Raw genomic sequence first — 115,343 nt, 5'->3', positions numbered from 1 at the left:
TTAAACCGTCTGGAAGGCGGAGCATTTGTGCTGGCCTACGCGGCCTATACGTACTGGCTTATCCAAGCTGCTTTTATTTAAGTTATTGCCGCAAGCCTTGTAAATAATAACGCTTATTATGCATCGCTCACTTGATGGGAAGCTCATAGCAAACCCGTCAAGTGACATAAACACCGCTTGTCGAAAGCGCTACTCACAAAGCTTTGTCATTTTGCCCTTGAGTTATGTTTTTGACGTGCACCGCAAGTAGAGCGCTTTCTCTATTTACAGGCCCAGTGTGGTAGCCAGTGTGATTAGGCTTATCGCCGCAATAGCAAATAGAATGAATAGGTTTATGCCAAAGCTATCGCTTTGACGACGATTTCTTCTGGCACGCATAATTATGCTAACCAAACTCACGATCAAACATACCTGCAGCATGATGGTCATGGCCGACAAATGACTTTCAGACCAACTTATATCGCCTTTTATTCCCCAGTACTGCTGCACGCCACTGATAAAGTCAGGGCGCGCATAGTGAAACAGTATGAGTACGACAACCATGCCAACCCAGCCAACGATGTTTAACCCAAGCATCACCTTATAAAAAGGCGTTTTAGAACGGGGCGTTGAACGTCGCTCTGCAAGTTGCTCGTAAGTCATAGAACTTCTCTCATTTTCGGCATCGCTAGAACGGTCAACGTCACTTTGCGTAGCACTCGGTTCTTGTGCTTGCTGAGACACTGGCGTGTTCGAATCATTTTTATTTCCCATTTGTCACTCTGTTCTCTGGCATCCCGCTTTATGTTGGGTATACTAGCGTGCTATTGGATTGTATTTCATTGGTTATTTTTACATCACCAAGTCATGTTTCGATCTGTATTTTGCTTATATTTGGCACCAAGCGAATTGCGAAATGCCTATTTGAAAAGCGAAAAGCTAATACAGATTCTAGTAAGTTATCGGCATGGCAATCCAAAAACATTGACTATAAAGCAAATTTTAGTGCATTTTTTCATCCACAGTTTAATGCACTGTGTTGTTGAAAATGACTCAATAGTAAGCAACAACATAAAATTAGTAAGACGGAGAAATTAACATGACGCATGCGCCCGTAGTTGACGTACTTAAAGGTAAGTACGCCGTTGGCGAATCGGTAACCGTAAAGGGTTGGGTAAGAACACGCCGCGACTCTAAAGCGGGGTTATCATTTATTGCACTACACGACGGTAGTTGCTTCGATCCTGTACAAGTTATTGCGCTAAATTCTCTGTCAAATTATGCCGATATCCAGCGCTTAACAGCAGGCTGCTCATTATCGGTTACCGGTACAGTGAAAGAATCTCAGGGCCAAGGCCAAGCCGTTGAAATTGACGCGACTGACGTTGATGTTTTGGGTTGGGTAGAAAACCCTGATACCTACCCAATGGCCGCTAAACGCCACAGCATTGAGTACCTTCGCGAATATGCTCACCTTCGCCCACGCACTAACGTTATCGGCGCGGTAACCCGCGTTCGCAACTGTTTGTCGCAGGCGATTCACCGCTTTTTCCATGAGAAAGGTTACTTCTGGATCTCTACGCCTATTCTAACGGCAAGCGATACAGAAGGTGCAGGTGAAATGTTCCGCGTATCAACCCTTGATATGATGAACCTTCCACGCGACGACAAAGGCAATGTTGACTATTCAGAAGATTTCTTCGGAAAAGAAACCTACCTTACGGTATCAGGTCAGCTTAACGTTGAAACTTACTGTACAGCTATGTCTAAGGTGTACACCTTCGGCCCTACGTTCCGCGCAGAGAACTCAAACACATCTCGCCACCTTGCCGAGTTTTGGATGATTGAGCCTGAAGTGGCGTTTGCTGAATTGAAAGATGTAGCACAGCTAGCTGAAGACATGCTGAAATATGTGTGTAAGGCTGTGCTTGAAGAACTGCCTGACGACATGGCGTTCTTTGCTCAGCGTATTAAGAAAGACGCCATTGAGCGTTTAGAAAAGTTAGTAAGCTCTGACTTTGTTCGCATGGACTACACTGACGCTATCGAAATACTGCAAAACTGCGGCAAAGAATTCGAATTCCCTGTTGAATGGGGTATCGATTTATCTTCTGAGCACGAACGCTATCTTGCAGAAGAGCACGTTGGTGCGCCAATTATCATGCAAAACTACCCGAAAGATATTAAAGCGTTCTACATGCGCATTAACGACGACGGTAAAACAGTTGCAGCAATGGATGTACTTGCGCCGGGTATCGGTGAAATCATCGGTGGTTCACAGCGTGAAGAACGCCTAGACGTTTTCGATGCACGCCTTGACGAAATGGGCCTATCGAAAGAAGACTACGCGTGGTACCGCGACCTTCGCCGCTACGGCACCGTACCTCACTCAGGTTTCGGTCTTGGTTTCGAGCGTCTTGTAGCATACGTAACTGGCATGCAAAACGTACGTGATGTGATCCCATTCCCACGTACACCGGGCAACGCTAGCTTTTAAGCAGTTGTTCGATAGATTTAAAAGCCCGCATGTAGATTGCTACATGCGGGCTTTTTTACTTCTTGAACCGTTATAGTCAGTAGCGTGGTTAAGTCCTTTTCTAACTCAGAAATATCTTCTGCTTGTTCCTTAGTAAGTTGCGCTTCACCATTTTCAAGCTCATTTTCCGTTACGTTTTCTATGCTTATTAAAGGGTTAGCACTTTCACTACTAAATTCAGAGAGTAGCCCAACTTGCCCAGCTAAAACTCCCAGCTGCAGCGCCACGCCCCGTGTCCATGCTAGCCTTACCAATGTGGTAGAGGTAGCGAACCGATAGTGTTTTGGATGCCAAAACCGCGCAACGCCAAACGGCTTCAATAGCAGTAAGAAAAACAGATAGAAAATAATAAGAAGCATACCACCCCAAAAGCATGCTGGTTGCTAAAAAATAACATCGCTGAGCAAAGGTAATACTCATCCAAAAACGCAAAAAAACAACACGCCTTTTCAGGAATAAACGACCTACCTGCTTCTTAGTTTATCCATATACACTACGAAGTTCGTTTGCTATTTCCATCACTTAATCGTCAATTATTTTTTTACTGTTAAATACGACTGGCTATACTTTCCGACATGCCCACAATAAGCTATGCTGTTGATTCTAAAAATCAACGGGTTATACCTCTAGGCTGCTATCTATCATACAACGAGCATACAAAAAGTGGCGTGCAAAAGCATATGGCTGAATCAAATACGTTATCTATAGTTTGTGAGCAGTGCCATACTCAGGTACACATTCCCGCCCTAGCACACAGGCAACGGGCCGTGTGCCCAGTATGTAACCACACACTAATATCTCATCGCGATGGCGCAAGCGAAAAGTTGCTCGCTTATACTTTCAGTGCCCTGATATTTTTATTACTTTCGTTACCTTTTAACTTTCTGACATTCAAAGCAAGCGGTCAAAAGCACAGTATTGACTTGCCCACCGGTATTACCGTACTCATCGAAAACGATTATTTATCACTAGCGATAATAACCAGCTTAGCGACATTACTGCTGCCCGGAATGGTACTAGGCGGCCTGCTAATATTATCTTTAGCTCAAATACAAAACCGACGCCCCTTTTACTTGCCGCGGCTTTACAAACTTGTGAAAGCCCTCTTACCGTGGAGCATGGCAGAAATTTTTCTGGTTGGTACCTTGGTTAGCCTTATCAAAATTACCGAGTTGGCCGACGTTTCCATAGGCCTGTCATTTTACGCATTCGTTGGCTTTTCAGCGTTCACGGCTCTTTGTATATCCCAATTTGATCCCACACGCTATGCCATGTGGATGTCTCAAGGACAACCACCACAACCTAAACCATTGTGTGAAGCGCAAGCGCGAGAGAGTATTCAGCGTACGTGGGCGTTGTTGATCACTGCTTGTATCTTATATATTCCTGCTAATGTATTGCCAATTATGTATACTGAATTTTTTGGCCAAGAGACGCCCAATACCATTATTGGTGGTGTCATATCGTTGTGGGAATCGGGCTCATACCCAGTGGCGATAATTATTTTAGTTGCCAGCGTGGTAGTGCCAGTGGCAAAAATTATCATTCTTGCTTGGCTCAATTTTTCCGTACAGCGAGAGAAAACCACTTCAAAACAATTACGTATACGTTACTACCGCATCACTGAGGCGATAGGCCGCTGGTCGATGATAGACGTTTTTGTTGTAGCAGTGCTGGTATCCCTTATTCAGATGGGGAACACCATGTCTATTTATCCGGGCCAAGCGGCACTCGCCTTTTGTGCCGTTGTATTTGTAACGATGATAGCCGCGATGACGTTTGATTCGAGGCTAATTTGGCAGCAGTGGAAGCAATTACCATGACCACAAACGATCCGAACATTAATGAAGCTAAGGTCAAACCGACCTCGTCCATTTCTCGCATTTGGATTATCCCAATTCTTGTTATCGTTATTGGTGGCTGGATGGTGTACTACCAATGGAAGAATCAGGGCCCTCTCATTACGATAGAGCTGCATTCGGCAACAGGTATTGAGGTAAACAAAACACCAATAAAAGTGCGGGACCTAGATATTGGACAGGTAAAAAAGATAACGCTAAAGCCTGACTTAAACGGCGTACTTGTCACGGCCAGAATTGATGCTAGCGCGGCCCATCTACTCAATGAAAATGCAAAGTTTTGGGTTGTCGCCCCCCGTATAAGTTTTTCAGAGGTTTCAGGGCTTAACACCCTCTTGTCTGGCAGCTATATTGCCATGTCAGCCCGTGATAAAGGCAAAGAGCAACTCCATTTTACGGCACTTGAGCGCCCACCGGTTACGCCTCCTGGCACTCCAGGGCTTCATGTTATGTTAAAAAGTGACGACGAATTTGCCTACAAACCTGGCGATCCCGTTATTTATAAAGGGTTTAAAGTTGGCGAGTTTGAAGACGCTACCTTTAATATTGAAGAACGTGTGGTGTATTACGACGCATTTATTGAAGCGCCTTACCATAAACTCATAACCAACACGACACGTTTCTGGGATGTCAGCGGTGTTAAATTGTTGCTTGAATCGAACGGTGTAAGCATTGAAACAGGCAGCTTGGAAACCTTATTAGCAAACGGTATTACCTTTGGGATCCCTGACGGCGTGCCAAAAGGTGAACAAGTGCTAGATAACGCCTTTTTCACAATTTATGGGGATAGCACATCCGCCTCAGATGCACGTTATAAAGTCGCCGCTGAATACTTGCTACTTATCGATGAAAGTGTGCGAGGTCTAACCGTTGGCGCACCGGTTGAATACCGTGGTATTGAAATTGGCAACGTAACTGCTATCAACTCCTTCCCTGCTTTAGATGGCAACATTTTGGAGCGAGATTATCCCATCCCCGTGCTTATTAATATTTACCCCGGTAAAGCAAGGCAGCCAGATACCAAAGAAGGCCTTAGTGCAATAAAGCAAACCATTCGAAACTGGCTAGAAAGAGATCTTCGCGCATCGCTACGCATGGGTAATGTATTAACAAGTGGTTTGTATGTAGATTTACAGCATGTACCTGATGCCGACAGTAACGGCGGCATTGAAGTGATTAACGGCTACGAAGTAATTCCTACTGTTAGTAACGAGTTCACGCAATTGACGCAAAAGGCCGACGCAATTTTAGACAAAATCAATCAGCTTCCGCTTAAGGAAATGGTGGAAAATGTGCAGTTAGCCGTTGAAGACATGCGTTTAGCTGCTGAGTCTGTGGAAACGGCGAGCAGCGACTTTGATGTACTTATCGCTGATATTGATGCGAAAGCATTAAATAGTAATCTTAATCAGGTTCTTGTTAGCCTTGATGGCCTGCTTAAAAATTACAGCGAGGGTGGTTTTAACCAGTCTGAAATAAAAGAGACCGTTGATGCGCTGCAAGAAACCATGCGCAACATTCAGCCTTTATTGTTAAAGCTAAACCAGTCTCCGAATAGTTTAATATTTTCAAAGGATGATGAAGCGGACATTCAACCTAAAGCGAAGAATTAGCGCAGTACAGCCAAACAAATACGCGGTTAATTTTCGAGCAACAATGGCGTAAAAAATGAATGCGCTTTATCCTTGATAATTAGCCGATATTAAGAAAGTAATACGCTACAGTGAATGTCAATTGACAGTATTGCCATAGCGAAACATTCAAAAACAAGGATGGAAGGAATAAATAGAATGATACAGCAGCTTAAGGTTTTCCCATCTCAACCCACAGGTAAAGCACTGTTTATCGGTGTATTTGCGCTTTTCACCTGCGTATTATCGGCGTGTAGTAGCGCGCCTCGTTCGTTGACATACTATTTGCTTCACACCACGGGTGACAGTGCATATACCGTAAACAAAGCATCAACAGCTGTTGTAATGGATAAGATAACCCTACCGGAATATCTCAAACACCGTGGGCTTGTGTACCAAACCAGTGACACCAACTTGCATATTTCAACCAGTCACTTGTGGGCCGAGCCTGTAGACGAAGGGCTTACTAAGGCGCTAACCAGCGCGTTAGCATCAAAGCAAGTGTCATTGCTTCGCCCCGATCACTACGCAAGTGAAGAAGCCATTCATATGGCGTTGCACCTCAATGATTTTGTCAGCACCTATGAAGGGGAAGTTATTCTATCTGGCCAATATGTGATTACTCACGTGGAAGACCAAACGCAAAGCTACCCATTTTTATTCAAAACGCCCCTTGAAGATGATGGATTTTCTCCAAGTATCAAAGCAATGAGAAATACTATCCAACAACTCGCGGAAGATATTAGAAAAGCTGTGACAAAATCTGCTTAATCATGTTCGGCTCTCTCAAGCAATACGTATTTAGTGGCGTAAGCCGTCACTACAAAGATGAAACCAACAGACGCATTATGGTGGTGAACCTTTTTGCGGCAGTGGGTATGTCTATCACGCTCTTGCTTGGCTCCAGGGCTTTTATTGACGGTGAATATTCCCTTTCCACTACCCTATTTACTGCCAGTGTAGTATTTGCTATTTCACAGCGGTTACAAGTTCGGTTTGCATCAGCTAAAGCTCGTACATGGTCTATAACACTTCTCATTATCTGTTTAATGGTACTGACTCTCCTACTGCTGATTACCGGTGGTAAAGACAATACCGGTCCCCTTTGGATTTACTTGGTGCCGCCAGTCACTATGTTTTTTGCAGGCTTTGTCAGAGGTCTCATCGCACTTATTGCCTTCACGCTAGTTAGCGCCATCGTACTTTTCGGCTTCAATGACGCTTCATTTGTAGCAAACTACACCTACGCGTTTAAAACTCGTTTACTGTATTCTTTTTTAACCGTTTCATTTCTGTCGGCGTTTTATGAGTACAGTAGACAAAAAAGTTACGACACCGCACTTTATTTAAGTGAGCAGTTTGAGCGCCAGGCCAAGCATGACCACTTAACTCAGTTATTAAACCGGCGAGGGGCGCAGCAGTGTCTAGAGCGCGAGTACGCAGGAATGCTGAGAAGCAAACGTAAATTTTCGGTCGCCCTTGCAGATATTGACCGCTTTAAAAGTATTAATGACACCTTAGGCCATGAACAAGGTGACGAGGTCCTTCGTCAGATTTCAAAAGTGTTTAGTTCTCGCCTGCGAGGACAAGATATTCTCGCACGGTGGGGTGGCGAAGAATTCATGTTCATCTTTACCGATACCGATGAAGCAGGTGCTGTAAATGCTTTGGAAAATATTCGAGATATTCTGAACAACGCACCGCTTAATATTAACGGTAGCGAGATCCATGTAACGAGTAGTTTCGGGGTGAGCGAAGTTAATCCCGATATAGATATTTCCTGCGCCGTTCGTCGAGCAGACCAAGCACTTTACTATGCCAAAGATAATGGTCGAGATTGCGTGTGTGAATTTTCGGCGCTGAGCTCCCCCTCTTTTTCAGAAAACTAAACCAATTTCCCTGTTTAAATTAGTAGGGATAACTGACTTTACACAAAATTGACTCATGTTTGGTTACATTTGCGCTGTATTCCTGAAACACTTTAGCGCTACACTATGTAAAGTATTCGCTATAAAAGTAGATTTAGCCATGAAATGGATGAAAGTTGCACTGCCTATTGGTGTTTTATTAGTAGGCTACTTAGGTATGAAAGGAATCGAAGCCTCTGCCTCTGATAATACTATTACAGAGGAAGTTGATACCCGTCCAACGGTGACTATTGAAGCCTTATCGCCAGAAGACGTGCGCGTTCAACTTACCTCGTATGGCGAAATAACGCCCCTTGAAACCACAAACCTTGCAGCTCAGGTATCGGGAGAAGTTGAGCGCTGGAACCCTAAGTTTGTGAGCGGCGGTCTGGTTCGACGTGGCGAAACCTTATTTGAAATAGAAGCTGACGCATATGAAGCGGCATTGTTGCTGGCTGAAGCTAACCTCGCTAGCGCGCAAGCACAGCTTATCCAAGAGCAAGCGCAAGCTGATGTTGCTGCCAAAGAAGCGAAAACGATGCCTAACGCAAGGGTAACTGACCTTTACCTTCGCAAACCTCAAGTGATGAGTGCGCAAGCTGGTGTAAAATCAGCAGAGGCGCAGCTTAAAATCGCCAAGCGTGATTTAGACAACTGTAAGGTAAAAGCACCATACAATGCACTTATAGTATCGAGAGATATCAGCACTGGTGACTATGTTACTCAAGGCACGCCAGTCGCTGTTATTAACAACATCGAATACGCTGAAGTAACCTTCCCTGTAGCAGGCTTTGACCGTGTTTTTCTAGCAGACAACACCATTGGTAGTGAAATCGCCATCGAAGTAGATGATGTACAGGGCACTACCGTAAAAGGTACCATTCACCGCGATTCGGGTGTGGTAGATAACACCACGCGTATGAGCTATTTCGTTGCCCGTATTGAAGATCCTTACGCCATCAATTCGTCGAAGCCTATCGTGAAGTTTGGTTCATATAGCACAATCGCATTTGAAGGAAAAACCCTTAGTGACGTATACCGCGTACCTCAAGAGTTGGTAACCAATCGATTGTTATGGACGTTAGATGACGAAGACAGGTTAAAATCGCAAAAGGTTAAAGTTGTTCGCGAGGAAAATGGCGACTTCCTTATTCAAGGCGATTTCAATGCCAAAAAAGTCGTGATGAGTTTGCCTGAATATCCTCAAAACGGTATGCCTGTTAAGGTCATTGAAACCACGACCGAAATTGTGACAGCAAAAGTGAACTAAGGAGCTGTCATGGAAAACCACAACGATACACAAACCGGCATTATTTCTTGGTTCGCCAGAAACTCCGTGGCCGCCAACCTACTGATGATTTTTATCATCATCATGGGTATAGCGAGCTATTTCACCATTCAGCGTCAGATGTTTCCAAACATTGAAATAAACTACATCACCGTTGAAGCCAACTACCCTGGCGCTTCACCTCAAGAGATTGAAGAGAGTATTTTCATTAAAGTTGAGGAAGCAGTAAAAGACATTACTGAGATTAAGCGTACGGTTTCACGTGCATTTCGCGGTGGCGGTGCAGTTACACTGGAAATTGACACCAAAGCTGAATTAACAGATGTACTTGATAAGGTGAAGCTTCGCGTTGACAGTATTGCCACCTTCCCTGCAGGTATGGAGCCGGTTAACGTTTCCCAAGTAGAGTTCCAGCAGCAGGTTATTGAAATGCCTCTTGTCGGTGACTTGCCTTTATCAGAACTCAAAGTGCTGGCAAAAGACGTGGAAGATGAGCTTCTACAACTTGGCTCTATCTCTTTGGTTGAAGCCAATACACCGGACGATGAAATTGCCATTGAAATTAAACCCGATACGCTTAGGAAGTACGGTTTAACTATTGCCGACGTTACACAGGCAATTAATAGTTACTCTGCCAACATTTCCGCAGGTCAGCTTAGAACTAACTCAGGTATCGTATCGGTACGTGTTGAGAATCAGTACTACAGCGGCGATGAGTTTAAGCAAATTCCCATTAAAATTGGTGCGGGCGGCGCTAAGGTAACCTTAGGCGATGTCGCTTATATCAACGATGGATTCGTTGAAGGTGAACGCTACTTTAAATACAACGGCATGAACGCTATCTACATTGCCGTTAAAGCCACTAAAACCCAAAACACCATTCCTGTAGCCGAAACCGTAAAAGCCTATATCGATCAGAAAAACGAAAGCCTTCCTCAAGGAGTAAGCCTAGAAATTCTGGTTGATATGACCTATTACCTTAACGCTCGTTTAGACATGATGTTGTCTAACCTGGTTCAAGGCTCAATTCTAGTGGCGCTAATGTTAACCCTGTTCTTGCGCTTTAGGCTTGCCGTGTGGGTAATGGTTGGTTTACCGGTATGTTTTCTTGGTGCCATGATGCTAATGCCTTTGTTTGGTGTAAGCATAAACATCCTTTCGCTGTTCGCATTTATAATGGTATTAGGTATTGTGGTTGATGATGCGATCGTTATTGGCGAGAGTGCTTACACCGAAATTGAAAGCAAAGGTGGCGGTGTTGACAATGTTATCCGCGGTGCCAAGCGCGTAGCCACACCCGCCACGTTCGGTGTATTAACCACTATCGCCGTGTTTGCGCCGTTTACGCTAAGCAGCGGACCGGAAGGCACGTTCTTCTACAATATCGCTGTTGTCGTAATCTTGTGTTTAGCATTCAGCTTAGTTGAATCAAAACTCATTCTGCCGGCACACTTAGCCCACACTAAATTTTCCCCAGTTAAACCTAACAGCTGGCGCGCGCGTTTTAATAAGCGCTTCTTTGCTTTCGTAAATGGGCCTTATAAGCGCACCGTTGAAAGAGCTATTGAGTGGCGCTGGGCAGTGCTGATGATGTTTGTCGCACTGTTAATGTTAAGCATGGGCCTAATTGGTGCTAACTACGTCCGAATGGTGCCAAATCCTAAAGTACCTCATGACTTTCCAAGCGTTAAAATAGAGATGAATGAAAACGTCTCAGACTTAGCAACCATTAACGCGTTGAAAATTGTTGAGCAAACAATTTTAGATGTTGAAGAACAAATCATCGATGAGTTTGGTCAAGGCATGATAAGAGATCGCCTTGCATTTAATGAAGACAGAACTGAAGGCCGTATTTTAGCGCCGTTAGTTAACGAAGAAGACCGCCCTATCGATACATTTGAGCTTGCTCGCCGCTGGCGCGAAGCCATTCCTGAGATTTCCGGCATGAAGTCATTTACTGTGGTTGATGATGTAAATGGCGAAGGTGATGACGGCGAATTTGGTTATTTACTCTTTGGCCCTGATATCGACACCCTAAACGCAGCAGGTCTTAAGTTTATTGAAATGCTGCAGCAGCAAGAGGGCTTGTTTGACGTTAGCTCAACCATCGACCCACCAAGCAAAGAAGTACAAATGACATTGCTTCCAGTTGCGTACGATTTGGGACTTACTCTGTCTAATATCGCTTCTCAAGTAGGTGCTGGCTTCTACGGCGGCGAGGCACAACGTGTTATTCGAAACGGTGAAGAAGTGAAAGTAATGGTGCGCTACCCAGAACTTACCCGCGAACGCTTCGCCGACTTAAAGTACTCGTTGATCACCACGCCAAATGGTCAGGAAGTTATGCTGGGTGACGTTGTGGCCTTAGAGGAGAAACCAGGTATAAGCTATATTCGCCGTGAAGGTGGATACCGTAGCGTTTATATTTGGGGCAATATCGATGAAGAAAAGATTGAGCCAAACGAAGTGGTCACTGAAATTAGAGAGAAGCTACTTCCTCAATTAAAAGAGTCGTTCCCGTCGGTTATGACTGAACTTGGTGGTGACATTGAGGAGCAGCAAGCGCAACAGAATGAGCAGATATTGTTTTTCTTAGCTGCCATGATCATGGTGTATATCCTTCTTGCTGTACCACTTAAAAGCTATGGGCAACCACTTATTATCATGTCGGTTATCCCATTTAGCTTTACAGGCGCAGTCTTCGGCCACTTTGTGCTGGGCTTAGACTTATCTATGATGTCTAACTTTGGCCTAATCGCTGCCGCAGGGGTTGTTATCAATGACTCACTAGTTATGACTGACTTTGTGAACCAGCGCCGTGCACAAGGCTACAGCATTAAAGAAGCAGTGACCGAAGCTGGTACTGCGCGCTTCCGAGCGATTACGTTAACCTCAATCACTACGTTTGTTGGCGTACTGCCCATTATGTTCGAAACAAGCCTACAGGCAGCGTTTGTTGTACCAATGGCTGCGGCACTCGGTTTTGCTGTACTTTACGCTACGCTTGTAACGCTTATATTGGTGCCGTGCTTGTACTTAATACTGCTTGATTTACGTGGTCCGTTTACGTTTATTAAGCGCAAGGTTGTACGCAAAAAGCCTACTAAGGGTGACGACGGCAATAGCACTTCTCATACACATGTACCTCAGCCAAGTGCATCGATGGACTAGCTTTTATCGCTGAGAAAAGCTACAAACACCTAACTGTTTTAAAATGAGCCTTTATTGGCTCATTTTTTTTGATTATTTATGATGGGAGTCACCATGAGCAACACCATTTCAATAAGACCAGCCACGCCTGAGGATATTTCACAAATTCGCCAGTTCATTCTGGAACTTGCTATTTATGAAAAAGCAGAGCATGAAGTAGAAGCAGATGAAGAAGCGCTTTTAAAAACATTATTCGGAGAAGGCGCAACCGCGCATTGTGTAATGTGTGAAAGCGATGACGCACCTATTGGTTTCGCTGTGTATTTCTTTAATTACTCAACGTGGCAAGGACGCAATGGACTCTACCTTGAAGATTTGTATGTTTCACCAAAATCACGTGGCCTGGGTGCAGGGAAAGCATTATTGCAACACTTAGCTAAAACAGCGGTAGAAAACGACTGCGGGCGTTTCGAATGGAGCGTTTTAGATTGGAACAAACCAGCTATCGATTTTTACGAGTCACTTGGCGCTAAACCAAAGAGTGAATGGTTAGGCTATCGTATGGATGGACAGACACTTATCGACTTTGCAAAGCAAGGCGAATAGAGCACAAAGCCTCTAAATACAAAGTGCAGAGATAAAAAAAGCCATTCGCTTTCGCGAATGGCTTTTAAACAATATTTTAAAACTGACGGTTAGTTTAGAAAGAACCAATCAGTGATAGACGCGCATTAATTGGCGCACCTACTGTTACCTGATGCGTAGAGTGCGCATTCGGGAAGTAAAGCGTATCAGTCAAGTTTTCAACGTTTAACTGAAGGCGCATTTTGTCGCTAAGCGTGTAGTAAGCAGACGCATCAACACGCGTATAGCTAGGTAGTACAGGCGATGAAGCACTTGTCGATACCTTACTTTCGTCCTGATATGTAGCACCAATGCCGAAGCCAAATACTTCATTCACTTCGTAGGTTGTCCACACAGACATCGTATTTTCAGGCAGCTCACGAAGCTCTACGCCACTTGCGTTTTCGCCATCAAGGTTGCTGTAGTTTGCAGTAATATACCACTTGTCTGTGATATAACCTTGCAGCTGAAGCTCAAAACCAGATACATCTGAATCAACTTCAACAAAGCTTTCAGGGTCATTCGGGTCGTTATCCAAAGACGTCTGCTCGTTCTCAAAGATAGCTGCTGTAAAGCTCATGCTGTCGTTGAAGTCCCACTTAATACCAATTTCTTGGTTAGTGAACGTGTCTGGATCTAGCGCGTTTGCGTCGCCATTAATATTCGCATATTGCTCGCCGCTGCGTGGCAAGAATGACTCACTGTAGCTAGCGTATATAGAGATATTTTTCTGTGGCTTATACACTAGGCCAGCACGCGGTGACACTTCTTCGTCTTTTCTGCTGCGTGTCTCTAAAACTTCAGGGTCCGCGTTGAATACTTCAATGTCGAAGCTGTCAAAACGTGCACCTAGTACAAGGTCGAAGTTGTCTGATAGTGCAATTTCATCTTGAACATAGAAAGAGTATACATCTAAGTCTACATGCGTATCGTCGTTCAAGTCAGAGAAGTCTGCTGTAACTGTTACGCCTTCAGCATTTGTACCAGTTAAACCACGGAAGCTTAACGGACGTGAAATATTAAACGTTTCTCTATCACCGTCAGTGGAATCAAACACAGGGTTGTAACGATCTTGGTTTGACTTGGTATTAATAACCTCACCACCGAAGATAACCGTGTGCCCAATGCTTCCCGTTTCAAATTCGCCAACTAGGTTAGAAGACAAGATCATGTTTTCACGCTGCGTAGTATCAACGTATCCGTCTAGCGTTACTTGCTCAGTCTCAGCGTTATAACCTGCCGCATAAAAGTTCGAGTAAACTTTGTCATAGTCACCGTAAAAAGCGTTGAAGTTACCTTTCAGGTTATCTGAGAAAGTGTGCTCAACGTTTGCACGGAACACGTCAGCGCCCAATGTTTGGTAGTTGTTATCTGGATCGCCAAACACGATTTCTTCAAACGCTTCTACTGGTTCACCGTTGGCAGTTGGCACACCGCGGTCAATAAAGCGCTCGTGGTCGATATATTCATATGACACATCAACAATTGTGTCATCGCTTAGCTCAAAGCGTGCCGTTGGGTTGAAGCCGTAACGGTCTCCGTAGAAGAAGTCGCGATGGTTGTCTAGGCTTTCGTACATGGCGTTAATGCGCAGGGCCGACTTATCGCCCGTGTCAACATTGGTGTCTAACTGTAAGTTATATGCACCAAACGTATTAGCAGATACGTTGTAGTTTACAAACTTATCGCTCGTTTTCGCTTTCTTAGATACACGATTTAAGATACCGCCCGTACCACCGCGACCGAATAGCAACGCATTTGGACCACGAAGAATCTCTACCTGCTCAACATTGTAAAGTGCACGGTAGTATTGAACGTCATCACGGTTACCATCTAAGTAGAAATCTGCAGTAGAGCGCACACCACGGAATACTACCGAGTCGCGGTGACCTTCACCTTGCGATGTATTAACACCTGGTGCGTAGTCAATAATTTGTCCAATGCTAGTAATACCGCGAGCCGTTATTTCTTCAGCCGTAATAATCGACAAGCTCTGTGGAACGTCGATAATTGGTGTAGGGCTTTTAATTGAGTTGGACTGGTTAACCGAAAGGTACTTCCCTTTCACCGTTAGTCTCTCAATATCTTCCATATCAGCAGCAAAAGTTGCTGGGCTTAGAATTATCGCAGCAGCAATACTCGTAAGTTTGAATTTCAAAATTGCTCTCCAAGTGTTCTGTAAGTGTTGTGTGTTTACTTTTAAAAATCTGTAAAACCCTATTATCACGACCCGGCTTTCTGCCGAATTTTGCAATTGCAAATAATAATAGTTGTTATTTTTGGTCGGGATATTATAAAAATTTAGAACAAATGACGAGAGCAAAAGCGACAAAATTTAAAAACTCTTTATAAATTTTCTTAATTTATTAGATGAATAAGACTCAAATCGCGCCAAAATAGACTAAAGAATAATCAGGTGAATATATTTCGTACGATTGTAGAAGCGCATATTGCAGGTGTCGGAGGACGAGCGACAGGGAGAACAAACAGCTAAGTGAAAAGGTATTTACTGGCTACATCATCTGAAGTGTAGTCCGTTTGAATCAAGAGGGATCTGTGAAGTTAGCGCGAAGACGGATAAGCGGAAAAAATGTTTGGGAAGTAAAAGTTCAATGGCCCTTCAATACTGAAAGAGCCTTGAACAAACTCATCGATATAGCCTGCCAACTACACAACAGCATAGCGGCTTAAAATCAAAGCCACTGTGTGTTTTGCTAAACTCTTCTTATCGTTATCGCTGAGGGAATCTTCAATTTTGAACAGCTGAGGCCAAAAGCACTGCCCTTTTACTAAGCTATCAATTTCATCGACAACCCGTTCCAAGTCGTCAAACGCGAGTTTATTGTCGGCTTTGGCATCCTTTAACCAGCGGTGCATAGCCGTCTCTTGGGCTTTTAATTGCGCAACTTCATCTTTTAGCTTTTCCGGCTCGTAGAAGAAGTGGCCAATCGCAACCCGAGCTAAATCGAGGTGTGATTCACTCACCATAAACTCAATGTCTTGCAAAATAAGGTCTTCTAGCTGCTCGTCTAGCGGAAGCGTAGCATCGTACTTTTTATTAATATTTAAAATAGCCGTTTGCCACTGCTGCGTAACCAAATGCATCACCAGCTCTTCTTTTGTAGAAAAGTGATTGTACACAGTGCGCTTTGACACATTTGCCAGTTCAGCCAGCTTATCCATGCTTGTGCCGTTAACGCCAAACTCTTGGAATGCCTGTGTTGCCGCCTGAATAATGGCTTCGCGTTTGATGTCGCTACGCGTACGTGTGTTGCCTACCATATGGAAATTCTCAAAATTAGTTATCCGCTACATTAACCCGATCATTTTACACCGAACAGTTTACTTTTCAATGTGACCGCACTAAAATGCACTCGCCAGTTTACTTTAGGTAATGGCTATCTTTGCTGCCGTTGTGCATAGCATCACTACCTGAGTTTACACATCTATACTTTAATTACCCTGACTATGGATTACATACACCTATGTCCATGATGCGATTCTCTCACATTTTATTTTTAAGCGTTTTATCGGTTTCCACTTTAAGTGCATGTTCTTCCGAAGAGCCTGCCGAGCAACAAGCAAACGTTGCACCTCGTTATGTCAAACTCGCTACGGTTAGCAACATTCCAGATTTTGACGAATTCACCTTCCCTGCCGTTGTATCGGCAGTGAAAACCGTCGATTTAAGCTTTGAAGTTTCAGGCCGCCTTATCCAGACCGACTTGGTGACAGGCAGTGACATCAATAAAGGCAAGTTACTGGCCACTATTGATCGTAAACCATTCGAAAGACGCGTGGACGAGTCTACGACACGACTTGATCAGGCCAAACGAGAGCTTGATAGAATTGAGAAAATGTTCGCTCAAAAGCTAGTTGCACAGAGCTCTCTAGATACTGCAAAAACATCTTACGAACTAGCGGTTATCGACTTAAAAAATGCAGAGCAAGATTTGAGCTACACACAGCTATACGCCCCTTTTGATGCAAAGGTATCTCAACGACTTGTTGAAAATAACAGTTTTGTTGCCGCAGGTACGCCGATTGCTCGCCTGCAAGATGTGTCTAAAATATACTTCAACATTAATGTTCCTGAGCGCTTACTTACTGCCAATATTGGCCGTGGGATAAAACAAGCCAGCGCCACATTAGCCACCAATCGCAGTCAGTGGTATCCGGTGAACTATGTAGAGCACTCTACTCAACCTGATCCTGTGTCCCAAACTTATGAAGTGGTGTTTGCCATGGAGCCTCGCGAAGAACTTCCCCTAACACCGGGCGCGCGCGCAGTGGTAAAAGTCAGCCTACAAGGTAGCCTTTATCCAGAAGGCTTTATTGTGCCTGTAAGAGCACTTGTAGGTGACAAGGACTCAGGCTTTGCAGTGTGGGTATATAACGATGAAACAAGTTCAGTGGCCAAGCAAGCCGTAAACGTTAAGCATATTGAAAATGAGCTAGCGATTATTGAGGGTAAGAGCCAAGGCGAAATCACCCTTGGCCAGCAAGTGGTTGCTGCTGGAGCAACACAAATGCGTGCAGACATGAAAGTGCTTCCTTACCAAGGAGAGAAGTAATTTATGGATATCGCACGCTATTCAATTGATAAGCCCGTCAACATTTGGCTAATGGTAGTCATCCTGCTTTTAGGCGGCGTTTTGGCTATGAGTAAAATTGGTCGCTTAGAAGATCCTGCGTTTACCATCAAACAGGTAAAGGTATACACCAACTATCCTGGAGCCAGTGCTGAAAAGGTAGAACGTGAAGTCACTGAACGCTTGGAAATTGCCATTCAGCAAATGCCGCAGTTAAAGGAAGTGACGTCAGTTTCATCGCCGGGCCTTTCAGAAATTACCGTTGAAGTTAAGAGTACTTACGACAGTAACCTCTTACCACAGATATGGGATGAGTTGAGAAAGCGACTTCGCGACACCGCAAGCTCGTTGCCAACGGGGGCACAAAACCCAGTGGTATTTGATGATTTCGGTGACGTTTACGGGCTTTATTACGCGTTAAGTGCACCTGATTTCGATACTCGGGAGCTTCGAGAATTCGCCCGAATTATTCGACGTGACCTGCTTACTACAGAAGGCGTTGCCAAGGTAAATGTCACTGGCGTTCAAAAAGAACAGATAGTGGCCTATATCAACCCTTATCAACTCGCTGGCTTAGGCATTTCATTTCCTGATCTCGCCTCTCTTTTTGAAGACAACCTGCGCCCGTTCAACGGCGGCCGTATTAAAGTTGACGAAAAAAATGTGCGCCTAATTGTAGAGCGCGCGCCAGACAGACTAGAAGAAATATCTAATCTGTCAGTGGTAGTGCCTGGCACAAACCGTTCCCTTCGGGTTGCTGATATTGCCACGCTAAAGTTAGAGCCTGCCGACATACAGCCCGTTCATGTACGCTACAACGGTGAAGAAGCACTTACGCTTTCAGTATCAGCGTTGACCGACGTTAACATTGTTGATGTGGGCGAGCGCGTTAACGCAAAAGTAGAAAAGCTGCTTCAAGAACTGCCTGTCGGTATTACGCTTACGCCTATTTACGATCAGGCCTCAGTCGTCGACGAATCGGTTACTGGCTTTATTAATAACCTCGTTATGTCGGTGGCGGTTGTTACCTTAACGCTATGTTTGTTCATGGGATGGCGCTCAGGCGTGGTAGTTGGCTCTGTGCTACTTGTCACCGTACTAGGTACTATTCTAATCATGTGGCTTATGGATATTCAGCTTCAAAGGATATCACTTGGTGCCATGGTTATCGCCATGGGTATGCTGGTAGATAACGCTATCGTAGTTGCTGAGGGGATGATGCTGCGCATGGCCACGGGCTCTACAGCCAAAGAATCAGCCAGCTTTATTGTTAAGCGAACGCAGTGGCCCTTACTTGGCGCAACCGTTATCGGTATTGCGGCTTTTTCAGGCATAGGTCTTTCAAACGATGCTACAGGCGAGTTTCTTTATTCATTGTTTGCCGTAGTGTTGGTTTCCCTCATGATAAGTTGGGTATTAGCGGTAACCTTGGTGCCCGTGCTTGGCGCATATTTTTACCGCAAAGGTATTGGGCAAACCACAGGTAACGAACTCTCTGCATCGCAACGCTGGTTTAAGCGTGCACTTTTAGGCGCACTTAAGCTTCGTTGGGTAACCATTGGTGCACTGTTTGTTATTACTATCGTGGCTTATGGAAGTTTTGGCATGGTAAAACAAGGCTTCTTCCCTCCGTCCAACGCGCCGCTGTTCTTTGTGCATTATTGGGGCCCGCAAGATAGAGATATACGTGCCACTGAAGTCATTGCAAAAGAAGCTGAAGCTCGTATTTTGGGAATGGAAAACGTCACGGCTGTAACCACCTTTATAGGGCAAGGCGCCGATCGTTTCACCCTCACTTATGCACCTAAAAGTGCTAACGAAAACTATGCCTTTTTCATGGTTCGTGCGAATGAACTTGATAATATTCCGGCTATTCAAAGCGCGCTTGCGAGTAAGCTTACCGACCTAGACTTCGACGCTAGCTTTTATATGGAGCGCATGCAGTTTGGCCCCGGCTCTGGTGCAAAACTTGAGGCCCGTTTTTCAGGCCCAGATACTGAAATACTTCGCGAACTGGCGGATGAAGCCAAAGCACTGCTTTTTGCTGACGGACAGGTGAAAGACGTTCGACATAACTGGCGTGAAAAAGGCTTTGCCATTAATACGCAGTTTGACAACTACAACGCAGGGATTGCTGGCGTTTCGCATAGTGACTTTAGCCAGACCATACAGTATGCAAGTAGCGGCGTTCAGCTAGGTACGGTGCAAGACGGTGATTATGCTTACAACATTATTGCAAAGATGGGTAAGGCTGAAGATACCGAGCTTCAATCAATACGTGAATCACAAGTATGGTCTACGCAACAGCGCCAATACGTGCCTTTCACACAGGTATCTCAGGGCTTGGAGTTAATGACCGAAGAAATGCGTATTCACCGTCGCGACCGCGTTCGCACCATTACGGTAGAAGCTGAGCCGGGTGACGATGAAACTGCAGCCAAAGCGTTAGCGAGAATCCGCCCACTTATTGAAGACATAGAACTTCCAGCTGGATATTCATTAGAATGGGGTGGCGAATTTGAAAGCTCTAGCGATGCACAAAAAGCGCTGGGCGCTGGCTTGCCTGCTGGCTTCCTAGTCATGTTTATTATCTCAGTGTTGCTATTCGGTCATGCTCGTCAGCCGCTGATTATCTGGCTTGTAGTACCTATGGCTATTGTTGGTGTAGTCTCTGGTCTATTAGGTACCGATATGCCGTTTGGCTTTATGTCGCTACTCGGCTTCTTAAGCTTGTTTGGCATGCTTATTAAGAACGCTATTGTACTTATTGAAGAAATTGACCTTCAGATAGAAGAAGGCTTAGCCATTCGCCAAGCGATTGTTGACGCTACTATCAGCCGTGTACGCCCTGTTTCACTGGCGGCGGTAACGACCATATTAGGGATGGCGCCGCTGCTGTTCGACGCCTTCTTTGCCGATATGGCAGTGACCATTATGGGTGGCCTGGCCTTTGCGACGGTACTTACACTTATCGCTGTGCCCGTACTCTACAGTTTGCTGTTTAAAGTCAGCTACCGCAAAAGCTAACGCTTTAAAACTAACGGTCTCTTCACCGCAATTTATAAACGCAGGTAGAGAGACCACTCCCCTTTCAAGCGGTGTTCACTATTAATAACATACGAGTACCGACCTAACGCTTTGCCTCTACCCTACTTTGCATAAACTTCATCACATCGCGCCACGACACCATTCCTACTGGATGCCTTTTCGTGTCGATAATAGGAATGCAGGAAATTTTGTGGGAATTAAAAAGCTCAATAGCCGAATAAACAGAGTCACTTGGGTTAAGTGTAATGACTTCACGAGTCATGATTTGGTGCGCTTTTTTATCCAATGTAGCGCGATCAAGCTTTCGTTCGCTTAGGGTATCTACAAAAGGACTAATCGATTTCATCAAGTCTCTGTCAGATATAATCCCCTGCAGCTTATTGTCATGCACCACGACCAAATGATGAAACTCCGCAGCAGCAAAGAGCTCGCGCAATGACTGTAAACTGTCATCCATGTGCACGCTAACCACCCGCGTAGACATAATTTTAGCAATGCTCATTAATACTCCTCATTAATTCCAGTGCTTCGGCTTTAATTTAGTTATAGCAAGCACATGACAATTGTACCTAACACGGGTTAAACATAGCGACACCTGATGAGGCGTTCACATGTTACGTATACGGGTTTTCTCCCATTGATAAGGCCACACAGAACAAGCGTAAATCCAGCTCTAGTTGATGATAATCTGGCTCCATATAGCAGCAAAGTTTATAGAAGGCTTTATTGTGGTCTTTTTCTTTAAAGTGCGCCAGTTCATGTACTACAAGGGCTTTTAACAAGGCCTCTGGGGCATAGAGTAAATCGTTATTAATGGCCAAGTCGTGTTTGCGCGTTTTACCCTGCATACGGTAAGTATGCGTACCTAGCGCGTTAGTTATCATATCACCTTGCTTTTTAAACGCGGCGCGCCCAAACGGTGGCGCATTTTTTAAGTATCGCTTTTTTAAATCCGTCGCGTACTGATACAGCAATTTGTCGGTGGTTATATCATGGGCCTCTGGGTATTTTTTTAGTAAATAACGCTGTAGCCGATTGCTGGAAATGAGCTGTAAGGCTTGCTCCACAATAGTTGAAGGGTAGCCGTTAAAATACCGAGCATATTCATTCACGTTTTTTCTCCTTTACGTCAGGAATTATAAAGCAAATTGGAGCCGTAGACAGTGAAAGTCCCCACCGAGGTTTACGGTATTGTTCCCGCAAGAAGCTTTGATGGAGGGGACATTAGCTACACTACGCCTTACAACAACTGTAATTTATTGATTAAAGGCTTTTGCTCGCAATGAGTTTGCTACGGGTGAATATAAACTAAAACCAGAGAAAACTGACGACGCCACATGAATTCAACTAATCGCCAGCCCTTTAGCCACTGAAGATGGCGAACGCTACTATCAGCTTACGCTGAATGATGCTTCTAGTCGAAAACACGAACTCCAGAAACTGGCCTTACAGACAGACTTTGGTGCACTCACAGGTATTTATAATCGCAATGGCGGTGAAAAACCGATTGCGAAGTTAATGAGAAAAAACCGCCACTTCGCTCTCGCGTTAATTGACCTGAACGGCTTCAAAGCGGTGAACGATATTTTCGGTCATGATACGGGCGACGAAGTACTACTCCCCAATGGTTTTGCCTAGCATGCGCTTCAATGTGCCATCTTTATCAACGAAATGATGCTTAAGAGCGCCAGCAATGTGTAGCAAGAGTGCGACAATAACGGTATAACCAAGATAGAAGTGTATAGCGCCACCTGCTTTGGAAAGCTCGTAATTTATCGGTAGCGTTTTCTCAGGATCTTCAACACTATAATTTGGCGCGAAGACCTCCAGGCCAAAAACTGACAGCCCGTGCCCACCCAATACCGACGCCATCAAGCCTGAAATTGGCATTAAGAGCGTGGCGATAATCAACACCCAGTGCACAACTGACGCTAATTTATGCTCTATTGGCTTATAGTTAGCAGCAGCGCTAGGCCAACCATTTTTCATGCGCCATACCACACGTGCTAGTGCGACAAAGAGTACAAGAAAACCAATCGCTTTGTGCAAGGGGTATAGTGCATACACACCGTTTTCCGACATGTAAATCCCAGTGGCAAGCAAGCCAATAATGGTTAATCCAACCAACCAATGCAAAAATACCGTAGTGGTAGCAAATTTGTTATGACTATCGTACTGCATGCTTTCCTCACTTTTATTTTCATATTAAGAACTACGTTTTCCTTAAAGCGTATCTCAATATTGTATATCTCCTCACACTTTGTGAGGGATTAATTCTATTTATAAAGCAATTTTTAGACCGTAAGCAGTGCATCGACACAATGAGGGGTTAATACAGGTTCACTCTCTACCCTGCGCTTTGATTGCTCCTTCAAGTGTTTTGTTTAAATTTTTTGCCATGAACTAGCCGTTTCCAAAATGCTTATATCAGCGATAGATTATTTATAAAAACCATCTAGCCAGCGGGATAAATAACACTTAGACTGCAAAGACAATAATAAAAACGACAGGTATTGCGCCAGTGCGCTAGGCACGCGGCGCTCGACATCACTTTTATGTTTTTCCAATACACGCCAATTAATTAAAAGGTCTGGGTATTGACCAATTTTTACAAACATAAGTGATGAAGTACTTTTCATTTTAGTAACAAGGGTTCTCAATTTAATGTCACAACAAAAAGTAGGTTTAGTGGGCTGGCGCGGTATGGTTGGCTCAGTATTAATGCAGCGCATGCAAGAAGAGCAAGATTTCGCGCACATTGAGCCCACCTTTTTCACTACCTCGCAAAAAGGTAGTGCAGCACCGGATTTTGCTGGAAAGGATGCTGGTGTTCTAGAAGATGCGCACGACATCGAAGCGCTATCTAAACAGGATATCATTATTACCTGTCAGGGCGGCGACTACACAAAAGCCGTGTACAACGATTTAAGAGCCACTGGCTGGAACGGTTATTGGATTGATGCTGCGTCAACGCTTCGTATGAAAGACGATGCCGTAATTATTCTAGATCCAGTAAACCGTAAAGAAATTGATAGTGGCATTGAAAAAGGCATTCGTACCTACGTAGGTGGAAACTGCACGGTTTCCCTTATGCTTCTGGCACTCGGTGGCCTGTTTGAGAAAGACTTGGTTGAATGGGCTTCGCCAATGACCTATCAAGCCGCTTCAGGTTCAGGTGCACAGCACATGCGTGAGCTAATTAATCAAATGGGTGCAATTCATAGTAATGTGAAAGCTAAAGTTGAAGATCCTGCTACCGCGATTTTAGAAATTGACCAGCAAGTGTCTGAGTTTATTCGAAGCGCAGACTACCCCAGTGAACAGTTCGGTGTTCCGCTTGCGGGTAGCTTAATTCCGTACATCGATTCGCAACTACCTTCAGGTCAAAGCCGCGAAGAATGGAAAGCCCAAGCGGAAGCCAACAAGATTTTAGGTATTAAAGGCAGTGAAGTACCGATTGACGGTATTTGTGTACGTGTTGGCGCCATGCGCTGTCATAGCCAGGCTATCACACTTAAGCTAAAGAAAGACTTGCCTCTAGCCGAAATTGAAACAATCTTGGCTAACCACAACGACTGGGTAAAAGTGATTCCTAACGAGCGCGACACTACGATGCAAGAACTTACGCCAGCGAAAGTGACCGGTACACTGTCTATTCCCGTAGGCCGTATTCGCAAGCTTAACATGGGTCCTGAATATATCTCGGCATTTACTGTCGGCGACCAGCTATTGTGGGGTGCCGCAGAGCCGCTTCGCAGAATGCTGCGCATTGTGCTTGAGCAAAAGTAACGAAAAGCTTTTAGCTAATAAATCTGAATTTAGAACGCCTTGCTGCGTCGTTACACGCAAGGCGTTTTTTATTAGACTATAAAAGCCAATAAAGGCACCCCACTTTTTGCCTTCATCACTGTTCCGCAGAAAAAATTCCCATCATTGCCCTGACGGCTAACGCCATGCAGCAAGATATCGACAGCTGTCACGCGGCAGGAATGGATGCCCATGTGGGCAAGCCCGTAGACAAGGCTCGCCTTGTTAACACACTAGGTGAGTTTCTTGCTCACTCGGCGTGAGTAGTTAAAAACTGACGTCCCACTGCAGAGAATAGATGGTCTCGTCCCCTACTTCAGTATCGAACTGATCCAGTGAAACCCTGCTTACCTCTGCGGTTAGTTTGTTTTTGTGGCCGTTAAAAAAATAGTTGAATGCTACTGTCTTTTCAAAAAAGCGTTCGTCTTGTTCACTGTCTCGGGGCGAATAGGTCCCGAAGCGTGCAGCCATTTCAAGGGGCTCTGGCCACCAGCTGATTGATTCACTCAAGAAATAACCCGCCTGCACATAATAGCCGCGCAGCGTAGTTTCTTTATTGTTATTCGCTAAATCTACAATATCTTTTTCATGATATTCCGCTTGAGCATTAAACCCTTTATAAAAATAGGCACCATCAATCACAAACTGCTTAATGTCGTACTGACCTTCGATTTCGCCCGCACTAAAGTTGGCTAAATTGCCAGCGCCAGACGATGAAAAACGTGTAAACTGGCTTTTGAACTTCGCCCCTGCTATTGCTAGCGCTGCTTTGGGGGTAGCTGTTCGTTTAATGTCACTGTTTTTAAACCCGACAGACTCACCTAAGAAATTCCACTGTAATCGCCCTGTATACATATTCTCGCCATCGTGATTGCTATAATCACCACGGCCTGAGCCATTGAATACTCCTACCCAGTAATTGAAATTGGCCGCGCCTGGGCCATCAAGATTTCCGTAAAGGGATGCCCCCATTTGCCTATCTAGCGTAAATATTCTGTTGATGATTGAACGATCCATCATTTGCTGGCCGCCACTGCTTACACTGCGCTCTCTGGAATACTCGACTTTCCACTGACCAACCTTAAACCGAAGCGCGTCATACTTTTCAAAGGATAGTGTAGCGGTGAGCGTGCGCTGATCGACAGCATCGTATTCCACACCATATTTAATCCAGGGCAAACCAATGTGACCGTCTAATTTAACCCGCGCCCTGTTAACGCCAAATTGATTACCGGCATTATGCTCAAAGTCAGCACGCTCGGTAGGCTGGCTTATACCGGGATTGGCATAGCGAAACTGAAGTCTACCGCGCACGCGTAGTGAGAAGGTATTGTTGTCGCTTTGAAATGAAAGGCCGTTGCCATTGTACTGAGAGAACGTTGCGCTAGATTCACGCTCGACATCAACCTCAGACGCTAAAACCGTCGTATGGAAAAGCGACGCACATAAAGTACTCAACAGAAGACAAGAAGAAAAACGATTTTGAAAAAGCAAAGCACACTAAATATAACGGAAGTTTGCGCGCAGGATATATACTTTATTATAAGAATCAAGTGTTCTGACATAAAAATGACACAAAACTGTAATATTTAACGTTAAAATACACCGTTAGATAGACGTTTCACTTAAGCAGTAAAGCATTTGCCGGTAAGTGAGGACTTCCTTTTTGAGCAACTTCGTGTTGTTTGATCAGGTTAACAATATGCTTATTCACTGGCGTAGCTATGTGATTTTTTTCACCGAGCCTGACTATCTCGCCGTTCAAATAATCAATTTCCGTTCGTCGCCCCAGCGCTAAATCTTCAAACATTGATGAACGTGCTTCCGGATCTATTTTAAGCGTAGATGAAGCCACCACATTGAATAAAAAATTAGGTAGCTTCATAATTTTTGGCATCAGTTTGGGAATGACCTTACCGGTTCTTGCTGGTGTAATTCCTTCCGCTTTTAATACTGCTAACGCCTCGGACAACACCTTTGCCATAACCAACCTGTATTGCCTATCCCCTAGCTGAGATTTTAGCGGTATACCCGACAGTGCATTGACCGCGTTATTCAAGTTCATAATGAGTTTGCCATACTGTACAGCTTCCATATCGTTATAGACCTTAACGGGCAACGACGCGTTGTTAAGCGCTTTTATGATGTCACTACATTGGTTATTGGGGTCTTCAAGGGCAATATTACCCTCAGTACCACAGTGAAAATGGCCGTTACCTTTATAAAAAACATTGAAAGGCACCATACCTGCAATTACGCATTGTTTTATGTGCTGGCGAAGCAGGTGTGCATTACCCACTCCGTTTTGAAGACTGACTACGACTGCTGATTGCTTTGCATGCTGATTGATTATCGCAGCAGCCTGCTCGGTATCTTGGCTTTTAACGCAAAGCAAAATGACGTCAGCATGACTTAAACTATCGTTCTCAATTGAAAAAGCGATATGCTCAGGCTTTGTTAGCTGCTCACGCCCTTGCCAATCCGTTATTTTAAGACCATTAGCAGTAATATCATCATATAAACGCTGACGGCCAATGAGCGTAAGCGCATTAGCGGCACTCAATGTGGGGTCAGAGGCTAACAGGCAGCCCGCTACATAACATCCAATACTTCCCGCACCTAACACGGCAATTTTCATTATTGACTCCCAATGAAAGTTTAGCTTTCAACACTTTGTTAGACTGCGATTAAACGATCAAAATGTAAACACAAAAATCACAATGAAATAACAAAAAATGTTTCAGTATCAGTTATTTCCTATCAGTCCGATTTATTCTTTCAATTTTCTCCGGCGTCGTGATCTCCCTACAATTAGACCAAGTAGTCAATTTATAGTCATGGTCAAATAGAGGGTTATCATGTCGGGTCAACAATCTGCTCCTTCTCTCGCTTATTCAAAAGCACGCAATGCTAAAATGTCGAACAATGACAAAGTTGCCTTGGTTGCGGAAGGTGGTGGACAGCGAGGAATTTTCACGGCAGGCGTACTCGATACATGGTTAGACGCCGGACACGACCCTTTCGATATTCTTATCGGCACATCAGCAGGCTCACAGAACTTAACGAGTTTTGTGGCGCGTCAAAAAGGCTATGCAAAGCGTCTTATTCGCGGCTTAACTCGACACAAACGCTTTTTCCAAATGGGAAGAGGTTTAATGGGCAAACATATTGTCGATTTAGACTGGTACTTTGACAAAACCCAAGAAGCGAACCGTTTACTTGATCTTGATACTGCGAAGGCTAATGTTGCGGACAGAGAAATTTTATTTACCGCTACAAATTCCAGAGACAGACAGGCGTATTTTCTCGATCCAATGAAAAGTACTCACAACTGGGTCGATCTTATCAAGGCTTCGAGCGCCCTCCCCTTACTTTACAAACAGGGCGTACCGCTGCACATTGATGTCGAGACAAAAAAGGCAGCCAATACCGATTTCTTTCTAGACGGTGGTTTGGCTGCACCGTTGCCTGTTACCGAAGCGTACAAGCGCGGCGCGACGAAAATCGTAGTTATTCGCATCGTAGATAGAGGCTTTCAAGTACAGTCGCCTTGGCTACAAAAGTTAAGCGCGGTAATGTGCGCAACGGGCACGTGCCCAAAGACCATCGACTATCTGCTGCAGCACGAACAAGCGTATCAAAAAGAGCTGGCGTTTATTGAAAACCCGCCAGAAGGCGTAGAGGTTATTCAAATTTTTGCGTCTGATAAGCTTCAAAGTAAATTGTTAGGTAGTACAGACGCACAACTTCGTCATGATTATAAGCTTGGTAAGCAAGCTGGAAGTGCCTTTTTAGAAACCGAAAACAAAGTCACTGCTTACCAGCTAGAGGAAAACAGACAGCCTGTTGCTCCGCTTTTCGATGTAACTGATACCCCCAAGAGCATGCATAGTAAAGACAGCGCTAACTATAGTGTGAAATCAGAACACGCTACATTAAGTGGTAAACGTCCAATTAAGTTGCCTTTTCCAGCACGTCGAACAGGCAAGATAGAAAAAGTAGACAAAGAGAATAGGATCTCCGCGTAGCCCGTTTACTCATTTGATAAAGGGTGCTTGGCAGCAGGTGCCTTTTCTCTATTTTGCTACTCTTTCAGTAATATTTCTTTGCTATTTCGGTGCTATTTCGGTGCTTTGTTCGCCATGTTTACATCATGTCTTAGCAAGCTCCTCGCCCGTTCTTGCCTCTATTAGCGGCAAACGGGTTGACATTGTCTGGCAGAATATTTATAACGCGCTCACCCACATAATCATTAAATGTAACCATGTCAGAATTATCAACACCCGTAAAACAAACTGAAGCCCATAAACTTATCGACAGCCTATTGAAGTCGAACGACCCAACTGCTGATCTAGATAAGATTGCTGAAGAATTCAACATTGCGAACTGGGGACAGTCTAATGCTGTTTCTGCTGATTTATACTCAGCAGTTAGAGACTTGCTTGGCAAAGGCGTTGTGACTGGTAATGACCTAGTTTCTGGAAAAGACACCATGGACCCGATTGTACACAAAGTACAAGCGGAGACAGAAAAGCTTATTGCTAACCCAAGTGATGCAGACGCTGATCGCGTTCAAACGTTTGTACTTGGCTTCCTACGCACGTTCGTGAGCCAATTACTTCACCCAGGTACAAAGAAAGCGATTTACGCGAAAAAGCTTCCTGACCTAATCAAGCTTCACCAGCAGGTTGCGAAGTAATTAGCAGCGGCGCGACATCACAGATGAAAAGCCATTAGCTTTAGCATACCAGCGTCGCAACAATCGCGTTTAAAAAGAAACCCGCTTCATAGCGGGTTTCTTTTTACGTAAGCGAGAAGTGTCCGCGCATCATCCAGCGCTGATCGGTAGGCACAAAAAAACCGGCCTAAAGCCGGTTCTCAGTATTTGGCGGAGAGAGAGGGATTCGAACCCTCGATACGCTATAAACGTATACACACTTTCCAGGCGTGCGCCTTCAGCCACTCAGCCATCTCTCCAAATTTTGTATCAAGAAGATTTCAACGACGAAAACCCTTGAGCGCGCGTATAGTAGGTAAAGCCGCGCGCTTAATCAAGAACTTGCTGGAAAATATTCAGCAAGTGCTTATAAAACGTGCGCTTATAGCCCGCCCTTCGCTTTTAACTCGGCTGAGAAGTTAAGCATGCGATCGAGTGGAATGAGTGCGCCTTTACGCAATTCATCATCAACAAAGATTTCATGCCCATCAGTTTCGCCCGTTAAAGACGCCTTAATCGCTTCTAAACCGTTCATTGCCATCCAAGGACAGTGAGCACAGCTTTTACAGGTAGCGCCGTTACCGCCCGTTGGAGCTTCTATAAACGTCTTCTCTGGAGTAAGTTGTTGCATCTTGTAAAAGATGCCTTTATCGGTAGCAACAATAAAGGTGTCGTTATCCATGGTTTGCGAGGCTTTTATTAGCTGACTGGTTGAGCCAACTGCATCTGCCATCTCTACCACACTTGCGGGTGATTCAGGGTGAACCAGAACTGCTGCGTTTGGATACAGTGCTTTCATGTCTGCTAGTTTCTGTGCAGAGAACTCGTCGTGAACGATACACTCGCCCTGCCACATTAGCATGTCGGCACCCGTTTGCTTGGCAATGTACGAGCCTAAGTGTCGGTCAGGGCCCCAAATGATTTTCTTGCCCTGGCTGTCTAAGTGCTCAACGATTTCAAGCGCGATGCTTGACGTTACTACCCAGTCAGCGCGCGCTTTTACTGCCGCTGATGTATTTGCGTAAACCACTACAGTGTGGTCAGGGTGCTGATCACAGAATTCGCTAAACTCTTTTACCGGGCAACCAATATCAAGCGAACACGTTGCTTCAAGTGTTGGCATTAGTACGGTTTTTTCAGGGCTAAGAATTTTTGCCGTTTCACCCATGAAGCGAACGCCAGCAACAATTAAGGTTTGTTCTTGTGCATCTCTTCCGAAGCGCGCCATTTCCAATGAGTCTGCCACGCAGCCACCAGTCTCTTCAGCGAGTGCCTGAATTTCATGGTCGGTGTAATAGTGTGCGACAAGCACAGCGTTACGGGCTTTAAGTAAAGCTTTGATCTCAGCCTTTAATTCAGCTTTACGTGCTTCTGACAATGGCTGTGGTTTTGCTGGGAACGGGTACTCTACCTGATCCACTCGAAATGCTACTGACATTAACCTACATCTCTGTTGCGACAAGGGTGCGGATTATACCCAACTGTCATAAAAATTACACACTACCTAATCAACATAAGGGTAATTAAATAGTCGTAGTTATGCTTACCTGTTCTACTACATGGGGTTAGGTAAACCAGATCAAAGTGCAAATGAGACGAGTAGCGTTTTAAAACGCAATAAGCATTGGTGTTTTGTACTGAGGAGATTATTTAAAAAAGGAATATTTGAGTTTGAGACTTGATGGTGGGTCGTGCTGGATTCGAACCAGCGACCAATTGATTAAAAGTCAACTGCTCTACCAACTGAGCTAACGACCCATCAAGTGACACACAGATAAGTTTCGCAATTCAAATGATGGTGGGTCGTGCTGGATTCGAACCAGCGACCAATTGATTAAAAGTCAACTGCTCTACCAACTGAGCTAACGACCCATCATTTGATGCTAGGAGAGAAAGTGGTGGGTCGTGCTGGATTCGAACCAGCGACCAATTGATTAAAAGTCAACTGCTCTACCAACTGAGCTAACGACCCTTTCTTTCCTGTTGTTGCCTGTGTCTTGGCAACGGCGGCATATAATACTCAGATTTTTATTCGACGCAACCCATAACGTCCTTTTATTTTCATTTTTCTGTCAAATTACGACTAAACGGTCAAAATGAAAACAAATCGCTGAGTATTTATACCAGTACTAATTGAGTTTAGTCAGGTTTCTACGAAATACAGTGAAATTTGGTGCAGAAGTTTTATGCACTCTAAATGGAATTTTTTGAAAAAAACTTTTCTCTAACTCATAAAAAAGCCTCTTTAAAAGAGGCTTTGTTCATTACAAGTTATTTAACCGAGATTCAGCGAGGCGTTTTGCCGAAGAATCAGGGTAATCATTTACAACTTGTTGGAACAGCTGACGTGCTGTTGAACTGTCTCCCGTTCGCTCAGCAATGACACCTAGTTTTAATAAAGCATCAGGACGCTTGGAAGAATCGGTAAAGCGATTAGCTACAATATTAAATTGCTCACTTGCTTCGCTCCACTGCTGCTTATTAAACAGCAACTGCCCTAACCAATAGTGCGCGTTTGGTGCGTAACCACTGTTGGGAAAGCGTGAAATGAACGATTGAAACGCAGGAATGGCTTTATCGTACTCACGAGACTTAAGGATCAAATTCACCGCATTTTCGTAGGCTTCATCTTCACCTGCTTGCGGAGCTTGCGTTGGCGTAGATGCTGTTGGAGAGCTCACAGAGCCCGAATCAACACCTGCACTAGGCATGGCACTACCTTGTAGCGCGCCGCTTTGCTTAAGTGCTTCCACGCGTTTATCTATTTCAAGGTAAAGCTCACGCTGACGCTCAAGTACTTTTTGAAGTTCATTGGTATTAACTTCAACCGCACCACGCAGCTGGTCGACTTCCATTTGCATATTGTCTAGTTGCGTTTGAAGCCTGTGTTGCATTTCGGTTCGGCTCTTAACGATACGCTCTAGCACTACAATACGCTGCTCTAATTCACTGCCGCCATTGGCGTCTACCACAGGCGCTTGCGCAAATGCGGTAGAAACAGCAAGGGCGGCACATAAAGTGACGCCCATTTTTAATGTCTTATTCGTTAGAATAGTCATTAGCGGTAAACAACCACTCCGCGACGGTTTTGAGCAAACGCATACTCAGTAGAACCCATCACTGCTGGTTTTTCTTCACCGTATGAAACCACGGTTACTTGGCTGCTGCTTACACCAGCATTAAGTAGGTAAGTTTCAACAGACTGTGCACGACGTTCGCCTAGCGCGATGTTGTACTCTGGCGTACCACGGCTGTCAGTGTGACCTTCAATAGTCACTTTAGTGCTTGGGTTTTTCACCAAGAACGCCGCGTGCTTGTCTAGAATACGCTGGAACTCTGGCTTGATGCTTGAGCGGTCAAAGTCAAAGTAAACGGTTTGTTCGTTTTTCAGCGCTTCCATTTCTTGCTGAACCATTTCTTCTTGACGCTTCATACGCTGTGCAGCTTCTGCTTTAACGCGCTGTGCTTCTGCTTCACGTGCTTCCGCTTCTGCAGCCGCTTGTTCTTGTGCAAGGCGGTTACGCTCTGCTGCCAATTCTTCTTCGCTAGGGCCTGAAGAACATGCCATCATTGTCACTACTGGCAATGCGATAATGAAGCTCTTCATCACTTTATTCATTTGCATCCTACTAATCCTTAAATTTTATTGTTTAGTCGTTAAATTGTTAGAACAAAAATGGTGACCAACTTGGCGATTTAACTTGCCCATTGGCTGCTGGTAACCTAGCTTTAAAACGCCCATCTAAAGAAACCAGTGACAACACTTGGGTTCCCTCGTGAAGGGTGCTGTATATAATCATGCTTCCATTCGGCGCTACGCTTGGTGATTCATCTAAGTACGTCCGTGTCAGTACTTGAGGTGATCCACCATCCAAAGACTGCTTCGCAATGTGATAGTTCCCATTAGTTTGGTTTACCATAATCATTTGCTTGCCGTCTGGGGAAATCGTACCGCCAAGGTTCTGTTCACCTACAAAGGTAACTCGCCTTACTTTCCCAGAATTTAAATTTACGCTATATATCTGGGGTTTACCACCCCGTTCCGAGCTAAATATTAACCCACTGCCGTCTGGTAGCCACGCGGGCTCCGTATCAATCGCTCTATTTCGTGTTACTCGGCGAAGATTTTTTGTTGCTAAGTCCATTACATAGAGTTCAGGGTTTCCATCTTTCGATAAAACCATTGCAAGTTGCTTGCCATCTGGTGAAAACACCGGGCTACTATTTATTCCAGGGAAATCAGTAATGCGCGTACGCTCGCTGGTGTAGATATTCTGAATGAATATTTGCGGTCTACGATTTTCAAAACTAACGTAGGCAAGCTTCTCGGCATCAGGCGACCACACTGGCGACATAAGCGGCTCTGGCGAAGACAACAAGCGCGTTTCGTTCTCGCCATCGTAGTCTGCAATGACTAATTGGTAAGGCTTTTCAACCGTGTCACGGTCGCGAACAATGACGTAAGCAATTTTCGTTAAAAATGCACCGCGAACACCGGTCAATTTTTCATAGACAATGTCGCTAATTCGATGCGCATACTGGCGAAAATCTCGGCCGTTAATGACTGCCTGACGGGCAGCTAGTACGTGATCATTACTCGATACCAAATTGCCGTCTTTGAGTACTTTAGCCTGCCCATTGTCAACTTGCCCTTTAAGTACATCAATCAACTCATAGGATACAAGGTAACGGTCGCCTCCTTGTGGCTCAATACTTCCTACTAAAACCGTGTCTACACCTAAGGTTGCCCATGCAGTGAAAGACACTTGCTCCGCTGTTTCCGGATACTGTGGCATCTTGTCGACAGATACCGGATTAAACTTACCACTACGCATTAAGTCGGCCATCACCACTTTAGAAATATCGCCAGGCATACTGCCCTGACCTTTCCATTTAAATGGCACAACCCCGATTGGACGTGCACTATCTACGCCCTCGGTTATCACAATTTCTAAGGATGCAAACACTTTGGCACTGATTGCCATCGTAATAAGCGCTATCCATAAACCTAGTTTTTTCATACCACTATAATTCCACTTTTAAAGTAATGTCTTTTAACTGCTCGTAAACGTCTGGCGCATCAGATACCGGTAACTTTTCAGCCCTGCGAACCGCGCTTTCAGCCGCTCTACACAGCGCATCATTGCCGCCGAGTACACGAATACTCGTAACAAACCCTGTCGTTGCTAACCGAATATTCAATCGACAGGTTTTACCTTGATAGCTGTCGTCTGAATACAAATTGCGCTTTATGGTTTGCTGAATAAGCGCGGTATAACGCTCTACTTCAGTAAGTACCTGTTTTCGCCTACGTTCTTGCTGAGCAGCTTGTTCTTTCGCAAGCTGCTCTTGCATGATCCTTTCCATTTCAGCGCGTTCAGCTGCTTCTTTTTTCTTTCGCTCAGCCTCAGCTTTCGCTTTTGCTTCGCGCTCCTTACGCTCTTGTTCCTTCTGCGCCGCTAAGCGCTCCAAGTCTTTCTGACGTTTCGCTTCAGCCGCTTCTGCTTCACGCTTCTCTTTCGCACGCTTGGCTGCTAGCTGCTGCTGGCGTTTTTTCTCTGCCGCGGCTTCTGCTTTTCTTTGCCTTTCTTGCTCTTCGGCTCTTGCTTGAGCTTCAGCTCGTGCCTGCTCCCTTTTTTTATCCGCAATCGCTTGCGCATCAATAAACGTCGCTTCTATCACAGGCGCATTCGACGGCATACTCGGCAAAGGGTCAGGAGAGAAACTGACGCTAATTAGCAACAGCGCAGCAATAAAAAGATGCAAACCAATGGACTTGTACAAGCCTACTTGTTCTGGGCTTATACTGTTGGCTTGCTTGGCACGTTTGCCGTTCTTTTTATCACCACTTACACCGTTACTCGCGTTGTTTGAGTGACTAGCGGTTGACGTGCTTTTCGACACTTCAGGTTTCGACATATCTATATTACTCAACCGGATCCGTCATTAACCCTACTGAAGGTACACCTGCCTGCTGTAATAACACCATTAGCTGTATCACTTCGTTATACGCTACTTGTCCATCGCCTTTTACCACTACGGGCGTATTGGGCTCTTTGGTCAATTGTGCTTTTACAATAGCGCCAAGCTCATCTTCGCTAATTGGCGATTCCTGGTCTTCGCCTACATTAAGGAAGTAGCGACCTTTAACATCCACTGACGCAATAATAGGTGGTGTATCTTCTTGCTCTATCGGGTTGGCACTTGCTTTAGGCAAATCTACCTTTACCCCTTGAGAAATAAGCGGCGCCGTTACCATAAAGATAATAAGCAACACTAACATCACGTCGATGTAGGGCACTACGTTTATCTCTGATACCGGCCTGCGGCGTTTTCTTACATACATAACAAGTCCTCCGTTTGGAATGTAAACGCTTAGGCTTGTTGTTGTGCTTGCGCAGCAACGGCTTGGCGATGAAGGATTGCAGAGAACTCTTCCATGAAGTTGCCGTAGCTATTTTCTAGCTTCTCAACCTGATGGCTGAAACGGTTGTAGGCAATAACCGCAGGAATAGCGGCAAACAGGCCAATAGCAGTCGCTATAAGCGCTTCTGCAATGCCGGGGGCTACCATAGCAAGGGTAGCTTGCTGCACTTCACCTAGTGCGATGAAGGCATTCATGATCCCCCACACAGTACCGAATAGACCGATGTAAGGACTGATTGAGCCCGCCGTGGCTAAAAAGGGTAAACGACTTTCTAATTCTTCGACTTGGCGAGACATAGAAACACGCATGGCACGATATGTACCGTCAACAATGCCGTTGGTGGCGGTGTTAGATTTGCGCAGGCGAACAAACTCTTTGAAGCCTGAGCAAAAGATGCTGCCCATGCCTGTTAGGTTAGTTCTGGCGGAAAGCTCTTGATAAAGACGATTCAGGTCAGCGCCTGACCAGAACTTATCTTCAAACTGACGCATTTCGTTGCGTGCCGCCGACAACGCTTTGCTGCGTTGGAAGATAAACGTCCACGACGCTATCGACACGCTTAGCAACAAAAGCATAACTAGTTGAACAATAAAACTCGCTTGTAAAAACAAGCCAATAAAAGTGAGATCAGATGACACGCGAAATTTCCCCTAACAAAGTACGTGGTAATCTTTTTGGCTTCATAACGGCCAAATCGACGCAGGCAACCTTGATATCTCCCGATACCAACGTAACGCCTTGTTCATTTTTAATAATTTGTTGAAACGTCATACTAGCGCCTTTTAATTCTACAACGCGAGTTTCAATACTCAACAGTTGATTAAACCGTGCAGGCGCATAGTTATGCATTTCAACGTGTTTGACGACGAAAGCGATGGATTGTTCCATCAGTGTGTCTTGTTCAAAACCTAACTCGCGAAGCCACTCTGTACGGGCTCGCTCCATAAACTTTAGGTAATTCGCATAATAGACGATACCGCCTGCGTCGGTATCTTCGTAATACACTCTTACCTGATGAAAATGCATAACTATTCCCTTACCCAAAAATTTAATAATCCAAAGCAGAGTTGAAATAACTAATTATCGCGACAAAATACAGAACAAAAACACTTCACAAGCCCCATAAAATCTAACATTTAATCAAAATCAAACCAATATTAAACACCCAGTTAACACATTAGTTTTTCTAATTCAAAACAACAATTTTACTCAATTGTGGTTTTTTCTGCTCTCTCTATAATGCACAGCATCAGTCGTACAGAGCGTGATGGTGCTTCGCACGGTCATGCAAGAGTTATTCTCCTGTTAGACATGAGTTCCCTGGATTTATTTCCTTCAACACTTGTTGTTTTAGCCCGCTCAATGAGCGGGCTTTTTTTTGCCTGTAATTTAGCATCGGTACAACACAAAATATTGGCGGCCCATGCTTAACCTGCGCTACGCAATAATTCGCTATCCCCTTTCAATGCTCTGAACTGACAGCTCCCCCATACGAGCATTTTCTTGTAGCGTTTGAAACGGCTTCTGTATTTTCTGTATTGCCAAAAAAAGCCCAGCAATCCTGCTAGGCCTTTAAAACGAATCTCAACCTTCTTACAAAGGGACGGTAAATTATTCTGACGGAGCGAAGCCAAAATGAAGATAAGCGCGCTGCGACACAATACGGCCTCGAGGCGTGCGCTGTAAAAAGCCCTGCTGGATAAGGAAGGGTTCAATTACGTCTTCTATGGTCTCTTTCTCTTCACCAATGGCTGCTGCCAAATTGTCTAAGCCTACTGGCCCACCATCAAACTTTTCGATAATAGCAGTAAGCAATTTGCGGTCCATGTAATCGAAACCTTCTTTATCTACGTCAAGCATATCTAAAGCTTTAGCAGCAACGTCAGCGACCACAGTACCGTCAGATTTGATTTCGGCATAGTCCCTAACACGGCGTAACAAACGATTGGCAATACGCGGCGTGCCCCGCGAGCGACGTGCCACTTCTTGCGCGCCTTCCTCGCTCATGTCTAAATTAAGATAGCTGGCGCTTCTTGCCACAATACTGGTGAGGTCTTTTACGTTGTAAAACTCAAGGCGCTGAACAATACCGAAACGGTCGCGTAATGGAGACGTTAGCGAGCCTGCGCGCGTGGTTGCGCCCACAAGAGTGAACGGAGGGAGATCCAGTTTAATAGAACGGGCTGCAGGCCCCTCGCCTATCATAATATCAAGCTGGTAGTCTTCCATGGCAGGATAGAGAATTTCTTCTACTACTGGGCTTAGGCGATGTATTTCATCGATGAACAATACATCGTTGCGCTCAAGGTTGGTAAGCAGTGCAGCCAAGTCCCCAGCTTTCTCAAGCACGGGGCCAGACGTGGTTTTAATATTCACGCCCATTTCGTTCGCCACAATATTTGCAAGCGTGGTTTTACCGAGCCCTGGCGGACCAAATATAAGTAGGTGGTCTAGCGCATCGTCGCGATTACGCGCAGCTTGAATAAAAATCTCCATTTGCTCACATACGTGAGGCTGCCCCGTATAGTCTTCCAGCATTTTAGGGCGAATGGCGCGGTCGATGACCTCATCTTCGGTGCTGGCTTCAGGCGTAATCAGTCTGTCGGCTTCAATCATGATAGTTCTACTTTAAAGGGTGACGTGAAGACAGACAGACCAAGAACCGCTGTCTTCGTTGAGCGCCATTATATGGCCGCTTTTAATGATTCGCGAATAAGGGCTTCACTTTCCATGCCCTCTTTATATACGCTGTCGACTAACTTGCTCGCTTGAGCAGGTTTATAGCCTAGGGCAATAAGCGCACTTTGCGCTTCTTCCCGGGCGTCGTTCACTTCAACAATAGTATTGGTGGATAACAAGTCGCCACTTGGGGGCGGTACAGCAATACTCTGCGCCTTGCCAAATTTTGCTAAGCGGTCTTTAAGCTCTACCACTAAACGCTCTGCGGTTTTCTTACCTATACCTGGCAAGCTGACGAGCGCAGAAACGTCCTCATTTTGTACACTTGCCAAGAACTGGCTTGCCGACATACCAGATAAAATAGCAAGGCCTAACTTCGGGCCTACACCATTGGCTTTGATCAATTCTCTAAAAAGCCCTCTTTCCATCTTATCAGCAAAACCAAACAGCAACTGGGCGTCTTCACGAACCACAAAGTGTGTGTACACCACCACTTCTTCACCCACCGCGGGAAGCTGGTAGAAACTGGTCATAGGCATGTGAATTTCGTAGCCAACGCCGGCTACATCTACAAGAATTTCTGGAGGCTGTTTCTCAGCCAACGTACCGCGAATTCGTCCAATCATGAATTATCTCTGTAAAAGCGTGAGCTTCGAGCAGTATTAGCGCAAACGACCACGAACGGTTTTTCGGGCTTGCCCTGCCATGTTTATCAGGCTCTGTTCGGTGTGTGCATGACACAAGGCAACGGCTAATGCGTCGGCAGCATCAGCCTGGGGGGTGCCGCTTAAGCTAAGCAGGTGTTTTACCATGTGCTGAACTTGCGTTTTATCTGCGCCACCTTTTCCAACTACCGACTGCTTAATTTGCCTTGCGCTGTATTCAGCAATAGGAAGTTGCGCTTGGGTGGCTGCCACAATGGCGGCACCTCTGGCCTGACCAAGCTTCAGCGCTGAATCAGGGTTTTTCGCCATAAATACTTGCTCAATAGCAAACTGGTCGGGTTTATATTGACGAATAATATCGCCAACCCCGGTAAAGATATTAGCAAGACGAGAGGGCAAATCTGCCATTCCAACGCGAATGCATCCGCTTGCGACATACACCAGTTTACCTTGCTTGCGTGCAATTAAACCGTAGCCTGTGATCCGAGAACCTGGATCTATACCCAGTATAACCATTAAGGCGCACTCGGTACAAACAAAGATACCGCTTCTTTATTAGAGGGAGACCATAAACGCGCGAGCGCTTCGTCTTTCGACACCCATTCGTACTGCAAGTGCTCTGTTAAGACAATGGGTAAATCGCTGTTTATTTGAAGGGAAAATACGTGTTCTGTGTTGTGCACAGTACCAGGAGGGTAACGATGTAGCCAGCGGCTACGAATTTCATATTGGTTTTGCTTATCGTGGTCGTTAACCACAAAGCCGTGTGCTTTGGCATCGATGCCAATTTCTTCACACACTTCACGATATGCCGTTTCTAAAGGTAGCTCCCCCTCTTCTAGCGCGCCGGTTACCGACTGCCAAAAGGTGGGGTCGTCTTGTCGTTGCAAAAGCAGCACTCGGTAGTGTTGGTCATACAACACTACCAGTGCAGATTCAGGCTTCTTGTACGCCATAAATTACGATTGCTTTTTCACCGTTGCAATAGCGAGCTCTTCAAGCTGCTGTGGGTTTGCAGGGCTGGGCGCCGATGTTAACGGACATGCCGCTGTGGTCGTTTTAGGGAATGCCATCACATCACGAATAGACGTCGCGCCAGTCATAAGCATTACCAGACGGTCTAGACCAAACGCAAGACCGGCATGCGGCGGCGCACCAAAGCGCAGCGCGTCAAGCAAGAAGCCAAACTTATTCTTCGCTTCTTCATCGTCAATGCCAAGAATGTTGAATACCGTAGACTGCATGTCTTCATTGTGAATACGTACAGAACCACCGCCTAATTCAACACCGTTCAATACCATATCGTAAGCGTCAGATAAGGCTTCTGCTGGGTTAGCTTTAAGTTCTTCTGGCGTTAAACCACGTGGCGCGGTAAACGGGTGGTGAATAGCGTGAAGCTGACCGTCAAACTCTTCGAACATTGGGAAGTCAACAACCCAAAGTGGTTTCCACTCGCCTTCAAGAAGCTCAAAGTCTTCACCAAGCTTAAGACGAAGTGCGCCCATCGCTTCGGTAACCACAGTGTAGCTGTCTGCACCGAACAATAAAATATCGCCACTTTGTGCGCCTGTGCGCTCTAGCATGGCGTTAGTGATGTCTTCCGTTAGGAATTTAAGGATTGGCGACTGTAGACCTTCAAGACCTGCACCAGCATCGTTAACTTTAATCCAAGCTAGACCTTTCGCGCCGTAAATACCTACAAATTTGGTGTAGTCGTCAATTTGCTTACGCGAAAGTGAAGCACCGCCCGGTACGCGAATTGCCGCAACGCGACCTTTAGGGTCGTTTGCCGGGCCGCTGAATACTTTAAAGTCAACGTTAGCAAGCAAGTCTGCAACGTCTGTTAACTCTAGCGGGTTACGTAGGTCTGGCTTGTCGCTACCAAAGCGCGCCATGGCATCTTTATACGTCATGCGCGGGAAGTCACCAAGGTCAACGTTTAGCATTTTGTTGAACAAGTCGCGGATCATACGCTCGGTAATAGACATTACGCCGTCAGCGTCTAAGAACGTAGTCTCAATATCGATTTGGGTAAATTCTGGCTGGCGGTCAGCACGTAAGTCTTCGTCGCGGAAACACTTAACAATTTGATAGTAACGGTCCATGCCCGACATCATCAGAAGCTGTTTGAAAAGCTGTGGCGATTGCGGAAGTGCAAAGAACTCACCTTTGTGTGTGCGGCTTGGCACTAGGTAGTCACGTGCACCTTCTGGCGTTGCCTTAGTAAGAATAGGCGTTTCAATATCAAGGAAACCTTCTTCTTCTAGGAAACGACGTACAGCACCGGTTACTTTTGCACGAAACTGTAAGCGCTGGCTCATTACGGGACGGCGAAGGTCTAGATAACGATAGCGAAGGCGCTGTTCTTCTGAGTTTTCTTGGTTCCAGTCCAATGGAAGCACGTCAGACTTGTTGATCACTTCAAGGCCTGTGCCTAGGATCTCAATCTCACCTGTGCGCATGTCTTTGTTAACTTGACCTTCAGGGCGCGCACGCACTTTACCCGTTAGCTTTACACAGAATTCGCTACGCAACGTGTTAGCAACCGATAGCACGTCTGGTAAATCTGGGTCGAACACCACTTGTACGATACCTTCGCGGTCGCGTAAGTCGATGAAAATTACACCGCCTAAATCGCGGCGCTTATTAACCCACCCGCAAAGGGTAACTTCTTGTCCAATGTATGATGAATCGATATTCCCACAGTAATCTGTGCGCATGGTCCTTGACCCCTGATGTTTTTCTCTTGCTTCGCATGCAGTGAATTGGCGTTCAAAACCGCTCATTTTTGGGCTTAAGACTTTGCCGAAAATCGCGTAAACTTGCTGGCCAATTAGCTGGCCCGCCCACAACATGCATAATGTAATGATTTAAAGGCCGCATAGTATAAACAAATGCTTGATAAAGCCCAATGACAAATATGCACAAATCAGCCATATCACAAGGAAATCTCTATATTGGATTGCCAATGTGGCAACACAGCCATTGGCCAAGCACCTGGTTTGCTAATTATCCCAAGTCTGATAATGGATTGTCGCTGTATGCCAAGGAGTGTAATACGGTTGAAGGGAATACCACATTTTACTCTCTTCCCCACCAAGACGCTGTAGCGAGATGGTGCGATTCAGTACCCAGTCACTTCAGATTTACTTTCAAGTTTCACCAGAACATTACTCATGTACATCAATTACAGCATTGTGATGAAGAGGTTGCCCAACAGCTTGCTTTATTAAGCCCGTTGAAAGAAAAGCTAGGAGTTATGATGCTGCAACTGCCCGCTTCTTTTGGGCCAGAAAAGCTATCCATTTTGGATACCTTTTTAGCGGCGTTACCTCAAGAATTAAACATAGCGGTTGAAGTGCGACACTTGGCGTTTTTTGCAAAGGGTGATGAGGAAAAGGCGCTTAATCAACTTTTGATCCGCCACGGAGCGAACAGAATCATTATGGACACCCGAGCACTGTTTACTGGGTCTTTAGACGCAGGGGGAAACAATAGACGAGCGATGCTAGAGGAAGTACGAGAGAAAAAGCCCCGTGTTCCGGTAAACGTTATCGCTACAGGACATACTCCCGTTGTCCGCTTTGTAAGCAATGATATAGATGATGACAACCAACGCTGTTTATTGCCTTGGGTGAAAAAAGTGAAGATTTGGCAAAGTGAAGGAAAAAACGTGTACTTTTTTTGTCACCGCCCCGACAACAAAGATGCTCCCTGGTTAGCGCAGCAGTTTATCGATTTGTATAACAACACTACTCCATCACTCGTGCTAAATAACCTGTCTATTAAAACTCAACCAGAGCAGAATTCACTGTTTTAACGCATCACTAAAAAGTGATGCGTTTAATAACTCTCTCAGCTCGACTATGGCTATCTGAAATCAGCTGCGTCTAATTCATGCTTTTTCATTAGCTTGTGCATATCAGTTCTATTTCTACCAGCAAGCTCTGCCGCGCGCGTTACGTTGCCGTCGGTCATTTTAAGAAGCTTGTGCAAATATTGCTGTTCAAACGCGTCTCTAGCCTCTGTAAGCGTTGGCCAGCTTTGTTTGGTAGCAGACAAGGCCTGCTCTACTAAGTGAAGTGGAATCACAGGCGTTTGCGTTAACGCAACACACTGCTCGACCACATTCACAAGCTGACGTACGTTACCTGGCCAAGATGAGGTTACCAGCTGTTGCATAGCGTCATCAGAAAATTGGCTTACATTCACACCGTGACGCTGTGCGCTTTGCTGCAGCAGCGAGCGAGCCAAAAGTGGAATATCTTCACTTCGCGATTTCAGCGACGGAAGTTTTAGGTTCACCACGTTTAGGCGGTAATATAAATCTTCGCGGAAGGTGCCTTCTTCCATTTCTTTGTGCAAGTCTTTGTGCGTTGCAGAAATGATACGCACATCGATATCTACGTGCTTGCTGCTACCTACTGGACGAATTTGGCGCTCTTGTAATGCACGCAGCAGTTTTACCTGCAAGGTCATCGGCATATCGCCAATCTCATCCAAGAACAAGGTACCGCCGTCGGCTTCTCTAAACAGACCTGGGTGAGCTGCTACGGCGCCGGTAAACGCGCCCTTTGCATGACCAAACAATTCAGATTCGAGTAAGTTTTCAGGTAGCGCGCCACAGTTAATGGCTACAAATGGTTTATCGCTGCGGTTACTGGCTTTATGAATAGCATTAGCAAGTAGCTCTTTGCCTGTACCGCTCGCGCCACTGATAAGCACAGATACTTCGCGCTGGGCAATGCGGAACGCCTGGTCTAATACATTTAGCATTTCTGGAGAACGGGTAATGATGTCCTTTGCCCAATCCCCAGGCTGTGCAGCTTGAGACTGGCTAAGTGCTTTTTGCAGCAGCGCGCGTAATTCGTCGTGATCGACAGGTTTAGGCAAAAACCCAAATACACCACGCTGAGTGGCTGCTACCGCATCAGCAATGGTGCCGTGAGCCGTCATCAGAATTACAGGAATATCTTTTCTAATTCCCATAATTTCTTCAAACAAACTCAGACCATCTAAGCCCGGCATACGCAAGTCACTCAATACTACATCGTAGTTGTCGTTTTGAAGCTTTCTTAACGCTGATTGACCGTCTTCCACTGCGGTCACCTCATAACCTTCGCCTTCCAGACGAATGGTTAATAAGCGCAATAAGCTCTTATCGTCATCTACCAACAATAAGTTAGGGTTACTACTCGCCTTTTCGCTCACTGTTGTGTACTCCTGTTTTTATCCATCAGTGTTGCTTCAATCTGCAACAATTCTTCTAGTTTTTTGCGCAGGTTAACTGCTTCAATTTCAAGTGCTTTTACTTTCTCGCCACGAGAAGTATTTTCTTGCTCCAACACCACCATGGCAGATTCAAGCTGCATAATCTGATTGTTGTGCGACGCAGCAATAACAGTCACTACTTCTTGCGCAGTGGGTGTAAATGTTCCAGCAATATCATTTAAGGCAAGCTGCGCGCGCAACCTGTCTTGATAAGGTGTATCTGTTGGTAGTGTTAAAACGTAGGCGTGAAGTGTGTCAGATGCTGTATCACCTAACGCTTTTAATGCTTGCTTACGCTCTAACCAAGGTTGGTTAGCCGCATCAATCCACGCGTTAAGCCAATACGTTGCATCGCAATTGTGCTCGAACCCCTGTGGAGGCTCAACAAATAAACAAAGGCCACGTTCTATTTTAGCTACAGGCGTCACCTTTTCTGGCTCACCTGCGTTGTCGTTGTTCCTGGTTAAACTCTGACATCCTGTCAGCACCAGTAAGGCGACAATTAAACCACTTATTCTCATTTTATTTTTCCTGTTGCCCAATGGTCACTCTAAAGCAAACATCGGCATAGTCTACATCTACAACACGCACATCACCATGCATCAGTCGAGCGCAATCGGCAACAATTGATAACCCTAAACCCGTCCCAATGACATTGTCGTTTCTCGGCTCGGTTCCTCGGATAAAAGGTTCAAATAAAGTATGTACTGACTCTGGAGCAATACGCTTACCGCGATTGGCAACATCCAGTACAAGATTATCGTTTTCGTTATAAAGGCTAATATTTATCGGTCTTCCAACTGCGCCATGCGCGACTGCATTGGACACCAAGTTATCAAGTATTCTTCTAAACAGCTCCTCGTCTATACGCACCTCGGACGCGGTTATCTTTACTTCCACTTCTCTATCCTGAATAGCAAGCGCGTAATCTTCTAAACAAGCAGAAACTAACTTGCCAACGTCACTTTGTACCATTTTCGGCTGAGCTTGTTGCAACAGCAGGTTGTAGTCGAGCAACTTTTCCACCAGCGTGTTGAGTCTTTGCGTACTAGCAGTAAGTAGCGAAAGTACTTCGCGTTGACCGTTATTCAACTCGCCCACCACGTTTTCAGACAACAAGCTGCAGCCTTCTTTAATGCTGGCAAGCGGAGTTTTGAGCTCGTGAGCAGCGTGTCGCAGCAAGGCGGTTCTAATATGCTCCAACTGCTGAAGTCGATCATAAAGCCAATGTAAGTCTTTCTCTACATCAATCAGTTCTTTTGGCGCTTGTCTTGAAAGGGGTGGAAGCTGACCATCGCTGTGGGCCATGATCCTTATAATCTTTTTTAAGTTGTTAACGGGGTTCACAATAAGCTGACTCCCCATCAATATTAGCAATAACGAAACGCTTACAAGCATAGCCGTAGACCAAGCTTGTTTTGCTTGCATGGCATTTAAATCATCTTGCTGGACTTTGACACGTTCATTAATAGCGGCTTCTACATCGTCGCGAAGCTGGTCGACGCTATCGCCCACTGACGCAAGGTAAGCATTAAGTAAAAGCTGGTCTTCAATCGCTCGATATTCGGCTAATTGATTTAGCTGTTCTGAAAGTCGTGTGCAGGTAGCTGGTACAGAGAGAGCCTGACATAGATTGTCAGCGGCCACTGCAAATTGATCGATGGCGTTATCAGAAAGAGATGCCACCCTATCATTTCTCAACACTGCAAATTGGCGAATGCTGCGCTCCACGTCAACGACTGCGTTATCGAGTCTTTGCATGTCGCTAACAACATCAACCACAAACCGTGTTTCAAGTGTTGTCATTTGACCCACTTTGGCTAAGTCGCTTTGACTTTGCCAAAGTAAGGCTATAAGAGGGATAAGGGCCAGTACAAAACTACCTAGCGTCAACTGCCTTAATGAACCAAGTTGTACCAAGCGCTCACCAAACGAAACCTTGTTTATCAGAACCTTACCCTCTTAAATATATTATTTTATCTACTCACTTGCTGTGAGCTTTTCATTGCCTGGCGTCAACTTACTTTTTGCCAATTCGGCTTCGGAAAGTTTGCCATCTTCGTTGTCATCAATCAGCCCAAAGTTACGCAGTAGACCTGTGTGTCGAACCGCTTCTTTAAGTGATATCAGACCATCTTTATCTGTGTCTAATTCCTGCATCAACGAGCGCGCTGGACTTGCGTACGCGTCCGCTACTGAAATGGCTTGTACTGCAGCAACAGCACAAAGTGCTAAGAAAACTTTTTCGAGACGTTTCATCATGAATCCTCCGCTAAGCGCTTTTAAAATCCTTCTCAATCCGCTTTGATACCAGCCCTGTGTTATCAGGTTATTCTGCTATTAAAGCTCATGGATACTACCACTAGTCTTCAATTAACCACTATCATAATTGCAATCAAACTGCTTATGCGATTTTCAGACCAAAAAGAAAAAGCAAATTAAAAACAGCAACATATATAAATAAATGTACTATTAAGCACTTAGCATACAGGTTAAATGTTGCAAAAAAGAAACACCACTTTGAAACACTGTATGTCAAAGTGGTTTTATCGATACCTTGCTATACAGAGAAACTACTATCGCTGTAATGGGAGGGAGAACAAGTGAGCTCCGATAAGGGGATGGGCTTGCTAAACATAAATCCTTGCACATTGTCACATCCATGCTCTCTAAGGTAATTCCACTGTTCAAGGTTTTCTATGCCCTCAGCACATACCGAGAGTGATAGTCTTTTCGCCAAATCAATAATTGCCCCAGTCACAAGACGGCTTCGCTCTGAAGTTTGAATTTCCATTACAAACTGTCGGTCAACTTTTAGCGTGTCGATATTGATTTGCGTCAGGTAACTTAACGAGGAATAACCCGTGCCAAAATCATCTAGAGCTATGGCGCACCCCATATTTCCGATGCGTCTGAAGAACTTGTTTGAAAGAGTAAAGTTTTCTAGATACGCACTTTCTGTCACTTCAAATTCAATGTTTTCTGGGTTGATGTCATAGAGCTTGAAAGTATTGTAGATGTAGTCAAACAGCTGCGAGCTTCGCAAATCATGTCCAGATAAATTGATTGAGGCTCTAAACGGAGACGTGGCCCATTGTTTTAAATCTGGCATATCAATACAAACGCGCTTAATTACCCAACGGGTAATTGCAGTGATCTTACCGCCCTGCTCAGCAATGGGGATAAACTCGTTCGGCATGACCAAGCCAAATTCAGGATGTTGCCAACGAATAAGCGCTTCTACGCCTATTACATTCCCTTCGTTGTTAACTTTAACCTGGTAATAAACAACAAACTCATCGTTGCTGATTCCCTGCTCAATACCGTTAGCTAAGTGGAGTTTACGCTTATGCGACTCAACCATATCAGGTGTAAACAGTGTGTAGCTGCCCCGCCCTCGCGCTTTTGAACGATACATTGCAAGGTCTGCATTGCTCATCAGCTCGCTTAGGTCGTAGCCCGCATCGGAAGCCGTAGCGATTCCAACGCTTAAACCTACCGTTAGTGATAAGCCACGCAGTTCAAAAGGCTCATCAAATGCGGTAATAAGTCGCGTTGCCAAGCTTTGCGCTTGGTCGGTAGTCACATCTCTATCGGGCAGTACTAAGAACTCATCCCCTCCCAGTCGCGCGAATAAATCGCCGTCGCGCAGCAAACACTGAACTCTGTCAGCAACCTCTATGAGAATGAGATCCCCGGTTTCATGTCCTAAAGAATCATTGATGCCCTTAAACCCATCTAAATCAAAAAACAGGAGCAGTAAGTCTTCATCATTTCTTTTGGCTCTGGCTAGCTCAAGTCTTAAGTTATCGAGAACAAACTGTCGATTGGGAAGACCGGTTAAACTATCGAAGTTTGCCAGACGAGACATGGTTTCTTGTTGATCAACCAATGTTTGCTTTTGCTCAAAGTTGATAAGTAACTCAACTTCAATGGTATCCAATAAACTATTAATGTTATTCGATAACTGTCCAATTTCATTAGATGTATTAAGTGAACTGCGCAGCGCATAGTCTTTTGACTCAAATACTTCTTGAGTAAAATGCCTCAGCGACCCAATAGGAGAAATCAAACGGTATAAAATAAAGACACAAGTGCCAGTGCAAAGCAGCCAAACTGCGATAACGATAGGCACTTGCTTAATGAGCTGGCGGGCTGAACTTGCCGCCATGGTGTCTTCAATGTCCACATAAAGAACAACATGTCCAAGTGGGTATAGGCTACTGCCTACAATTTGATGGGCAGTGATAACATTGTCGTAATGCGTAACACCAAATGGAATTTCTGCAGGATCAAGAGGAACAGATTGATTGGAAAGCTGGCTTAAGGAATCAGGTTGAATGGTGGAAATGACTTGATAGTCGTTGTCATATAGCGTGGCGGAAATAAGATTATCGTGTTCTTTTATCGGTTGAAAAAGAGAGGAAAATAATGCGTTATCACCGGGACTACGCTCCATGAAAACCGATAACTGCAGCGACAAAGCGTTACTTAACGTCGCGATATTGTCTTTAACCACATCCACCACAGAAGCGTTGTGTTCTAATTTATTAACAATTACCACAGAGAGCGCCAGCACCGACATCGTCAATGCAATGACAAGCCCAATTGGGATTTTCAACGTTCTAAACACTCAACTACCCTTACTTCAGTACTGCAAGCTGTTGTAAGCAAGTGATGCCATAGGCTCTGAAACAGCACTGTCACCGCTAAGCTTTTATTATTATTTGTTCACAATAGTAAGGTACAGGTCGCTAAATTTGAATCCATTTTTTTAGCTAATACAAAAAAGACTAACTGAGTGATGATGAACGCTATGTTCTTTCAACTACTTCAAGTTTAGTTTTAATGTATTGGCTATGGGGAACGTACAATAAATCAGCTATTTGACGAATAGTACTCTCTTCAAGAGGCGCTAAAGATTCATCCGCGTATGCAATAGCCCAGAGGCTCTTTATCACATCTCTTTTCTCATCAGCGCTGCAGTGTTTATTTAGTACTTGAGTAAAACGCACTAAGTCAATTGAATCGTCAGCCGTCTCTTGCCCTCTTTCAAGCAACAACGACATCGCTTCCTCATCTATGTTTACATGCTTTCTGAGCTGTTTCTCGTATTCACTTCTCTCGCTATCCGTTACCTCATTATCAGCGTTAACAATTTCACTAAGCAATGCAGCAGTCGCCAATTCAACGGTATACGTTGGCTCTGTGCGCTTATGCGTGTCTTCGAAAAGTTTAAGAAATGATTTCAGCATGGGGTCCTACTTCTTGTGTCACCGCAGAATCGCCTGCGGTTAACGAAATTTGAGTATCGATAAAACTTTTACTCGGTAAAAGCTAAATTCGATTAATTGCTGGATTAGATGGACAGATTTACAGCGATGACCAAGTAAGCAAGTCTACGTAAACTGTACTCAGCGACTAGCGCTGCAAAGTGAGAGTTTAAAGCCCTCAGAAAAACATGAATATGAACATTTTGCCCGTAAAGATATTTTCTAAAGGCGCCTAAATTTTAGTATCAAGTAAGCAAATCACTTTACTCCCGCCGTTTTCGAACCACACTCGTTCGCACAGCGCGTGAAGCAAAGGGAGACCACGTCCAAAGCATTCGTCATGAACGGAATGACGCCAGCCTATCGTACTCGCCTTATTCCACTTAAAGCCTTCACCACTATCTTCAACCGCTATCAGCACCTTACCTTCAAGGGGTAAAGACTCTATCCGAATATTAATTCGCCCGTGACTAAGCGCTTTTAGCGAAGCCTCGCGGTTTTCGTAATATTGATGGAACCCTGTACTATCAGCTTTGAGTTTTGAGTCGAGTTTCAAGATCCCATGCTCTAACGCATTATTAAACAGTTCCGACAACACAGTATAAATTATCGAACGCACCGCTTGGATGCCCTCACATTGCCCCGCAAGCTGTAGCACGCGTTGAAGAATATCAGGCTGTTTCAAATGTTGTGCGTCAAGCGCAACTTCATGCACCGATGGCAATCCAAAATCCATCTTTGGTGATACGGGCGTTTTAATGGGTTGAGAGGTAAACACGACTAGCGTGACATCATCATGAAATGATGAGGCTGCGCAATGCTCTTTCGCCTTAAGAAAAAGTGAATTGGATTCTATTTTCCCATGCGTCTGCATTTGCTCTTTTACTATTCTTACTAAGCCCTCCTCAAGAAGCATTTCTCCCGCTTGATTAGTACTCTCAATTAGCCCGTCGCTACAAATTACAAGCTGTTCATTGCATCCTAGTTGAATGGTATCGCAATCGGTGTTGAGTTCATGCTCATCCAGGATCCCTAATGCCATGTGACGTGAGGGAATGCAGCGCAGTGCTAAATCAGTTTTCGCAGGAACAATGACAGCCGGCATTCCACCCTGCCATAAGTTTATTCTATTGCCCCCCGCGTTAATTTCGCCCACCACTGCGGCCATAAACATGTCACTTGGTAGAAACTTAATTAAAATTTGATTTAACTCTGAAATAATCTCAGAAATAGATACCCCTTGCTGGCTGAGTTCCTGAAAGGCTCGGGTTACAGGCAACGCACCAATTGCTGACGCCAAACCATGGCCTGTAAAATCTCCCACAACAAAATAAATACCACCACTAGGGCTTGATTCGCATAGAAAGAGATCGCCATTAAAGGTTTCAGCTGGCTTTAGGAAGCAGTCGAAATGCGCCATTACCTCGGGCCGATTGACAATAGCGTGGCTAAAAATATGTTCCACAATGGCGTGCTCTCTCGCCACTCTTTGATTGAATAATCGAAGTGCTTTATTTTGCTGTTCTATGTGTTCACTCAAAGCACGTATTTTTAAGTGGGCTCGAATTTTGGCAATTAGAATGTGTCGGTCAAAGGGCTTTGTGGCAAAGTCGTTCCCGCCAACTTCCAGACACCTCACTAAGCTTTCTTTATCTTCTAAAGCGGTGATAAAAAGAATAGGTAGATACGGCCCTTTCGCAAGCTTGCGTATTTTGGGTGCAACGTCAAAACCACTGAGCCCAGGCATCACAACATCCAACAAAACCAAGTCGGGTTTTTCGTGCGTAAATTTTTTGATAGCTTCAACACCATCCACTGCTTCGATACACTCTTCATACCCTGCGTTATAAAGCATGTTAGTAAGCAATGTACGGTTGATAGCCTCGTCGTCAACAATGAGGATCTTCACGTATGTCTCTTCGATAAAATGTTAATTTAGCGACTTGCTTTTCTTACTTAATGTCGAACTTTTTATCGAATCGAGATATTTTCAGGATTTTAGCAACCTGAGGACGGGCATTTTCGATACTGTAGGTTAATTCTCTTTCAGCGAGCGTCTTTTGCATGTTTAACAACATACCTAAGGCAGAGCTATCCATGTATTCAGTACGCGATAAATCTATGGTGATGTGAGAGACATCGGCGCCCAGTTCGCCATAGGCGTTTCTGAAGTCTTCTACCTTACTAAAGTCAAACTTAGTGCCTACATCTACCACTAGTGCTTTCCCTTGATTTTGATAGCTCGACGTTATTTCCATATTCGCTCCTTAAAAATGTAAGCAGAAATGCTTCATCACATGCTTTTAACTTTGCTATTCTTATACTAGTTGAACTTTTACACATCGCCATGAAAGTCATCTTAAACTTTCGTATGGTAATGCTTTTTTTATCGCCATTTAGATGGAAAGACGCAATTTATTGAGGTATGTATGCAAGACTGGCAAGACGCCCTTTTGGTCTATAGTACTGAAAGCGGCAAAATAAAGCCTGAGCCAAAAGAGCAAGCGCGTTCGGTGTCTTCTGACGGCGTTGTTCGTATTCACAGGGAAACTAAAGGTCGCAAAGGTAAAGGGGTGTCTCTGATTAAAGGATTAGACCTCGCGTCTGATGAGCTGAAAAAACTAGGCTCTGAGCTAAAGAAAAAATGTGGTTGCGGCGGCGCAGTGAAAGACGGTGTCATTGAAGTACAAACTGATGACAGGGAAAAGCTCCGCACACTACTTACCGATAAAGGGTATAAAGTTAAGCTTGCTGGGGGCTAACGTAACGCTAGTCATCTAGCGAGCTCTCACTTTTTCATAAACAAATAACAAAAAGAGTCTGAAATGGAAAAGCTGTCAATTTCTGATCTACACATTATTTTAGTTGAGCCTTCTGACACACAAAGAAAGATCATCACCACTTTGTTGTTAAAAGAACACGTAAAGGAAATTGACCCCGTCAGTACCCTTTCCGAAGCTCGTTCAGCGGTAAAAGCGCACGGTGCTGACCTAATCGTAAGCTCGATGTACTACGAAGATGGAACCGCACTAGAACTACTTAAATTCATAAAAGAAGACGACGCATTTAAAACAATTCCCTTCATGTTGGTTTCCAGTGAAAATCGTTTAAGCAAACTAGAAGAGTTTAAGCAGGCGGGTGTTGCGGCTATTCTTCCTAAACCATTTGAACCCCTTCACTTGTCTCGTGCGTTAAACGCAAGCTTAGACTTAATCAATCACGATGAACTAGAATTAGAACTATTTGACGTACACGACGTTCGCGTACTTCTTGTTGATGACAGTAAATTAGCGCGTAATCATATTCGACGCGTACTAGAAGGCATGGGGCTTCAACGCATAAAAGAAGCTGAGAATGGCGCAATGGCGCTAACTTTTATAAAAGATGAACCTTTTGACCTCGTGGTTACCGACTACAATATGCCCGAAATGGATGGCAGGGAACTATCGGAATTTATCCGCTTCAATCCAGAAACCACACATATACCGATTATCATGGTAACGTCAGAGTCAGCTGACAGTGCACATATGGCTAATATTCAGCAAACAGGTGTGAACGCGCTATGCGATAAGCCTTTTGAGCCCAATGAAGTAAGACAAATGCTTTCAGCACTATTAGGTAACTAAGCGTTAACATATAAACGACGTTCTCAAATTACTCACCGTCAGGTGCTTATTTACGGCACCTGCCAACGCTTCATGCCCTAACCGGTTGGCTTTTTGTAAAGCCAACAGCGCATTTTAATCACTTTTTCAAGCCCTCCACATTAAAAACAACTATTCAATTTGTAAAAATGGGTTGACACACATAGGCGTTCAACATACATTCAAACCTATGAAACAGAATACTATGCACGTAGCACTTTTCTTTTTTGCGTTTATATCCTTTAACTAGGGAGGCGCGGCTACATGCATGAAAACCTCCCAACTGGGAGGTTTTTTTTTAGCAGAATTTTCTTATACGATACGCACGGGAAAGATATGTCAGACAATGCATTAGATACTGTTAGAGAGCGGATTACCGCTTTAGACAGTGAATTACTTACTTTACTCTCAGAACGCAGAAAGTTAACCAACGAAGTGGCTGAGACGAAAATAAAGCATCACATTCCTGTGAGAGATCAAAAGCGAGAAGAACAGCTATTGGTGCGCCTAATAAAAGAAGGCCAAAACATCGGCTTAGACCCTCATTATGTGACACAAATTTTCCACGTTATTATTGAAGACTCTGTTTTAAACCAGCAGGCTATGCTTGCTGAACGCGCTAACCCTGGCAGTACATTGCCCTTAAACCGAGTGGCATTCTTGGGCGACAAGGGCTCTTACTCTTATCTAGCAACGCAAAAGTACTTCTCTCGTCGCCCAGGCGAATTGCTGGAAATCGGCTGTCAGAGCTTTGCTGAAATTATTCACAAAGTTGAAAGTACAGAAGCCGATTACGCGGTATTGCCTATTGAGAACACGACGTCTGGCAGTATCAATGAAGTGTATGACCAACTACAGCATACCCAACTTAGTATTATTGGTGAACTCACCCACCCTATCCGCCATACATTGTTAGTGGGAACCAACACCAGTATCGATAAAATCAAAACGCTTTACGCTCACCCTCAAGTGTTCACTCAGTGTAGCCATTTCTTAGCAGAACTAGGGAACATAGAAGTGAAAACCATGGACAGCACCTCGTCTGCCATGTTGACAGTTAGTGAGCTTAAACGCGATGACGTAGCCGCAATAGGCAGTGAAGCAGGTGGTAACTTGTACGGCCTAATGGCAATAAAGAGTAACTTAGCAAACCAAAAAGAAAACCATAGCCGCTTTATTGTTGTTGCTCGCAACCCAGTAGTGGTTCCACTTCAAGTTCCTGCTAAAACAACACTTGTTATGTCCACCATCCAAAAGCCAGGTGCACTTGTAGAGGCCTTATTGGTGCTACGAGAGAACAGCATCAATATGACGAAGCTTGAATCGCGTCCTATTCCAGGTAATCCATGGGAAGAGATGTTCTACATTGATGTAGAAGGCAACGTAGAAGATGGCCCTGTACAAAATGCCCTTGATGCATTGCGTGGTATTACGCGCTACATCAAAGTATTGGGCTGCTATCCAAGCGAAGAAATTAGCCCGACCAAAGTGGCCGCGGCGAGTGCGCTGGCTGATTAACACGAAAAAGGTGAGCTTAGAAGCTCACCTTTTTACCAATTAACCGCTTTATTAAAACTACTTGTCTCTTAAAAGCTGACCATCATCCGCTTTTAACAACATCTGTTTGCTGTCTACTAAACACTTCTTCGCATAATCTCCGAACCACGCGCCGACCTTCATGAACTGTTCTACAAAGCCTTTTTTGTCGCCATTCTCAAGTAATGACAATGCAATCCCAAAACGTTCGTAAAAGCGACGTAGAAGTGCAAAGTTATCAGGGTTATTGAAAATAATATCAGCATAAAGTTGTGGTGACTGAGCGAATAACCTGCCTACCATTGCGAGTTCTAAACGATAAATAGGTGAGCTAAACATGGTTAGTGATTCCAGATTAGGATCTTCACCTTTTAAATGTTGCCCGTACACAAACGTGTTGAAGTGACGCATTACCTGAATATAAGCCATGGCTTGGTCATGTTCTTGTGCGCTGGAGTCGTGAATGGTAGCACCCCAAATTCGCATTTGCTCAATGAGCCAACTGTATTTCTCTTTGCCACGTCCGTCGCACACTACCACTACCTGTTTAATCATGCCAGGCGCGTCAGGACCAAACATGGGGTGCAGTCCAACAACCGGACCATTGTGTGCGGCAAGCATCGCCTCAAGTGGCTTGGCTTTAATACTGGTTATATCGGCAAGCACGCAATCCTCTGGCAGCATAGTAAGCTTGCTAATCACGGTTTCGGTTAGATTAATAGGCACTGCAACAACAACCAGTGAAGCACAGCTTAATAACGATGTTGCTCTACCGCTTTCCCAGTCGTCTTTTTCCACAACTGAAACGTTGTAGTTACTTCGTTCGAACAAGCTCACAAACACACGACCAAGTGCCCCTGCTCCACCAATTACAACAACGTTGTCGACATCAGGTTTCACACAGCGATATTTGTTGTTTTGCGTGTGATAAGACTCTCGCATTACTCGACGTAATAAGTCTTCGGTGAGATCGGGCGACACACCTAGCGCTTCAGCCTGAGCACGGCGGGAGGCGATCAACGCTTTTTCGCGCTCTGGTACATAAACGGGCATACCAGCTTCAGCCTTAATTTGACCGACCTGGGTTGTAATTTGGTTGCGTTTAGCGAGTAATTCGACAAGCTGGGTATCCAGCTCGTCGATACCTTCACGCAGCGTATCTAACTTTTTTAAGTGCTGCGATAAATCGGCCATTCTGTCTTATCCTTGAATCAAATGGCACGTGGCTTATTGGCAAATTTTTCTTGCCACATTAGGCGTTGCTTGGATTTATGCCACCGTGCGCTTATTTTGGCGTAAGGGTAACACAGTTATTAACTTATCTCTGGTTTGAGATACTAAGTTCTCTGTGGTTTCCCAATCAATACATCCGTCTGTGATTGAAACACCGTATTCAAGTTCTTCAGGCTTTTTGCCTTCAGCTTTTTGGTTACCCGGTTTCAAATGACTTTCCAACATAACGCCAATGATAGACTGATTGCCTTCTAGAATTTGATTGACCACGTTCTGTGCAACCAATGGCTGACGGCGATAATCTTTTGAAGAGTTTGCATGGCTACAATCTACTACTAAGCCCGCTGTTAAACCAGCATCCTGCAGCTCAATCTCGCACTCTGATACGCAAACCGAGTCGTAGTTAGGCTGTTTTCCACCGCGCAAAATAATGTGGCCATCTGGATTACCGCTGGTCCCGATAATACTCACCTGGCCTTGCTTGTTAATTCCCATAAAACGGTGACCCGATGCCGCCGATTTAAGGGCGTTCATGGCAATATCTAGGCTTCCATCTGTACCATTTTTGAAACCCACTGGCATAGACAAACCACTGGCCATTTCACGGTGGGTTTGCGATTCAGAGGTACGCGCACCGATAGCAGCCCAGCTAAATAGCTCAGCAAGATATTGTGGACTAATTGGATCCAGTGCTTCTGTTGCAACAGGCAGCTCTAATTCTGCAAGCCAAATTAACAACTCTCTTGCCTTACGAAGACCGGTTTCAATATCAAATGTACCGTCGATATGCGGGTCATTGATTAAACCTTTCCAACCTGTCGTAGTACGCGGCTTTTCGAAGTACACACGCATAACGATAAATAGCGTGTCTTTGCATGATTCATGAAGCTCTTTAAGCTTAAGTGCGTACTCTTTCGCGGCTTCAACGTCGTGTATAGAACATGGTCCACACACTACAAGCAATCTATGGTCGCGACGATGAATGATATCTGAAACAATCTTTCTAGACTCAGAGATAGCCGCTAACGCTTTGTCTGACACAGGCAATTCAACACTAAGCGCTTCAGGGGTTATAAGTACATCTTCGGTACTTACGTGAACATTATTTACGGTGTCCTTGATCATGGGAGCTCTCTTACTCTCTTAACTACAAATAAAAAACGGAAAATTAAACGCCAAAAGAGTGTGCAATCTGCATGTAAACTTTATTGTACAATCAGTTTTTTCTATATTTCTTTAACGTCATTGACTTTTTAGCAACTCAAGCGTAATAGCGCAAGTAATAACGAATAATACTTTAATCTAGGGTAGATTCGAAGCGAATGAGCATGACTGAATGGCAATAGTGCATAGAGATAGCACAATTTTTAATCGACAGTGAGGCTTGTTCGAATTACCTCATTAGTCAAACGCTTTGTAGTGACATCCCGTCCTTACGTTTTCAAATGATCCAAGAATTTAATGGCGTAATTGACCAACATAAATAAGCTAAATTTCTCATTTATTGTCAGGATTTTGTATCATAGCGGCAATGGAATAATAATGAGAACACAATGCAAAATTTAGCCCTAACCTACACTGGTGACGTCGCCATTCTAACCATGCAAAATGGAGAGAACCGCCACAATCCTCTTTTCGCAAAGGAGATGCTTTCAGCGTTAAATACCATTAAAAGTAATGAAAGCTGTAAAGCACTAGTGATCACATCAAATGATGAGAAATGCTTTAGTCTAGGTATAGACACAAACTGGCTAATGCCAGCGATGAAAGCAGCTCGCACTGAGGAAATAAAGCAATTTATGTACGGCATGGATGACGTGTTTAAAGCGCTGCTTCTTTATCCTCTCCCGGTTATTGCTGCAATCAACGGACACGCCTTCGGAAACGGAGCAATTTTGGCGTGCGCTTGTGACTTCAGATTTATGCGCGCAGACAAAGGCTTCTTCTGTTTCCCTGAAGTAGATTTATCAATCCCCTTTCTGCCCGGTATGATTGAGTTTGTTAAAAAAGCGATGCCGTATTACAGATTTAATGAAATGAAGCTTTCCGGAAGGCGTGTATCTGGTAAAGAGTTAGAGCAAGATCACGTGGTGGAAAAGGCGTACGATACACAAGAAAGCTTGATGGAAGGTGCGCTGAACTACGCTAAGACCTTTGATAAAAAGCGTGGTATTTTTGGCGAACACAAAAAGCGTCTACACAAACATATCATCCACACTATCGATAACGAGAACAAACCGTTAATAGAATCGCTATCACTCATGGCATAACAATAACCGGCGCTATGGTGAAGCGTCACTTAAGACGCTTCACCGATATTTGCTAATAAGTCTTTTCATGGGCATATCGATGTTGGACTCTACACTGTTAGTTAGGCCTTGGTGTTCTCTTCCTAAAAAGATCGACTTTAACCCCCCAGTGCAACGATGCAATTCTCATTAAAACTGTTACAGAGATAGAACCTAAAATGCACCAAATGTAAGGGATGTCTAGGGCAAACAAGGCGGCGTAAGTGAGACCACCTGCAAAACATGCACTCGCGTAAACATCTCCACGCATAACGTAAGGTACTTCTCTGCAAACCACATCGCGCATCAAGCCCCCGAAGATACCGGTTGTCATACCCATCGTTAGGGCGACAATCATTCCGGTTCCACTAATAAGTGCTTTCTCGATGCCTATGACATTAAAAATAGCAAGCCCTATGGTGTCGATAAGTATAAAGTAAAAATTGGAAGGAGAAGGCATATAGCGAATGAATAAGACTGTCGCGAATATAGCTGAATAGGTTGCTAGTAGATACTCTGAGGTTTCTACCCAGAAAATAGGTTTTCCTAATAGGAGGTCTCTTAAAGTACCTCCGCCAAGGGCTGTCATCACGCCGACAACGACGATGCCAAACCCATTGATACTTTTGTCATGCCCCAGCAATGCTCCCGATACAGCAAAAAATGCGACGCCAACAACGCCTAACACGATAAAGTATTCTGTACTCATCCTTCTCTCTATTAAGAAACCTTAATGTTTGTATTAAAAAACAGATTGAATGGATCGAATTGCAGGCACAAAAAAGCCCGCTTAAAGCGGGCTTTTTCGAAGTTAACAATAACGCAAGGATTAGTAATCTTAGTTAAGCTTCTCTTTGATACGTGCAGATTTACCTGAACGCTCACGTAGATAGTAAAGCTTAGCACGACGAACCGCACCGCGACGTTTCACTTCAATTGAAGAAACTGCCGGGCTGTGTGTTTGGAACACACGCTCAACGCCTTCGCCGCTAGAAATTTTACGCACGGTAAAAGACGAGTGCAGACCACGGTTACGTTTAGCGATAACAACACCTTCATAAGCCTGAAGACGCTCTTTGTCACCTTCGGTAACGCGAACTTTAACAACTACTGTGTCACCTGGACCAAACGCAGGAACATCAGTCTTTAGCTGTGCTTCTTCGATTTTTTTGATGATATCTTGACTGACTTTGCTCATCATATCCTCTCGTCCTAGTTAACTGTCATCTTGCTGCAGTTGCGCTTGGAATAATTCAAGCAAACGCTGCTGCTCCTCAGTCAGAGCTAGGTGATTTAACAATTCAGGGCGACGCTGCCAGGTTCTACCTAATGATTGCATCAATCGCCACTGCCTAATTTTTTCATGGTTCCCACTTAACAACACATCAGGTACCTTTTGACCATCGAGTATTTCGGGCCGCGTATAGTGCGGACAATCCAAAAGACCGTCAGTGAAAGAATCTTCAACTGCTGAGGCTTTATGCCCCAACACGCCAGGAACTAATCGAGCAACCGCGTCCATAAGGACCATTGCTGGCAGTTCACCGCCGCTTAGCACGTAATCACCAATAGAGACTTCTTCATCTACATGGCTTTCGATTACTCGCTCGTCGATGCCTTCATATCGGCCGCAAATTAAAATTGTGCGGTCAATGTTAGCAAGGCGCTGTACGCCTGCTTGGTCAAGGGGTTTCCCTTGTGGTGATAAGTAGATCACCTTACTTTTTTCGCCACCAACTTTCTTGGCAGCTTGTATTGCGTCGGTTAGCGGTTTTACCATCATCAGCATACCGGGTCCGCCTCCGTAGGGGCGATCGTCTACTGTACGATGGCGATCATGTGTAAAGTCACGGGGGTTGAAGGTGTCAACCGATAACGTTCCAGACTTAACTGCTCGACCTATAACACCCTGTTGGGTAAAAGGGGCAAACATATCTGGAAACAGGCTAACAACGCCGAACCACTTTTCCGGTGTCACTTAAAACCCCGGGTCCCAGTCAACTTTAATGATCTTCGCTTCCTTATCCACCTCTTGTACGACTTCGTCGAACACAAAAGGTAATAGTCTTTCTTTTTGACCAAAAGCATCGCCTACATTCGCTTTAACGTGAATCACGTCGTTAGCACCTGTATTAAACACTTCTTTCACCACACCCAAGTCGTAACCTTGCGTTGTTACTACTTTCATGCCGGTGAGCTCACGCCAATAAACCCCTTCGTCGCCTAAATCAGGCAGCTGTGAAGCATTTATGTTGATATCCAAGTTTTTGATGCGCTCAGCATCATCTCGACTATCAACGCCCACAATTTTTGCAACGAGGCTTTTACCGTGCGGTCGCCACTGGTCAATTTGGTATTCCTTTTCATCGCCAAGAAACCATGGCGCGTAATCAAAAATACCTTCTGGCGTTTCTGTATAGCTGTTGATTTTGACCCAACCTTTAACACCGTACGGTGCGCCAATTTTGCCAACAATCACTTTGTCAGACGCTAGACTCATCTATACCACCAGTTAATAACAGCTTACGCTGCAGATTTTTTCGCTTCTTTTACCAAGCTAGAAACGCGATCTGATAAGCTCGCGCCTACACCAACCCAGTATTCAACACGCTCTAGATCTACGCGAAGACGCTCCGCTTGACCTTGTGCAGTTGGGTTGAAGAAACCGATGTTTTCAATGAAACGACCGTTTCTTGCACGACGGCTATCAGCCACCACTAGTTGATAAAATGGACGCTTTTTCGCGCCACCACGCTGTAAACGAATAGTAACCATAAATGCCTCAAACTCGTTGTAGCGTTACCGTTAACTTAAGCCTTCAACCAACGTCTAAAAATTAGACACCAATTAGAAGGCCGCCGAATTATACGGATATCACCACTCAATGCAAGTAAAAACCTGATTTATCCTTTGTTTAGTTCAATATCGCTCCCGTAAGTAGGTGATGGCCTAAGAACGCAAATACACATGCATGATCTTTCGTAAATTTCTTTAAAATATCATCTGGTGGTGTATTGTTAACGTAGCACTAGGATTTAGTGTGGATAAAAAACTTAAGCCATATGCAGTTTAAAGGATGGCAGTTAACTGGATTTTAGTTTTTCTTTGGCGCATTTGTTAATCAAAGGCTTCAGTAAATGGATCACGAAGAAGGATTATTCGAATGAAATTATCATCACTCATACTCGCTACATCAGTTGCTCCACTTTTCGCGTGTTCATCCGCTACAGATATGGTCACACAACAAGCAGAAGTCCAACCCAATGAAGCTCGTATAGACTTTTTCGCTAACCGCGGAGAAGCCTTTGACAATAAGCGAGAGTACGTAAAGTTGATGTGTTTTAACCAACGCCCTAACGGTGCGTTAGTTCTTCGGGATGTTGAGCCGGGAGAGCATGTTCTATTTGTTCAAGCCAGTGTCGTAAACACTGACCTGCCTGATGGTACCACTCGCGAGGCGATAGTTAGGCTAGATGTAAACTTAGAAGGCGGCAAGCGTTACTCGCTCAACCAATCTCGTGACCATCACGATATGAAAGTATGGCTCCAAGAAACGGATTCTGGCGTCCCTGTTTCTGAAATCGTTACAACCCGTGTTGAATACCCAAAATCGGTGGGAGATTTACGCCTTGAACAATGCAAGGAAGGCACAGTTTAAAAGTACTCGCTTCTTTCAATAACGATTATAGATGACGCAGGGTTACACTTGCGTCGTTATAGTCGTAGGGAACGTTTTGCCACTGTGGCTTTTTAAGCGCTTGTGATTTTGTCTCTTCTGCCTCGGCAAATTTGTTTGATTTGAGTATTAAGCTGGGAAAGCCTTGGGCGCCTATACTACGCGCCATATGCATTTCTTCGTTTAATTTCTCAATTGTACTTTCACTGTTAAGTGCTATTTCAAAGCGCTCGACATCAAGCCCTATTTCTTCAGCAAATGCTATCAAGGTATCAAAATCCGACGGGTTTTTCGCATTCAGGTAATACCCTTCTTGAATTGCCTTGATCATTGCCTTCTCTAATGCTTTTGCTTCATCGCTATCTCTAGCCTGCGCTTTTGCTGCAAGAACTGCTCGACACGAAGGGTAGGTCGAACGACGAGGCTGACACTTTGTCCAAAAATCATAGTTGAATTGTGTTCCAGGCACACGATCTTGAATAGTTTGCCAATAGCCTGCAATAGTAAGTTTCATTTGTTCCGGCATAGGTAAATCACTATCCGGTGCGAGCCCGCCAAGCAAGTAGACAACCTCAATGTCGTTGGGTAACTCACGCTGTATTTGCTCCCAAGTAGGAACGAATGCCCAACACCAACTGCACATTGGATCATGAACATAATACAAAGTACGTGTTTCAGTCATCGTTATTTTCCCGTTTTAACTATTTTGCTTTGCTTCTGCGACGTTAACTTTCATCCCAGCGTAAATACTGCCGCTGTAATCGCATTGCCTACGTCCAATGTACATGCTTTGCCGTATAATCCAAATAGTGAATTTTAATAAGCGTAGCGAAATCAACGCTATGAATTAGTTATGCGCATGAAGAGGTAATTTTGACAACACCACTCGCTAGTGTATCAACCAAACAAGTCTTACAGTGGATTGGCTCACATTTACTTCGCTACAAAGCGCGCGTTGTAGGTGCAGTTATAGCACTTTTCACGGCCGCAGTTGCATGGCTTTTACTTGGGCAAGGCATTAAGTACGCTATCGACAGCGGCTTCATAGAAAACGCAGCGGATACGTTAAACAAAGCCACAGTATTAGTGCTAGCCATTACTATCGTGGCCTGTTTAGCAACATATGCGCGCTTTTACTTAATGACTTGGCTTGGCGAGCGGGTTAGTGCTGATATCAGAAACCAGGTATATGCGCACTTGCTGTCTCTTCCGCCTTCATTTTTTGCGGAACTTAGAACTGGCGAGGTCATTTCTCGATTTACTAGCGACACTACAATTATCCAGACTGTAGTGGGAATGAGTTTGTCGATGACCCTTCGCTCGGTCGTGACTTTCGTTGGTGCACTGGCACTTATGACGTTTTCTAGTCCCCTTCTTACCTTCTGTGTAATTGTTGCAGTACCCGCTGTGCTGGTTCCTATCAAGGTACTGGCGCCTCAAGTGCGCCGTTATGCCAAAGAAAGCCAAGACAAAGTGGCAGACTTGGGTGCACGCATTGATGAAAGTCTCCATGAAATTATGACCGTACAGGCCTATACCGCTGAAAATGCCGAACGACTGCATTTCTCTAAAAAGGTAGAGCTTGCCATGGACGTAGCTAAAAAGCGTATTCACTATCGCTCACTACTTATTGGCTGCATCATGTGTATCAGTATGACGGCCATCATCTTCATTGCTTGGGTGGGGGCAAGGCAAGTATTAGACGGCACTATGACCGTAGGTGAACTCTCCGCTTTCCTTTTCTATGCCGTAATGGCTGGCGGCAGTGTGGCCACAATCAGCGAAGTCATTGGTGAAGTACAGCGAGGTGTTGGTGCAAGTGAGCGTTTGTACGAGCTATTTACCACTGAGCCTTCTATTCGATCTTTGAATGGTGACACAGCTGAAGCCTCTGCTTCTTCAACGTACTCAGCATTAAAAGGAGCAAGCGCTAAACCGATAATCTCCAAAGCGGCACCAAAAATAGAATTGGAAAATGTCAGCTTTGCTTACCCCAACAGCAAACCTTTGTTTGATAATTTAAACATTAACATTCAAGCAGGAGAACGTCTTGCTCTGGTAGGAGCAAGTGGCGCAGGCAAAACAACACTATTTCAATTATTAATGCGCTTCTACGACCCAAGTGCCGGACAAATACTGTTCAATGGTGCGCCAATCAACAAAATGCCTGTAGACGTTCTGCGCCAACATATTGCGATAGTTACCCAAGAGCCCGTGGTCTTTGCTGATACCGTGTTGGAAAACATTCGCTACGGCAGCCCACATGCAAGTGACGACGCCGTGATAAATGCAGCGAAGCAGGCATTTGCCCACGAATTTATAGATAACCTAGATGAGCGCTACAACACACAGTTAGGCGAACGAGGCGTAAAACTTTCTGGCGGTCAAAAACAACGTATTGCTATTGCTCGCGCTATTTTGGCCGACCGCCCAATTTTACTCCTCGATGAAGCGACGAGTGCGCTTGATGCGATGAGTGAGCGTATGGTTCAACAAGCGATAGATAGATTAATGGTAGGCAAAACCAGCATTGTGATTGCTCACCGACTTGCGACAGTGCAGCACGCCGATCGCATATTAGTTATGGATAAAGGTCAGGTCGTAGGAAGCGGCGACCATGCATCGTTAATGAAAAGCGATACCCTGTACAGGGAATACGCCGAACTGCAATTGCTTAGCTGAACCGCCTGTGGTGCTATACGGTACAAACAACGAGGTCGACCAATCGACTACAAAACATACGTTTTGGTAATACAAAAATAAAGGGCCAGCAGCTTTTTCTGCACAGGTTCCAATAACGCTACGGGTTTAAAATGAAAAATTCATTCTATGGTGCAATGAAGACATGGACAGGTCTTTGCGCTCTTTTTTTAATGATGGTGCCAACTGCAAATGCGCAGTTTATGGGAGACAGGCAAGCAAAGCTTGTAGTAACCAAGCCCATTGAATTTATGAACGAAACGCGAAAAGTGGAAGCAGTAGGTAGTGCTGAAGCCGTTCGTTCAATTGTGTTGTATCCTGCCGTCGCTGATGAAGTAACAGAAATTAACTTTGTCCCTGGGCAAACAGTAGAAAAAGGAAAGGTGCTTGTTCGTCTTGATGATAGACGTCAGCAAACGGCATTAAAACGCGCCAAACTCACTTTGGAAGACGCACAGCGCACCGTAGAACGATTAGCATCAAGCTATAAGCAAGGCGCTGTGCCGGTCAGTGAATTGGACTTAGCACGCACTCAACGTGACCTTGCAGAAGTTGCATTGGAAGAAGCTCAAGCCGATTTACAAGACAGACACATCGTTGCGCCTTTTGACGGTGTTGTGGGCATAACTGACGTTGAAGTAGGCGATCGCATTAACGAGCAGACTGTGATCACTACACTGGATAACAGAAGCAAACTCTTTATTAACTTCAGAGCGCCTGAAGCAGCATTGCCCGTTTTACTGAATGCGCCAAACGTAACGCTTGAGCCATGGAGTGACAGAGAGAAACTAGTAAGAGCCGAGATAGCTCAGGTTGATTCTCGTATCAATGAGGCAGATAGAACGCTTCGCGCTAGAGCATTACTCGACAACTCTTCTGATCAATTTCGCCCTGGCATGAGCTTTCGGGTTAATTTAAGCATTGAAGGCGATCGCTTTGCTGCCATTCCAGAAGCCGCACTTTTGTGGGGAGCTACTGTCGCTTACATATGGCTTGCCGAAGACGGTAAGGCTAAACGTGTTGACGTGAGTGTTCATCAGCGTCTTAGAGGAACTATCCTTGTTTCGGGCGACATTGAAGAAGGTGACACACTAATTTCTGAAGGTGTACAACGCTTACGTACCGGACAAGAGATTACTACCGAACTGGCCGGAGGGCCTCAAGGTGAGTGATCCAAACCTATCTTCGTCAGTTAGCGACTTACCATCGCTATCTATTCGACGCCCGGTTCTTATTGTTGTACTAAATCTACTTATTGCTATCGCTGGGTTTGCTGCATTGAGCGGTCTTGAAGTGCGCGAACTGCCCGATGTAGATACACCTCAGGTAACCGTTACAGCAGAATTTCCCGGCGCATCTCCTGAAACAGTAGATGCCGAAGTAACTGGTCGCCTTGAAGGTGCGGTTGCGCGTGTGAGTGGCGTCAAAGACATCTATGCGCAAAGTGAAGAAAACTCGGCCCGTGTTCGGGTTGAGTTTCGCCCCGGCGTTAACTTGGAAGACGCGGCTAACGAAGTACGTGAGTCGGTCAGTCGAATTCAGCGACAGCTTCCGGAAGATGTCGAACAAGTATCGATCATTCGGGCCGACAGCGACGCTCAGGCGGTCGTAAGCCTTGCTATTTCAAGTAATACCTTGGACATGGAGACGCTCACCGAACGTGTCGACACCGATGTAGCACCATTGTTTTTAAGCATTCCTGGCGTTGCCGACGTTATGTTAGATGGAGAAAGAGAGCGTGTGCTGCGCGTTTCTGTAGATCCTCTACGATTAACCAGTTTTGGCCTATCGATGAGTGACATTGCTAATGCACTATCGCTTGCGCCTTTTGATGTACCCGCTGGCAGTATTCAATCTGCCGAACAAGCGTTAATCGTGCGAGCTGATGCAACTTCGGTATCGGCAGAAGATGTGGGTAACATTGTTGTAAGCGGTGACATTCGCATTAATGATGTTGCCAGTGTGTACTTCGGCCCTGCCGACACCACCAGCGTAGTTCGTTTGGATGGAACGCCAGTCATAGGCGTTGGCGTAATACGTCAAGCAAGCTCTAATACGATCGAGATTTCAGATGAAGTGCTGGCCATGGTCGCAGACCTCGACAAGCGTTTTACTGATATGCATATCGTAGTAACGTCCGATGATGCAGAGTTTATCCGCGACTCGGTTAAAGAAGTGGTCGTCTCACTCAGCTTGACCGTGGCGTTAGTCGTGGTCACACTCTTAGTGTTTATTGGTTCATGGCGTGCCACCATCGTCCCTGCCCTGTCGATACCCGTTTCGCTAGCGGGTGCACTGGCTATTATTTGGGGCATGGGCTTTTCCATTAATATTCTTACCCTCCTCGCTCTTGTATTGGCCACGGGTATGATAGTAGACGACGCTATTGTGGTTTCTGAAAATATACAGCGTCGCAGAAGTATGGGTCTAGGTGCCCGTGCGGCAGCCGTGGTGGGCACACGAGAAGTATTCTTCGCAGTAGTAGCAACAACCGCAGTACTCGCCTCAGTATTTATTCCCATCGCATTCCTTCCTTCTACTGCAGGGCTTTTATTCAGGGAGTTTGGAGGCGTATTAGCTGGCGCTGTTATAATCTCATCTTTCGTTGCCCTTTCCTTGGTTCCTGCACTTACCGCCCGACTTAAGGTGAAAAAAGCGAAAGAAAGCGATTTGTTTAGCAAGACCTTTGGCCGTTTTGGCAACGCTTGTTTGCGCCTGTATCAGGCGTCATTATTAAAAGCGCTCAAATATGGCTGGGTAGTTGGTGTGTTGAGCTTAGCAGCAGGCGGTGGCGCTTATATATTATCGCAAAATATCGATAATGAATTACTGCCAAGCGAAGACAGAGGCACAATTCGTATTTTTGCACGAGGTCCAGACGGTGCTGGCCTAAACTTTATGGACAGACAAGCTGAAAAGATGGAAGAACTGCTGCTTCCCTATGTGGATAACGGCACCATAGACTCCATTTACACGGTAGTCGGTTCGTGGGATCCCAACATCGTCTTTATCACAGCGCCTTTGAAGCATTGGGATGACCGAGACAAATCTCTGCAAGAAGTAGTAAATGAAATACGCCCTAAGCTTCAGCAAATTCCTGGGGCGCCAGGCAGTGCCTTCGGCGGCAATAGTTTGAACCTTCGCGGTCAAAGCGGCGGGCTTGAAATAGCTTTAACTGGCGACACTTATGAAAACATTTTCGAAGCTTCACAAGCGTTCTCTCGTCAGATTGAAGATGCACTACCTGAACTAGGTAGACCGAGAATAAGCTACGACCCTACCCAACCTCAGATGAGAGTAAATATTGACAGACGCCGTGCTGAAGAACTGGGCGTGCCGCTTACCGATATAGCAAGTACCCTGCGCGCCGCTGTGAACGGCGATGATATCGCAGATTTGAATGTGGGCGACCAATCTATCCCTATCATGCTGCAAACTAATAATCGCAGTACATTAGATCCATCTGAGCTTACTAGCTTGTATGTGAAAAGTACCGACGGAAACTTGGTGCCTCTTTCTAGCGTAGCTTTCATCAGTGAAGAAGGTGTTGCCGCTGAATTAGAGCGTCAGGCACAGCGCCGCGCAATTAAGCTGGAAATGGAATTGCCCGAAGACGTAGCGCTTAGTAATGTAGTGGAAAATATTCGCAATCTAGCAGCAGAATCATTACCGAACGGTATCGGACTTGTGTTTCTTGGCGAAGCACAAACTTATGAGGAAACGTCTAAGCAAGTAGCGCTTACCTATGTGTTGGCTTTTGTCATTGTACTGCTTGTATTGGCTGCACAATTTGAAAGTGTGAACAGTGCGGTTGTGGTTATGCTTACCGTTCCTTTTGGTATTGCAGCCGCGGTCTATGCCCTGTTTTTAACCGGCACCAGCATTAATATTTACTCGCAAATTGGCTTGGTAATGTTGATAGGTCTTCTCGCCAAAAACGCGATTCTTTTGATTGAATTTGCCGACCAGCTTCGCGATAAGGGTTATGATATTTACGATGCTATCGTTGAGGCTGGTAGAGTGCGATTACGCCCTATTATGATGACGCTGGTTTCAACAATCCTAGGTGGCCTGCCGCTCATTCTGTCCACAGGCGCTGGCGCAGAAGCTCGTAATGCTATTGGCTGGGTCGTATTTGGTGGATTGGGTATTGCCGTAGTATTTACCCTTTACCTGACACCGGTTTTGTATCTTGCACTTGCCCGATTTACCAAGCCACGTGCAGACGAAAGCGCTAAGCTTGAGAAGGAAATGGAAGAAGCCAACGCACAGCATTCCTAGGATTTACCCGCTTAAGTAGGCGCTATGCCTATTTAAGCGGCACCTAAACGGCGACTGTGCGCTAGATTTGCTTTGAGAATTAAGAGAGACGCCCAAGCTACGTGTGTTGTAACAACAAGTGTTACTACTCGCGTTAAGGCTTGGGCGTTTTTTTATTAAAAAACGGCTGATGCTAGAGCTTTCAAATGGATTAAGAACCTACTGCCCTAGTAGGTTTTACAGAACGCTTTGACTTTGGCTTTACCTGTAAAGGCGAGTAGTTGATCGACCATCCTATCAAAGTAAGGGTTGTAGGTTAGCCTTGCATACACCTTGTCTTTCTTATTAGTTGCTAACTCTTCATCAGCGTTATCGGGCTCAAATCCCCACGGCCCATACCACACTTCTTCGCCGGCTTTGCAGCGCGCTTCAGCGTCACTACCTTGACCGTTATCACATATGCGAAAGTCACTCGTAGTACCATATAGCGAGTTCTTATCTGAAAAAAGTGTACTCATATGAGAGGCTGCGCTAATACGCTGCTCCGGGACTTTCATGGTTTGCATGATGAGTGTATTTTCAGGTACATCGGGTTCGTCCTCACCCTGCCACAATAAACACTTGTGTGGATGAGTAAAATTATCTCTAAACTGTTCAGCTACTTTTAAGGTATCAACCACACTGTCTTTTTCTGCCACCACCATAAGCACAGGTAAATTCAACGCACGCTTTTCTTTTTCCGATTTAGAGAATAAATCTTGAAGCACATTTACGCTTTCTTGATAGGCAGCGAACCCTGGCATTGCAGTGGAGTTATAGCGGCTTGGGTTATCTTCTTCTTCAACATTAGGCCAGGGAAATAATGAGTCAATATAAGGCGCTAAACGGGACACAAAGAAGCGTGATTTAAAGGCTGGTGAAAAATGCATTAGCCCTTTTATATCAAGCTCTTCAGCCATCGAAAAACTTGCTATTGTGGTCAAGTTAGCGCCCGTCGAAAAGCCACCAATGTAGAGGTTGTCTACTTCTTCGGAAAATAGTCGTATGTGATGATTAGTTTCTGTCTGCCACTGCTGATAGCTAACATTTAGCATGTCTCCGGGTTTTGAGCCGTGTCCCGGCAACAAGATGGTTCTAACGTGAATGCCCTCACTGCACATGGCGTTGGCAACATCACGAAAAAAGTAAGGTGAATCGCCTAATCCATGAACTAACAAGACGCCAATATTGCGGTATTGTGTGCCGCATTCAAATGGCATATTCATGGACATTTCTTGTGCTTTGTCGTCAGAAATAAATGCCCTATGTTCAAGCAAGTAACGTTCAACTTCATTTAGGTAATTATCGAAAGGCTGCACACCAACCGGGAAGGCCTGTGCACTGGCGCTGAACTGAGAACTGTGCGACGAATGGCAGCCGCTCAATAAGAACAGCGCGAGAGAAGCAGCACATGCGTGTGCTGCTTTAACGGTAAAATTTGGCATTGTTAACGTTTAGGTCTGTGGCAATAAAAAGCGATTATTGCAGTGTATCTTTACCCGAAACTAAAGCTTTGGCGAGTAATTTATGGGTAAGTAATGATAGAAGTTCGGTTTCTTCCTCGCTTCGCTCGCCATCAACGCCCGTGATCGCCATTGCAACCTCTAACGTTTTCTCGGCATCAAACGATAGGTCGTGCTTCAAACTGCGTAAAAACGTCATGGCATCGCCGGTGTCAATGGCCTTTCGCGTTTGGTATATCGTGTCGTTTAGAAATGCTTCGCGACAGATTGGGCTTTGCCAGTCTAAAGACTCAACCATTGCATTCAGGTAGTCTTGTTCCGACAGTGTGACCATTCCGTCGACTTGATAAAGTAATACTGAAAGCTTGATAAGGGCTTGGTTAAAACTTTGTTCTTCTGATAATTGCATAACACTCTTCCTCTTCGTACTGTACGCGGCAGTACCACAACATGCTCTGCGTCCTAGCAGTAGCGATAATTTTTTTGTGTCTACACCGAGCTATTTAACACCCAAAGCATCAATAACGCGTCGTTGTTGAACTACGATAGGACCTATAAACCTTTAACTTGGTTCCAAGGTTTAACAGGGCTAATAATGTAGACCGCTGAATTGACGATAGTGTTACGCCGCGATGAAGCTTTTAGTTCACAATGTTAAATAAGTGTAAACACCTATTGCATTATAGGTGTTTTTTGACAGGTTCCAAGTGTCACACATCGCAAAAATTGGCGTGAAAAAGAAAAGAACGAAGTTAATCAACATTGTTAACTTACGTTTAAATTTGAACCGTTGACGTTGTATGAAAGCCTGGCACACCCTTAATAAACGTGGGCCAGACTTACTTTTACAGGCGATGGGTAAAATTAAGAAATGACGTTAACGCAAGCCCAATGTAATATCGTTAATATAGAAATTACCCGTATAGACTTTATCGTTATTACCGTGGGATTCTAATGCAAAAAACTGCTTATCTTCATCGTTTAGGGCTTGATACCCCCCGATCACCTGATAAATCCACACTTCAGGGTCAAAGTCTAAAGCCTGTTCTTCAAAGTAATCCAGCGCCGTTTTAGGCTGACCAGAATCGATGACTTCACAGAAATACGCTTCTACCGCTTGCTGCAATGGATCTTTTTCAAGTGACAAGGTCGATTGCTCAGTCACATCAATGTCGACTGGTTTCGTGTCTTCGTGCTTAGTCTGACGTTTGTGTACGTGGGTTAACGACGCCACTATATTTTGGTAATCGGCTTCATGCTCAACGTTGTTCACGTCTGGAGCAGCGTTAGCAATAATCGCGTCCGATTGGTTAAACAACACAGGTACGTTAGTCAGGTTAGCGTAGTTGCCTGGCGCAAAATCAGGCTGCTGCTCCATGTGTAGCAAGAAGCCTTTAAGCAAGCGTGTTCGACCTTGGAACTCTCTGAACCGACCCAACAAGTCTAATAAGCGTGCTTGTACTACTGATAACTCCTGTGCGGCCTTGGCAAAGCGCTGCTGTAGCGACACCACCAGCAAGTGACGAAGTTCACGGTTAGAACCCGCCAGTTCACTTAACTCATCGAAGCGGAAACACTCAAGCTGGGCAAGTAAATCGGTTACCTGTCCTTGCGCTAGCTCATTTTCGCGAATTTTAGCTTCAACCGAAGACACGTAGCCAAACTCATTGTTAATACGGCCAAACATGACACGTACGCTATTACTCAATGATTCTGAAAGTTGATAGACATGCTCGGTTAAATCGCCCATGTGGGCTGCCGCTTCATTGTACTTGTTGTAATGAAGGGCTTCTTTATAGTGCTCGGTTAGGGTTTTAAGGCTTGCCAGCGACGCACCAATATTGGCGTTGATAGTCCGGTTGCGCTCGTCTTGTAAGCTCCCCTCTAAAAGCGTTCTCACCGCGCTTTTCAAACGCAGTTCGCTTTGCGCTTCCGGGCGCCACAATACGCCTAGTTGAACAAGCTGGTCTAATACCTTAGGGCTGTGATCGCGCTCTTTTACTGAACCATTAATGTACGCCTGCATGATAAGGTCGCTGTGACGACCCAATGCGTTTAATAGTTTAGTTCCTGCCTGAATTAACACCTGACTCATATCAAGCTACCTTGCGAAATAGCGGCCTCCGCCTGCTCAGATAAACTCAGCGCTTCGGTTTCATCAATGAAACGTAGCATTTCGTAAAGGTGTTCAATTTTGCCAGTGCCCAAATAAATCTGTTTATCTGGGTTTGGCTTAATCAGATAACCCATTTCAATTAAGCGTTTAAACACCTGCTTTAGCTGACCATCCAAATTCACACTGGTAGAACCAAACATGCGATAGCGCGATATTTTCTCTAACTGCTCAGCATAGGCGGGGGTGTCTTCAATGGTAGTTTGCAGCTCGTTTAGTCGAATAGCGCTACCCATGGTAATGGGCATATCAGATTCATTGGCTTGCTGAACCAGCAGCAACCACTCTACCAGTGGCACTAGGTTAGATGCTGTATCTTGGAACTGCTGTGTAAGCACTTTGCGCTCGTTCTCACCAATGGTGAGGAAGCTGGCAAAGAATACGTCACCCTCAGCGGTGGTCGATAATGTACGATTTAATAACGCTAAATGAGGTTCTAACTGCGCAGCGTTGTCTCTTGATTTAAGAAAACGCCATGCCTCTTCATCGGTCACCTGACAAATAAACGCGCCTTGTAGAAGTGCACTTAGTACACGGCCTTGTTCTGTCATCATGCTGATGCCTCCTCACCTGCTACTTCACCGTTCTTTTCTGCTTCTTTTTTCTGTTTAATGCGCGCCCCTATAGAGCTTACTTTTGGCTGAACCACCTGCAGTTGGCGGGTTACCTTATCTATCAAGTAGCGGTTTTCAAACAACGTCAATACTTCTGACTCTGGGTTAGGGAATGCGCCGACTACACTAATGTTATTGTTTTGACACGCTTCAAAGATTTTCTTCACGTTGTTTTGGTGAAGTGTACCTAGTTCATCGATCGGCCAATGCACTGTGGCGTCGGCATCGCCGCGCAGCAGACGGGTGAAAGCGAGTAAGAATTTACACAGAATAAGGTAGGCCATACCGTGGCTTGATGACTCGTTAAGCTGGCGATCAGTACGAATAACAAGGTCACTTTTACCCTCACGAAGGTGTAGCTCGATATCAAGTAGCTTGCTAATGCCGCCCGTAAGCGCTGCACGGCCAAGAATATCAAGAACCCGGCGCATACTTTGACCGTACTCTTCCTCTGGTAACTCGTTAGCCCCCTCTTCCATCCAGTGCTCATAGAGCTTTCTGAATTGCTCAAGTTCGGGCCAGAATTCAAGTTCACTAATACGTGAGCGAATTTTAACAGCCGAGTCTGATACACCATCAAGAGAAAGGTCGCCGTCGACCTCTTGGGTAATACGGCGGCTTTGCGACACAATGCGTTTGTCGATATCGGCAAGTACAAAGTAGTATTGCGAAAGATCGGCACCAAAGATACGGCCTTGCTCACGCAAGCCCTGTAGCTTCTGCGGAACAATCACGTTTAGAAGCTGTGCTAAATGCGACACCATTCGGCGGTGATCAAAGCTCTTCACGCCGTGGGCGTTTAGCGTTGCACACTCTTCACGGGCGCGCTCCCACGTATCAGATAGCCCTGTACCCGCTTGCGCAGCAATAAGCTGGTCGAATCTTTCTACATAGGCGCGAATATCGCTTAGTAAGTTTTCGCGCTCTTGAAGCTGGCTTTGCACTTCTGAAATACGCTGACCAATACTTACATCGTCGTGCTTAATTTCAGCCGTTTCATCACCTGCTTGAAGCGTAAGCTTGGCAAGAGATTTACTTAAGGTTTTAACCTGTTCTAGGTGCTCACTGGCAGTTTTAAGCGTAGTTTCAAGCTGTCCGTGCTGCTCTTGAAGCTGTTCGCGGTTAGCTTTATAGGTTGCTTGTTTGCTGGCTAAATTACGCTCAGATTCGCCCAATAACTTACGCGACTTAGACAAGCCTTCCTGCCATACCACTTTTTGCTTGGTAAACACGTTAGTGTACCAACGCTCGTAGTCGGCTACTTTATGACGGTGGGTTTCAGTACGCGTAATGTCTTCTTTAAGCTTATTGATTTGCTTTTTAAGCTGACCTATTTCATCAACATCCACACCGCGATTGCTCAATTCGCTTTCTAGCCAATCCTGCATATCTTTGCGGTCTTGGGCAGCATTGTCTTTCGCCTTACGCATGTCGCTATCAAGCTGAGATATACGTGCTTCACTGTCAGCAATAAGCTGCTGCCAATGGAATTTGTGTTCGGTTTCCGCTTCGCGCTGCTGATCTTTGATTTCGTCACGACTAAGCTCAAACTGCGCCTTCGCTTGCTTTTGTGACTGTTGATTCGCTTCAAGCTTAGTTTTGGCTTTTTGCTTACGTGCAGAAAGCGCCTGCTGATATTCGCTAAGTACCGTATCGCGGTCTTGCTGTGCACGCTTACGACTGGCTTCCGCACTTTTAACTGCGTTGTCTTTCTGAGTAACCACAAGCTCGGCGTTACGCACGTCCTCGTTAGCTTTTGCTAAACGCTGTTCACATTCGTTTTGCGCGGCAAGGGCGGCAGCCTGACGTATTTCAGCTTCTTGCAATTGCTGCTTAAGTGCTTGTTCAGTGAAGGCGTAGTCAGGGGTATCAAGTTCAGTGAGCGCTAACTTAACACCCATGAAGGTATCGCTGGCGCTTTCGGCATCCTTTACCATAACAGGCGCTAAATCTGCGCGCTCAAGTAGCTCAGGGCGAATAACTTTACCTAAGGATAATTCCCAGTCGTCCACATTGGCGCGCAAGAATTCAAGTAACGAGCCTTCCCCTGGGTACAGCAGCGCGTTAATTTTATTAACCGCTTTTTCTTCTTGTTGAAAGGCGTTTCGTGCTTTGTCTAACGCATTTGAACATCCTTTGCGAAATTCTACTGATTTAGCGTGTGCCTGTTGAGCTTGTCGTAATTCGCCACGGGCTGAATCTTCATTAATGGACGCCTCTTTTATTGCTGCGTCTAAAATGTCTAGCTGAGACTGCTCAAACTCGTTATAGCCAGCGTTGCTGAGTGAGGCTTTCAGCTCAGCTTCCGCTACTTTCAGATCATTTAAACTATTCTGGTAATTCTGCTGCAGCGTGCTTAGCTGGCCGTTGTAATCGCTTTGGATGCGACTTAACGCTTCACGTTCGCTCTGCTGTTGCTCAGCTTTATTCTCTGCAGCTTCTTGGCGTGCGGCTGACATTTCTTCTAGAGTAATTGACAGCTTTTCACCTAGCTCAGCTAAGCGCTTGTTGTAGGCCGACTCAATATCTTGGTGTTTTTCAGTAAGCAGTACATAGCGACTATCGGCCATGGCTTTTTCATTTTGCCACTGCGCTAGATTTGCCACATCTTCTTTAAGCTGCTCAATATTTTCGTCTTGCCACTTATCGAATTCACGCTCTACCGTATCAAGTTCACTGGTGAACTTCTCAACATCGGCGCGAGCAGATGAAATAACCTGGTTTAGGTGATCGCGGGTATCACCCCACTCGTTGTCCGTTTGTTTGCGCTGGAAGCTATTCTCATCCAGTTCATTCTTTGTTGTTTCAACGCGCGCAGCCAAGTAGGTCTTATCAAGCTCGAAACTATGCTTTAGGTTAGCAAGCACTTGCTCTGTTGTGGTTAGCGCCATGTCAGCTTGTTCGAGTTTAGAAAATTCAGGGCGAATTTTGTCGAACTGTTTAATTAAGTGACATTCTTTAATCCAGTCATCGACGCGGTGGCGGCTTAGGCCTGAAGTAGGTGGCGTAACACCGTCCTCTTCTAAAATGGCGGCAATCATGGCCTTGATAGTTTCCATCTTGCCTTCTTTAGAGTGAACCGCTTTAGCCAACTTCTCAATGTGGCGCATGTGTTTCGACGGTTCGCAAAGGCTAAAGATTTTGGCGTAGCCTAATAGCTCACGGGCATTGTTACTCTGGTTAAGCACCCCGTGGTCGTTTTGAATGATTGCACGGAAGTCTTTCGTATTAAGTAAGCTCGTAACCAATATGTTGTTACGCTTCATGGCGCGTGCAAGCTCGGCGCTGCTTACACTAGCGTGTTTGCCGTTCTTTTGCTCTATCAAATAATCACTGATTTCAAATGGCTTGCCGATTAAACGATAATTGACGCCGGTTCCGTTTGAGCTTAACACTGCTTGGCACAGGTCACCTTCAGCACGCGTGTATTCATAAATAATAAAGCTAGATAAACGAGGCAAATACCAGCGTTCAAAGCTGTCACGGGTTGCCGGTACCACGCGACTTGGGTACTCGCCGTAAAAAACGGGAATAAGTCGTTGAAGCGTGGTTTTACCCGACGCATTGGTACCACAAATATTGGTGTGTCCATCAAGCTTTAGCTCGACCACGCCTGGTAAATGCGTGTCGATAAGAATAATACGTTTTAAGCCTGCCATAGTGTTCCTGTATCAATAACTCTGCCGCGTGAACGCTCACACAGCACAAAACTGTACCTGCTTTGATAGGGTAAAAGTTGCATACCTGAAAAGAAAGCGAGCACATGCGCACGATGTAGCCCGTCAGTGTATTATGAATTCACGAATTTGCACAGATGCGCGGTGATTTGTTGGTTATAAAGCATGCTATTGTTTAAAAGTTAGTTGGCAAAGCTTTTGAATATCCCAATAACGCCAAATAAATATAAAGCGGCACGTACTGATTAGGTACGTGCCACTTTAGCGAAAGCATTGAGCTTTCATAGAACAGCGATAAGATGAACGGTTTCTACAAGGCTGTTCATCAGTTGTTTTACTTCACTGACAATACATTTACCGACTCTGGTGCGGGATACATCATGCTAAAGCTGGGCGTAATATCACCCGAGGCTGCATTTAGAATATTGTCAAAGCGCAGGATCATGCCATTTGATTTTTCAGCAACATATACATGACCATTGCTGAGCATCAAGTCTACCGGATTACCCAACATTGAGTTCGGTCCCGCAATATTGACGGATACATCCGTTATGCCATCGGCACTGCCTGCGCCAGGAATCACGTACAATTTACCGTCAGTAGCATCCGCTGCGCTGCCTACATCAGAAATGACCAAACTATCGCTTTGGCTATCATAGTCTATGCCATGGATGTTGGTTGGCGCGGCAAATGCTGTCCCACCACTTGCAGGGACAATCAGCCTGTCTTCACCCGTAATTACGGTTTCACCGCTTTCCATTTTGCGCATCACTTCTTCAAACACGGCAACCGAACCGTTAGTTAACGCCAGATACGCGCTATCAGTTGATGGGTCGTAATCCACATCCCAAGGGCGCGCCCCGTTGGCCGCTTCAAGTGTTAATAGAGGCGCAACATTGCCTGACGCACAAGGCGAGAATACGCGAACGGCAGGAGTAGCTTCGTTAACATCTGCCACAAATACCACACCTGCTTCTGAGGCAATGTCTAACCCTTTAGGTGCAATCAAGCCTGTATCGCTACCCGCAATCATGTGGTCGAAACTATCGCTATACATCATACCCTCTCGCATGGTTTTGAGGCGATTAATCACGAGTAAACCACCCGTTGAGGTTTCAACATCATCGAAAGTAATGACGCCATCACCGCTAGCCGTGAAAGCGGCACTCTCAATGCTCATACCAGCGTCAAAAGTGCTTAGCTCACTGGAAAGTACAGCGCTGTATTGCGCTACTTGCCCCGTGGTTGGACCTTCGCTTGCAGGGTTACTTGATACCGAAAGGCCCATAATAGGCATGGTAGTTATGCCATCGTCCGATGCGTCTTTCATCTCGTTCAGCTGAGTTAACTCGGCCAACGACTCTGGTTTTACTGAAGGCGTTGATAGCGTTGGTGCAACGTCGCCGCTAGCACCGTTAAATATGTTTGAGAACACCAAAATGGCGTCATTGGATTTTTCCGCCACGCGAAGATCAGAACCGGTTAAAACAATGTCTACCGGATTACCAAGCTGGGTCGATGCGCCGCCAATCACTCTACTTGGTACTACAGCCCCATCAGCCGTAGAGACATTTTCTAAAACAAAAATTTGTCCATCATCAGCAATTGCAGCATCGCCAACGTCTGACAATACCATACGATTAGACATAGGCTCGTAAGCGATACCGTGCAGATTAATCGATATTTGATTTCCGTCTGCATCTGAAGGCACCACTGAACGCATAACTGTGGGCGCAAAATCAGAACCAGCGACATTATCGTAAACCGCGAGTGTCCCATCGGTCAGTGCAACAAACAATCTATCGCTTTGTTCGTCATAGGCCACATCCCATGGTTTTGCTGAGGTCATTATTTCTGCAATTGGTGCAACATTGCCTGCTGCTTGGCCACCGAATACGCTAACCTTTTGACCGTTAAAGTCAGCCACCATAACTAAACCTGCATTTTCAGCAAAGGCAATACCTTTCGGATTAACAAGGCCCGTAGTTGCGCCCGTTATCTCGTGCCCTGCACTCATCATGTAGTCGGCTTGAGCTTCAAAATTACAAAGCGTTCTTAATAACGGTAAATCACTGTCGCCAGCTTGTACTAAGCTTCCGCTTTGCGTGAATACAATCCCCTCATTGGCTCCTGTGGTTACCGTGGATAAGACGTTCGCGTTTTGGTCAATCGAGGTAACAGTATTGCGGTTGTCATCGCCATTGTTTGCGACCAAGAAAGTCGCTGACGCAAAGCCTGGGGCTCCATCCTGACCGGGTTCACCATCTTGGCCAGGCGCGCCATCAGTCCCATCGACACCATTTGTTCCGTCGTCACCGTCGCAGGCACTTAGCGCGAGAACCATTGCCGTCGCCAACAGTGACAGTTTTAATTTTTGCTGTGATGTTTTATTGAATTCCATCTTCATCTCCGTACTTGTTGATTCGTGAAGAGACGTCACTTAAACGCGCGATGCGATAAGTACTGCTCACGTCCTGTTCAACAAGCCAAACGATTGATGAGTGATACTGGATGCAAAAAAATAAAAAAACCTCAATGCATTGCTGCGATTGAGGTTTTTAAGCATTGCTAAGTAATGCGACAGCCTTTTAACGAGGTGGGAAGCCACCGCCTCCGCCAAACCCGCCAGGACCGCCGAATCCACCCGGGCCGCCTGGGCCACCAGGGCCTCCAAAACCGCCACCCGGAGGCATCATGCCTTTCATCTGACGCATCATCTTCTTCATGCCGCCGCCAGACATTTTCTTCATCATTTTCTGCATTTGCGTAAACTGTTTAAGCAAACGGTTTACGTCTTGAATTTGCGTACCTGAGCCTGCCGCAATACGGCGCTTACGCGACCCTTTAATCATATCTGGACGTGCACGTTCAGCCGGGGTCATTGAATTAATGATGGCTTCCATTTGGTTGAACTGCTTGTCGTTTGCCTGATCTTTAATTTTGTCAGACATACCGCCCATGCCAGGAAGCTTATCAAGCATTCCCATCATGCCGCCCATGTTCTTCATTTGCTCAAGCTGATCTTTAAAGTCTTGCAGGTCGAAGCCTTTTCCTTTCTGTACCTTCTTGGCCAGCTTTTCCGCTTTCGACTTATCGACTTTACGCTCAACCTCTTCGATAAGGCTAAGTACGTCGCCCATGCCCAAGATACGAGACGCAATACGCTCAGGGTGGAAAGGCTCAAGTGCATCAACCTTTTCGCCCATACCGATAAACTTGATAGGTTTACCCGTGATGTGACGAACCGACAGTGCAGCACCACCTCGTGCATCACCATCTGCTTTGGTCAGTATTACACCGGTTAGCGGTAGCGCGTCGTTAAACGCCTTTGCCGTATTCGCAGCATCCTGACCGGTCATGGCATCAACCACGAACAGAGTTTCAATTGGCTTAACAGCAGCGTGAAGCTCTTTAATTTCGTCCATCATGTCACTGTCGACATGCAAACGACCTGCTGTATCCACTAGTAGTACATCGAAGAAATTCTTCTTCGCTTCAACAATGGCATCGTTAACGATATCAATGGGCTTTTGTAAAATCGTTGACGGGTGAAAAGCTACATTCACTTCACCGGCAAGGGTTTCAAGCTGCTTGATAGCGGCCGGACGATAAACGTCGGCACTCACTACCATCACTTTCTTTTTCTCGCGCTCAGTTAGGTATTTCGCAAGTTTACCTACAGACGTAGTTTTACCCGCACCTTGTAAGCCCGCCATAAGCACAACAGCCGGAGGTTGAGTTGCGAGGTTAAGCTTTTCGTTCGCTTCCCCCATCACCGACTCTAGTTCAGACTGAACGATTTTAATAAATACTTGGCCAGGCTTGAGGCTTTTGGTTACTTCGGTACCAACTGCACGCTCTTTTACCTGTGCAACAAACGCTTTTACTACGGGTAGCGCAACGTCGGCTTCAAGTAGCGCCATACGCACTTCGCGTAGCGTTTCTTTAATATTGTCTTCAGTAAGACGCCCTTTACCACTGACATTTCGTAATGTCTGGCCTAAGCGTTCTGATAAATTCTCAAACATAGTATGAAACTTCTTTTTATTTCAGACGTAATGCCCGCATTGTAACGTAAAAGCGAACGGTAACGTACCCACAATTGCGGTTAAATTTTTAAACTTTTGCGTCAAGGGTTGTCGAAATTTGATGTACGAATTTCGAAGTCGATATGGAGTAAAAATTGTCCTTCCATGATCCTATACCCACACTAAAAGTGGGTGTGAAACAAACAAAATCAAGGAGATGGTTGAATTTACTTGCAAGTTGCAGTATCAATACCGACTCAGTCGGTGAAGACGTCACCTACCTATTACAGGACGCATCATGAACACCCTTTTCGCCATTTCTGCTGCTTTACTCTACGCATTAGCTGCGGCAGTACTTATTGGCAAATTCGTAGACCAAGACGGCCCGAATAAGCGATTAGGGCTATCCATCGCTAGTGTTGGGGCAATTGCACATATCGCTTTTCTCACCAACGTTATTATTGTCGCGCCTGGGCAAGACATGAGTGTAACCAACGTACTTTCATTAGTGTCGTGGATAATCACAGTATCCATGCTTATATTTGCCCGCGCCATTCCTAATCTTATTTTACTTCCTGTTGTTTTCGGCTTTGCAAGTCTTACGGTACTCGCCTCACAGTTTATTCCCGTGTCGTACATCATGCACATAGAGCTGCAGCCGGGCTTAGTTATCCATATTAGTTTGTCATTGTTTGCGTACTGCACTTTGGTCATTGCATTCTTATACGCACTGCAAATGTCCTACATTACCTACCGGTTAAAGCAAAAAGGTGCTGCGCTACTACATTCATCACTACCGCCTTTAATGCTTGTAGAAAACATTTTGTTCAAGCTGTTGCTTGCGGGAACTTGTTTACTAACCGTCTCACTAATTAGCGGGTTTGTTTTCTTAGAAGATATGTTTAACAAAACTTACGCGCATAAAACGGTGCTATCAGCGGCCGCTCTCGTTGTTTTTCTCATTCTTTTAATTGGCCAGAAACTTCGAGGTTGGCGCGGGCGACAAGTTATTGTGATGACAGTCTTGGGTGTGACGCTACTGTCCCTTGCCTATTTTGGTAGCAAACTAGTTCGCGAATTTCTTCTTTAAAACTCCCTGTATTTATTGCTGAGCTCGCTGCCGGGCTTGCTTTTTAGGCGGCTCGGCGGCGCTTGTCACTTTTTGGTGTTATCTAGTTAATTAGGGGCATATCAACAATTTTCCCTTGAAACTCGCACCTCAAATCAATACATTTGAAGCCTAAGTTAAGACAGGAACCCATTAATTGGACGACATATCAACGAGTACGCTGTTTATCGCGCTCGGCGTACTCATATTACTATCTGCGTATTTCTCTAGTTCAGAAACTGGCATGATGTCGATTAATCGTTATCGACTCAAGCATTTGCAAGGAGAAGGCAACCGCTCAGCTATACGTGTTGCTAAACTTCTAGAACGACCTGATCGCCTTATCGGCCTTATTCTCATCGGAAACAACTTAGTGAATATTGCAGCATCCTCGCTTGCAACCATACTTTGTATTCGTTTATTCGGTGACTATTGGGGGCTGTTTGCTGCTACCTTTGGCTTAACGCTGGTCCTACTTATTTTTGCAGAAGTAACGCCGAAAACACTAGCTGCGCTGTATCCAGAAAAAGTGGCATTTCCGAGCTCCATTATTCTGCTTCCACTACTTACCTTGCTGTACCCTTTTGTGGCAGCGATTAACGGTATCACAAACGGCATTCTAGCTTTGCTAAGAATTAGTCCTGCAAGTGGAAGTGACGACTCGTTAAGTCGAGAAGAGTTAAGAACCGTGGTTTTTGAAGCTGGTGCCATGATCCCTAAGCGACACCAAGATATGTTGGTGAGTATTTTGGACTTAGAAAGTGTAACGGCCGAAGATATCATGGTGCCACGTGCTGAAATTTTTGCTATCGACATTAACGACGATTGGAAGAAAATTCAAAAAGCGTTAACCCATGCTCAACATACCCGTGTTTTATTATACCGAGACAGTGTCGACGATGCGGTAGGCTTTGTGCATGTGCGTGACGCCCTGCGCCTTCTATCAAAAGACCAGTTCACTAAATCAAGTTTGCTTCGCGCAGTTCGTGAGATTTACTACACACCAGAATCTACCCCACTGCACACGCTGATGTATAAGTTTCAAGCGGAAAAAGAGCGCATTGCTTTGGTCGTTGATGAGTATGGCGACATTATGGGTCTAGTCACTCTTGAAGATATTCTTGAAGAGATTATCGGTGACTTTACCACCAGTATGGTTCCAGACCACAGTAAAGAAGCACACGTACAACAGGATGGTTCAGTATTGGTTGATGGTAGTGCCAACGTCCGGGAATTGAACAGAGAAATGGATTGGAACCTGCCTACGGAAGGCCCTAAAACCCTTAATGGTTTATTACTTGAGTATCTTGAAGATATTCCTGAGAACAAAGTAAGCGTGCGTTTGGCGGGTTATCCGTTAGAAATTGTAGACATTTCAGAAAGCATGATAAAAACCGTCAGAATCATGCCGGAATACTATGTTGCACCTAAAGAGTCGAATAACGACCACTAAGCGTTTTGGTGGTTAACCTGCCTTTCGGCCTTATCAGCTAACCTTTTGATTCGTCAGCTAGACGCTGTGCTCTATTTGCCAGCGCTCTAGCTTTCGCAGCAGCGACCTTATCTGACAATTCAGATAATTTGGCAATAATATCCTGCGTCTCCTTATCTTCACGTAAATCAGCCTCCGCCATATGCGATTGCAATGAACGTTTAAGGAGCTCAGGAATAGATTTGCTGTCCATTTCCCAACCCTTCAATAGAATAAACTTTGACACTCTCAAAGAGTCTATCGACCATGTGGGAATATACTTAACGATTAATTGTTCAATTTCCGAAATTAATCGCTAAGAAGGAGCAAGGCGTTTACAGTCCTTGATAATGCGTTACCAGCGTGCCTTTGTGCTCTTTTAAAGAATACTTGATAACAGCAATTGAGGCCGTAGAAAACAAACTTGTGGTGTAAGACTGGCACAGTTCATCAACGAGATAGCTAACTAGCGGCATGTGACTAACAACAAGAAGTTTTTTGATTGGTTTTTTGGAATTGACCGCGGCGTGAAGAAGTCCATCAATATAATCACTCACCAGTCTTGGCGAGCCTTCCGGAACAATATCTTCATTATTTTCAACTTTGTTCGCAATGATATCAAGCGATACCATATCATGGGTCTGTTTGGCTCGACGATAAGGGCTCACAAGCGCTAAGTCCACAATGCCTTTCTGGCAATACTGGTCTTTTAACCATAAAGCTGCTGTTTTGGCTTGCTCTCTACCTAATGGTGTAAGTTGCCTGCTTTTATCATCGAGTCTGGGCGCTTCTGCTTCACCGTGACGCATAATGAAAAGATAAATGTCGTCGTTGCTACTTTGACCTGACATAACATTGCGCATAGTATTAATGAAAGTATGCTAACGATATCAGAGAGCTGATACTACGCCTAGCGCTAAACGGCGAATAGTGAGAATTTTCGTACATTATTTAACGTTTTGTGAAGTTTCTCTTTATAGACGCTCCAGCAGTAAGGTGCTCTTGACCAAAAACGAGACAATGTGAACAACACCATAAATTTAGAAAACGCACATCACGTTACTTTACCTAATGGGTTGCGTGCCATGTTATGTCACACGCCAGAAGCGAGTGAATCTTTTGTTTCAATGGCGGTAAGAGCCGGACACTTTTATGACCCAAACGATTGCCAAGGGTTAGCCCATCTTCTTGAACACATGCTTTTTATGGGTAGCCGTCATTTGCCCAAACCCAATGCTATAAATGGATTCATTGAGCAACACGGCGGCACAATCAACGCGTGGACAGGTACCGAGTACACAAATTACCATTTTAATTGCAGCGGTGACGCTATTGCGCAAACATTGCCTGCATTTGCAGATATGCTTAGGCAACCCTTATTTGAAGAAGACGCACTAACCAACGAAATAAAGAACATTCATGCTGAATTTGAGTTTAAGAAAAAAGACGACCTTCGCCGCCTTTATCAAATTCATAAAGAGACATGTAATCCAGAACATCCTTTTGCAAAATTTTCTGTAGGCAATTGCGATACCTTTTCTCAACACGAATGTACAGAGCTTAAACGGCGCCTAAAGGCACTGCACCAATCGTATTACTGTGCGCTTAATATGCGCTTGTGCATAGCCAGTCCTATGCCAATACGTCAACTCGAGGCGTTAGTGAATCAGTGTTTTGGGACATTGCCAAGTGGACAGTTAGCCTCTGACGACTGGCCTTCGCTTTACACAGAAAATGAACTGGGCATTCAAATCAACATTCATCCGCTGCAATCTGCTAGACGTATGATAGTGACATTTGCCCTCCCCGCTTTACAGAACGACTACAAAACCAAACCGCTGAACTACATCAGCCATTTGATTGGTGACGAAGGTGAAGGAAGCCTACTTGCCTATTTAAAAGAAAAAGATTGGGCGTTAAACCTGATAGCGGGCTCTGGCATAGAAGGCGATAAATTTAAAGATTTTAATGTGAGCTTTCAGCTTACCCAGGAAGGCCTTAAACACAAAGCGCAGGTGTTAGAGGCACTATTTAGCTACATCGAATTAATTAGAGAAGCATCGACTGAAGAGTGGCGCTTTCACGAAAAGTCGCAGCTAAACGCGCTGGCTTTAGAGTACGAAGAAAATGTGAAGCCGCTTGGGATCATAACTGAGTATGCACAGCATCAATTTATATTCGAACCTGACGAATTAAATAGACTTCGCTCTACTATTGGTAGTTATGACAGAAGCATAATTGAGCATGCTCTGTCCTTTTTCACGCCCAAGAACCTTCGTTTAAAGGTTATATCAAAAGATGTTAAAACCACTCAGGTTTGCGCATTTTATGAGGCTGAATATAGCGTTGAAGACATCGACGATGCGCTAATACATTCACTTGAAAGCGCAAAGAAAATTCCAGAATTGTGTCTTCCCCCACCCAACCCTTATTTGGCGAGCGAATACACGCTTATCCTCCCTGAAACGGGGTTTAATGTTCCAAATAGGTTGGTAGATAATGGTGGCTATCGATTTTGGTTCGCTCAAGACCAACAATTCCATAGCCCTAAAGGCGATATTTATATCTCTTTCGACGCAGCTCAGTTTTCAGACTCTTTGACCTCTGTTGCGGCCAAGCGAATTTGGCTCGGCGCACTTAACGATCATCTCCAAGCTAAATACTACCGAGCTGAAATAGCTGGACTTCACTATCGGATTTATGGGCATCAAGCTGGGTTTACCCTACACACCCGCGGTTTTACGAATCAGCAGACATTGTTAGCAAGTCAACTTCTTGACGCCGTTCTCGGTTTTATTCCTGACGAAAGAGCCTTTGAACATCACAAAGCACTTCAAATTCAAAGCCTTCATAATTCACTGTTAAATAAGCCGACTAACCGTTTATTCTCTCGCTTAAGTGTTCTTATTCAACGCAACACGCAAGCGCCAGTTGAATTGTTAGACGTGATAGAAAACATCTCTTATAACGAGATGCTAGGCTGTCGCAGTGCAGCCTTTGAGCATTATTTTGTAGAGGCATTTATGCATGGCAACTGGGCAAGCGAAGAAGCAAAGGCATTTTCGACGTCGCTTCATAGCCATTGCAAAAATGCAGGGGGAGCTCCCCTTTCTCGTGCCGTATCTAAGCTGCCTGTGGGCGGAACTCTTTATCACGAGGTGTTGTGTAATCACGATGACTCTGCGGTCGTACTTTATTTACAAGCACCTTCTCCTAGCCTCACCGACACCGCATTATGTATGGTTCTTGAACAGATGCTGGCAGCACCGTTCTTCAATTCGTTAAGAACAGAACAGCAATTGGGATACATAGTCGGTACAGGCTATGTACCACATAATCAACACCCCGGAATGGCATTTTACATACAAAGCCCGCAATGCAGTCCAAAGCAGTTGCTAGATGCAATGACCGCCTTTTTGTTCCAGCAACTCAATGAAATAGAGTTCTATCGTTTTTATTGGCCTACTATCCAACAAAACCTCATTAAGCAGTTAGAAGAGAGAGACCTTACTCTTTCGATGAAGTCACAGCGTTTATGGGTAAGTTTGGGTACGCAAGATTTAGAGTTTAATAGAAATGCAAAGCTTGCTGAAAGGATCAAAGGCTTGAGTTTCGAAGAGATTCAAGACTTCGCGCATCAACTCGCTAAACGAGAGCGCTGCGGGGAATTGGTGCTGTTCTCTCGTGGAAAATTTGAGAGTATTCCCACGCAAGAAAAACGAACGATTAACAGTATTTCTGAATTCAAAAAAGAAATTCCTTACTACTAACGCTGCATTGTAGGCACGTGCCACGGTCGTTAAGATTTTAATCAATCTGCCGATACCCAGTGGTATTCGCAGACAAGGTTGGTTAATAAGTAAACCATCATTCTTGTTATTACTAAAAAGTCCTTGTAGAGGCTTAGTTAATTCGGCATATTTATTATTCTGGCTGTTAGGGATGCCGCCAGTGAAATAAAAAAATAATAAATGGCGTATGCCAAAGGTGTGTAGGTGCGCTCAACCCTAATTTATTCAATTTCTCTTCTTTTGTTGGCTTTGTCAGGAATTCTTTTTTCTTCTGCAAAGGCGATAGAGGTTTCTGATCTTCATTTCAATGAGCTAAATAAACAGCAAGGACTCTCTGACACTGCGGTATTGGATATCGTTGAAGACAATAAAGGATATATTTGGATCGCGACCTCCAATGGTTTAAATCGCTATTCTGGTTATGAGGTGAAGCAATACCACCCTTCAGATGTTGACCACAATTCACTTCCGTCCGGCTATACTCAAAATCTATTCTTAGATTCTCATGGCGAGTTATGGGTGGGAACACAAGCAGGTCTTGCCAAGTATCAACCTGAAAGCGACAACTTCAAAGTTTTCAATAGAGAAAATAGTGTAATTAAAGTTGATTTTATTACTGGCATCGGAGAATCGTACGATGGTGACATTCTATTCGCTGATCTGAAGTTTCTTTACAAGTTATCGAAAGAGAGTCATCAAATTGAGGTTGTAAAACAGATACACAAAGACCAGAGTTTTATAAAGGTCATTTATGATGAAGCGAACCGCACCTGGTTAGGTTCAAATGAGTTTGGGCTTTCGCTTATAGACAAGGCTGACGAGTCACTTTATTCCGCAACAAAAGTAAATCCATGGGGAATCAACTTGGATGTTCGTTCTCTTCACGACATCAAAGTAATCAACGGTAACTATTGGCTTGCAACCAATGAGGGCATCTATGTCATAGCTGCTTCGGGTAAAATACTTCAACATTTTAAAGACGCATTCACTTCTAAGTCTGATGAAGCGCTTAATACCCTAACAATCTATGAGAAAGATGACGACATCTGGATTGGCACTCAAGCAGGCCTATTCATATTTAGTGATGCAGCAACGTCAGAGATAAATGGCAGCTTCCAGCCGAGGGTCATCTACCTTGATCACGACAATCAAGAGCTGACAGGCTTGCCTACAGCAACAATCATGAACCTAGTAACAGATAGAGTCGGTGGTATCTGGGTTACGACAATAAAGAGCGGTGCATTTAGGTATCACCCAGACTACGCTACAACTAGGTATAAATCTGTTTTTAATTCTTCGAGCTTATCCGAGGATGACTACTCCTCAATATGGGGCTTTGCAGAAGACTCCGCCAACGACATATATGTTGTTTCTCAACAAAGAGGACTTGGCGTTATTAATAGCTCTAGCGGAGAAGTAAAGTTCTCAGAAACCTTCTCTGATTTTGCGAACTCAATAACTTACTGGGATGTTGAAATAGATACCAAAGGTACATTCTGGGTTGCATCCTCTAATGGCATCTATGTTTTGAGGCAGGTGGAAGGAAAGCTTCAATTAATAGATCATGTGTTCGAAGGGTTATTTATCGATTTTCTCTATACTAAAGGGGACGAAGTTTGGATCTGGGAGGATACACAGGGACCGGTAAAACTATCTCTTGGTTATGATTCGTCTAAAGCATCTGTTGAGCCAATAAAAATAGAGATAGACTCATCTCGTTTAGTTCCGATCTATAAAGATAATGATAATCGACTTTGGCTGAGAAGCGAGTCAGGTGTAAGTATATACTCGCTGAAGAACAGGGAGTTGATCAAAAACTTAGATCAGAGCAATGGTTTCGATTCACTCGTTTACGGCGTTTACGAAACACCAGACTCATACTGGTTAACTACTCGCTCGAAAGGAATTTTGCAGGTCGACAAGCATTCTCTTGAATTTGTCAAAAGGCAAGTTCGTACAGAAAACTCTGGGCTAATAATATCATCCGTAGGTATCGATAACAGTATTTGGTATGCAGATACTACGGGAGTTCACCAAATCAAACTTCCCGAACTTGAAGAAGTAAGTTCGGTTCCAAACTCAGAGCTTAACTACAATTCTTTAGGCGAGAGCTCAGCTTTCGCATCCTCAGAAAAAACTATCTATTTTGGTGGGATGACTGGTTACAACATAATAACGAGTAAGAAAACTAGCTCAAAAGATGATTTGACGAAAACACTTATCCCAGAGCTTTCTGAATTAAAAGTTTTTGGGGTATCTAACAATAGGTCAAATGTAATTCAGAGGGAAAGCAGTGGCGAAACAAGTTATTTCTCATCGGCACAAAATATAGGAACTAAAAAGTCGATTGCGCTAGATTACAATGAGTCTAGATTCAGCATATCTTTCAATTTACTCAACTCTGTTTACCCGCAACACGTGGTTTACCGATATCGGTTAATCGGTTTTGACGACAACTGGATTGATAATGGAGACGACAGAGTTGCTCAATTTAATAATATAAGCTTTGGAAACTACGTTTTCGAGGTACAAGCAAAAGCGCCAGGAAGGTTGTGGTCTGACAGCAGAAATCTTTCAGTTCAAATCGCAAGACCACCTTGGCTTCATACTGTTGCTATTGTTTTTTATTGTATTGTCGCATTCGCTATTTTTGCATTCATCGTTCGCCAATATCAGATAAGGAAGGCAAACCAGCTTGCCATTAAAGAGTCCGAAGAACGCCTTAAACTGACGCTATGGAGTTCTGGAGATGAGCTGTGGGACTGGGACGTATACAGAGGCCAAGTTTACCGTGCAAATACGTGGGGCACACTTGATTTTCCACAAGATGATATACGCACTACAGGCGCTTACGATGCAAACATTCATCCTAACGACGTAAACCGTGTTAAAACTGCCCTAAGAGACCATCTAGAAGGTAATAGCGACCTCTACGAGCTTGCATACCGCGCAAAGACATTTAAGAATCAGTGGATTTGGATACTTGACCGCGGAAAAGTGGTTGAAAGAGACCACAATGCTCAGCCGGTACGAATGACTGGTACGCTTAAGAATATTCATCACTTAAAAGAAGCTGAAGAGCAGCTGAATCTATTTAAGCGTTCAATTGAGAATATTTCTGAAGGTGTATTCATAACTAATACGCAATTTAAATTCATAAGTGTAAACAATGCATATTGCGGTTACACCGGCGAGACCCGCGATCAAGCGTTAGCAAGCTATATGCACTTCCATCTATATCCAGACGCGTTTACCGAAGAAATTAAGAAAACGCTAAAAGCAAAAGGTAACTGGTCAGGTGAAGTAGAAAGTGTGCGAGTGAACGGCGAGCGCTATGAAATGGAATTAAATATAGACGCCGTCCATGACGATGACGGAAAAATAAGCCATTTTGTAGGCGTATTTAGTGATATCACGTCAAGAAAAAGTACTGAAAAAGAACTATTGAAACTAGCTAATACTGACCCGCTCACAGAGCTTCCGAATCGTTCGTTCTTCCAAGCTAGCCACCAGAACTTGGTGCGGAAAGGAGCACAACATACTCTGCTCTGTTTAGATATGGATAACTTTAAGAAAATAAACGATTCTTTAGGCCACCAAACGGGCGATATATTAATTAAACAAATAGCAAAGCGCTTACAGAGAATTACGGGTAAGAGTGCGACCTGCTATCGTTTAGGTGGTGATGAATTTAGTGTGTTAATGGAAGACAATGCCGATATCCACACGGTAACGCATTACGCACAGAACCTATTAGACACATTATCTCGCCCCTTTATCATTAATAAGCAAGAGTTTGTATTGGGTGCCAGTATTGGAATCGCATTCTTCCCTGACGACGGCACTTCTCCCCAAGAAATGCTGAAAAACGCCGACACAGCCATGTATTTCGCTAAAAACAATGGCGGTAACAGCTATCAGTTCTTTAGCGGAGAGATGAATCAAAACGCCGTTAGGCAACTGCAAATTGAAAACCTTATAAGACAAGGTATTAAAGATGACTTGTTTACGGTTTACTACCAGCCGAAAGTAGATATAGCCTCAGGTAAGCTAGTTAGCATGGAAGCTTTGGTGCGCTTTGAGCACCCCCAAAAGGGCATAGTAAGCCCTGGGCAATTTATCCCTCTGGCAGAGCAAACAGGCCAGATTATAGAAATTGGTGAACAAGTGCTAAGAAAGGCTTGTGCAGATACCAAACGCTGGGTAAACCAAGGTTTGTTTAGTGGTCGTGTAGCTGTGAATATATCTGCGAAGCAGTTCGAATTACCTGACTTAGACGACAGAATAAACAAGATTTTAAGCGATATCGGTTTGTCACCACTACATTTAGAGTGCGAAATAACTGAAGGTACGCTAATGGAAAGTCCTGAAAACGGCCTTCAAATGATGACTCGCCTTCGCGAAAGAGGCATTCACCTAGCGCTAGACGATTTCGGTACAGGTTACTCGTCCCTAGCCTACTTAAAGCGATTCCCGCTAAACACGCTAAAAATTGACAAAGCATTTATTGACGATATTGCAAAAAGTAATGTAGATCGTCATATGGCGGCTGCCATTATAAATATCGCCCACAATTTAGGCTTAAAAGTTGTAGCGGAAGGCGTTGAAGAAGAAGCTCAGCTAGATATTTTACGTCGCTACGATTGTGAGATGTTGCAAGGCTTCTTATACAGCCGACCATTAAATGCAGAGCGCTTCGAGAAGCTTCTCACCGAGAATCAAAAGCTTCATACGCTGCTTGGCCACTCTAACTTTTAATAGCCCTTACCTTTTACTTGCGTATAGGGCGCGTGCTTTCCCCTGCCTAATGCCGCTCATTGCAGCTTTAGGCAAAGTCATGCCTATTCAACCTTAGTTTATTAGACTTTAGTGCCATTAAAATGGCGCTTGTGAACATCGACAATCCTCCGCATTAAAACGAAAAGCTAACCACTTGATTATATTGGATATTTTAAAAAACATTATTTTTGGCACACATTTAGCTAAGTATTAGATACCGATGACAAATATAAAAAATCGGTTTTGTTTGTTCGTTCAAAATAATCAGAGGAAATTAACATGTTAAAAGAGTACGCAGTTGCACTAGTACTTTCTACCGCTACCCCAGTTGCTGCCGACAAGCAAGAAGGCGCTAAACAAGCTCCTGAGTCGCAAAAAGAGACAGTAACTCAACCACAAACAGTTCGCCCTAAGACGGGTGGTGGCGGTTACGGTATTGGTCTTTAAGAGATACCTTAGAATTTCCAAAAAAAGAGAGCAACGCTCTCTTTTTTTATACCTGTATTTTACGCCACACTTACTTATTTCAGCAGACCGCTAGGAAAGACTACGCAGCAATGTAAAGGTTATTAAACCCCACCGCATTGCGCCAATGTATATGGCGAGAGATTGAGAACATGGGCAGTAAGATTGGACCTAACACAAAACCCGCTATCGCCCACTTTTTCGCGCTCATTCCCCATTTAAACGCTTCTACATAAAAATATAGAGAAAAGATAACGCTTAATACTACGAGTGAAATCACACTGCCTCCGCCTGTTTGACCTAGTTACGTGGGGTTACTTGTCCCCATCAATTATTCAATTTAACTTACTGATAATTGACGCCAACAATTTGACACGTTCATTTTTTAACCGCAGGAATTCTACCCAAAATAGAACAATAAACCAGCAAAAATACCCATTAGACATAAAAAAACCGGGCAATGCCCGGCTTTTAACATTTTATAAACTTAGCTGTAAAACTTTTGATCGTTTTCTGCCATTTTTACTAACACTTCAGCAGGTGCAAATTTATCACCTACAGCAGTAGCATAATGGTTTAAACGAGCAACAACGTGTTTAATTCCCAGTGTATCCATATAGCGGAACGGGCCGCCTAAGAATGGAGGGAAACCAATACCGAAGATAGCGCCAATGTCGCCGTCGCGGGCATTACGGATAACGCCTTCGTCTAAACAGCGCGCTGCTTCATTAAGCATCATTAATACACAGCGTTCAGCAACTTCTTTTTCGCTTAACTTAGCAGAAGGTGAAAGACCCAGTAGTTCGTAGATTGACTCGTCCACTTCTTTACCTGATTTTTTGCCTTCATAAGAATAAAACCCTTTTTGGTTTTTCTTACCCTTTCTGCCGTCTGCAAGTACTTTATCGAAAGCACTTGGCGCAGTGAAGCGCTCGCCGAACGCCTCTACAAGGAATGGGATGATCTTGGTGCCAACGTCAATGCCCACTTCATCAAGTAGTTTCACAGGACCTACAGGGAAACCTAACTTAACCAACGATTTATCGATATGCTCAATAGGCTCACCGTCAAGAATAAGGTTTGCCGCTTCATTCATGTAAGGTGCCAAAATACGGTTTACGTAGAAACCCGCACCGTCTTTAACAACAACCGGTGTTTTGCCTTGCTTTTTAGCAAATTCAACCGTCGATGAAATGACTTGGTCAGACGTTTTATCGTGAGCAATTACTTCGGCCAAAGGCATTTTGTCTACTGGAGAGAAGTAATGCAGACCAATCACGTTTTCAGGACGTGCTGCTTTAGCTGCAATTTGTGTAATTGGAATAGACGACGTATTAGACGCGAAGATCGTGCTTTCTTTGCAGTTCTCTTCAATATCCGCCACCATTTTCTGCTTAAGGTCTAGATCTTCGAAAACCGCCTCAACCACGATATCAGCATCTTGGTAGCCGCTATAATCTAGCGTACCGGTAAGAAGCGCTAACTGTTTCTGCATTTCACTATTGCGCATGAAACGCTTCTTCACCTTTTTATTTAAGATGTCATAGCTATATTTCATTGCATTGGCAATGCCTTCAGCACGCACGTCTTTAATACGGACAGGTACACCGGCTTTGGTCGACGTTACATAGGCGATACCACCACCCATTAAACCACCGCCAAGCACACCGACTTTCTTCATTTTTTCAGGTTTAACACCTTCAACGCCGTTTTCTCTCTTCATTTCTGTCGTAGCGAAGAAAATCTGACGTAACTGGAAAGATTCCGGCGTCATAACAAGCTTACCAAAGGCTTCAGCCTCGGCTTTAAGCCCCGCTTTCATCCCTTCGTTCATGCCCGTTTCAATTACATCAATAATGTAACCTGGCGCTGGATAATTACCTTTGGTTTTGGCAAATGTCGCTTCGCGCGCTTTTTTGAACATCATGTTACGGCCCGGGCCGGTCTTCTCTAACACTTTGTCCATTACGCTCTTCTGCGGCGCTTCACGTTCTGGTTTGCGTTTAAGCGCAAATTGCTCAGCTACCTTTAGCAAAACGCTGTGAGGGACCACATCATCTACAATACCGTACTTTTTAGCTTGCTTAGCGCGTGCTGGAGACCCAGTAAGCATCATTTTCATCGCTTGCTGAATGCCGATTAGGCGAGGAAGGCGCTGAGTACCACCACTGCCTGGCAACAAGCCAAGCTGCACTTCCGGTAGACCTACCTGAGTACTAGGTGAATCGGTACATACACGGTAGTGACACGCTAATGCTAGCTCTAAACCACCGCCTAACGCTGGGCCGTGAATAGCCGCAACGAAGGTAGCCTTCATGTTCTCAATTCTATCGAAAATGGCTTGACCGCCAGCGGCTATGGTTGTGGCATCTTCCGCAGTTTTACACGCTGCTAGCATGGTGATATCGGCACCTGCTACGAATGAGCTTGGCTTGCCGCTTGTTAACACCACACCTTTGATGCTGCTGTCGCGTTCAATATCATCAAGCATGGCAGATATCTCATCGCCAAACTCAGCTTTAAGCGTATTCATGCTCTCGCCAGGTACGTCCATGCTAAGAATAGCAACGCCATTATCTTGCTTAGTTAACGTAAATGCGCCTGATGTTGGCTGAACTTCATTTGTCATTTCTTGTTCCTGACTCATATTATTCTGTCTCCACAATCATTGCGGCACCAAGACCACCCGCAGCACATGCAGTAAGAAGGCCTGTACCACCGCCACGGCGATTTAGTTCGTTAAGCATTTGCGTAATCATGCGTGTACCGGTTGCAGCAAACGGGTGACCATAAGCAATTGAACTACCCATTACGTTGAATTTGTCCATATCAATTTCGCCCGTCGCTTTGTCGCGGCCAAGTTTCTCTTTAGCGAACTTGTCACTTGCGAACATCTTAACGTTTGCCAAGGTTTGCGCTGCGAACGCTTCGTGCATTTCAATCAGCGTTAGGTCGTTTAGCGTCATGCCTGCGCGGTCTAGCGCAATTGGTGTCGCGTACGACGGTCCCATTAACATGTCTTCCCAAACATCAATTGCCGAAAACGCGTAGCTCTTAATGTAACCAAGCGGCGTATAACCTAGCTCTTTCGCTCGGCTTTCTGTCATCATAAGCACTGCAGAGGCGCCATCGGTAAGCGGTGTAGCGTTTGCAGCTGTTACCGAGCCGTACTTTTTATCGAATACTGGGCGAAGTTTCGCGTAGCCTTCAAGCTTAGAATCGAAACGTACGTTGTTATCGCGCTCAAGCGCACCTTTATACGGTTCAGCATAAGCGGTCATCACTTCGCTAGACAGCTTGCCTGCTTCCCAGCTTTCAGCGGCTAGGCTGTGCGAGCGGTGTGCGAGCTTGTCTTGTTCTTCACGAGATATTTGATGCGTTTTCGCCATTTGCTCTGCCGTTTGTCCCATCGACAAACCGGTTGAGTACTCTGCTACCGCAGGAGGAACAGGCGCTAGGTCTTTTAAGCTTAAACGCTTGAAGATGTTTAGCTTTTGGCCAAGGGTCTTGGTTTTCTGTAAATCAACCAGCGCACGCGCTAAATTCTTAGAAACCCCAATAGGTGATACCGACGTTGAATCAGCACCACCAGCAATACCTACTTGTACCGTACCAGCCATCATGCTTTCTGCGATGTTAACCGTAGATTGAAAACTCGTCGCACATGCGCGAGATACGCTGTAAGCGTCGGTATAAATATTCATGCCCGTGCCAAGCACGATTTCGCGCGCAATGTTTGGCGCTTCAGGCATTTGTACTACTTGACCGTAGACAACCTGGTCAACCCATTCTTTTTGAACACCATGGCGAACGAGAAGTTCGTTTACGACCATTTTACCTAGATCAACAGCCGGAACACCGTGGAAATATGTAGCCATTTTCGCAAACGGAGTACGCAACCCCGCGACAATGGCGATGCGATCACCCTCTCGGGTAGTAACTGATTGTTTTGTTGCCATAATGCACCTAAATTAATGACCGACTTCCGTTTGAGCTTATCGCCCCAAAGTGGTCTGACCTGTAATAAACCCGATTTTTACAAACAATGAACAAAATAGCAAATAATGCAGGGTTAAGGGCAATATAAATGAAACTAAAGTTTGCCCTGTTTACAAATTTTGACCGTTTTATGCTATCGAAATTTAAAAAGCTTGCTTTGCATCCAACCGCATATCGCATTTTTATTACTGTTTGACGACTTGAAGAAAGATAGAATGAACCTTATATGGAAATGAAAGTCTGTTTTGTGTCATTGTGACGGGCTAGAGCTATCTAAATTAATATGTAATTTACTTTTTAGCTAAGCGATCACTTTGTAAGGTATTTAATAAATCTATCGTTCAAATGACACTTTCTGATAACGAGAACTCAAACGGAAATTTTGCATTATGGCAGCAGCGCAATTTCAACAGTTACACGCTTATTTAGACCAGCAGATTATTGGTCAGCACGCGTTAACCAAAAGCCTTCTTATCGCTCTTTTGGCCGACGGCCACCTTTTGGTAGAAGGTCCTCCTGGGCTTGCAAAAACACGCGCAATAAATGCACTTGCTAATGGTATTGACGGCGACTTTCATCGCGTACAATTTACCCCTGACCTCTTGCCTGCCGACTTAACCGGTACAGACATATACCGCCCCGAAACCGGTGAGTTTGTTTTTCAAAAAGGGCCGCTTTTTCATAACTTAGTGCTAGCCGACGAAATCAACCGCGCACCAGCAAAAGTGCAATCGGCTTTGCTTGAGGCCATGGCGGAACGTCAAATTACGGTAGGCAGTAAAACCTACCCTCTTCCTCCGCTATTTTTAGTAATGGCAACGCAAAACCCGCTAGAACAGGAAGGAACTTATCCACTACCTGAAGCACAGCTAGACCGATTCTTAATGCACGTGGACATCGATTATCCTGGCGCCGAGACAGAATTAGAGATATTGCGTTTAACGCGAGGTGAAGCCCTCTCAGAACCGCCTGTTACGCCACCAACGCTAACTCAAGACGATATTTTTACGTCGCGTAAAGAAGCGTTGTCTTTGTATATGGCGCCTGAGTTAGAACAGTATTTAGTTCAATTGATTATGGCCACACGTCAGCCTGCAAATTTTGACGCGGAATTAGGCCAGTGGATAGCGATGGGAACAAGCCCTCGAGCAACCATCAGTCTAGATCGCTGTGCACGCGCTCACGCATGGCTTAGCGGCAGAGATTTTGTTGGCCCTGATGATATTCAAGCTGTGGTTCACAACGTGCTTCGCCACCGCATTATTCTGTCATATCAAGCCGAGGCTGAAGGCGTAACGATTAACGACGTACTTGATAAGATTGTTGCAACTGTCGCAGTCCCTTAAGCTATGGTGAATGTACAAGCGCAGCTAAACAAGCTGCAAAGTAATGGCGTCTCGTTGTCTACAGCAGAATTATTACGCTACCAGCAGTTAGCTAAGCTGTTTAGTTTGGCGCCTAAACGTATGCCACAAGCTAAACTTGCTGGAAGTTATCTCACCAAGCACAAAGGCCGAGGCATGGAGTTTGATGAGGCCCGGCATTATCAGCCCGGTGATGATATTCGCGCTATTGATTGGCGCGTTACTGCGCGCACGGGTAAAACTCACACTAAAGTGTATCGGGAAGAGCGAGAGCGCCCGGTTTTTCTATTCTGTGACTACCTACCTTCAATGGCATTTGGCACGCAGCTGCTTACTAAAGCGGTGCAAGCCGCGCATGTATCTTCATTAATAAGCTGGTCTGCTGCCGCTCGTGGCGATAAAGTTGGCGCACTGGTATTTAATCAGCAACAGCACAAAGAAATTAAACCACTAACTCGCAAAAAGGCCGTGTTGCACGTGTGTCATGAACTTATGGCATTGCACGAACAGAGCGCGCAATCTGAGCCGGACAAAGACCAAGACGAACAAGCTTTTGCCGATGCGTGTGCTAGGGCAAGACGACTAGCAAGGCCGGGGAGCCTGGTTTATCTCGTGTCAGACTTTCAGCATTTAAGTACCCAAGCTATTCAACACTTGAGTCACTTAACACGACACTGTGAAGTAAGGGCTATCGTAATTAACGACCCAATAGAACACGCCTTGCCACAAACCAGTTCATTACAAACCGTCAGCGTTTCTGATGGCCGAAACCAACAACGCTGGGTGTTAGGCGACAATACCGAGCAACAGCAATATCAAAAATGGCGCAGTGAACACAACAGCGCGATTTATAGCACCTTGCGTAAAAACAATATTGCTCGATTCAGTGTTTCAGCGGGTCTTCCCCTAGACGAACAGCTTCAAAGTATGCAACAAGAACAAAGGTTGGAGCTTAATTAATGCAGAGCAGTATTCTTTCAACCCATTTTTTATCAAACTTTCTATCTAGTTACACAAAATCAGCTGCTCAATCGATGCCGCTGGCAAATCAAATGCCAGTGCCCCCTCAGCAGCAAGACCCACTTGCTCAACTGCGCGATATACACGTACCTACAGAGGTCAACATTTGGCCATTAGATTGGGGTTGGTGGGTCGCAATCGCAGTAGTTTTACTTGCCTTATTTTGCCTAAATAAAGCTATCACTGCTCACATACGTCACAATAAGGCACGTAAGCAAGCTTTAGCCTTACTTGAATCGATTTCAGCACAACAAAGCAATTGGCCCGTAGCGTTAAACTCAATTCTAAAACGCACGGCGATGAGCTATTACCCAACTCAGCAAGTGGCTGGGTTATATGGTAAACAGTGGCAAGCGTTCTTAACCTCTGCATTGAAAAGTAGTGATAGCAAACTTGAAAGTGATTTAGGTTTGTTAGTAAGCAATGTTTATCAAGCCACCCCCACCCCTAGTGATTTTGAAACCTGCAAGGGGGCAGTAAAAAACTGGCTTTCAAAAGCCAAACTGCCAAAAAACAAGGGGGCTTACGGCGATGTGAATGATGGCGGTCTAAACGATGGCAGCCCTCATGATAAACAAGCCAAGGAGCCGCATCATGCTTAATTTTGCTTGGTGGTGGGTCTTTTTTGTACTCCCCTTGCCTATTATCGTACGCCTGCTTTCTAAAAAAGCACAAGACATGCCTATGGCTGCATTGCGGGTTCCTAGTTTGCGACCTGGTGAAGTGTCAGAGCAAACCCAATTGAAACAAAACAAAATTCCGCTAGTGGTAAGTAGCTTAATATGGCTGCTGCTCGTAACGGCTGCCGCGCGTCCTCAATGGTTAGGAGAGCCTGTCAGCATACCGAACGAAGGTCGAGAAATGATGTTGGCGGTTGACTTATCGGGCAGTATGAAGATAGATGATATGCAGCTAAATGGCCGACAAGTTAACCGTTTAACCATGACTAAGTCGGTGGTTTATGACTTTATCCAGCGTCGCGTAGGCGACAGAATTGGGCTTATCTTATTTGCCGATACTGCTTACGTTCAAGCGCCGCTTACCTATGACAGAGATACGGTTTCTACACTTCTGAGTGAAGCTGTCATTGGGTTGGTTGGCGAACAAACGGCCATAGGCGATGCGATAGGTTTAGCCGTGAAGCGCTTTGACGAACGGGAAGAGTCTAATAACGTATTAATTCTTCTTACCGATGGGCAAAATACTGCAGGGAATATTACACCCGAACAGGCGAAGGAGTTGGCAATTAATAAGGGTGTGAAGGTTTACACTATTGGTGTGGGCGCAGATAAAATGCTAATCCAGAGCTTTTTCGGCAGCCGACAAATAAACCCATCGCAAGAACTTGATGAAGGCATGTTAACCGACATTGCAACTAGCACTGGCGGCCAATATTTTAGAGCTCGAAATGCCCAGGAACTTCAAGCTATTTATCAACAACTTGACGCGCTTGAGCCTATTGAAGGTGAAACGCGTAAGATGCGTCCATTGAGCGCACTGTTTTACTATCCCCTTGGCGCGGCAATATTACTGTCAGCACTATGGGCATTCTTGACGGTTCTTTTATCAACATTTCGTTGGTTCGCACAAAGACGAATTAACTCGTCCCAGCCACACCCGAACTCAGCTGATTCAATACAAGCAGCGCAAACAAATAGGGAGACGAAGTAATGGAATTCGACTTCTTAAACCAATTTCATTTTTTACGCCCCGAATGGTTTATCGCACTCGTTCCCCTGATGCTGCTTGTGCTTTTAATTAGAAAAACCACGGCTAAGCAATCTGGCTGGCAATCTGTGATCCCTTCTCACCTATATCAATACATGGTGATTGGAAAAAACGAAATGGGCGCAAAACCTCCAATGTGGATGCTTGCTCTTGTGTGGATTATAAGTGTGATAGCACTCGCTGGCCCAACATGGGAGCGCCTGCCGCAGCCGGTTTACCAGTTGAAAATGGGACACGTTATAGTCATAGATATGTCGCTTTCAATGCGCGCTACCGATATGACGCCAGACAGGCTAACTCGCGCTAAATATAAAGCGATAGACCTAGTCAACGCTATTGGTGAAGGTGAAATGGGCTTGGTTGCTTACGCTGGCGATGCGTTTGTCATTAGCCCCTTAACCGAAGACGCAGGAAATATCACAACCCTAATCCCTAGCCTGTCACCGGAAATTATGCCCGTTCCGGGCAGCGACCCTCTCCTAGGTATAGAGAGTGCGTCAGAGCTTCTCACGAATGCCGGATATAACTCAGGCATGATCTACTGGATTACTGACGGTATAGAGTTAGAACAACAACAAGAGCTTCAAGAGTATGTGGCTTCTATTCCTTTTACAGTAAATGCACTTACCGTTGGGACATCTGAAGGTGCGCCTATTCGCCAGCAAAGCGGCGAGCTCTTGAAAGACTTCACCGGCAGCATCGTTATTCCCAAGTTAAATGAAGGCGCAGTGAAAGGTGTGGTTAAAACGAGCGGCGGACGCTTTGAATCCTTTACATCAAACGACACCGACATTGATGCCCTCGCCTCGGTATCTCTACTAGATAAAAGCGACAGCGAAGAGAACGAAGAAGAGAGTAATTTACAAGGAGACCAGTGGAAAGAAGTTGGACCTTACTTGCTACTTATACTTCTTCCATTTGCCGCCTTTGCATTCAAACGCGGGTTAGTTTTCATCGTGTTGGTGGGTTTACTTAGCCCCTCTATGATTAAAAACGCCCATGCTTTGCAACGTGCCCAACCCTCAGAAATTGCTGGCACATCACAAGACATAGACGCACCGGAAAGCGCAAAGGAGATGGCAAATCAACCTGATTCACTCTCATGGTGGCAAACGCCATTTATGAATGACGACCAAGAAGCATTAAACAGCTATCAAAGAGGCAAGTACAAAGACGCCGTTAATCAGTTTAATGACGACACTTGGAAAGCATCATCACTTTATAAATCAGGTGACTACGAAGGTGCATTAAATGCCTTCAAAAGCATTCCTGGTCCCGAGAGTCTTTACAATCAAGGCAATGCACTGGCAAAACTCGGTAAGCTTGAAGACGCTATTAAGAAATATGATCAGGCGTTAAGAGAAGCCCCCGATTTCGACGATGCAAGAACCAACAAAAAGATTGTCGAGGATTTGCTGAAACAGCAGCAACAGCAGAATCAGGATCAAAACCAGAACGAAAATGGCGATGATGGCGAACAGAGTGACTCGCAGGATAATGGCCAAGGTAGCTCTGATAACTCTGATAGCCCTAATAGCAAACAGCAATCAGGGGACCAGAACAATCAGAAAGGTTCAAACGAGCAGAATGGTCAGCAAGACGATAATGAGGGTCAACAGTCTGACCAAAGCCAAGCTAACGATGAACAGCAAAGTGGCGGAGATAACTCACAACAGCCTGATGATTCCGAGATGAACAGTCGGAACGAGTCATCAGACTCTCAGCAGCAAAATGCAGAACAAGAAGAGTCTGATCAAGGTGACAGCGCGCAAGCACAAAAAGACGAACAACAAGCAGAGCAGGAAGCACAGGCAATGCAAGGTCAAGAGGCCGAGCTTACCGACGCAGAAAAAGAAGAGCTGCAGCGAATGGAGAGTTTAATGCGCCGCGTGCCAGACGACCCTGCATTCCTACTAAAACGAAAAATGCAATTAGAAGCACAAAAACGTCAGCGTCAACGTATGCCTTCAAACCGGAGTGATTGGTAGATGAGAGCCTTATTACAGTCTACACGTATAGTTTTTTTATTAACCCTACTCTTAAGTACGGCGGCTTATGCCGATGTAAATTCGCTGGAAGCCACCATTGATAGAAACCCTGTCATGTTGGATGAAGCCATTCGCTTAACGGTTACCGCAGACGGCAGCGCGGAAAGAGATGCATTCGACAGCTCTCCCCTGCTTAAAGACTTTGTGGTCGGAAGAACATCAGTAAGTAGCCAAACCTCAATTGTCAATTTCGACACCAAGCGCACCACCGTTTGGACCACTACGTTATTTCCTCGTAAGGAAGGCACGTTCACCATTCCTTCATTAACCATTGAAGGTAAATCAACCAAGCCTATTCAAGTTAAAGTAATACCAGTTCAAGAACAAAGTAATGTCGCACGAGACTATTTTGTTACCACTGACATCGACGTGAAAGAGGCCTATTTAAATCAACAGCTGCTTTACACGGTTAAGCTGTTTCTTTCTAGCAATATTGAGCGCGGCAGCCTACAAGCGCCAGAAATGCAAAATGCGGAAATCACCCAGCTAGGAGAAGATAAACAGTATACAGATATCGTAAACGGTAGAAGGTATCAGATTATAGAGCGTCAATTTGCCGTTGTACCTCAAGCATCCGGTGAATTCACGCTAAGAGGCCCTATTTTCACTGGCGAAGTTATGGCTGCCAATACTAACCAACGTTTTGGCTTCTTCAACCGCACCCAGCAAATCAATCGGGTTGGGCCCGACATTACGGTGAACATTAAGCCCATTCCTCAGGGGATAGATTACCCTTGGTTGCCTTCTGAAATGGTGCGAGTGGATGAAGAATGGCCACAAGGTGATAGTTTTGTAACAGGTGAACCAGTCACCCGTATTGTTACGCTAACCGCATTGGGCGTAGTAGAAGAGCAGCTTCCTGATATTCCTGAGTTTTATCCGCCAAACTTTAAGCTGTACCCTGATCAATCTAATACTACGACAGTCGAAAAAGACCAGAGCTTAATTTCACAGCGCCAAACGTCGCTGGCGATCATTCCAACGCAGCCAGGTAATTTTGTCTTACCTGAAATTACTATTCCTTGGTTTAATACGCTTACTCAGCAAACAGAGTATGCCACTATTCCCGCCCGTTCAATTACGGTAGCGCCAGCGAGCGGCGCAAATAATGCCAATACTCCGAATAGCTTAGACACTCCATCAATCAGTAGTGCAAGCAATGAAGATATTCAAAATGATATACCGTCAACTGCAAAACAGCCTAACGCTAGTGCTAGCAATGAGAATAAACCATTAGACAGCGCTTCAGGTGACGTCAATTCTGACGAAAATACCCAGCTTAATCGGATGGTAACTGGTGCACTACTTGTGCTGTTCATCATTGCGCTTACAGGATGGTTAGTTACCTACAGAAAGCTTAAACAGGCTCAGTTTATGGGACCTGGGATCACTAACAAAACCGGCTCTGTACAGCGCCACCACTCTTATGCTCAGTGGGATGAAAAAGCACAGTTTCAAAACCTTATGTCAGCAATAAAGGCAAAGGACACACGTTTACTTACGTCTGCTCTTAAGCAGTGGATAAACGCGTTAACTTCGGGTAAAGCGCAACTTTCGCAGTTTGAAGGAATCAACGCTAGTGTTAATGAGCTCTATGCACTGCGCTTTTCAGCCAATAAAGCTGACGCTAGCACCCAATCTAAACAGGTCATGAAAGCTTTAGATAAACTTTCACATGAAGCTAAGCTTGCCCGCAGCGAATGGAAGCAAAAAAGTGAAGGGGACAATAACACGCTATCTGCCTTATATCCTGCTTCATAAAACGCATTTCATTTGCCAATACACTAGAATTTGCGTAATGAAAGCCCTTGCAATTAGCTAAATCACTGTGACAAGGGCTTCGTAGCAGAAATGATTGCGTTCGAGAAACAGTCGACCCTTTGAGCCTTATTGTCCTCTTTAAGGCTTATTAATCTTTGAAGCTTTAGCTCATAAAAATAATCAATTAAACGCGACGGGGAATATAATGAAGAAAACACTAGTAAAGCTAACGCCAATTGCGTTGGCCATTACCACGCTTACGGCTTGCTCTCCTGCAAGTGAAACCGCTAAAACAGCGCCGGAACCTATTAAAACAGAACAGCCAGCCGGGCAGTCTGAATCAGAGCGCCTTAATGCGTTCTTCGAACGTACTTTTGAAGAAGATCTTAAGCGTTCGCCATTATTTCAAAGTTACTTGGGTAAAAAATGGGACTATGACAAATGGGATGACATCAGTGACGAAGAAGCTGATGCTCGCATTGCTATCGCCAAAAACCGACTAGAAAAGCTTAATAGTTTTGACACCAGTCAGTTAAGTGAACAGGAACAGCTAAGCTTGCGCCTGTACAAACTAGGTATTGAGCGCGATTTAGCTAACGACGAATTTCGACATCACCGTTACATTGTACATCAGTTCCGCGCCGCACATACACAGGTGCCTAGCTTCCTTATCAACATTCACAGCGTAAAGAGTAAAGAGGACGCTAAGGCATACATTGGACGACTAGACAATGTACGTACGTACTTTGATCAAGTTATCGAACAAATGAAAGTTCGCGAAAAAGCCGGCGTATTCCCCCCTGCATGGGCCTACGATCAAATGATTGATGCGTCAAAAAACGTGATTACCGGCGCACCGTTTGATTCTAGCGAAATACCTTCAACTATCTGGGAAGATTTTCAAAATAAAGTAAATAGCCTGGATATTACAGAGGCGGAAAAAACGACGTTATTAGGTGAAGCGAAAGCCGCTTTGGTAACGTCAGTCATGCCGTCATACGAGAAGTTTATCGAAGAACTCGCTCATCAAAGGGAAATCACGCCTGAAGGCGATGGTGTGTGGCGCTTACCCAATGGTGATCAATGGTATCAGAATCGTCTAAACTGGTTTACCACTACGGACCTAACCGCTGAAGAAGTCCATCAAATTGGCTTAGACAATGTAGAGCGCATACACGATGCAATGCGCGACATTATGAAACAAGTGAAATTTGAAGGCACCCTTCAAGAGTTTTTCGTTTTCATGCGTGAAGACGAGCAATTCTATCTACCTTCAACAGATGAAGGTAGACAGCAATACCTTGATATGGCGAAAACAGCCATAGACGACATGCGAGAGGCGATTCCTGAATACTTTGGGATTCTTCCAGAAGCGCCAATGATTGTTAAACGTGTTGAAGCGTTCCGCGAACAGTCTGCGGGCAAGGCGTTTTATCAAAGCCCGGCGCAAGATGGCAGCCGCCCAGGTATTTATTACGCAAACCTTTATGACATGAAAGCAATGCCTACTTATCAGTTAGAGGCGCTGGCGTATCACGAAGGCATCCCAGGTCACCACATGCAGCGCGCTATTGCACAAGAGCTAGAAGGTGTACCTCAATTCCAGAAATTCTTGAGCTTTACCGCATACACAGAAGGTTGGGGCCTATATACCGAAGAACTTGCAAAAGATATGGGCTTTTATAAAGACCCTTATTCTGATTTCGGTCGTCTAGCCATGGAGCTTTGGCGCGCTTGCAGACTTGTGGTTGATACGGGTATTCATGCGAAAAAATGGACGCGTGAAGAAGCCGTAGATTACCTTGTTGAAAATACGCCAAACCCTGAATACGACGCGCAAAAAGCCATTGAGCGCTACATTGCTATGCCAGGTCAGGCTACGGCCTATATGATTGGTAAACTTAAAATTATGGAACTTAGAGAGCATGCCCAAGCTGAACTTGGTGACAAGTTTGATTGGAAAGGCTTCCATGACGAGGTGTTGAAGTACGGTCCAGTCCCACTTTCTATTTTAGAAGAAAACATTAATGCTTGGATTACTTCCCAAAAACGTGCCTAGCTTTTCGAACTAGGTGCTCTGATCACTGGAAATAAAATGAAAACGCGCCTTTCGGCTAACGAAATGGCGCGTTTTTTATGCCATAGTGAGAAAAAATTAAGTTTTTGGATTTTTTTATGTTTGGGCGAAATAAATCTGATAATGCTCAGGTCTTATCGGGTATGAAAGCAAAACACCAAAGATATGAAGCATTAGTAAAGGCATTTCACGCCGACATCTACCGCTATGCATTTTGGCTTATCAAAGACCAGAGCATTGCTGAAGATGTTGTTCAGGAAACCTTTTTACGTGCTTGGCGCTCATTAGACGCCCTAAATGATGAAAAAGCAGCAAAGTCATGGTTAATTACCATTCTTCGCCGCGAAAACGCCCGTCGGTTTGAACGCAAACAGTTCGACACAGTAGATATTGATGATTGCCATATTCAAGATGACACACAGCATGCTGATGGGGACTTGAAAGATAGAGAGCTTCAGCGACTATTAGGTGGATTGAGTGTGGAGTATCGTGAACCCTTAATACTCCAGTTGATTTTCGGTTTTAGTGGCGAAGAGATCGCCAACCAGTTAGGGCTTAACAAAAACACAGTAATGACTCGCCTTTTCAGAGCGAGGAATCAGCTAAAAGAGGCATTAGAGAAGCAAAATGAACAGAGAGGTCGTGTAAATGGATGAGTTAGAATTTAGGCGTCGTATCTACGCCGATCCAGAAACGACTGACAGTGATGTTGTAGAAGCGGCAAAAGCGGATGAAAGTAAACGCAGTTTCTGGAATGAACAAAAGCAGTTAGATAAGCAATTAAAGCAAGCATTGAAAGTCGATGTACCAGAGGATCTCGCAAGCAAGCTAATATGGCAGCAGTCTGCAGACGAATTCACCCGTTATAAACGCAGAAGTCGCTGGTATTTAGCCATGGCTGCATCAGTTGCTTTCACTGTAGGTATCGGACTTACCATGTGGTACCACCAACCGCTTAGTATTGGCGGACAAGCACTTGCCCATATGCAGTACGCAGAAATGGAACACGCTCATTCGTTGCTTCCTGTTGATTTGAACATGGTTAACGCAAAGCTAGCAAGCTTTGGTGGCAGCTTTAGCGAAATGCTCGACGGTGTAGAGGTCGCAAACTATTGCCATTTGAGCACAGTTAGAAGCCTTCACCTGATCGTGAATACGCCGCAAGGCAAGATGTCGGTATTCGTAGTACCTGAACGTGGAGATGTCTCCGTACCAAGCGAGTTTGCCGATGGTCAGTACCATGGAGAGAGCATTAAAATGAAGCATGCCAATGTAATGATTGTTGGCGATAAAGATGCTGATTTAAGCGATATGAAAAAGGCGGTGTCAGAAAGGATTCAATTCTCTGCTTAACACACGTTAAGTAACTGTAAAGTGTTCCAAAAAAGTGCGTATCTTTAGCACTTCCCTTCGTCGGCCCCCTATGGGCCGATTTTTTTTGCCCAAAATTAAGATGAAACCCTGTTCAATAAAACTTATACTCCGACTTATAGGTTAAAACGTCCGTTTTAATTTCAGTTAATCACTTCATTCACTTACCCGCAGTAAAGAGGTCTCCATCACAATGAGCGCTTGGTTTCGTTTTACAAGGCTAATGATTTGCCTTTTGATTCCTGCAATAGCTTGTTTCACTGTCTTTGCTCAAAGTATAGATATTCCCAACGCACTTAGACTAAAAAAACTTGATAATTATAGTCATATAGCTGCAACGACAATTTATCATTGGAATACACCTAGCGAGGTGAGCAATGAGAATATCATTGCTATGTTAACGAGCGCCGGTTTGCAGAATGACACGCAAAGTGAAGGCGTGATATTTAGACACTTGTTGGCCACTTATACTGCGAATGATGCTGACTCGCCGAGAATCCCACTTTTCGTCAAAGAGCCTCTATTAGATAAGCATTGGCAAGAGCTTAAGACAATTAAACCTGAGCTTTTTGCTGCTGCGAAGGCATATTACATTTATGCTAGAGCGGTAAATGATTTTAAAGGCTCTGACCATAGAGTAAATTATTCTGTTCCTGAACTGCGCCGTTTGCAGCGAGAAGCGCTAGAAACTGGGAGTCGACGAGCCACTGCTATAGCTAGCATATGGTTAGCGATGGAACTCACCCTTGCGAACCCAATACAAGCAATTAATGAAATCGAATATGCGTTACCGCACCTTCCTCGATACTCATCAGACAAAAGCTTAGAAAATGCGTTATCAAACGTAATTGCACATGATTGGCTGAGAGGTGCTTATCTGGAACTCTTCGTTCCAAGCAGAGCATTTTTCCACTCAAAAGAGATCATTGAAAGTAAAACGCAAGATAACAACACCATGGTAAAAACTTGGGCCTACTTCTCGGCCATCGATTCATTGTTAATTCAAAATAAGTTTGAAGAAGCATTGGCTATGTCAAACGACGCAATAGAGCATTTGTCCACAGTAACGTCAGTGCACGAAAAGTTGTTGACGTATGTCCAAAGACTTCGTGTAGTAGTGTTTCAAAAAAGCGAAGGATATGAACTGCTAGCGCAAGAAGTCATGACGCAAATCAGGCAGCTTGATACCACAGAGGTAAAACAAAGAACTGAGGAGCTTTCAGCTTACGCAGATGCACTTTACGCAGCGGTATTGAACGATGATGCTAAATTTCAAGACTCCCTTCAGCGTTACCGCAATATCGTTCTGGCTACTATTCCAAATTCGGGTTTTAAAGAAAAAATCAAGCTTAGGTTAGAGCGGGAGCTTTCTAGGCTTTACGATGCTTCGGGTGACTACGAAAAAGCATATGAGCATTCGAAAACCTACAATAGGCTTCTTGTTGAAAAAAACACTGAGCAATTCAAGTTGTCAAATTCTTCGTTTACCGACGGTATTGCGAAAGATATCGAGTTAGCGCGATATCGACAAAAAGAACTCACTGTGCTCAGAAGTGAAAAAGATGGCCTTTCTACCGACAAAGAAGCAATGAAAACCACCATTTTTGCATTGATTATCACAATTCTCATCATTCTTGCACTATGGCTATGGATTTCAAAACGACAGAGCGACTTGCTAGCTGAGCGTGACTCACTTACCGGTGCTCTCACGCGACGAGCTATGCTAAACAGTTTGAAAAAAGCACTGAAAGGCAATAAGGCGTCCTGTATTGCTCTACTTGATGTCGACAACTTTAAAAAGATTAATGACAAATACGGCCACGTTGTCGGTGATGAAGTGTTGACTACCTTTACGCAGATTATCAAAAACCGAATTCGTAAGTCAGACAAGCTCTGCCGATATGGCGGCGAAGAGTTTTTGATTTACTTTTCCGACTCCGACCAAAGGTCTGCTAAGCGAATTCTGGACGAGCTGAATTTCGCGCTTTCTCGCCAGAAACACTGGAGCAATACAAAAGAAATGTTTTCCGTGAGTTTTTCTTCGGGTCTGTTAGACGTCAACGGAGAAACCAACCTAGACACCATTATCAAGATGTGTGATGAGCTTCTCTACAGAGCCAAAAGAGAAGGTCGAGCGCGCGTTGCATCTTTTCCAATTTAACCTTTCGCCAAACTTTATTTACGAATTACCGTATAGAAAACATGCAAGGTCGCTGACTGACATAGAGACTCTATGTCATAGGTGTTAGCATGAAAGAAAAAACATAGGGAATTTATATGGCTACTGGCACGATAATCTCGTTGGGTTTGTATTTTGTTGTAATGTTAGGGATAGGCCTTTTCGCTTATCGGCAGACAGACACCAACGTAGAAGGCTATATGCTTGGCGGCCGCCAACTAGGCCCCGCGGTAACCGCGCTTTCAGCAGGTGCATCGGATATGAGCGGATGGATGCTCATGGGCTTACCCGGTGCAATGTATGTATCAGGCTTATCTGCTGGCTGGATTGCCGTTGGTTTGACACTCGGTGCTCTGGCAAATTATATGTTAGTTGCTCCACGCCTTCGCGTTTACACTGAAGTAGCCAACAACTCCATTACCCTCCCCGACTATTTTGAAAATCGCTTCGCTGACAACACGCGTTTATTGCGTGTTATAGCCTCTGTGGTTATCGTTGTCTTCTTTACGCTTTACACCTCTTCTGGTGTGGTAGCTGGCGGAAAGCTCTTTGAGACATCATTTGGATTAACTTATGAGACTGGCTTATACGTTACCGCGGGTGTCGTCGTAGCTTATACCCTCGTAGGCGGTTTCATGGCAGTAAGCATGACCGACTTCGTTCAGGGGTGCATCATGTTTGTATCTCTCATTATGGTACCTGCCGTTGTTATTAGCGAGTTGGGTGGAATCGGCGCGTCAATTGACGCCTTAGATACCATTAATCCGGCGCTTTTCGATGCATTTATGGATGCGTCTACCAATGAAGCACTAAGCGTAATAGGCATTGTTTCACTGATGTCATGGGGCCTAGGTTATTTTGGTCAGCCTCATATCATTGTGCGTTTTATGGCGATACGTTCTGTTAAAGATATACCAACTGCGCGCAATATCGGTATGAGTTGGATGATTGTGTCGATTATTGGTGCGTTAATGACGGGGCTTTTCGGCCTTGCCTATGTAACAGGTAACGGAAACGAAATCGATCCAGAAACCGTCTTCATCTACTTATCTCAAATTCTATTCCACCCGCTCATCGGTGGCTTCCTGCTCGCTGCGATTTTAGCGGCGATCATGAGTACTATTTCTTCTCAGCTGTTGGTAACCTCAAGTTCACTAACCAGTGACTTTTATCAAGCCTTCCTAAGACGTGATGCGTCAGATGGCGAGCTCGTCATTGCTGGTCGAGTCAGCGTAGTAGTTGTCGCGCTTGTAGCAATCTATCTAGCTTATGATAGAGACAGCACCATTTTAACGCTTGTAAGTAATGCTTGGGCTGGCTTTGGTGCAGCCTTCGGACCGCTTGTACTATTTAGCCTGTTTAAGCGTGAAATGACTCGCCGTGCTGCTTTAGGAGGTATGATCGTTGGTGCAGTGACGGTGTTACTGTGGATTTATCTTCCTATTGAAATCGGCGGCCAAAAGCTTGGTGACTGGATGTACGAAATTGTCCCTGGGTTTATTTTATCTAGCTTAACCATCATGATTTTAAGTAAATCTGGTTCGCCAAGAGAAGGTGTGGTCGATACGTTCGACGCTTTCCAGACTAAATTGAGTGAAAGGTAAGCGAACGATACGAAATAAGTCATTCGCAACGAAAGTGAATAACAAGCCCTGTTTATATTATTAAACAGGCAGACTGTTGAAAAAGCCCTAGACGAAAGTCTGGGGCTTTGATCTAATAGGCATAGTGAAATTCGGAGTGTTCACCATGCTAACCCCAAAGTCCCCACAACAATACGAGTTTGAAACCGTATATATCAATGAACTGGTACCAGAAGACCACTTGGTTCGTTTAATTGATATGGCGATAGATTTTGAGTTTATCCGCGATGAGGTGGCTCATCTATATTGTCAGAATAACGGTCGCCCTTCGGTTGACCCCGTACGCTTTTTTAAAATTCTGTTTCTCGGTTATTTATTTGGTATCAGTAGTGAGCGACGCCTCATTAAAGAGATACAAGTAAATGTGGCGTATCGCTGGTTCTTAGGTATGGGATTGACGGAAGATGTGATTCACCATTCCACGCTGAGTCAAAACCGCATCAAGCGTTTTAAAGACAGCGATATCTATCAGGTTATCTTCGACAACATTGTGCGTCAGGCCATGAAGCAAGGACTCATTGGTGGTAAGAGTTTGTTTGCCGATAGCACGCACTTAAAAGCGAACGCCAACAAGAAACGCTTCGACATAAAAGACTTGAAGGTGACACCGTCAGCTTATGTGGAACAGCTAAACGAAGCAGTAACCAAAGACAGGGAGTTAGAGGGAAAAAAGCCCCTGAAGTGTAAGGAAGACAAGCCTTGCACGAAGCCTACGAAAGTCAGCCGCACTGACCCTGATAGTGGTTTTATGGTGCGCGATGAGAAGCCCAAGGGCTTCTTCTACCTAGACCATCGCATCGTAGATGGGCGTCACGGTATTATCGTTGATACACACGCGACACCAGGAAATGTTCACGATAGCCAACCTATCATTGCGCGTATTGATAGAGCTAGAGACACCTTCAAACTCAACCATATTGCCGTTGGTCTCGACGCGGGCTACTTCACCGCCGCGGTGTGTCATCACCTCGAAGCGCGACAACTGATTGGTGTAATGGGGTATCGTCGCCCTACGAAAAAGAAAGGCTACTTCGCTAAACGCGAGTATGTATACGACACAGAATCTGATACATACACATGCCCCCAAGGCCAGGTTATTGCTTACAACACCACTAACCGCGAAGGCTACCGCCAGTATCACTCTGATGCGAAGCAATGCATAAGCTGTCCCGTTCGTAAGCAATGTACAAACAGTAAGAATCACACAAAAGTTATAACGCGCCATGTCTGGCAGAAGAGTGTCGAGAACGCAAACGAAGTCAGATTAAGTGAATGGGGGAAGAAGCAATATCGAAGGCGAGCTGAAACGGTAGAACGAAGCTTCGCAGATGCAAAACAACACCACGGACATCGATACTGTCGCTATCGCGGACTCAGTAAGGTCTCGATGCAGTGTCTGCTAGCCGCTGCATGTCAAAACATGAAGAAAATGGCCTTAGCCAAGGCTGTATAAGCCTAAATACCCTCAAATCTCGCTCGCAAACCCGCTAATCGAGTAAATGACTCACTTATTGCCCTCTAAGAGCTCAACACTAAAACAAAAACGCCTTATTAAAAAATATCGCGATCGCAGCCTTCGGCTGCTAGAAAAAATAAACCCCTCCGAAAAAAGAGGGGTTTATCATCAATCTGCAGGGCTTTTTTCTTTTTATAGACCTTGAAAAAAGTGGCTTATGCTTCAATTGCATGACAGTTTTATTTAATGGAATAAGATAGCTATTTTAAATAGCAAAATCGCATACTACTTTTGAAATTAAATATGTTATCGTTCTATGCAGAAAAATAACCCATATATAACTTTTTTGTATATAACATAAAATTCGGACTTCAAAATGACTGCTAGTATCCCGTCTGTAACGCATTTGAAACAACTCGAAGCCGAGAGTATCCAGATTTTCCGTGAGGTTGCTGCTGAGTTTGAAAACCCAGTTATGCTTTACTCTGTAGGAAAAGACTCTTCTGTACTGCTTCATCTTGCCCGTAAAGCGTTCGCGCCCGGCAAAATTCCTTTCCCACTATTACACGTAGATACCACGTGGAAGTTTGGTGAAATGATTAAGTTCCGTGACGAACAAGCTAAGAAGCACGGTTTTGATTTGCTTGTTCACATCAATGAAGAAGGTGTTGAAGCTGGCGTTGGCCCATTTAGCCACGGTTCAGCAAAACATACTGACATCATGAAAACCCAAGCACTTAAGCAAGCACTGAACAAATATAAGTTCGATGCGGCATTTGGTGGCGCTCGACGCGACGAGGAAAAATCACGTGCCAAAGAACGTGTTTACTCATTCCGCGACAGCAACCACCGCTGGGACCCAAAAAACCAGCGTCCAGAGCTTTGGAATATTTATAACTCTCAGGTTAATAAAGGCGAAAGCATTCGTGTATTCCCAATGTCTAACTGGACTGAGCTAGATATCTGGCAATACATCTACCTAGAAAACATCGATATTCCGCAACTTTACCTTTCTAAGCCTCGCCCTGTCGTTGAGCGCGACGGCGTTCTTATTATGGTTGACGACGACCGTATGCCGCTAGAAGAAGGTGAAGTACCAGAGATGCGCTCTGTGCGTTTCCGTACTCTTGGCTGTTACCCACTTACCGGTGCGGTAGAATCAGAAGCAGCTACCCTACCTGAAGTTATCCAAGAAATGCTGCTTACCAAGACGTCTGAACGTCAGGGCCGAGTTATCGACCATGACAGCGCAGGCTCTATGGAGAAGAAGAAAATGGAAGGGTACTTCTAATGGCCACCGACAACGTTGTTTGGCATAAACACGAAGTAAACAAGACCACCCGCTCTGAAAAGCTTGGTCAAACGCCTCGTGTATTCTGGCTAACGGGTTTAAGCGGCTCTGGTAAATCGACATTAGCCAACCTGCTTGAGAAAAAGCTTCACGAGCAGAACAAGCACACCTATCTGCTTGACGGCGACAACGTGCGCCACGGTCTGTGTGGCGATTTAGGTTTCAGCGATAAAGATCGCGTTGAAAACATTCGCCGCATTAGCGAAGTCGCTAAACTTTTTGTCGATGCCGGTACCATTGTGCTTACCGCTTTTATTTCGCCTTTCAAAGCCGACCGCGATTATTGCCGCAGCTTAATGGAAGACGGAGAGTTTGTAGAAGTGTTTATCGATACACCTCTTGAAGTGTGTGAAAAACGCGACCCGAAAGGGCTATACAAGAAAGCGCGTAGCGGTGAAATTAAGGACTTCACAGGTATTGATTCAGCCTATGAAGCACCTGAAGCGCCAGAAGTACACTTAACCTATCAGGATGAACCAGCAGAGCAAACCGCTGAGCGATTGTATGCTTTGCTTCAAGAAAAGGGATTGGTGTAATGACACAGCCTTTAAATAGTCTTGCACAGAAAGTGCTAGCTATCGCCAAAGAAGCCGGCGATAAGATAATGGCCATTTACGAGAAAGACTTCGCCATTTATGAAAAGCAGGATACCAGCCCGCTAACAGAAGCTGACCTTGCCGCACATAACGTAATCGTTAACGCCCTTGAAGCTGAATCTGACCTGCCGATTCTTTCTGAAGAGTCAGCAGATATTTCATGGGAAGAGCGCAAAACGTGGTCGTCATACTGGCTGGTAGACCCGCTAGACGGCACTAAAGAGTTTATTAAGAAAAACGGTGAGTTTACGGTAAATATTGCACTTATCGAAAACGGTAAACCGACCATGGGTGTGGTTTACGCGCCAGCACTAAACAAAAGCTATGTAGGTATTGTTGGTGAAGGTGCGTG

General features: G+C 44.8%; 94 protein-coding genes and 4 tRNA genes (2 of these 98 cut by a window edge). 44 read left to right on the top strand and 54 right to left on the bottom strand.

What is annotated here, in order from left to right; all coding sequences use genetic code 11:
• On the top strand, positions 1-81 hold the 3' end of the coding sequence (locus BIZ39_RS00730) for a calcium/sodium antiporter (protein ID WP_049585898.1). It extends 888 nt beyond the left edge of the window; 81 of the gene's 969 nt are visible here — the last part of the coding sequence; the start codon falls outside the window, past its left edge; the stop codon is at positions 79-81.
• A gap of 183 nt (positions 82-264) precedes the next feature.
• Here the strand turns inward: BIZ39_RS00730 and BIZ39_RS00725 are convergent, their stop codons facing one another.
• On the bottom strand, positions 265-753 hold the full coding sequence (locus BIZ39_RS00725; RefSeq protein WP_049585897.1) for a hypothetical protein: 489 nt from the start codon (positions 751-753) through the stop codon (positions 265-267).
• Between the two features lie 325 nt (positions 754-1,078).
• Between BIZ39_RS00725 and asnS the strand changes: the two genes are divergently transcribed.
• On the top strand, positions 1,079-2,476 hold the full coding sequence (gene asnS / locus BIZ39_RS00720; RefSeq protein ID WP_049585896.1) for an asparagine--tRNA ligase: 1,398 nt from the start codon (positions 1,079-1,081) through the stop codon (positions 2,474-2,476).
• Between the two features lie 17 nt (positions 2,477-2,493).
• On the opposite strand, the gene BIZ39_RS00715 is transcribed toward asnS, so the two are convergent.
• Positions 2,494-2,874 (bottom strand): hypothetical protein, encoded by a 381-nt coding sequence (locus BIZ39_RS00715; protein ID WP_053103808.1) that lies wholly within the window; start codon positions 2,872-2,874, stop codon positions 2,494-2,496.
• A 321-nt stretch (positions 2,875-3,195) separates the two neighbouring features.
• Between BIZ39_RS00715 and BIZ39_RS00710 the strand changes: the two genes are divergently transcribed.
• The 7 genes from BIZ39_RS00710 (at position 3,196) to BIZ39_RS00680 (ending at position 12,956) form a co-directional block, all read left to right on the top strand.
• Complete coding sequence (locus tag BIZ39_RS00710; protein ID WP_152910865.1) at positions 3,196-4,338, top strand: paraquat-inducible protein A; 1,143 nt, start codon at positions 3,196-3,198, stop codon at positions 4,336-4,338.
• Complete coding sequence (pqiB, locus tag BIZ39_RS00705) at positions 4,335-5,987, top strand: intermembrane transport protein PqiB (protein WP_049585894.1); 1,653 nt, start codon at positions 4,335-4,337, stop codon at positions 5,985-5,987. The genes BIZ39_RS00710 and pqiB overlap by 4 nt, the downstream gene beginning before the upstream one ends.
• A gap of 177 nt (positions 5,988-6,164) precedes the next feature.
• Positions 6,165-6,776 carry a membrane integrity-associated transporter subunit PqiC gene (locus BIZ39_RS00700; protein WP_049585893.1) on the top strand — a complete coding sequence of 204 codons (612 nt, stop codon included), beginning with the start codon at positions 6,165-6,167 and terminating at the stop codon, positions 6,774-6,776.
• A gap of 2 nt (positions 6,777-6,778) precedes the next feature.
• A complete protein-coding gene (locus BIZ39_RS00695) occupies positions 6,779-7,894 on the top strand; it encodes a GGDEF domain-containing protein (protein ID WP_061094633.1) in 1,116 nt (371 codons plus the stop codon).
• Positions 7,895-8,033: 139 nt separating this feature from the next.
• A complete protein-coding gene (locus tag BIZ39_RS00690) occupies positions 8,034-9,182 on the top strand; it encodes an efflux RND transporter periplasmic adaptor subunit (RefSeq protein WP_049585923.1) in 1,149 nt (382 codons plus the stop codon).
• 9 nt (positions 9,183-9,191) lie between these two features.
• Complete coding sequence (locus BIZ39_RS00685) at positions 9,192-12,371, top strand: efflux RND transporter permease subunit (protein WP_168532640.1); 3,180 nt, start codon at positions 9,192-9,194, stop codon at positions 12,369-12,371.
• Positions 12,372-12,464: 93 nt separating this feature from the next.
• Positions 12,465-12,956 (top strand): GNAT family N-acetyltransferase, encoded by a 492-nt coding sequence (locus BIZ39_RS00680; RefSeq protein WP_168532642.1) that lies wholly within the window; start codon positions 12,465-12,467, stop codon positions 12,954-12,956.
• A 94-nt stretch (positions 12,957-13,050) separates the two neighbouring features.
• Here BIZ39_RS00680 and BIZ39_RS00675 read toward each other — a convergent pair whose 3' ends face one another.
• Positions 13,051-15,132 (bottom strand): TonB-dependent receptor, encoded by a 2,082-nt coding sequence (locus BIZ39_RS00675; protein ID WP_075176239.1) that lies wholly within the window; start codon positions 15,130-15,132, stop codon positions 13,051-13,053.
• A 509-nt stretch (positions 15,133-15,641) separates the two neighbouring features.
• Positions 15,642-16,256: a TetR/AcrR family transcriptional regulator gene (locus BIZ39_RS00670; RefSeq protein WP_168532644.1), complete on the bottom strand. Its 615-nt coding sequence runs from the start codon at positions 16,254-16,256 to the stop codon at positions 15,642-15,644.
• A 209-nt stretch (positions 16,257-16,465) separates the two neighbouring features.
• Here BIZ39_RS00670 and BIZ39_RS00665 point away from each other — a divergent pair, with 209 nt between their 5' ends.
• Positions 16,466-17,548 carry an efflux RND transporter periplasmic adaptor subunit gene (locus tag BIZ39_RS00665; protein ID WP_168532711.1) on the top strand — a complete coding sequence of 361 codons (1,083 nt, stop codon included), beginning with the start codon at positions 16,466-16,468 and terminating at the stop codon, positions 17,546-17,548.
• 3 nt (positions 17,549-17,551) lie between these two features.
• Positions 17,552-20,593 (top strand): efflux RND transporter permease subunit, encoded by a 3,042-nt coding sequence (locus BIZ39_RS00660; protein WP_168463564.1) that lies wholly within the window; start codon positions 17,552-17,554, stop codon positions 20,591-20,593.
• A 103-nt stretch (positions 20,594-20,696) separates the two neighbouring features.
• Here BIZ39_RS00660 and BIZ39_RS00655 read toward each other — a convergent pair whose 3' ends face one another.
• Positions 20,697-21,116: a CBS domain-containing protein gene (locus tag BIZ39_RS00655; protein ID WP_168463563.1), complete on the bottom strand. Its 420-nt coding sequence runs from the start codon at positions 21,114-21,116 to the stop codon at positions 20,697-20,699.
• 112 nt (positions 21,117-21,228) lie between these two features.
• Positions 21,229-21,726, bottom strand: coding sequence for a YgjP-like metallopeptidase domain-containing protein (locus tag BIZ39_RS00650; protein ID WP_168463562.1), 498 nt, complete (start codon positions 21,724-21,726; stop codon positions 21,229-21,231).
• Positions 21,727-21,955: 229 nt separating this feature from the next.
• Between BIZ39_RS00650 and BIZ39_RS22120 the strand changes: the two genes are divergently transcribed.
• Positions 21,956-22,252, top strand: coding sequence for a GGDEF domain-containing protein (locus tag BIZ39_RS22120; protein ID WP_316248190.1), 297 nt, complete (start codon positions 21,956-21,958; stop codon positions 22,250-22,252).
• Here BIZ39_RS22120 and BIZ39_RS00640 read toward each other — a convergent pair.
• On the bottom strand, positions 22,229-22,795 hold the full coding sequence (locus BIZ39_RS00640; protein ID WP_168463561.1) for a cytochrome b: 567 nt from the start codon (positions 22,793-22,795) through the stop codon (positions 22,229-22,231). The genes BIZ39_RS22120 and BIZ39_RS00640 overlap by 24 nt on opposite strands.
• Positions 22,796-23,278: 483 nt before the next feature.
• Here BIZ39_RS00640 and asd point away from each other — a divergent pair, with 483 nt between their 5' ends.
• Positions 23,279-24,403 (top strand): aspartate-semialdehyde dehydrogenase, encoded by a 1,125-nt coding sequence (gene asd, locus BIZ39_RS00635; protein ID WP_187446123.1) that lies wholly within the window; start codon positions 23,279-23,281, stop codon positions 24,401-24,403.
• Positions 24,404-24,688: 285 nt separating this feature from the next.
• Here asd and BIZ39_RS00630 read toward each other — a convergent pair whose 3' ends face one another.
• Both BIZ39_RS00630 and BIZ39_RS00625 read right to left on the bottom strand, forming a co-directional pair.
• Entirely contained in the window at positions 24,689-25,879 is a 1,191-nt protein-coding gene (locus BIZ39_RS00630; RefSeq protein ID WP_239240890.1) for an OprO/OprP family phosphate-selective porin, read from the bottom strand.
• 163 nt (positions 25,880-26,042) lie between these two features.
• On the bottom strand, positions 26,043-27,059 hold the full coding sequence (locus BIZ39_RS00625; RefSeq protein WP_061094624.1) for a 2-dehydropantoate 2-reductase: 1,017 nt from the start codon (positions 27,057-27,059) through the stop codon (positions 26,043-26,045).
• A gap of 220 nt (positions 27,060-27,279) precedes the next feature.
• On the opposite strand from BIZ39_RS00625, the gene BIZ39_RS00620 reads away from it, so the two are divergent.
• Positions 27,280-28,449, top strand: a complete 1,170-nt coding sequence (locus tag BIZ39_RS00620) for a patatin family protein (RefSeq protein ID WP_187446121.1) — start codon at positions 27,280-27,282, stop codon at positions 28,447-28,449.
• A gap of 236 nt (positions 28,450-28,685) precedes the next feature.
• Positions 28,686-29,120 carry a hypothetical protein gene (locus BIZ39_RS00615; protein WP_039233464.1) on the top strand — a complete coding sequence of 145 codons (435 nt, stop codon included), beginning with the start codon at positions 28,686-28,688 and terminating at the stop codon, positions 29,118-29,120.
• A gap of 187 nt (positions 29,121-29,307) precedes the next feature.
• Here BIZ39_RS00615 and BIZ39_RS00610 read toward each other — a convergent pair.
• From BIZ39_RS00610 to aspS, 17 genes are all read right to left on the bottom strand, one after another.
• Positions 29,308-29,398: transfer RNA gene (locus tag BIZ39_RS00610), tRNA-Ser, on the bottom strand.
• A 122-nt stretch (positions 29,399-29,520) separates the two neighbouring features.
• Positions 29,521-30,576: a quinolinate synthase NadA gene (gene nadA, locus BIZ39_RS00605; protein WP_039227298.1), complete on the bottom strand. Its 1,056-nt coding sequence runs from the start codon at positions 30,574-30,576 to the stop codon at positions 29,521-29,523.
• Positions 30,577-30,820: 244 nt separating this feature from the next.
• Positions 30,821-30,896: transfer RNA gene (locus tag BIZ39_RS00600), tRNA-Lys, on the bottom strand.
• A gap of 38 nt (positions 30,897-30,934) precedes the next feature.
• Positions 30,935-31,010, bottom strand: a tRNA-Lys gene (locus tag BIZ39_RS00595).
• A gap of 24 nt (positions 31,011-31,034) precedes the next feature.
• Positions 31,035-31,110 (bottom strand) — tRNA-Lys (locus BIZ39_RS00590).
• Between the two features lie 292 nt (positions 31,111-31,402).
• Entirely contained in the window at positions 31,403-32,197 is a 795-nt protein-coding gene (ybgF, locus tag BIZ39_RS00585) for a tol-pal system protein YbgF (RefSeq protein WP_014948871.1), read from the bottom strand.
• Positions 32,197-32,763 carry a peptidoglycan-associated lipoprotein Pal gene (gene pal, locus BIZ39_RS00580; RefSeq protein ID WP_014948870.1) on the bottom strand — a complete coding sequence of 189 codons (567 nt, stop codon included), beginning with the start codon at positions 32,761-32,763 and terminating at the stop codon, positions 32,197-32,199. Before pal ends, ybgF begins: the two co-directional genes overlap by 1 nt.
• A gap of 40 nt (positions 32,764-32,803) precedes the next feature.
• Positions 32,804-34,159 carry a Tol-Pal system beta propeller repeat protein TolB gene (gene tolB, locus BIZ39_RS00575; protein WP_187446120.1) on the bottom strand — a complete coding sequence of 452 codons (1,356 nt, stop codon included), beginning with the start codon at positions 34,157-34,159 and terminating at the stop codon, positions 32,804-32,806.
• Between the two features lie 4 nt (positions 34,160-34,163).
• Positions 34,164-35,057 (bottom strand): cell envelope integrity protein TolA, encoded by an 894-nt coding sequence (gene tolA, locus BIZ39_RS00570; RefSeq protein ID WP_187446119.1) that lies wholly within the window; start codon positions 35,055-35,057, stop codon positions 34,164-34,166.
• A gap of 7 nt (positions 35,058-35,064) precedes the next feature.
• The gene (gene tolR, locus BIZ39_RS00565; protein WP_061485248.1) at positions 35,065-35,484 is read right to left on the bottom strand and encodes a protein TolR; all 420 of its coding nucleotides are present in this window, start codon (positions 35,482-35,484) and stop codon (positions 35,065-35,067) included.
• A gap of 29 nt (positions 35,485-35,513) precedes the next feature.
• Complete coding sequence (gene tolQ, locus BIZ39_RS00560) at positions 35,514-36,203, bottom strand: protein TolQ (protein ID WP_014948866.1); 690 nt, start codon at positions 36,201-36,203, stop codon at positions 35,514-35,516.
• Entirely contained in the window at positions 36,193-36,591 is a 399-nt protein-coding gene (ybgC, locus tag BIZ39_RS00555) for a tol-pal system-associated acyl-CoA thioesterase (protein WP_187446118.1), read from the bottom strand. Before ybgC ends, tolQ begins: the two co-directional genes overlap by 11 nt.
• A 585-nt stretch (positions 36,592-37,176) precedes the next feature.
• Complete coding sequence (ruvB, locus tag BIZ39_RS00550) at positions 37,177-38,181, bottom strand: Holliday junction branch migration DNA helicase RuvB (RefSeq protein ID WP_187446117.1); 1,005 nt, start codon at positions 38,179-38,181, stop codon at positions 37,177-37,179.
• Between the two features lie 68 nt (positions 38,182-38,249).
• The gene (gene ruvA, locus BIZ39_RS00545; RefSeq protein WP_014978754.1) at positions 38,250-38,870 is read right to left on the bottom strand and encodes a Holliday junction branch migration protein RuvA; all 621 of its coding nucleotides are present in this window, start codon (positions 38,868-38,870) and stop codon (positions 38,250-38,252) included.
• Between the two features lie 36 nt (positions 38,871-38,906).
• Positions 38,907-39,425: a crossover junction endodeoxyribonuclease RuvC gene (gene ruvC / locus BIZ39_RS00540; RefSeq protein WP_187446116.1), complete on the bottom strand. Its 519-nt coding sequence runs from the start codon at positions 39,423-39,425 to the stop codon at positions 38,907-38,909.
• Positions 39,425-39,865 (bottom strand): dihydroneopterin triphosphate diphosphatase, encoded by a 441-nt coding sequence (gene nudB, locus BIZ39_RS00535; RefSeq protein WP_187446115.1) that lies wholly within the window; start codon positions 39,863-39,865, stop codon positions 39,425-39,427. The genes ruvC and nudB overlap by 1 nt, the downstream gene beginning before the upstream one ends.
• Positions 39,866-39,868: 3 nt before the next feature.
• A complete protein-coding gene (gene aspS / locus BIZ39_RS00530) occupies positions 39,869-41,629 on the bottom strand; it encodes an aspartate--tRNA ligase (protein ID WP_187446114.1) in 1,761 nt (586 codons plus the stop codon).
• A 248-nt stretch (positions 41,630-41,877) separates the two neighbouring features.
• Between aspS and BIZ39_RS00525 the strand changes: the two genes are divergently transcribed.
• Entirely contained in the window at positions 41,878-42,729 is an 852-nt protein-coding gene (locus BIZ39_RS00525; RefSeq protein ID WP_187446113.1) for a DUF72 domain-containing protein, read from the top strand.
• A gap of 50 nt (positions 42,730-42,779) precedes the next feature.
• Here BIZ39_RS00525 and BIZ39_RS00520 read toward each other — a convergent pair whose 3' ends face one another.
• The 8 genes from BIZ39_RS00520 to BIZ39_RS00485 all read right to left on the bottom strand — a co-directional run bounded on the left by BIZ39_RS00520 (position 42,780) and on the right by BIZ39_RS00485 (position 51,711).
• Positions 42,780-44,120: a sigma 54-interacting transcriptional regulator gene (locus BIZ39_RS00520; protein ID WP_014948857.1), complete on the bottom strand. Its 1,341-nt coding sequence runs from the start codon at positions 44,118-44,120 to the stop codon at positions 42,780-42,782.
• Positions 44,117-44,701, bottom strand: a complete 585-nt coding sequence (locus BIZ39_RS00515; RefSeq protein WP_014948856.1) for a hypothetical protein — start codon at positions 44,699-44,701, stop codon at positions 44,117-44,119. Before BIZ39_RS00515 ends, BIZ39_RS00520 begins: the two co-directional genes overlap by 4 nt.
• A gap of 1 nt (position 44,702) precedes the next feature.
• The gene (locus tag BIZ39_RS00510) at positions 44,703-46,100 is read right to left on the bottom strand and encodes a sensor histidine kinase (RefSeq protein WP_187446112.1); all 1,398 of its coding nucleotides are present in this window, start codon (positions 46,098-46,100) and stop codon (positions 44,703-44,705) included.
• A 60-nt stretch (positions 46,101-46,160) separates the two neighbouring features.
• Complete coding sequence (locus BIZ39_RS00505; protein WP_223866688.1) at positions 46,161-46,442, bottom strand: calcium-binding protein; 282 nt, start codon at positions 46,440-46,442, stop codon at positions 46,161-46,163.
• Positions 46,443-46,740: 298 nt separating this feature from the next.
• Entirely contained in the window at positions 46,741-48,813 is a 2,073-nt protein-coding gene (locus BIZ39_RS00500; RefSeq protein WP_187446111.1) for a putative bifunctional diguanylate cyclase/phosphodiesterase, read from the bottom strand.
• 181 nt (positions 48,814-48,994) lie between these two features.
• Complete coding sequence (locus BIZ39_RS00495; protein ID WP_014948851.1) at positions 48,995-49,435, bottom strand: TerB family tellurite resistance protein; 441 nt, start codon at positions 49,433-49,435, stop codon at positions 48,995-48,997.
• A gap of 250 nt (positions 49,436-49,685) precedes the next feature.
• Positions 49,686-51,362 carry a SpoIIE family protein phosphatase gene (locus BIZ39_RS00490; RefSeq protein WP_187446110.1) on the bottom strand — a complete coding sequence of 559 codons (1,677 nt, stop codon included), beginning with the start codon at positions 51,360-51,362 and terminating at the stop codon, positions 49,686-49,688.
• Between the two features lie 43 nt (positions 51,363-51,405).
• Entirely contained in the window at positions 51,406-51,711 is a 306-nt protein-coding gene (locus BIZ39_RS00485) for an STAS domain-containing protein (protein ID WP_187446109.1), read from the bottom strand.
• A gap of 171 nt (positions 51,712-51,882) precedes the next feature.
• Here BIZ39_RS00485 and yciH point away from each other — a divergent pair, with 171 nt between their 5' ends.
• The 3 genes from yciH to pheA all read left to right on the top strand — a co-directional run bounded on the left by yciH (position 51,883) and on the right by pheA (position 54,615).
• Positions 51,883-52,215, top strand: coding sequence for a stress response translation initiation inhibitor YciH (gene yciH / locus BIZ39_RS00480; protein ID WP_014948847.1), 333 nt, complete (start codon positions 51,883-51,885; stop codon positions 52,213-52,215).
• Positions 52,216-52,278: 63 nt separating this feature from the next.
• A complete protein-coding gene (locus tag BIZ39_RS00475; RefSeq protein ID WP_061094612.1) occupies positions 52,279-53,079 on the top strand; it encodes a response regulator in 801 nt (266 codons plus the stop codon).
• Positions 53,080-53,361: 282 nt separating this feature from the next.
• Entirely contained in the window at positions 53,362-54,615 is a 1,254-nt protein-coding gene (pheA, locus tag BIZ39_RS00470) for a prephenate dehydratase (protein WP_187446108.1), read from the top strand.
• Between the two features lie 57 nt (positions 54,616-54,672).
• On the opposite strand, the gene tyrA is transcribed toward pheA, so the two are convergent.
• Positions 54,673-55,827, bottom strand: coding sequence for a bifunctional chorismate mutase/prephenate dehydrogenase (gene tyrA, locus BIZ39_RS00465; protein WP_187446107.1), 1,155 nt, complete (start codon positions 55,825-55,827; stop codon positions 54,673-54,675).
• Positions 55,828-55,902: 75 nt separating this feature from the next.
• Positions 55,903-56,991 carry a 3-deoxy-7-phosphoheptulonate synthase gene (locus BIZ39_RS00460; RefSeq protein WP_187446106.1) on the bottom strand — a complete coding sequence of 363 codons (1,089 nt, stop codon included), beginning with the start codon at positions 56,989-56,991 and terminating at the stop codon, positions 55,903-55,905.
• 428 nt (positions 56,992-57,419) lie between these two features.
• Between BIZ39_RS00460 and BIZ39_RS00455 the strand changes: the two genes are divergently transcribed.
• The gene (locus tag BIZ39_RS00455) at positions 57,420-58,136 is read left to right on the top strand and encodes an enoyl-CoA hydratase/isomerase family protein (RefSeq protein ID WP_187446105.1); all 717 of its coding nucleotides are present in this window, start codon (positions 57,420-57,422) and stop codon (positions 58,134-58,136) included.
• Positions 58,137-58,233: 97 nt separating this feature from the next.
• Here the strand turns inward: BIZ39_RS00455 and BIZ39_RS00450 are convergent, their stop codons facing one another.
• The 5 genes from BIZ39_RS00450 to rpsP form a co-directional block, all read right to left on the bottom strand.
• The gene (locus tag BIZ39_RS00450; RefSeq protein WP_014948836.1) at positions 58,234-58,863 is read right to left on the bottom strand and encodes a trimeric intracellular cation channel family protein; all 630 of its coding nucleotides are present in this window, start codon (positions 58,861-58,863) and stop codon (positions 58,234-58,236) included.
• Positions 58,864-58,992: 129 nt separating this feature from the next.
• Entirely contained in the window at positions 58,993-59,352 is a 360-nt protein-coding gene (gene rplS / locus BIZ39_RS00445; RefSeq protein WP_024015986.1) for a 50S ribosomal protein L19, read from the bottom strand.
• Between the two features lie 18 nt (positions 59,353-59,370).
• Positions 59,371-60,132, bottom strand: coding sequence for a tRNA (guanosine(37)-N1)-methyltransferase TrmD (gene trmD, locus BIZ39_RS00440; RefSeq protein ID WP_080986369.1), 762 nt, complete (start codon positions 60,130-60,132; stop codon positions 59,371-59,373).
• The gene (rimM, locus tag BIZ39_RS00435; RefSeq protein WP_049585864.1) at positions 60,133-60,654 is read right to left on the bottom strand and encodes a ribosome maturation factor RimM; all 522 of its coding nucleotides are present in this window, start codon (positions 60,652-60,654) and stop codon (positions 60,133-60,135) included.
• 23 nt (positions 60,655-60,677) lie between these two features.
• Positions 60,678-60,929 (bottom strand): 30S ribosomal protein S16, encoded by a 252-nt coding sequence (rpsP, locus tag BIZ39_RS00430; RefSeq protein WP_014948832.1) that lies wholly within the window; start codon positions 60,927-60,929, stop codon positions 60,678-60,680.
• Between the two features lie 388 nt (positions 60,930-61,317).
• Here rpsP and BIZ39_RS00425 point away from each other — a divergent pair, with 388 nt between their 5' ends.
• Positions 61,318-61,812, top strand: a complete 495-nt coding sequence (locus BIZ39_RS00425; RefSeq protein ID WP_168462745.1) for a hypothetical protein — start codon at positions 61,318-61,320, stop codon at positions 61,810-61,812.
• A gap of 25 nt (positions 61,813-61,837) precedes the next feature.
• On the opposite strand, the gene BIZ39_RS00420 is transcribed toward BIZ39_RS00425, so the two are convergent.
• Positions 61,838-62,512: a DsbA family protein gene (locus BIZ39_RS00420; protein ID WP_049585862.1), complete on the bottom strand. Its 675-nt coding sequence runs from the start codon at positions 62,510-62,512 to the stop codon at positions 61,838-61,840.
• 191 nt (positions 62,513-62,703) lie between these two features.
• Here BIZ39_RS00420 and BIZ39_RS00415 point away from each other — a divergent pair, with 191 nt between their 5' ends.
• The 3 genes from BIZ39_RS00415 (at position 62,704) to BIZ39_RS00405 (ending at position 68,811) form a co-directional block, all read left to right on the top strand.
• Positions 62,704-64,512: an ABC transporter transmembrane domain-containing protein gene (locus tag BIZ39_RS00415; protein WP_131137018.1), complete on the top strand. Its 1,809-nt coding sequence runs from the start codon at positions 62,704-62,706 to the stop codon at positions 64,510-64,512.
• Between the two features lie 131 nt (positions 64,513-64,643).
• Positions 64,644-65,702: an efflux RND transporter periplasmic adaptor subunit gene (locus BIZ39_RS00410; protein ID WP_187446104.1), complete on the top strand. Its 1,059-nt coding sequence runs from the start codon at positions 64,644-64,646 to the stop codon at positions 65,700-65,702.
• Positions 65,695-68,811: an efflux RND transporter permease subunit gene (locus BIZ39_RS00405; RefSeq protein WP_187446103.1), complete on the top strand. Its 3,117-nt coding sequence runs from the start codon at positions 65,695-65,697 to the stop codon at positions 68,809-68,811. Before BIZ39_RS00410 ends, BIZ39_RS00405 begins: the two co-directional genes overlap by 8 nt.
• A gap of 206 nt (positions 68,812-69,017) precedes the next feature.
• On the opposite strand, the gene BIZ39_RS00400 is transcribed toward BIZ39_RS00405, so the two are convergent.
• From BIZ39_RS00400 to ffh, 7 genes are all read right to left on the bottom strand, one after another.
• A complete protein-coding gene (locus BIZ39_RS00400; RefSeq protein ID WP_187446102.1) occupies positions 69,018-70,274 on the bottom strand; it encodes an alpha/beta hydrolase in 1,257 nt (418 codons plus the stop codon).
• Between the two features lie 34 nt (positions 70,275-70,308).
• Positions 70,309-70,701 (bottom strand): TerB family tellurite resistance protein, encoded by a 393-nt coding sequence (locus BIZ39_RS00395; RefSeq protein ID WP_039227263.1) that lies wholly within the window; start codon positions 70,699-70,701, stop codon positions 70,309-70,311.
• A gap of 468 nt (positions 70,702-71,169) precedes the next feature.
• The gene (locus BIZ39_RS00390; RefSeq protein ID WP_075176223.1) at positions 71,170-72,387 is read right to left on the bottom strand and encodes a phosphoenolpyruvate carboxylase; all 1,218 of its coding nucleotides are present in this window, start codon (positions 72,385-72,387) and stop codon (positions 71,170-71,172) included.
• Positions 72,384-73,019, bottom strand: a complete 636-nt coding sequence (locus tag BIZ39_RS00385) for a hypothetical protein (protein ID WP_014948823.1) — start codon at positions 73,017-73,019, stop codon at positions 72,384-72,386. Before BIZ39_RS00385 ends, BIZ39_RS00390 begins: the two co-directional genes overlap by 4 nt.
• Positions 73,016-76,738 (bottom strand): ATP-binding protein, encoded by a 3,723-nt coding sequence (locus tag BIZ39_RS00380; RefSeq protein ID WP_187446101.1) that lies wholly within the window; start codon positions 76,736-76,738, stop codon positions 73,016-73,018. Before BIZ39_RS00380 ends, BIZ39_RS00385 begins: the two co-directional genes overlap by 4 nt.
• Positions 76,739-77,090: 352 nt before the next feature.
• Complete coding sequence (locus BIZ39_RS00375) at positions 77,091-79,157, bottom strand: YncE family protein (RefSeq protein ID WP_187446100.1); 2,067 nt, start codon at positions 79,155-79,157, stop codon at positions 77,091-77,093.
• Positions 79,158-79,344: 187 nt separating this feature from the next.
• Complete coding sequence (ffh, locus tag BIZ39_RS00370; protein ID WP_171337574.1) at positions 79,345-80,784, bottom strand: signal recognition particle protein; 1,440 nt, start codon at positions 80,782-80,784, stop codon at positions 79,345-79,347.
• A gap of 298 nt (positions 80,785-81,082) precedes the next feature.
• Here ffh and BIZ39_RS00365 point away from each other — a divergent pair, with 298 nt between their 5' ends.
• A complete protein-coding gene (locus BIZ39_RS00365) occupies positions 81,083-81,874 on the top strand; it encodes an inner membrane protein YpjD (protein ID WP_187446099.1) in 792 nt (263 codons plus the stop codon).
• A gap of 175 nt (positions 81,875-82,049) precedes the next feature.
• Complete coding sequence (locus tag BIZ39_RS00360; protein WP_014948817.1) at positions 82,050-83,345, top strand: HlyC/CorC family transporter; 1,296 nt, start codon at positions 82,050-82,052, stop codon at positions 83,343-83,345.
• Between the two features lie 37 nt (positions 83,346-83,382).
• Here the strand turns inward: BIZ39_RS00360 and BIZ39_RS00355 are convergent, their stop codons facing one another.
• Positions 83,383-83,577 (bottom strand): hypothetical protein, encoded by a 195-nt coding sequence (locus BIZ39_RS00355; RefSeq protein ID WP_014978722.1) that lies wholly within the window; start codon positions 83,575-83,577, stop codon positions 83,383-83,385.
• A gap of 121 nt (positions 83,578-83,698) precedes the next feature.
• Positions 83,699-84,214, bottom strand: a complete 516-nt coding sequence (gene sixA, locus BIZ39_RS00350) for a phosphohistidine phosphatase SixA (protein ID WP_014976012.1) — start codon at positions 84,212-84,214, stop codon at positions 83,699-83,701.
• Between the two features lie 171 nt (positions 84,215-84,385).
• Between sixA and BIZ39_RS00345 the strand changes: the two genes are divergently transcribed.
• The 3 genes from BIZ39_RS00345 (at position 84,386) to BIZ39_RS00335 (ending at position 92,380) form a co-directional block, all read left to right on the top strand.
• Positions 84,386-87,133, top strand: coding sequence for an insulinase family protein (locus BIZ39_RS00345; protein ID WP_156078090.1), 2,748 nt, complete (start codon positions 84,386-84,388; stop codon positions 87,131-87,133).
• Between the two features lie 225 nt (positions 87,134-87,358).
• On the top strand, positions 87,359-91,912 hold the full coding sequence (locus tag BIZ39_RS00340) for an EAL domain-containing protein (protein WP_187446098.1): 4,554 nt from the start codon (positions 87,359-87,361) through the stop codon (positions 91,910-91,912).
• A gap of 300 nt (positions 91,913-92,212) precedes the next feature.
• Complete coding sequence (locus BIZ39_RS00335) at positions 92,213-92,380, top strand: hypothetical protein (RefSeq protein WP_168532690.1); 168 nt, start codon at positions 92,213-92,215, stop codon at positions 92,378-92,380.
• Between the two features lie 100 nt (positions 92,381-92,480).
• Here BIZ39_RS00335 and BIZ39_RS00330 read toward each other — a convergent pair whose 3' ends face one another.
• The 3 genes from BIZ39_RS00330 to fadI all read right to left on the bottom strand — a co-directional run bounded on the left by BIZ39_RS00330 (position 92,481) and on the right by fadI (position 96,357).
• Positions 92,481-92,678 (bottom strand): hypothetical protein, encoded by a 198-nt coding sequence (locus tag BIZ39_RS00330; protein ID WP_136780893.1) that lies wholly within the window; start codon positions 92,676-92,678, stop codon positions 92,481-92,483.
• Positions 92,679-92,885: 207 nt separating this feature from the next.
• On the bottom strand, positions 92,886-95,027 hold the full coding sequence (gene fadJ / locus BIZ39_RS00325) for a fatty acid oxidation complex subunit alpha FadJ (protein ID WP_187446133.1): 2,142 nt from the start codon (positions 95,025-95,027) through the stop codon (positions 92,886-92,888).
• A gap of 19 nt (positions 95,028-95,046) precedes the next feature.
• Positions 95,047-96,357 (bottom strand): acetyl-CoA C-acyltransferase FadI, encoded by a 1,311-nt coding sequence (gene fadI, locus BIZ39_RS00320; protein ID WP_187446097.1) that lies wholly within the window; start codon positions 96,355-96,357, stop codon positions 95,047-95,049.
• Between the two features lie 429 nt (positions 96,358-96,786).
• Between fadI and BIZ39_RS00315 the strand changes: the two genes are divergently transcribed.
• The 15 genes from BIZ39_RS00315 to cysQ form a co-directional block, all read left to right on the top strand.
• The gene (locus tag BIZ39_RS00315) at positions 96,787-97,743 is read left to right on the top strand and encodes an AAA family ATPase (RefSeq protein ID WP_014948808.1); all 957 of its coding nucleotides are present in this window, start codon (positions 96,787-96,789) and stop codon (positions 97,741-97,743) included.
• Positions 97,744-97,746: 3 nt separating this feature from the next.
• Positions 97,747-98,721 (top strand): DUF58 domain-containing protein, encoded by a 975-nt coding sequence (locus BIZ39_RS00310; RefSeq protein WP_049585850.1) that lies wholly within the window; start codon positions 97,747-97,749, stop codon positions 98,719-98,721.
• Entirely contained in the window at positions 98,721-99,383 is a 663-nt protein-coding gene (locus tag BIZ39_RS00305) for a DUF4381 domain-containing protein (protein ID WP_187446096.1), read from the top strand. The genes BIZ39_RS00310 and BIZ39_RS00305 overlap by 1 nt, the downstream gene beginning before the upstream one ends.
• Positions 99,376-100,452, top strand: a complete 1,077-nt coding sequence (locus tag BIZ39_RS00300) for a vWA domain-containing protein (protein ID WP_187446095.1) — start codon at positions 99,376-99,378, stop codon at positions 100,450-100,452. Before BIZ39_RS00305 ends, BIZ39_RS00300 begins: the two co-directional genes overlap by 8 nt.
• Positions 100,452-102,497 (top strand): vWA domain-containing protein, encoded by a 2,046-nt coding sequence (locus tag BIZ39_RS00295; RefSeq protein ID WP_187446094.1) that lies wholly within the window; start codon positions 100,452-100,454, stop codon positions 102,495-102,497. The genes BIZ39_RS00300 and BIZ39_RS00295 overlap by 1 nt, the downstream gene beginning before the upstream one ends.
• Positions 102,498-104,318, top strand: coding sequence for a BatD family protein (locus BIZ39_RS00290; protein ID WP_187446093.1), 1,821 nt, complete (start codon positions 102,498-102,500; stop codon positions 104,316-104,318). It begins immediately after the preceding gene.
• A 205-nt stretch (positions 104,319-104,523) separates the two neighbouring features.
• Entirely contained in the window at positions 104,524-106,377 is a 1,854-nt protein-coding gene (locus tag BIZ39_RS00285; protein WP_187446092.1) for a DUF885 domain-containing protein, read from the top strand.
• Positions 106,378-106,493: 116 nt separating this feature from the next.
• Positions 106,494-107,051, top strand: coding sequence for a sigma-70 family RNA polymerase sigma factor (locus BIZ39_RS00280; protein WP_039233340.1), 558 nt, complete (start codon positions 106,494-106,496; stop codon positions 107,049-107,051).
• Complete coding sequence (locus BIZ39_RS00275; RefSeq protein ID WP_014948800.1) at positions 107,044-107,748, top strand: DUF3379 family protein; 705 nt, start codon at positions 107,044-107,046, stop codon at positions 107,746-107,748. Before BIZ39_RS00280 ends, BIZ39_RS00275 begins: the two co-directional genes overlap by 8 nt.
• A 430-nt stretch (positions 107,749-108,178) precedes the next feature.
• On the top strand, positions 108,179-109,927 hold the full coding sequence (locus BIZ39_RS00270; protein WP_262385671.1) for a GGDEF domain-containing protein: 1,749 nt from the start codon (positions 108,179-108,181) through the stop codon (positions 109,925-109,927).
• Positions 109,928-110,043: 116 nt separating this feature from the next.
• Entirely contained in the window at positions 110,044-111,549 is a 1,506-nt protein-coding gene (putP, locus tag BIZ39_RS00265) for a sodium/proline symporter PutP (RefSeq protein ID WP_039233331.1), read from the top strand.
• Between the two features lie 145 nt (positions 111,550-111,694).
• On the top strand, positions 111,695-113,041 hold the full coding sequence (locus BIZ39_RS00260; RefSeq protein ID WP_061439450.1) for an IS1182 family transposase: 1,347 nt from the start codon (positions 111,695-111,697) through the stop codon (positions 113,039-113,041).
• 379 nt (positions 113,042-113,420) lie between these two features.
• A complete protein-coding gene (cysD, locus tag BIZ39_RS00255; protein WP_014948797.1) occupies positions 113,421-114,335 on the top strand; it encodes a sulfate adenylyltransferase subunit CysD in 915 nt (304 codons plus the stop codon).
• On the top strand, positions 114,335-114,931 hold the full coding sequence (gene cysC / locus BIZ39_RS00250; RefSeq protein WP_014948796.1) for an adenylyl-sulfate kinase: 597 nt from the start codon (positions 114,335-114,337) through the stop codon (positions 114,929-114,931). The genes cysD and cysC overlap by 1 nt, the downstream gene beginning before the upstream one ends.
• Positions 114,931-115,343: the 5' portion of a 3'(2'),5'-bisphosphate nucleotidase CysQ gene (cysQ, locus tag BIZ39_RS00245; RefSeq protein ID WP_014975999.1), read on the top strand. The gene runs 379 nt beyond the window's last position; the window shows 413 of its 792 coding nt (coding positions 1-413); the start codon lies at positions 114,931-114,933; the stop codon falls past the right edge of the window. Before cysC ends, cysQ begins: the two co-directional genes overlap by 1 nt.

This window comes from Alteromonas sp. BZK5 (assembly GCF_014349115.1).
In the GTDB taxonomy this organism is placed as follows: Bacteria; Pseudomonadota; Gammaproteobacteria; order Enterobacterales; family Alteromonadaceae; genus Alteromonas; species Alteromonas macleodii.
This window is presented reverse-complemented; position numbering and strand designations above follow the sequence as displayed.

Coding starts and splice junctions, on each gene's coding strand:
- pheA (WP_187446108.1), top strand. CDS start 53,362: ATGCATGAAAACCTCCCAACTGGGAGGTTTTTTTTTAGCAGAATTTTC.
- BIZ39_RS00280 (WP_039233340.1), top strand. CDS start 106,494: ATGTTTGGGCGAAATAAATCTGATAATGCTCAGGTCTTATCGGGTATG.
- rimM (WP_049585864.1), bottom strand. CDS start 60,654: ATGAGTCTAGCGTCTGACAAAGTGATTGTTGGCAAAATTGGCGCACCG.
- BIZ39_RS00625 (WP_061094624.1), bottom strand. CDS start 27,059: ATGAAAATTGCCGTGTTAGGTGCGGGAAGTATTGGATGTTATGTAGCG.
- ffh (WP_171337574.1), bottom strand. CDS start 80,784: ATGTTTGAGAATTTATCAGAACGCTTAGGCCAGACATTACGAAATGTC.
- BIZ39_RS00505 (WP_223866688.1), bottom strand. CDS start 46,442: ATGATGAAACGTCTCGAAAAAGTTTTCTTAGCACTTTGTGCTGTTGCT.
- putP (WP_039233331.1), top strand. CDS start 110,044: ATGGCTACTGGCACGATAATCTCGTTGGGTTTGTATTTTGTTGTAATG.
- BIZ39_RS00485 (WP_187446109.1), bottom strand. CDS start 51,711: ATGGAAATAACGTCGAGCTATCAAAATCAAGGGAAAGCACTAGTGGTA.
- BIZ39_RS00710 (WP_152910865.1), top strand. CDS start 3,196: ATGGCTGAATCAAATACGTTATCTATAGTTTGTGAGCAGTGCCATACT.
- aspS (WP_187446114.1), bottom strand. CDS start 41,629: ATGCGCACAGATTACTGTGGGAATATCGATTCATCATACATTGGACAA.
- BIZ39_RS00395 (WP_039227263.1), bottom strand. CDS start 70,701: ATGCAATTATCAGAAGAACAAAGTTTTAACCAAGCCCTTATCAAGCTT.
- BIZ39_RS00375 (WP_187446100.1), bottom strand. CDS start 79,157: ATGGAATTCAATAAAACATCACAGCAAAAATTAAAACTGTCACTGTTG.
- BIZ39_RS00410 (WP_187446104.1), top strand. CDS start 64,644: ATGAAAAATTCATTCTATGGTGCAATGAAGACATGGACAGGTCTTTGC.
- BIZ39_RS00305 (WP_187446096.1), top strand. CDS start 98,721: ATGCAGAGCAGTATTCTTTCAACCCATTTTTTATCAAACTTTCTATCT.
- BIZ39_RS00620 (WP_187446121.1), top strand. CDS start 27,280: ATGTCGGGTCAACAATCTGCTCCTTCTCTCGCTTATTCAAAAGCACGC.
- BIZ39_RS00725 (WP_049585897.1), bottom strand. CDS start 753: ATGGGAAATAAAAATGATTCGAACACGCCAGTGTCTCAGCAAGCACAA.
- tolA (WP_187446119.1), bottom strand. CDS start 35,057: ATGTCGAAACCTGAAGTGTCGAAAAGCACGTCAACCGCTAGTCACTCA.
- BIZ39_RS00300 (WP_187446095.1), top strand. CDS start 99,376: ATGCTTAATTTTGCTTGGTGGTGGGTCTTTTTTGTACTCCCCTTGCCT.
- ruvC (WP_187446116.1), bottom strand. CDS start 39,425: ATGGTTATACTGGGTATAGATCCAGGTTCTCGGATCACAGGCTACGGT.
- BIZ39_RS00310 (WP_049585850.1), top strand. CDS start 97,747: ATGGTGAATGTACAAGCGCAGCTAAACAAGCTGCAAAGTAATGGCGTC.
- rplS (WP_024015986.1), bottom strand. CDS start 59,352: ATGAGCAAAGTCAGTCAAGATATCATCAAAAAAATCGAAGAAGCACAG.
- BIZ39_RS00290 (WP_187446093.1), top strand. CDS start 102,498: ATGAGAGCCTTATTACAGTCTACACGTATAGTTTTTTTATTAACCCTA.
- BIZ39_RS00700 (WP_049585893.1), top strand. CDS start 6,165: ATGATACAGCAGCTTAAGGTTTTCCCATCTCAACCCACAGGTAAAGCA.
- BIZ39_RS00285 (WP_187446092.1), top strand. CDS start 104,524: ATGAAGAAAACACTAGTAAAGCTAACGCCAATTGCGTTGGCCATTACC.
- yciH (WP_014948847.1), top strand. CDS start 51,883: ATGCAAGACTGGCAAGACGCCCTTTTGGTCTATAGTACTGAAAGCGGC.
- BIZ39_RS00690 (WP_049585923.1), top strand. CDS start 8,034: ATGAAATGGATGAAAGTTGCACTGCCTATTGGTGTTTTATTAGTAGGC.
- cysC (WP_014948796.1), top strand. CDS start 114,335: ATGGCCACCGACAACGTTGTTTGGCATAAACACGAAGTAAACAAGACC.
- BIZ39_RS00380 (WP_187446101.1), bottom strand. CDS start 76,738: ATGGCAGGCTTAAAACGTATTATTCTTATCGACACGCATTTACCAGGC.
- BIZ39_RS00335 (WP_168532690.1), top strand. CDS start 92,213: ATGTTAAAAGAGTACGCAGTTGCACTAGTACTTTCTACCGCTACCCCA.
- BIZ39_RS00495 (WP_014948851.1), bottom strand. CDS start 49,435: ATGCTGAAATCATTTCTTAAACTTTTCGAAGACACGCATAAGCGCACA.
- ruvB (WP_187446117.1), bottom strand. CDS start 38,181: ATGATTGAAGCCGACAGACTGATTACGCCTGAAGCCAGCACCGAAGAT.
- BIZ39_RS00655 (WP_168463563.1), bottom strand. CDS start 21,116: ATGAGCATTGCTAAAATTATGTCTACGCGGGTGGTTAGCGTGCACATG.
- tolR (WP_061485248.1), bottom strand. CDS start 35,484: ATGTATGTAAGAAAACGCCGCAGGCCGGTATCAGAGATAAACGTAGTG.
- BIZ39_RS00400 (WP_187446102.1), bottom strand. CDS start 70,274: ATGCCAAATTTTACCGTTAAAGCAGCACACGCATGTGCTGCTTCTCTC.
- ybgF (WP_014948871.1), bottom strand. CDS start 32,197: ATGACTATTCTAACGAATAAGACATTAAAAATGGGCGTCACTTTATGT.
- BIZ39_RS00525 (WP_187446113.1), top strand. CDS start 41,878: ATGTGGCAACACAGCCATTGGCCAAGCACCTGGTTTGCTAATTATCCC.
- BIZ39_RS00355 (WP_014978722.1), bottom strand. CDS start 83,577: ATGGACAGCAAATCTATTCCTGAGCTCCTTAAACGTTCATTGCAATCG.
- tolB (WP_187446120.1), bottom strand. CDS start 34,159: ATGAAAAAACTAGGTTTATGGATAGCGCTTATTACGATGGCAATCAGT.
- BIZ39_RS00420 (WP_049585862.1), bottom strand. CDS start 62,512: ATGACTGAAACACGTACTTTGTATTATGTTCATGATCCAATGTGCAGT.
- BIZ39_RS00685 (WP_168532640.1), top strand. CDS start 9,192: ATGGAAAACCACAACGATACACAAACCGGCATTATTTCTTGGTTCGCC.
- BIZ39_RS00455 (WP_187446105.1), top strand. CDS start 57,420: ATGCAAAATTTAGCCCTAACCTACACTGGTGACGTCGCCATTCTAACC.
- BIZ39_RS00390 (WP_075176223.1), bottom strand. CDS start 72,387: ATGAGTCAGGTGTTAATTCAGGCAGGAACTAAACTATTAAACGCATTG.
- BIZ39_RS00670 (WP_168532644.1), bottom strand. CDS start 16,256: ATGGTAGGCAACACACGTACGCGTAGCGACATCAAACGCGAAGCCATT.
- BIZ39_RS00460 (WP_187446106.1), bottom strand. CDS start 56,991: ATGATCAAGGACACCGTAAATAATGTTCACGTAAGTACCGAAGATGTA.
- ybgC (WP_187446118.1), bottom strand. CDS start 36,591: ATGCATTTTCATCAGGTAAGAGTGTATTACGAAGATACCGACGCAGGC.
- fadJ (WP_187446133.1), bottom strand. CDS start 95,027: ATGACAAATGAAGTTCAGCCAACATCAGGCGCATTTACGTTAACTAAG.
- BIZ39_RS00665 (WP_168532711.1), top strand. CDS start 16,466: ATGATGCGATTCTCTCACATTTTATTTTTAAGCGTTTTATCGGTTTCC.
- asnS (WP_049585896.1), top strand. CDS start 1,079: ATGACGCATGCGCCCGTAGTTGACGTACTTAAAGGTAAGTACGCCGTT.
- BIZ39_RS00680 (WP_168532642.1), top strand. CDS start 12,465: ATGAGCAACACCATTTCAATAAGACCAGCCACGCCTGAGGATATTTCA.
- fadI (WP_187446097.1), bottom strand. CDS start 96,357: ATGGCAACAAAACAATCAGTTACTACCCGAGAGGGTGATCGCATCGCC.
- BIZ39_RS00450 (WP_014948836.1), bottom strand. CDS start 58,863: ATGAGTACAGAATACTTTATCGTGTTAGGCGTTGTTGGCGTCGCATTT.
- BIZ39_RS00715 (WP_053103808.1), bottom strand. CDS start 2,874: ATGCTTCTTATTATTTTCTATCTGTTTTTCTTACTGCTATTGAAGCCG.
- nudB (WP_187446115.1), bottom strand. CDS start 39,865: ATGGCGTACAAGAAGCCTGAATCTGCACTGGTAGTGTTGTATGACCAA.
- tyrA (WP_187446107.1), bottom strand. CDS start 55,827: ATGGCCGATTTATCGCAGCACTTAAAAAAGTTAGATACGCTGCGTGAA.
- pqiB (WP_049585894.1), top strand. CDS start 4,335: ATGACCACAAACGATCCGAACATTAATGAAGCTAAGGTCAAACCGACC.
- asd (WP_187446123.1), top strand. CDS start 23,279: ATGTCACAACAAAAAGTAGGTTTAGTGGGCTGGCGCGGTATGGTTGGC.
- cysD (WP_014948797.1), top strand. CDS start 113,421: ATGACTGCTAGTATCCCGTCTGTAACGCATTTGAAACAACTCGAAGCC.
- BIZ39_RS00425 (WP_168462745.1), top strand. CDS start 61,318: ATGAAATTATCATCACTCATACTCGCTACATCAGTTGCTCCACTTTTC.
- nadA (WP_039227298.1), bottom strand. CDS start 30,576: ATGTCAGTAGCATTTCGAGTGGATCAGGTAGAGTACCCGTTCCCAGCA.
- sixA (WP_014976012.1), bottom strand. CDS start 84,214: ATGTCAGGTCAAAGTAGCAACGACGACATTTATCTTTTCATTATGCGT.
- BIZ39_RS00315 (WP_014948808.1), top strand. CDS start 96,787: ATGGCAGCAGCGCAATTTCAACAGTTACACGCTTATTTAGACCAGCAG.
- pal (WP_014948870.1), bottom strand. CDS start 32,763: ATGCAAATGAATAAAGTGATGAAGAGCTTCATTATCGCATTGCCAGTA.
- BIZ39_RS00275 (WP_014948800.1), top strand. CDS start 107,044: ATGGATGAGTTAGAATTTAGGCGTCGTATCTACGCCGATCCAGAAACG.
- ruvA (WP_014978754.1), bottom strand. CDS start 38,870: ATGATTGGACGAATTCGCGGTACGTTGGCTGAGAAACAGCCTCCAGAA.
- BIZ39_RS00385 (WP_014948823.1), bottom strand. CDS start 73,019: ATGATGACAGAACAAGGCCGTGTACTAAGTGCACTTCTACAAGGCGCG.
- BIZ39_RS00295 (WP_187446094.1), top strand. CDS start 100,452: ATGGAATTCGACTTCTTAAACCAATTTCATTTTTTACGCCCCGAATGG.
- BIZ39_RS00260 (WP_061439450.1), top strand. CDS start 111,695: ATGCTAACCCCAAAGTCCCCACAACAATACGAGTTTGAAACCGTATAT.
- BIZ39_RS00660 (WP_168463564.1), top strand. CDS start 17,552: ATGGATATCGCACGCTATTCAATTGATAAGCCCGTCAACATTTGGCTA.
- BIZ39_RS00695 (WP_061094633.1), top strand. CDS start 6,779: ATGTTCGGCTCTCTCAAGCAATACGTATTTAGTGGCGTAAGCCGTCAC.
- BIZ39_RS00475 (WP_061094612.1), top strand. CDS start 52,279: ATGGAAAAGCTGTCAATTTCTGATCTACACATTATTTTAGTTGAGCCT.
- rpsP (WP_014948832.1), bottom strand. CDS start 60,929: ATGGTTACTATTCGTTTACAGCGTGGTGGCGCGAAAAAGCGTCCATTT.
- BIZ39_RS00515 (WP_014948856.1), bottom strand. CDS start 44,701: ATGAGAATAAGTGGTTTAATTGTCGCCTTACTGGTGCTGACAGGATGT.
- BIZ39_RS00640 (WP_168463561.1), bottom strand. CDS start 22,795: ATGCAGTACGATAGTCATAACAAATTTGCTACCACTACGGTATTTTTG.
- BIZ39_RS00365 (WP_187446099.1), top strand. CDS start 81,083: ATGAACACCCTTTTCGCCATTTCTGCTGCTTTACTCTACGCATTAGCT.
- BIZ39_RS00615 (WP_039233464.1), top strand. CDS start 28,686: ATGTCAGAATTATCAACACCCGTAAAACAAACTGAAGCCCATAAACTT.